The 113,601-nt window shown below is 72.2% G+C and carries 102 protein-coding genes and 1 pseudogene (2 of these 103 only partly in view); 56 read left to right on the top strand and 47 right to left on the bottom strand.

Annotated features, from left to right (window positions below; genetic code table 11):
* Positions 1–229, bottom strand: partial view of a TSUP family transporter gene (locus tag BJZ21_RS08580; RefSeq protein ID WP_179663350.1) — the 5' portion only. 497 nt of this gene lie to the left of the window's left edge; only the first 229 of its 726 coding nucleotides appear in the window; its start codon is at positions 227–229; the stop codon falls past the left edge of the window.
* Positions 230–333: 104 nt separating this feature from the next.
* Entirely contained in the window at positions 334–3,147 is a 2,814-nt protein-coding gene (locus tag BJZ21_RS08575) for an aconitate hydratase (protein ID WP_179663349.1), read from the bottom strand.
* Positions 3,148–3,468: 321 nt separating this feature from the next.
* On the opposite strand from BJZ21_RS08575, the gene BJZ21_RS08570 reads away from it, so the two are divergent.
* The 11 genes from BJZ21_RS08570 (at position 3,469) to BJZ21_RS08520 (ending at position 14,373) form a co-directional block, all read left to right on the top strand.
* Positions 3,469–4,917, top strand: coding sequence for an FAD-binding oxidoreductase (locus BJZ21_RS08570; RefSeq protein ID WP_179663348.1), 1,449 nt, complete (start codon positions 3,469–3,471; stop codon positions 4,915–4,917).
* 56 nt (positions 4,918–4,973) lie between these two features.
* Positions 4,974–5,762 (top strand): SDR family oxidoreductase, encoded by a 789-nt coding sequence (locus tag BJZ21_RS08565; RefSeq protein ID WP_179663347.1) that lies wholly within the window; start codon positions 4,974–4,976, stop codon positions 5,760–5,762.
* Positions 5,763–5,790: 28 nt separating this feature from the next.
* A complete protein-coding gene (locus BJZ21_RS21705) occupies positions 5,791–7,242 on the top strand; it encodes an FGGY-family carbohydrate kinase (RefSeq protein WP_179663346.1) in 1,452 nt (483 codons plus the stop codon).
* On the top strand, positions 7,235–8,545 hold the full coding sequence (locus tag BJZ21_RS08555; RefSeq protein WP_179663345.1) for an MFS transporter: 1,311 nt from the start codon (positions 7,235–7,237) through the stop codon (positions 8,543–8,545). Before BJZ21_RS21705 ends, BJZ21_RS08555 begins: the two co-directional genes overlap by 8 nt.
* A 79-nt stretch (positions 8,546–8,624) precedes the next feature.
* Positions 8,625–9,407, top strand: a complete 783-nt coding sequence (locus BJZ21_RS08550) for an IclR family transcriptional regulator domain-containing protein (protein ID WP_179663344.1) — start codon at positions 8,625–8,627, stop codon at positions 9,405–9,407.
* Between the two features lie 142 nt (positions 9,408–9,549).
* Positions 9,550–10,218, top strand: a complete 669-nt coding sequence (locus BJZ21_RS08545) for a response regulator (RefSeq protein ID WP_343052046.1) — start codon at positions 9,550–9,552, stop codon at positions 10,216–10,218.
* Positions 10,215–11,837 carry a sensor histidine kinase gene (locus tag BJZ21_RS08540; protein WP_179663342.1) on the top strand — a complete coding sequence of 541 codons (1,623 nt, stop codon included), beginning with the start codon at positions 10,215–10,217 and terminating at the stop codon, positions 11,835–11,837. Before BJZ21_RS08545 ends, BJZ21_RS08540 begins: the two co-directional genes overlap by 4 nt.
* A 142-nt stretch (positions 11,838–11,979) precedes the next feature.
* Positions 11,980–12,120: a hypothetical protein gene (locus tag BJZ21_RS08535; protein ID WP_179663341.1), complete on the top strand. Its 141-nt coding sequence runs from the start codon at positions 11,980–11,982 to the stop codon at positions 12,118–12,120.
* A gap of 14 nt (positions 12,121–12,134) precedes the next feature.
* Positions 12,135–12,659: a CcdC protein domain-containing protein gene (locus BJZ21_RS08530; RefSeq protein ID WP_179663340.1), complete on the top strand. Its 525-nt coding sequence runs from the start codon at positions 12,135–12,137 to the stop codon at positions 12,657–12,659.
* Positions 12,660–12,664: 5 nt separating this feature from the next.
* On the top strand, positions 12,665–13,864 hold the full coding sequence (locus tag BJZ21_RS08525; RefSeq protein WP_179663339.1) for a CPBP family glutamic-type intramembrane protease: 1,200 nt from the start codon (positions 12,665–12,667) through the stop codon (positions 13,862–13,864).
* Complete coding sequence (locus BJZ21_RS08520; protein ID WP_179663338.1) at positions 13,855–14,373, top strand: GNAT family N-acetyltransferase; 519 nt, start codon at positions 13,855–13,857, stop codon at positions 14,371–14,373. The genes BJZ21_RS08525 and BJZ21_RS08520 overlap by 10 nt, the downstream gene beginning before the upstream one ends.
* A gap of 17 nt (positions 14,374–14,390) precedes the next feature.
* On the opposite strand, the gene BJZ21_RS08515 is transcribed toward BJZ21_RS08520, so the two are convergent.
* The gene (locus BJZ21_RS08515; protein ID WP_179663337.1) at positions 14,391–15,587 is read right to left on the bottom strand and encodes a class I SAM-dependent RNA methyltransferase; all 1,197 of its coding nucleotides are present in this window, start codon (positions 15,585–15,587) and stop codon (positions 14,391–14,393) included.
* Positions 15,584–17,623 carry an APC family permease gene (locus BJZ21_RS08510; RefSeq protein ID WP_343052045.1) on the bottom strand — a complete coding sequence of 680 codons (2,040 nt, stop codon included), beginning with the start codon at positions 17,621–17,623 and terminating at the stop codon, positions 15,584–15,586. The genes BJZ21_RS08515 and BJZ21_RS08510 overlap by 4 nt, the downstream gene beginning before the upstream one ends.
* Before the next feature lie 94 nt (positions 17,624–17,717).
* Between BJZ21_RS08510 and BJZ21_RS08505 the strand changes: the two genes are divergently transcribed.
* Both BJZ21_RS08505 and BJZ21_RS08500 read left to right on the top strand, forming a co-directional pair.
* On the top strand, positions 17,718–18,380 hold the full coding sequence (locus BJZ21_RS08505; protein ID WP_179663335.1) for an NAD-binding protein: 663 nt from the start codon (positions 17,718–17,720) through the stop codon (positions 18,378–18,380).
* Between the two features lies 1 nt (position 18,381).
* Positions 18,382–19,053, top strand: a complete 672-nt coding sequence (locus tag BJZ21_RS08500) for a potassium channel family protein (protein ID WP_179663334.1) — start codon at positions 18,382–18,384, stop codon at positions 19,051–19,053.
* Positions 19,054–19,055: 2 nt separating this feature from the next.
* Here the strand turns inward: BJZ21_RS08500 and BJZ21_RS08495 are convergent, their stop codons facing one another.
* From BJZ21_RS08495 to dut, 4 genes are read right to left on the bottom strand one after another with little or no spacing between them, the layout of a single operon-like run.
* Positions 19,056–19,805 carry a DUF3159 domain-containing protein gene (locus tag BJZ21_RS08495; RefSeq protein WP_343052044.1) on the bottom strand — a complete coding sequence of 250 codons (750 nt, stop codon included), beginning with the start codon at positions 19,803–19,805 and terminating at the stop codon, positions 19,056–19,058.
* A complete protein-coding gene (locus BJZ21_RS08490; protein WP_179663333.1) occupies positions 19,802–20,164 on the bottom strand; it encodes an OB-fold nucleic acid binding domain-containing protein in 363 nt (120 codons plus the stop codon). Before BJZ21_RS08490 ends, BJZ21_RS08495 begins: the two co-directional genes overlap by 4 nt.
* 18 nt (positions 20,165–20,182) lie before the next feature.
* Positions 20,183–20,833 carry a DUF3710 domain-containing protein gene (locus BJZ21_RS08485; RefSeq protein ID WP_343052042.1) on the bottom strand — a complete coding sequence of 217 codons (651 nt, stop codon included), beginning with the start codon at positions 20,831–20,833 and terminating at the stop codon, positions 20,183–20,185.
* A 25-nt stretch (positions 20,834–20,858) separates the two neighbouring features.
* Positions 20,859–21,314, bottom strand: a complete 456-nt coding sequence (gene dut / locus BJZ21_RS08480; protein WP_218851818.1) for a dUTP diphosphatase — start codon at positions 21,312–21,314, stop codon at positions 20,859–20,861.
* A 113-nt stretch (positions 21,315–21,427) separates the two neighbouring features.
* On the opposite strand from dut, the gene BJZ21_RS08475 reads away from it, so the two are divergent.
* On the top strand, positions 21,428–21,883 hold the full coding sequence (locus BJZ21_RS08475) for a DUF3093 family protein (RefSeq protein ID WP_179663332.1): 456 nt from the start codon (positions 21,428–21,430) through the stop codon (positions 21,881–21,883).
* A gap of 9 nt (positions 21,884–21,892) precedes the next feature.
* Positions 21,893–22,180, top strand: coding sequence for a DUF4235 domain-containing protein (locus BJZ21_RS08470; protein WP_179663331.1), 288 nt, complete (start codon positions 21,893–21,895; stop codon positions 22,178–22,180).
* A 76-nt stretch (positions 22,181–22,256) separates the two neighbouring features.
* Here BJZ21_RS08470 and BJZ21_RS08465 read toward each other — a convergent pair whose 3' ends face one another.
* From BJZ21_RS08465 to BJZ21_RS08455, 3 genes are all read right to left on the bottom strand, one after another.
* Positions 22,257–22,547 carry a DUF4193 domain-containing protein gene (locus BJZ21_RS08465; protein WP_179663330.1) on the bottom strand — a complete coding sequence of 97 codons (291 nt, stop codon included), beginning with the start codon at positions 22,545–22,547 and terminating at the stop codon, positions 22,257–22,259.
* Between the two features lie 150 nt (positions 22,548–22,697).
* On the bottom strand, positions 22,698–23,531 hold the full coding sequence (locus tag BJZ21_RS08460; RefSeq protein ID WP_179663329.1) for an inositol monophosphatase family protein: 834 nt from the start codon (positions 23,529–23,531) through the stop codon (positions 22,698–22,700).
* A complete protein-coding gene (locus BJZ21_RS08455) occupies positions 23,528–24,679 on the bottom strand; it encodes a ferrochelatase (protein ID WP_179663328.1) in 1,152 nt (383 codons plus the stop codon). Before BJZ21_RS08455 ends, BJZ21_RS08460 begins: the two co-directional genes overlap by 4 nt.
* A gap of 68 nt (positions 24,680–24,747) precedes the next feature.
* Here BJZ21_RS08455 and BJZ21_RS08450 point away from each other — a divergent pair, with 68 nt between their 5' ends.
* Positions 24,748–25,932 carry an MFS transporter gene (locus BJZ21_RS08450; protein ID WP_179663327.1) on the top strand — a complete coding sequence of 395 codons (1,185 nt, stop codon included), beginning with the start codon at positions 24,748–24,750 and terminating at the stop codon, positions 25,930–25,932.
* A gap of 10 nt (positions 25,933–25,942) precedes the next feature.
* Complete coding sequence (locus BJZ21_RS08445) at positions 25,943–27,247, top strand: D-arabinono-1,4-lactone oxidase (RefSeq protein ID WP_343052041.1); 1,305 nt, start codon at positions 25,943–25,945, stop codon at positions 27,245–27,247.
* 10 nt (positions 27,248–27,257) lie between these two features.
* Here the strand turns inward: BJZ21_RS08445 and BJZ21_RS08440 are convergent, their stop codons facing one another.
* Positions 27,258–27,908, bottom strand: coding sequence for a TRIC cation channel family protein (locus BJZ21_RS08440; protein WP_179663326.1), 651 nt, complete (start codon positions 27,906–27,908; stop codon positions 27,258–27,260).
* Positions 27,909–28,043: 135 nt separating this feature from the next.
* Here BJZ21_RS08440 and sepH point away from each other — a divergent pair, with 135 nt between their 5' ends.
* Both sepH and BJZ21_RS08430 read left to right on the top strand, forming a co-directional pair.
* On the top strand, positions 28,044–29,057 hold the full coding sequence (gene sepH / locus BJZ21_RS08435; RefSeq protein ID WP_179663325.1) for a septation protein SepH: 1,014 nt from the start codon (positions 28,044–28,046) through the stop codon (positions 29,055–29,057).
* 66 nt (positions 29,058–29,123) lie between these two features.
* A complete protein-coding gene (locus BJZ21_RS08430) occupies positions 29,124–31,130 on the top strand; it encodes an SDR family oxidoreductase (RefSeq protein WP_179663324.1) in 2,007 nt (668 codons plus the stop codon).
* A gap of 15 nt (positions 31,131–31,145) precedes the next feature.
* Here BJZ21_RS08430 and BJZ21_RS08425 read toward each other — a convergent pair whose 3' ends face one another.
* On the bottom strand, positions 31,146–31,421 hold the full coding sequence (locus BJZ21_RS08425) for a hypothetical protein (RefSeq protein ID WP_179663323.1): 276 nt from the start codon (positions 31,419–31,421) through the stop codon (positions 31,146–31,148).
* 149 nt (positions 31,422–31,570) lie between these two features.
* Here BJZ21_RS08425 and BJZ21_RS08420 point away from each other — a divergent pair, with 149 nt between their 5' ends.
* Positions 31,571–32,944 carry an HNH endonuclease signature motif containing protein gene (locus BJZ21_RS08420; protein ID WP_179663322.1) on the top strand — a complete coding sequence of 458 codons (1,374 nt, stop codon included), beginning with the start codon at positions 31,571–31,573 and terminating at the stop codon, positions 32,942–32,944.
* 1 nt (position 32,945) lies between these two features.
* On the opposite strand, the gene BJZ21_RS08415 is transcribed toward BJZ21_RS08420, so the two are convergent.
* On the bottom strand, positions 32,946–33,785 hold the full coding sequence (locus BJZ21_RS08415) for a sulfurtransferase (RefSeq protein WP_218851392.1): 840 nt from the start codon (positions 33,783–33,785) through the stop codon (positions 32,946–32,948).
* Positions 33,786–33,829: 44 nt separating this feature from the next.
* Between BJZ21_RS08415 and BJZ21_RS08410 the strand changes: the two genes are divergently transcribed.
* Entirely contained in the window at positions 33,830–34,483 is a 654-nt protein-coding gene (locus BJZ21_RS08410) for a thymidine kinase (protein WP_179663320.1), read from the top strand.
* 35 nt (positions 34,484–34,518) lie between these two features.
* On the opposite strand, the gene BJZ21_RS08405 is transcribed toward BJZ21_RS08410, so the two are convergent.
* Complete coding sequence (locus tag BJZ21_RS08405) at positions 34,519–34,878, bottom strand: hypothetical protein (RefSeq protein WP_218851389.1); 360 nt, start codon at positions 34,876–34,878, stop codon at positions 34,519–34,521.
* Between the two features lie 258 nt (positions 34,879–35,136).
* Between BJZ21_RS08405 and BJZ21_RS08400 the strand changes: the two are divergent.
* A pseudogene (locus BJZ21_RS08400) lies at positions 35,137–35,739 on the top strand (transposase); the annotation flags it as partial.
* Between the two features lie 138 nt (positions 35,740–35,877).
* On the opposite strand, the gene BJZ21_RS08395 reads toward BJZ21_RS08400, so the two are convergent.
* From BJZ21_RS08395 to BJZ21_RS08380, 4 genes are all read right to left on the bottom strand, one after another.
* Positions 35,878–37,020, bottom strand: a complete 1,143-nt coding sequence (locus BJZ21_RS08395) for an alkaline phosphatase family protein (protein ID WP_179663318.1) — start codon at positions 37,018–37,020, stop codon at positions 35,878–35,880.
* A complete protein-coding gene (locus BJZ21_RS08390; RefSeq protein ID WP_179663317.1) occupies positions 37,017–37,607 on the bottom strand; it encodes a DUF5998 family protein in 591 nt (196 codons plus the stop codon). The genes BJZ21_RS08395 and BJZ21_RS08390 overlap by 4 nt, the downstream gene beginning before the upstream one ends.
* A 12-nt stretch (positions 37,608–37,619) precedes the next feature.
* Positions 37,620–38,957: an MFS transporter gene (locus BJZ21_RS08385; RefSeq protein ID WP_179663316.1), complete on the bottom strand. Its 1,338-nt coding sequence runs from the start codon at positions 38,955–38,957 to the stop codon at positions 37,620–37,622.
* Between the two features lie 61 nt (positions 38,958–39,018).
* Positions 39,019–41,733, bottom strand: coding sequence for a bifunctional acetate--CoA ligase family protein/GNAT family N-acetyltransferase (locus BJZ21_RS08380; RefSeq protein WP_343052037.1), 2,715 nt, complete (start codon positions 41,731–41,733; stop codon positions 39,019–39,021).
* Positions 41,734–41,809: 76 nt separating this feature from the next.
* On the opposite strand from BJZ21_RS08380, the gene BJZ21_RS08375 reads away from it, so the two are divergent.
* The 5 genes from BJZ21_RS08375 to BJZ21_RS20895 all read left to right on the top strand — a co-directional run bounded on the left by BJZ21_RS08375 (position 41,810) and on the right by BJZ21_RS20895 (position 48,217).
* A complete protein-coding gene (locus BJZ21_RS08375) occupies positions 41,810–44,287 on the top strand; it encodes a DNA gyrase/topoisomerase IV subunit A (RefSeq protein ID WP_179663314.1) in 2,478 nt (825 codons plus the stop codon).
* Between the two features lie 5 nt (positions 44,288–44,292).
* Positions 44,293–45,003, top strand: coding sequence for an LppX_LprAFG lipoprotein (locus BJZ21_RS08370; protein WP_179663313.1), 711 nt, complete (start codon positions 44,293–44,295; stop codon positions 45,001–45,003).
* Entirely contained in the window at positions 45,000–46,781 is a 1,782-nt protein-coding gene (locus BJZ21_RS08365; protein ID WP_179663312.1) for an MFS transporter, read from the top strand. Before BJZ21_RS08370 ends, BJZ21_RS08365 begins: the two co-directional genes overlap by 4 nt.
* Positions 46,782–46,801: 20 nt before the next feature.
* Entirely contained in the window at positions 46,802–47,296 is a 495-nt protein-coding gene (locus BJZ21_RS08360; protein ID WP_179663311.1) for a carbonic anhydrase, read from the top strand.
* Positions 47,297–47,392: 96 nt separating this feature from the next.
* A complete protein-coding gene (locus tag BJZ21_RS20895) occupies positions 47,393–48,217 on the top strand; it encodes a COG4705 family protein (protein ID WP_218851387.1) in 825 nt (274 codons plus the stop codon).
* Positions 48,218–48,248: 31 nt separating this feature from the next.
* On the opposite strand, the gene BJZ21_RS08350 is transcribed toward BJZ21_RS20895, so the two are convergent.
* Positions 48,249–48,596, bottom strand: a complete 348-nt coding sequence (locus BJZ21_RS08350; protein WP_179663310.1) for a hypothetical protein — start codon at positions 48,594–48,596, stop codon at positions 48,249–48,251.
* Between the two features lie 20 nt (positions 48,597–48,616).
* Positions 48,617–50,692: a DNA gyrase/topoisomerase IV subunit B gene (locus BJZ21_RS08345; protein WP_343052260.1), complete on the bottom strand. Its 2,076-nt coding sequence runs from the start codon at positions 50,690–50,692 to the stop codon at positions 48,617–48,619.
* 368 nt (positions 50,693–51,060) lie between these two features.
* On the opposite strand from BJZ21_RS08345, the gene BJZ21_RS08340 reads away from it, so the two are divergent.
* From BJZ21_RS08340 to BJZ21_RS08330, 3 genes are all read left to right on the top strand, one after another.
* On the top strand, positions 51,061–51,312 hold the full coding sequence (locus BJZ21_RS08340; protein ID WP_218851385.1) for a DUF7455 domain-containing protein: 252 nt from the start codon (positions 51,061–51,063) through the stop codon (positions 51,310–51,312).
* A 99-nt stretch (positions 51,313–51,411) separates the two neighbouring features.
* Positions 51,412–52,242: an EamA family transporter gene (locus BJZ21_RS08335; protein WP_179663308.1), complete on the top strand. Its 831-nt coding sequence runs from the start codon at positions 51,412–51,414 to the stop codon at positions 52,240–52,242.
* Between the two features lie 44 nt (positions 52,243–52,286).
* A complete protein-coding gene (locus tag BJZ21_RS08330; RefSeq protein ID WP_179663307.1) occupies positions 52,287–52,646 on the top strand; it encodes a LapA family protein in 360 nt (119 codons plus the stop codon).
* A 66-nt stretch (positions 52,647–52,712) separates the two neighbouring features.
* Here BJZ21_RS08330 and BJZ21_RS08325 read toward each other — a convergent pair whose 3' ends face one another.
* The 3 genes from BJZ21_RS08325 to BJZ21_RS08315 all read right to left on the bottom strand — a co-directional run bounded on the left by BJZ21_RS08325 (position 52,713) and on the right by BJZ21_RS08315 (position 55,310).
* On the bottom strand, positions 52,713–54,182 hold the full coding sequence (locus tag BJZ21_RS08325; RefSeq protein ID WP_179663306.1) for an RNA polymerase sigma factor: 1,470 nt from the start codon (positions 54,180–54,182) through the stop codon (positions 52,713–52,715).
* Positions 54,183–54,282: 100 nt separating this feature from the next.
* Positions 54,283–54,861, bottom strand: coding sequence for an HhH-GPD-type base excision DNA repair protein (locus BJZ21_RS08320; protein ID WP_179663305.1), 579 nt, complete (start codon positions 54,859–54,861; stop codon positions 54,283–54,285).
* A 44-nt stretch (positions 54,862–54,905) separates the two neighbouring features.
* Positions 54,906–55,310, bottom strand: a complete 405-nt coding sequence (locus BJZ21_RS08315; RefSeq protein ID WP_179663304.1) for a universal stress protein — start codon at positions 55,308–55,310, stop codon at positions 54,906–54,908.
* A gap of 153 nt (positions 55,311–55,463) precedes the next feature.
* Between BJZ21_RS08315 and BJZ21_RS08310 the strand changes: the two genes are divergently transcribed.
* Positions 55,464–55,889 (top strand): hypothetical protein, encoded by a 426-nt coding sequence (locus tag BJZ21_RS08310; protein WP_179663303.1) that lies wholly within the window; start codon positions 55,464–55,466, stop codon positions 55,887–55,889.
* A gap of 18 nt (positions 55,890–55,907) precedes the next feature.
* Here the strand turns inward: BJZ21_RS08310 and BJZ21_RS08305 are convergent, their stop codons facing one another.
* Genes BJZ21_RS08305 through BJZ21_RS08295 form a run of 3 tightly spaced genes read right to left on the bottom strand, consistent with a single transcriptional unit; the run spans position 55,908 to position 59,556 of the window.
* Positions 55,908–57,377 carry a glutamate-cysteine ligase family protein gene (locus BJZ21_RS08305; RefSeq protein WP_179663302.1) on the bottom strand — a complete coding sequence of 490 codons (1,470 nt, stop codon included), beginning with the start codon at positions 57,375–57,377 and terminating at the stop codon, positions 55,908–55,910.
* A gap of 10 nt (positions 57,378–57,387) precedes the next feature.
* On the bottom strand, positions 57,388–58,545 hold the full coding sequence (locus BJZ21_RS08300) for a carboxylate-amine ligase (RefSeq protein ID WP_179663301.1): 1,158 nt from the start codon (positions 58,543–58,545) through the stop codon (positions 57,388–57,390).
* 48 nt (positions 58,546–58,593) lie between these two features.
* Positions 58,594–59,556, bottom strand: a complete 963-nt coding sequence (locus BJZ21_RS08295) for a DUF4192 domain-containing protein (RefSeq protein ID WP_179663300.1) — start codon at positions 59,554–59,556, stop codon at positions 58,594–58,596.
* A 150-nt stretch (positions 59,557–59,706) separates the two neighbouring features.
* On the opposite strand from BJZ21_RS08295, the gene BJZ21_RS08290 reads away from it, so the two are divergent.
* From BJZ21_RS08290 to BJZ21_RS08280, 3 genes are all read left to right on the top strand, one after another.
* Entirely contained in the window at positions 59,707–61,038 is a 1,332-nt protein-coding gene (locus tag BJZ21_RS08290; RefSeq protein WP_179663299.1) for a DNA polymerase IV, read from the top strand.
* A gap of 45 nt (positions 61,039–61,083) precedes the next feature.
* Entirely contained in the window at positions 61,084–63,348 is a 2,265-nt protein-coding gene (locus tag BJZ21_RS08285; RefSeq protein ID WP_179663298.1) for a S9 family peptidase, read from the top strand.
* 184 nt (positions 63,349–63,532) lie between these two features.
* Entirely contained in the window at positions 63,533–64,501 is a 969-nt protein-coding gene (locus BJZ21_RS08280; protein ID WP_179663297.1) for a sigma-70 family RNA polymerase sigma factor, read from the top strand.
* 22 nt (positions 64,502–64,523) lie between these two features.
* Here BJZ21_RS08280 and coaE read toward each other — a convergent pair whose 3' ends face one another.
* On the bottom strand, positions 64,524–65,117 hold the full coding sequence (gene coaE, locus BJZ21_RS08275; protein ID WP_179663296.1) for a dephospho-CoA kinase: 594 nt from the start codon (positions 65,115–65,117) through the stop codon (positions 64,524–64,526).
* A 163-nt stretch (positions 65,118–65,280) separates the two neighbouring features.
* Between coaE and BJZ21_RS08270 the strand changes: the two genes are divergently transcribed.
* Entirely contained in the window at positions 65,281–68,412 is a 3,132-nt protein-coding gene (locus BJZ21_RS08270; protein ID WP_343052035.1) for a M36 family metallopeptidase, read from the top strand.
* A gap of 97 nt (positions 68,413–68,509) precedes the next feature.
* Positions 68,510–69,796: a class I adenylate-forming enzyme family protein gene (locus tag BJZ21_RS08265; protein WP_343052034.1), complete on the top strand. Its 1,287-nt coding sequence runs from the start codon at positions 68,510–68,512 to the stop codon at positions 69,794–69,796.
* Here BJZ21_RS08265 and BJZ21_RS08260 read toward each other — a convergent pair.
* Both BJZ21_RS08260 and BJZ21_RS08255 read right to left on the bottom strand, forming a co-directional pair.
* The gene (locus tag BJZ21_RS08260; protein WP_179663295.1) at positions 69,762–70,832 is read right to left on the bottom strand and encodes a GDSL-type esterase/lipase family protein; all 1,071 of its coding nucleotides are present in this window, start codon (positions 70,830–70,832) and stop codon (positions 69,762–69,764) included. The two genes, BJZ21_RS08265 and BJZ21_RS08260, sit on opposite strands and share 35 nt — an antisense overlap.
* Before the next feature lie 7 nt (positions 70,833–70,839).
* Positions 70,840–71,817: a GlxA family transcriptional regulator gene (locus BJZ21_RS08255; protein ID WP_343052033.1), complete on the bottom strand. Its 978-nt coding sequence runs from the start codon at positions 71,815–71,817 to the stop codon at positions 70,840–70,842.
* A 93-nt stretch (positions 71,818–71,910) separates the two neighbouring features.
* Here BJZ21_RS08255 and BJZ21_RS08250 point away from each other — a divergent pair, with 93 nt between their 5' ends.
* Positions 71,911–72,060 (top strand): hypothetical protein, encoded by a 150-nt coding sequence (locus BJZ21_RS08250; RefSeq protein ID WP_179663294.1) that lies wholly within the window; start codon positions 71,911–71,913, stop codon positions 72,058–72,060.
* Between the two features lie 111 nt (positions 72,061–72,171).
* Here BJZ21_RS08250 and rpsA read toward each other — a convergent pair whose 3' ends face one another.
* The gene (gene rpsA / locus BJZ21_RS08245; protein ID WP_179663293.1) at positions 72,172–73,653 is read right to left on the bottom strand and encodes a 30S ribosomal protein S1; all 1,482 of its coding nucleotides are present in this window, start codon (positions 73,651–73,653) and stop codon (positions 72,172–72,174) included.
* A 284-nt stretch (positions 73,654–73,937) separates the two neighbouring features.
* On the opposite strand from rpsA, the gene BJZ21_RS08240 reads away from it, so the two are divergent.
* From BJZ21_RS08240 to BJZ21_RS08225, 4 genes are all read left to right on the top strand, one after another.
* A complete protein-coding gene (locus BJZ21_RS08240; protein WP_179663292.1) occupies positions 73,938–75,032 on the top strand; it encodes an outer membrane protein assembly factor BamB family protein in 1,095 nt (364 codons plus the stop codon).
* A 9-nt stretch (positions 75,033–75,041) separates the two neighbouring features.
* Positions 75,042–75,323, top strand: coding sequence for an ATP-binding protein (locus BJZ21_RS08235; protein ID WP_218851382.1), 282 nt, complete (start codon positions 75,042–75,044; stop codon positions 75,321–75,323).
* A 116-nt stretch (positions 75,324–75,439) separates the two neighbouring features.
* Complete coding sequence (locus BJZ21_RS08230) at positions 75,440–76,792, top strand: HNH endonuclease (protein WP_179663291.1); 1,353 nt, start codon at positions 75,440–75,442, stop codon at positions 76,790–76,792.
* Between the two features lie 108 nt (positions 76,793–76,900).
* Positions 76,901–77,185 carry a DUF3303 domain-containing protein gene (locus tag BJZ21_RS08225; RefSeq protein ID WP_179663290.1) on the top strand — a complete coding sequence of 95 codons (285 nt, stop codon included), beginning with the start codon at positions 76,901–76,903 and terminating at the stop codon, positions 77,183–77,185.
* Here BJZ21_RS08225 and BJZ21_RS08220 read toward each other — a convergent pair.
* Positions 77,163–77,684, bottom strand: coding sequence for a VanZ family protein (locus BJZ21_RS08220; RefSeq protein WP_179663289.1), 522 nt, complete (start codon positions 77,682–77,684; stop codon positions 77,163–77,165). The two genes, BJZ21_RS08225 and BJZ21_RS08220, sit on opposite strands and share 23 nt — an antisense overlap.
* Entirely contained in the window at positions 77,677–78,585 is a 909-nt protein-coding gene (locus BJZ21_RS08215; RefSeq protein WP_179663288.1) for a phosphotransferase family protein, read from the bottom strand. The genes BJZ21_RS08220 and BJZ21_RS08215 overlap by 8 nt, the downstream gene beginning before the upstream one ends.
* 17 nt (positions 78,586–78,602) lie before the next feature.
* Here BJZ21_RS08215 and BJZ21_RS08210 point away from each other — a divergent pair, with 17 nt between their 5' ends.
* The gene (locus BJZ21_RS08210; protein WP_179663287.1) at positions 78,603–79,421 is read left to right on the top strand and encodes a methyltransferase domain-containing protein; all 819 of its coding nucleotides are present in this window, start codon (positions 78,603–78,605) and stop codon (positions 79,419–79,421) included.
* 79 nt (positions 79,422–79,500) lie between these two features.
* Entirely contained in the window at positions 79,501–80,685 is a 1,185-nt protein-coding gene (locus BJZ21_RS08205; protein WP_179663286.1) for a fatty acid desaturase, read from the top strand.
* A 57-nt stretch (positions 80,686–80,742) separates the two neighbouring features.
* Here the strand turns inward: BJZ21_RS08205 and BJZ21_RS08200 are convergent, their stop codons facing one another.
* Positions 80,743–82,404, bottom strand: coding sequence for a bifunctional 3'-5' exonuclease/DNA polymerase (locus tag BJZ21_RS08200; protein WP_179663285.1), 1,662 nt, complete (start codon positions 82,402–82,404; stop codon positions 80,743–80,745).
* A gap of 63 nt (positions 82,405–82,467) precedes the next feature.
* The gene (gene pgfA, locus BJZ21_RS08195; protein WP_179663284.1) at positions 82,468–83,418 is read right to left on the bottom strand and encodes a cell envelope lipid trafficking protein PgfA; all 951 of its coding nucleotides are present in this window, start codon (positions 83,416–83,418) and stop codon (positions 82,468–82,470) included.
* 132 nt (positions 83,419–83,550) lie between these two features.
* Between pgfA and BJZ21_RS08190 the strand changes: the two genes are divergently transcribed.
* The 3 genes from BJZ21_RS08190 to BJZ21_RS08180 are packed head-to-tail and all read left to right on the top strand — an operon-like array spanning position 83,551 to position 88,369.
* Positions 83,551–85,371 (top strand): hypothetical protein, encoded by a 1,821-nt coding sequence (locus BJZ21_RS08190; protein WP_179663283.1) that lies wholly within the window; start codon positions 83,551–83,553, stop codon positions 85,369–85,371.
* A complete protein-coding gene (locus BJZ21_RS21700) occupies positions 85,368–87,191 on the top strand; it encodes a hypothetical protein (protein WP_179663282.1) in 1,824 nt (607 codons plus the stop codon). The genes BJZ21_RS08190 and BJZ21_RS21700 overlap by 4 nt, the downstream gene beginning before the upstream one ends.
* Complete coding sequence (locus tag BJZ21_RS08180) at positions 87,188–88,369, top strand: acyltransferase family protein (RefSeq protein ID WP_179663281.1); 1,182 nt, start codon at positions 87,188–87,190, stop codon at positions 88,367–88,369. The genes BJZ21_RS21700 and BJZ21_RS08180 overlap by 4 nt, the downstream gene beginning before the upstream one ends.
* Here BJZ21_RS08180 and BJZ21_RS08175 read toward each other — a convergent pair.
* Both BJZ21_RS08175 and BJZ21_RS08170 read right to left on the bottom strand, forming a co-directional pair.
* On the bottom strand, positions 88,362–92,483 hold the full coding sequence (locus BJZ21_RS08175) for an alpha-(1->3)-arabinofuranosyltransferase domain-containing protein (RefSeq protein ID WP_179663280.1): 4,122 nt from the start codon (positions 92,481–92,483) through the stop codon (positions 88,362–88,364). The genes BJZ21_RS08180 and BJZ21_RS08175 overlap by 8 nt on opposite strands.
* Positions 92,480–93,232: a class I SAM-dependent methyltransferase gene (locus BJZ21_RS08170; RefSeq protein WP_179663279.1), complete on the bottom strand. Its 753-nt coding sequence runs from the start codon at positions 93,230–93,232 to the stop codon at positions 92,480–92,482. Before BJZ21_RS08170 ends, BJZ21_RS08175 begins: the two co-directional genes overlap by 4 nt.
* Positions 93,233–93,268: 36 nt before the next feature.
* Between BJZ21_RS08170 and BJZ21_RS08165 the strand changes: the two genes are divergently transcribed.
* Positions 93,269–94,432 (top strand): glycosyltransferase, encoded by a 1,164-nt coding sequence (locus BJZ21_RS08165; protein WP_179663278.1) that lies wholly within the window; start codon positions 93,269–93,271, stop codon positions 94,430–94,432.
* Positions 94,433–94,446: 14 nt separating this feature from the next.
* Here BJZ21_RS08165 and BJZ21_RS08160 read toward each other — a convergent pair whose 3' ends face one another.
* Genes BJZ21_RS08160 through BJZ21_RS08140 form a run of 5 tightly spaced genes read right to left on the bottom strand, consistent with a single transcriptional unit; the run spans position 94,447 to position 99,360 of the window.
* The gene (locus tag BJZ21_RS08160) at positions 94,447–94,602 is read right to left on the bottom strand and encodes a hypothetical protein (RefSeq protein WP_179663277.1); all 156 of its coding nucleotides are present in this window, start codon (positions 94,600–94,602) and stop codon (positions 94,447–94,449) included.
* Between the two features lie 29 nt (positions 94,603–94,631).
* A complete protein-coding gene (locus BJZ21_RS08155; RefSeq protein WP_179663276.1) occupies positions 94,632–96,347 on the bottom strand; it encodes an MmpA family trehalose lipid delivery protein in 1,716 nt (571 codons plus the stop codon).
* Positions 96,344–97,099, bottom strand: a complete 756-nt coding sequence (gene dprE2 / locus BJZ21_RS08150) for a decaprenylphospho-beta-D-erythro-pentofuranosid-2-ulose 2-reductase (protein WP_179663275.1) — start codon at positions 97,097–97,099, stop codon at positions 96,344–96,346. The genes BJZ21_RS08155 and dprE2 overlap by 4 nt, the downstream gene beginning before the upstream one ends.
* A 10-nt stretch (positions 97,100–97,109) precedes the next feature.
* Entirely contained in the window at positions 97,110–98,501 is a 1,392-nt protein-coding gene (dprE1, locus tag BJZ21_RS08145; RefSeq protein ID WP_246298472.1) for an FAD-binding oxidoreductase, read from the bottom strand.
* On the bottom strand, positions 98,494–99,360 hold the full coding sequence (locus BJZ21_RS08140; protein ID WP_343052032.1) for a decaprenyl-phosphate phosphoribosyltransferase: 867 nt from the start codon (positions 99,358–99,360) through the stop codon (positions 98,494–98,496). The genes dprE1 and BJZ21_RS08140 overlap by 8 nt, the downstream gene beginning before the upstream one ends.
* A 79-nt stretch (positions 99,361–99,439) precedes the next feature.
* Between BJZ21_RS08140 and BJZ21_RS08135 the strand changes: the two genes are divergently transcribed.
* The 6 genes from BJZ21_RS08135 to BJZ21_RS08110 all read left to right on the top strand — a co-directional run bounded on the left by BJZ21_RS08135 (position 99,440) and on the right by BJZ21_RS08110 (position 104,840).
* Entirely contained in the window at positions 99,440–100,675 is a 1,236-nt protein-coding gene (locus tag BJZ21_RS08135; protein ID WP_179661872.1) for an oligosaccharide flippase family protein, read from the top strand.
* A gap of 58 nt (positions 100,676–100,733) precedes the next feature.
* Positions 100,734–101,324: a carboxymuconolactone decarboxylase family protein gene (locus BJZ21_RS08130; protein WP_179663273.1), complete on the top strand. Its 591-nt coding sequence runs from the start codon at positions 100,734–100,736 to the stop codon at positions 101,322–101,324.
* A 135-nt stretch (positions 101,325–101,459) separates the two neighbouring features.
* Positions 101,460–102,845, top strand: coding sequence for an HNH endonuclease (locus tag BJZ21_RS08125; RefSeq protein ID WP_179663272.1), 1,386 nt, complete (start codon positions 101,460–101,462; stop codon positions 102,843–102,845).
* Positions 102,846–102,979: 134 nt separating this feature from the next.
* Positions 102,980–103,357 (top strand): hypothetical protein, encoded by a 378-nt coding sequence (locus BJZ21_RS08120; RefSeq protein WP_179663271.1) that lies wholly within the window; start codon positions 102,980–102,982, stop codon positions 103,355–103,357.
* An 80-nt stretch (positions 103,358–103,437) separates the two neighbouring features.
* Complete coding sequence (locus tag BJZ21_RS08115; protein ID WP_179663270.1) at positions 103,438–104,061, top strand: hypothetical protein; 624 nt, start codon at positions 103,438–103,440, stop codon at positions 104,059–104,061.
* 242 nt (positions 104,062–104,303) lie between these two features.
* On the top strand, positions 104,304–104,840 hold the full coding sequence (locus BJZ21_RS08110; protein ID WP_246298947.1) for a GNAT family N-acetyltransferase: 537 nt from the start codon (positions 104,304–104,306) through the stop codon (positions 104,838–104,840).
* A 229-nt stretch (positions 104,841–105,069) separates the two neighbouring features.
* Here the strand turns inward: BJZ21_RS08110 and BJZ21_RS08105 are convergent, their stop codons facing one another.
* From BJZ21_RS08105 to BJZ21_RS08095, 3 genes are all read right to left on the bottom strand, one after another.
* Entirely contained in the window at positions 105,070–105,345 is a 276-nt protein-coding gene (locus BJZ21_RS08105) for a hypothetical protein (RefSeq protein WP_179663268.1), read from the bottom strand.
* Positions 105,346–106,025: 680 nt separating this feature from the next.
* The gene (locus tag BJZ21_RS08100; protein WP_179663267.1) at positions 106,026–106,391 is read right to left on the bottom strand and encodes a hypothetical protein; all 366 of its coding nucleotides are present in this window, start codon (positions 106,389–106,391) and stop codon (positions 106,026–106,028) included.
* A gap of 570 nt (positions 106,392–106,961) precedes the next feature.
* Positions 106,962–108,482 (bottom strand): FAD-dependent oxidoreductase, encoded by a 1,521-nt coding sequence (locus tag BJZ21_RS08095; protein ID WP_179663266.1) that lies wholly within the window; start codon positions 108,480–108,482, stop codon positions 106,962–106,964.
* Between the two features lie 166 nt (positions 108,483–108,648).
* On the opposite strand from BJZ21_RS08095, the gene BJZ21_RS08090 reads away from it, so the two are divergent.
* A complete protein-coding gene (locus BJZ21_RS08090) occupies positions 108,649–109,131 on the top strand; it encodes a GrpB family protein (RefSeq protein WP_179663265.1) in 483 nt (160 codons plus the stop codon).
* A 51-nt stretch (positions 109,132–109,182) separates the two neighbouring features.
* On the opposite strand, the gene polA is transcribed toward BJZ21_RS08090, so the two are convergent.
* Positions 109,183–111,897, bottom strand: a complete 2,715-nt coding sequence (gene polA / locus BJZ21_RS08085; protein ID WP_343052030.1) for a DNA polymerase I — start codon at positions 111,895–111,897, stop codon at positions 109,183–109,185.
* A gap of 55 nt (positions 111,898–111,952) precedes the next feature.
* On the opposite strand from polA, the gene BJZ21_RS08080 reads away from it, so the two are divergent.
* Entirely contained in the window at positions 111,953–112,408 is a 456-nt protein-coding gene (locus tag BJZ21_RS08080; protein ID WP_179663264.1) for a hotdog fold thioesterase, read from the top strand.
* 3 nt (positions 112,409–112,411) lie between these two features.
* Here BJZ21_RS08080 and BJZ21_RS08075 read toward each other — a convergent pair whose 3' ends face one another.
* Positions 112,412–113,005, bottom strand: a complete 594-nt coding sequence (locus BJZ21_RS08075) for a GNAT family N-acetyltransferase (protein WP_218851380.1) — start codon at positions 113,003–113,005, stop codon at positions 112,412–112,414.
* Between the two features lie 124 nt (positions 113,006–113,129).
* On the opposite strand from BJZ21_RS08075, the gene BJZ21_RS08070 reads away from it, so the two are divergent.
* Positions 113,130–113,601, top strand: the 5' portion of a protein-coding gene (locus BJZ21_RS08070; protein WP_179663263.1) for a DUF554 family protein. 275 nt of this gene lie beyond the right edge of the window; 472 of the gene's 747 nt are visible here — the first part of the coding sequence; the start codon lies at positions 113,130–113,132; its stop codon lies beyond the right edge, outside the window.

Here is a 113,601-nt window from a genome sequence, read left to right as displayed (position 1 = left end):
CCCACGCGATCGCCCGCCAGTCGACGTGCCGCCGCTCCCCCAGCACCATCGACCCCGACATCACCAGCGCCAGCCACAACGGCAGCGCCGGCACCAGCCCGGGCTCGACCATCGCGATCACCGGGGCGGCCAGCAGCCCCACGCCCAGCCCGACCACCGACTGCACGAACGCGCCGACCAGCGTGACCGACCCGATCAGCGCCACCACGTCCCAGGGGACTCCGTCCACGCTCTTCTCCTCACCCAGGAACCACGACGTGACTGCAGTACGACGCCGGCCCGCCGCTCACGGGGAGCGGCGGGCCGGCGGTCAAGCTCAGCGGACCTCGAGGATCAGGCCCGGCGGAGGTTGCGCAGGACGTACTGCATGATGCCGCCGTTGCGGTAGTAGTTCGCCTCGCCGGGGGTGTCGATGCGGACCACCGCGTCGAACTCGGTGGCCTCCCCGTCCTTGGTCGCGGTGACCTTCACGGTGCGCGGCGTACGCCCCTCGTTGAGCTCGGTGACCCCGGTGATCGAGAACTCCTCCTCACCGGTGAGGCCCAGCGACTCGGCGGTCTCGCCCTCGGGGAACTGCAGCGGCAGCACGCCCATGCCGATCAGGTTCGAGCGGTGGATCCGCTCGTAGGACTCGGCGATGACGGCCTGGACGCCCAGCAGCGCGGTGCCCTTGGCGGCCCAGTCGCGCGAGGAGCCGGAGCCGTACTCCTTGCCGGCGAGGACGACCAGCGGGATGCCGGCGGCCAGGTAGTTCTCCGAGGCCTCGAACACGCTCGTCACCTCGCCGCCCGCGGTGAAGTCGCGGGTGACGCCGCCCTCGGTGCCCGGCGCGATCTGGTTGCGCAGGCGGATGTTCGCGAACGTGCCGCGGATCATCACCTCGTGGTTGCCGCGCCGCGAGCCGTAGGAGTTGAAGTCCCGCTGCTGGACGCCGTGCTCGGCGAGGTACCTGCCCGCGGGCGAGTCCTTCTTGATCGCACCGGCCGGGCTGATGTGGTCGGTGGTCACCGAGTCGCCCAGCTTGAGCAGCACCCGGGCGCCGTCGATGTCGGCGACCGGCTCCGGCTCGTCGGGCATGCCGTCGAAGTACGGAGGCTTGCGGACGTAGGTCGACTCGGGGTCCCACTCGAAGGTCTTGCCCTCCGGGGTGGGCAGCGAGCGCCACTGCTCGTCACCGGCGAAGACGTCGGCGTAGTCCGTGCTGAACATCTCCGAGGTGATCGCCCCGGCGATGACCTCCTCGACCTCCGACGGGGAGGGCCAGATGTCCTTCATGAAGACGTCGTTGCCGTCCTGGTCCTGGCCCAGCGGGTCGTTGAACAGGTCGACGTCCATCGAGCCGGCCAGCGCGTAGGCGACGACCAGCGGCGGGGACGCGAGGTAGTTCATCTTCACGTCGGGGTTGATCCGGCCCTCGAAGTTGCGGTTGCCGGACAGCACCGAGACGACCGCGAGGTCGTTGTCGTTGACGGCCTGGCTGACCTCGGGGATGAGCGGGCCGGAGTTGCCGATGCAGGTGGTGCAGCCGTAGCCGACCAGGTTGAAGCCGAGCTTGTCGAGGTACGGCGTGAGCCCGGCGCGCTCGTAGTAGTCCGAGACGACCTTCGAGCCGGGCGCCAGCGTGGTCTTGACCCACGGCTTGCGCTGCAGGCCCTTCTCCACGGCCTTCTTGGCCAGCAGGGCCGCGCCGATCATCACCGACGGGTTCGAGGTGTTGGTGCACGAGGTGATCGCCGCGATCGCCACGGCGCCGTGGTCCAGCTCGAACTTGGTGCCGTCGGCGAGCTCCACCAGCGCGGGGTTGCTCGGCCGGCCGCCGTCGGCCGGGGCCGAGGAGTGGTAGTCCTTCGGCGGGGCGGAGCCGTTGCCCTGGTGGGACGGGGCGTCGGAGGCCGGGAAGGTCTCGGCGACGGTCTCGTCGTACCCCTTCTCCTCGCCCGCCTCGTCGACGTAGTCGGTCAGCGCGCCGCGGAAGGCGTTCTTGGCGTCGGAGAGCGAGACCCGGTCCTGGGGGCGCTTCGGGCCGGCCAGCGACGGGACGACCGTGGCCAGGTCGAGCTCGAGCCGCTCGGAGAAGCGGGGCTCGGCGTCGGGGTCGTGCCAGAGCCCCTGCTCCTTGGCGTAGGCCTCCACGAGCTTGAGCTGCTCCTCGGAGCGGCCGGTGAGCTTGAGGTACTTCAGGGTCTCCTCGTCGATCGGGAAGACCGCGATCGTGGAGCCGAACTCCGGGCTCATGTTGCCGATGGTGGCGCGGTTGGCCAGCGGCAGCACGGAGACGCCGGGGCCGTAGAACTCCACGAACTTGCCCACGACGCCGTGCTTGCGCAGCATCTCGGTGATCGTGAGGACCAGGTCGGTCGCGGTGGCGCCCTCGGGCAGGTCGCCGCTGAGCTTGAAGCCGACCACCCGCGGGATCAGCATCGACACCGGCTGCCCGAGCATCGCGGCCTCGGCCTCGATGCCGCCGACGCCCCAGCCGACCACGCCGATGCCGTTGACCATCGTGGTGTGGGAGTCGGTGCCGACGCAGGTGTCGGGGTAGGCGACACCGTCGCGGACCATGACCGTGCGGGCCAGGTGCTCGATGTTGACCTGGTGCACGATGCCGGTGCCGGGCGGGACGACCTTGAAGTCGTCGAAGGCGCCCTGGCCCCAGCGCAGGAACTGGTAGCGCTCGCGGTTGCGCTCGTACTCGATCTCGACGTTGCGCTCGAAGGCCTCCGGGGTGCCGAAGACGTCGGCGATCACCGAGTGGTCGATGACCAGCTCGGCCGGCGCGAGCGGGTTGATCTTCGTGGGGTCCCCGCCGAGCTCGGCCATCGCCTCGCGCATGGTGGCGAGGTCGACGACGCAGGGGACGCCGGTGAAGTCCTGCATGATCACGCGGGCGGGCGTGAACTGGATCTCCTTGTCGGGGTCGGCGTTCTCGTCCCAACCCGCCAGCGCCCGGACGTCGTCGGCGGTGATGTCGGCACCGTCCTCGGTGCGCAGCAGGTTCTCAAGGAGGACCTTCAGCGAAAAAGGCAGCGACTTGACCGCGTCGTCAGGCAGGCCCTCGCCGCTGACGGCGTCGAGCCTGAAGATCTCGTAGGACTTGCCGTCCACGTCCAGGGTGCCCTTGGCACCGAAGCTGTCCCGACTGGCCATCAGTCATCTCCTCGTTGAGTGCTCGTCGTGGGTCGGACCCATCTTGCCGTCGGCGCGCGGACCCGGGAACCACGGGTCCGGTGCCCGCCACCGTCGACCGATATGTCTTGATGTCAAGATACACGAGAACGAGGAATTGTCATCCCGGGGTCCGCGGACGGGGTGTACGAGCGAATTCGTGACACAGGTTGTCAATGATCTTGACCCCCCAGTGCGCCGATCCCGAGGATCCATGCGAGCCGCGTGCCCAGCTGGAGCACCCCGGTCATCGACCGGCCCCGCGGTCCCACCGTCCGCCATTGCATCGGAGAAGCAGAAGAAATGTCGCACCTCACTCGCGAAGAGATCGTCGACGCCTACGTGGCGATGCTGGGTCAGGAGCAGGTACTCACCGACGAGCAGACCCTCAAGGACAACAGCACCGACCGTTACTACAAGGTGGAGACCATCTTCGGCATCTACTCGATGCCGCTCCCCGCGGCGGTGCTGAAGCCGCGCTCCGCCGAGGAGGTCGCCCAGGTCCTGCGCTTCGCCAGCGAGCACACCCTCAACGTGGTGCCGAGGACGGGAGGCTCCGCCACCGAGGGTGGCTTGGAGACCGTGGTCGAGAACTCGGTCGTGCTCGACGGGTCGGCCATGAACAAGGTTCTCAGCATCGACACGGTCGACATGCTCGTCACCGCCCAGTGCGGGGTGGTCCTCGGCGAGCTCGAGGACCAGCTCCGAGCCATGGGGTACACGACCGGGCACTCGCCGCAGTCCAAGCCGCTCGCGCAGATGGGTGGTCTCGTCGCCACCCGCTCGATCGGCCAGTTCTCCACGCTCTACGGCGGCATCGAGGACATGCTGGTGGGCGTCGAGACCGTGTTCCCCAACGGCGAGATCTGCCGCATCAAGAGCGTGCCGCGCCGGGCGGCGGGACCGGACATCCGTCACCTGGTGCTCGGCAACGAGGGCGCCCTCAACTTCATCACGGAGGTCAGCCTCAAGATCTTCCCCTACTACCCCGACAACAACCTCTTCTACGGCTACCTCGTGGACGACATGAAGACCGGTCTGGAGATCCTGCGGGAGGTCGTGACCCAGGGCTACCGGCCCTCGGTGGCGCGGCTCTACGACCGGGAGGACGGGCTGTACCACTTCAGCGACTTCTCCGAGGGTCGCTGCGTCCTCATCTTCATGGCAGAGGGCCCGAAGGGCATCGCCCAGGCGACGGGCGCGGCCATCGAGGAGATCGTCGCCGGGGTCGAGTCGGCCGACCGGGTCGACAGTGCGCTCATCGAGGACTGGTTCAACAACCTCAACTGGGACGTCTCGAAGATCGCGGAGGAGCGCGAGGAGATCCGCGAGACCCTGGTCAACGGGTTCACGACCGAGGTCTCGGGCAACTGGAGCGTCATCCACGACATCTACGAGAGCGCCCTGACGCGCATCCGTGCGGAGATCCCGGCGGAGTTCTCCCTGCTGGGCGGCCACTCGAGCCACAGCTACCTCAACGGCACGAACATGTACTTCGTCTACTACTACAAGGTCGACGTGGACCCCACCGAGGAGCGCACGCGCTACCACGACCCCATCCAGAACATCATCGTCGAGGAGACGCTGCGTCACGGCGGGTCGATGTGCCACCACCACGGGGTCGGCAAGCACCGCACCCACTTCCTCGCGGAGGAGTACGGCTCGTCGCTCTACATGCTCGAAACGCTGAAGAGCGCCTTCGACCCGGCGGGGATCATGAACCGGGGCACGATCTTCCCGTTGGAGAGCTGACTCGCACCGCACCGCACCGCGACGAGACCCTCACGACATCCGATCGGAAGACACGCATGACCACGAGCGACATCTCAGACTTCACTCTCGAGTTCTTCTCACTGAAGGGCAAGAACGCCATCGTGACCGGTGGCAACAGCGGCCTGGGGCAGGCGTTCTCCCTGGCCCTCGCGACGGCCGGCGCCAACGTCCTGGCCGCGAGCATCGTCCCCGACGACGGGACCACGGGCGGCCTGGTCCAGGCGGCCGGTGCCCGCTACTCCTTCCTGGACTGCGACATCACGGTGGCGGGCAACCCGAAGAAGGTGGTCGACGCGTGCGTCGAGGAGTTCGGCTCGGTCGACATCCTCGTCAACTGCGCCGGTCGGGGGATCAACGAGCCCGACGTGTTGAAGTACGGGCGCGAGCACTGGGATCCGATGGTGGCGCTCAACCTCACGGCCGCGTTCGAGATGGCGCACGAGTGTGCCAAGCACATGGTCCCCCAGGGCAGCGGCAAGGTCATCAACATCTGCTCGGTGTTCGCCTTCCTGGGTGGCCAGTGGTCTCCCGCCTACGCGGCCACGAAGCACGGCCTCGCCGGCTTCACCAAGGCCTACTGCGACGAGCTCGCCCAGTTCGGGGTGCAGGTCAACGCGATCGCACCGGGCTACTTCGCCACCGCCCTGACCGCCGACACACAGGCGGACCCCCTGGCGAACCAGCGCGTCCTCGACCACATCCCGGCCAACCGGTGGGGGCAGACCCAGGACCTCATGGGCGCCACCGTCTTCCTCGCGAGCAGGGCCTCCGACTACGTCAACGGCCACGTGCTGAGCGTCGACGGCGGGTACCTCGTCAGATGAGCGACGCAACAGTGCGGAGGGACCGGCGGTGACCAGGTTCATCATCGGCATCGACGGCGGCACCCAGAGCTCGAAGGTCGCGGTGTTCGACACCCACGGGCGCATCGTGTGCGAGGCGAGTCAGCCGCTGCGCCCGCTCAGCATGCCCGAGCCCGGGGTCGTCGAGCATCCCGACGACGACCTCTACGACTCCGTGGTCGCCGCCGCGTCGCAGGCGATGGCCGCGTTCCCCGGGGACCCGGCCGACATCGTCGGAGTCGGCCTGTGCTCGATCCGGTGCTGTCGCGCGCTGGTGCGCGACGACCTGACCTTGGCCGCTCCGGTGCAGAGCTGGATGGACGAGCGACTGTCCCGGCCCTACGAGCACGTCGACGACGACGTCGCCCACGTCACGACCGCGTCCGGCTACCTCATGGGGCGGCTGACCGGACAGCGCGTGGACACGGCCGCGAACTACATCGGCCCGTGGCCGATGGACGTCCGCACCTGGGAGTGGTTCACCGACCAGGAGGTCTTCGACTCCTTCAACGTACCCCGCGAGATGCTCTACCGCCTGCAGCTGCCCGGCGACATCGGAGGAGCGCTCACCGAGGAGTTCGCGGCCGCCACCGGCATCCCGCCGGGGATCCCGGTGGTGCACACCGCCAACGACAAGGCGGCCGACGCCCTCGGATCCGGGCTGCGCGACGAGCGGACCGGGCTCGTCTCGCTCGGGACCTACATCGCCGGCATGATCCAGGGACACGAGTTCGTGGCCGAGCCGGCGTCGTACTTCACGAACTTCGGCTCGGAGCCGGACACCTACGTCTACGAGAGTGCTGGCATCCGTCGCGGCATGTGGACGGTGTCCTGGCTCAGGGACCTGCTGGGCGCGGAGGTCGCGCCCGGTGACGACTCGGACGACGCCAGCAGCGAGGACCGGCTAAACGAGGCCGCCGCCCGGATCCCCGCCGGCAGCGACGGCCTGCTGTGCCTGCTCGACTGGCTGGCACCGCCGACGATGCCGTACCGCAAGGGCGTCTTCATCGGGCTGGACGAGAGGCATGGGTACGGCCACCTGTACCGAGCGATCCTCGAGGGCATCGCCTTCACCATGCACCGCAACATGATGGCCCTGCAGGACGAGCGGCAGGTCACCCTGGACACCCTCGTGGTCTCCGGCGGCGGTTCGTACAGCGACGTGTGCATGCAGATCTTCGCGGACGTCTTCGGACTCACCACCGTGCGCAACGAGGTCCGCGACTCCGCGGGGCTGGGTGCGGCCATCTGCGTCGCGGTGGCCTGCGGGATCTATCCGGACTTCGACACCGCGAGCCGGGAGATGGTCCACGCCCAGGACCTCTTCTCCCCACACCCCGCGCATCGCGACCTGTACACGCAGCTGAGCGCCATCCACGGCGACATCTCATCGCACATCGATCCCATCTTGATGCGAGTACATCAGGCTCTGGCAGAGAATCAAGGAGTCACCCATGGCTGAGGCCGAACTGACCCGGTGGAAGAGGATCGCGCAGCTGGTCCTCCTGATCCTCGCGGCCGGATCCATCTATCCGCTGGTCTACCTGCGACAGAACTTCGAGTCCACCATCCTCACGCTGTTCGACCTGTCCCAGGCGGAGCTGGCCGGGCTCTACTCGATGCTCGGCATCGTGTTCGTCGTCGGCTACATCCCCAGCGGTTGGCTCGCCGACCGGGTGCCGGTCAAGTGGCTCATCGTCGGGTCGCTGCTTCTCACCGCGGCGGCCGGACTGTTCTATGTGCAGATCCCCGACAAGTCGTATCTCCTCTACATCTTCCTGATCTGGGGATTCGCGACCGTCTTCACCTTCTGGAGCGCGATCCTCAAGACGGTCAGCCTGCTGGCGGAGAGGGACGAGGGGGGCAGGTTCTACGGCGCCCTGGACGGAGGCCGTGGACTCGTCGAGGCCATCCTCGCCACCATCGCCGTCGGCCTCTTCGCCCACTTCTCCGGTGGGGCCGGAGCCAGCCTCGCCGAGACCAAGGCGGGCTTCCAGGCGGTGGTGTACATGTACATCATCACGATCGTGATCGTCGCCGTGCTGCTGTCCTTCCTGCTGTCCGGGAAGGTCGAGAAGCAGGCCGTGGAGGCCGACGAGGTCGAGGTCGAGTCGACCGTCGCCGCCGTGCGTCGCATCGTCAAGATCCCCGAGGTCTGGCTGATGATCGTCGTCCTGATGTGCGGCTACGTGCTCTTCTGGGGTCACTACTACTTCTCCGGCTACCTCAGCGTCAACCACGGCGTCTCGGCGGTCAACGCCGGCATCGTGACGGTCGCGGTGCTGTGGATGCGCCCGATCGGTGGCCTGGGCGGCGGCTTCCTGGCCGACCGGTTCGGCAAGTCCCGCGTGCTCTCCATCGCCATGGCGATCACTGCGGCGGTGCTGGTCCTGCTGAGCGTGCTCCCGACGGGCCCGGCGACCATGTGGCTCGTCTACGCGACCATCGTGTTCGCCGGTCTCGTCATGTACGTCATCCGGGGCGTCTACTGGTCCCTGCTCGAGGACTGCCGGGTTCCGGTGGCGGCGACCGGGATCGCGATCGGCGTCATCTCGTTCTTCGGCTACCTGCCCGACATCTTCCTGCCCAAGATCAGCGAGTTCATCTACAACCACTTCGGCGATGACGTCGCCGCCGCGAACAACGTCTTCTTCGTGGTCGTGGCCGGTTTCGGGCTGGTGGGAGCCGCGACCGCGGCCTACTTCGCCGCACGCATGTCTCGCCGGCACCAGTCGGAGCAGCCGGAAGTCGCGGTCCTGGTGTGACTAAGGGGGACGTCCGGGGCAGTGACACAGGTTGTCAACCGCATTGACCCTCGGGCGTGAACCGGAGGACCATGAGCGGGTGGTCGACGACGAGCATGTCCCCGGGGCGCTGCGCCACAGCTTCGCTGTCCTGGACGCCGTGGGACAAGGTGGCCCCGCCGGACTCGACGTACCCGAGATCAGCGCCCGGTCCGGGTGCCACCCCCGGACGGTCTACCGACACCTGGCCTCCCTGCGCGCGCTCGGCATGATCGATGCGTCGCCCACCGACTCGCGATACCGGCTCGGGCCGGGTATCGCTGCCCTGGCCCTCCAGGCCTCGGACCAGGCGAACTTCCTCCGCAAGGCCCGGCAGTTCGCGCAGGAGACCGGTGAGGAGACGGGCCTTCCCGTCCACGTGACGGTCTTCGACCACGGAACGGCCGTCACGGTGGCGTCGGCCGACTCCGGGCTGAGGAACTCGGGCGAGATGGCGCCGATCGTCCTCGGCTCCCGCAGGCCTGCTCACGCCAGCGCGAGCGGCAAGGTGCTCCTGGCCCACAGCCCGTCCGCCTTCCGGGCCTACACCACCCGCGTGGTCGAGAGCTTCACCGAGAACACGATCACCGCGGTGAAGGCCCTCGAGGACGAGTGCGCCGCGGTGCGCGAGCTCGGGTGGGCCATCGACAACCAAGAGTTCATCCCAGGCGTCACCTGCCTCGCGGTCGCCGTCTGGGGCGCCAACCAGCGCGTCGTCGGGACGCTGTCGGTCTCCACGTCGCTGATGGAGTCCGCCCACCTGCGGCGAGACGAGCTTCTCGACCTCCTGCGCCCGGCCGCGGCCGCGTTCAGCGCGTCCATCGGGGGCAAGGTCCCGGCCTGACGCCAAGCGCGAGACCGCCCCGAGTGAGCCATGAGGCGGGTCGGCCCCGCCGCAGGTCCGGCCCGATTCCGGGAATTCTTGCGCGCCCGAGGAGCGGGCTAGGAGGATGAGCCAGCACACCGCGAGCCGGGGGGGGCTGAGAGTGGACGAGATCCGAGTGTTCCTGGTCGATGATCACCGCGTGGTGCGGACCGGGCTTGCCGCCTACCTGGGAAGCGAGGCCGGCATGCGCGTCGTCGGCCAGGCCTCGGACGGCCGGGCAGCCCTGGACGAGGTCGCCGTCCTGGACCGTGCCGGCGAGTTGCCCGACGTCATCTTGATGGATCTGAAGATGCCGCGGATGGACGGGATCGCGACCACTGCCGAAGTGAAGAGGCGGTGGCCGGAGACCGAGGTGGTCGCGGTGACGAGCTTCGTCGAGGAGGAGCAGATCCGCGCTGCCCTGGAGGCCGGCGCGGCGGGCTACCTGCTCAAGGATGCCGATGCCCCTGACGTGGCCGCGGCGATCCGGGCCGCGATCGCTGGCGAGGTGCACCTCGACCCGGCCGCGGCGCGCGCGCTGACCGCGTCGCTGCGTGCCCCCAAGCAGGACCAGGCACCGCTGACTCCACGCGAACGCGAGGTCATCGCGGCGATCGCCTCCGGGGCGACGAACCGCCAGATCGCCCGAGACCTGGGCGTCAGCGAGCGTACGGCGCGCACACACGTGTCCAACATCCTCGCCAAGCTCGGCCTGGCCAGCCGCACCCAGGCCGCGATGTGGGCGGTCCGCGAGGGACTCGTCGACGAGACCGAGCGACCGGCGCGATGAGCTCTGACCCCGCCCGCGACTTCCTGCGGAGCACCTCGATGCCGACCCAGCCGCTCATCGACGAAGTGGCGCCGAGCAGCTCGCCACTCGACACCCAGCTCCTCGAGCTCTTCTTCGACCGGGTGCCCATGGGCGTCGCCGTCTTCGACACCGACATGCGCCTCCAGCGCTGCAACAAGACCTGGACGGCGTTCTACGAGCACTACCTGGGCGTTCCGGCGGAGTACACCGCCCCCGGCCGCCACTTGAACGACCTGATCCCCGGCAACGAGGAGGCGGTCCAGCTGCTGGTCGACACCGCCCTCGCCGGCAGGGTGATCCGTCAAGCCGCCCACCGGATCGCGATCCCCGGCACCGAGACGTACTGGGACGTGGTCTTCGCGCCGCTGTTCGGTGACGGCCGGGTCGTCGGGGTCGTCGACATCGTCACCGACGCCACCGACCGGGTGCTGTCGTTCCAGCGCCTCGAGGCGCGGATCGCGACCTTCTCCCAGGTCGCCGCCGGGATGAGCGTCGACCAACCGCTGTCCACCACGCTCTCGCAGGTCGTCGACGCCGTGCACAGCACCAGCGAGGCTGTCGCGTGCAGCATCGTGTGCTGGGAGGAGGACTGGAGCCGTCCGGCCACCGCCTACGCCGACGACGTGCTCGGAGCCGGGTTCGCCGAGGCGCTCGAAGAGGTGTGGCGCATCCGCGGGATGCGCCCGGTCGACCTCGCGGAGTACGACGGCGCCGTGGTCCGCGGCTTCCGCGACGCCGCACTGGCCGACCCGTCGCTCGCACCGGTGCACCCGTTCCTTGTCGAGGACGCGCCGTGGAAGGACATGGCATGGTTCCCGCTCGTGGCCTCTGGGGTCGTGGTCGGCGAGGTCTCGGTCTACCTCGCGGACGGCCAGGACCTCGACGACGACGACCGCGGGTACCTGTCTGCTCTCGCCGACCAGGCGGCTGTGGCCGTCCGCAACAGCACGCTCTACCGCGCCGCCGAGCAGACGGCCGCGCTCGAGGAGCGGCACCGGCTCGCCCGTGAGCTGCACGATTCGGTGAGCCAGGCTCTGTTCTCGATGACCCTGCACGCCCGCACCGCCCAGCGACACCTGGAGACGGCCGGCCTGGCTGCCGACCATCCCGTCGCCGTCGAGATCGAGCAGCTGCACGGGCTCACCCAGACCGCGCTGGCCGAGATGCGCGCGCTGATCTTCGAGCTCCGGCCGGGCGCGCTCGAAGCAGAGGGCCTCGTCGCTGCGCTCACCAAGCAGGCCGCCGCGGTGGCCGCCCGCGAGCAGCTCGTCGTCGAGGTGCATGGTCCGGACGGCTACATCCGGCTCGATCCGATGGTCGAGGAGCACCTGTACCGCATCGCTCTGGAGGCGGTGCACAACACCGTCAAGCACGCAGGTGCCGAACGCGTCGAGGTACATCTCGAGCAACGCGACACCGGACTCGAGCTCCGGGTCAGCGACGACGGCGCCGGGTTCGATCCCCGGCTGGACCGGCCCGGTCACCTCGGCCTACGGACCATGCGCGAGCGCGCCGACGCCATCGGCGCCGCCTTCGCCATCGACTCGGCCCCCGGGCGCGGCAGCACGGTCACCGTCCTGGCTCCGCTTCCACGCTGACCGGCCTACGTCATTGCGCCGAGGCCGCACCCGGCCACAACGCCGAGGCCGGACCGGCCACTCGCCCGACGCGACCGACCCCTCGCTGACGCGACGCTTCCTGATGTACCGAACGGTGCACCAGGAGCCGAAGGAAGTCGCCATGCACAACCTCAACCTGCTCATCGCCCACGCCGAGGTCACGCGTCGGGTCAACGATGCCGAGCAGCGACGCCGCGCCCGCTCCTGCCGCACCAGGCGTCCGTTCGCCGCCGTCCTCCCCCGCCGTTCCGTCCAGCTCTGAAAGGGACGACCCCCATGTCCACCGCCCAATGGATCCTCAACCTGGCCCTCCTCGGCTGGGTGCTCACCCGCAACCTCGGGACCCGTCGCGTCACCCGTGCCACGTTCCTCGTCCCGCTCGCAGTCGTGGCCACCGCCGGCGCCTGGTTCCTCCGGGACCTGCCGACGGCCGGCCACGACGTTCACCTCGAGCTGGTCGGCGTCGCGGCCGGCCTGGTGCTCGGCACGCTGGCCGCCTCGCTGACCCGGATGCACCGGCGCCACGGCCACCTCGTGATCCGCGCCGGCACAGCGTTCGCTGCCGTCTGGATCGCCACCATCGGCGGCCGCATGCTGTTCGCCCAGTGGGCCACGCACTCCGGCGCACGCACGATCGGCGAGTTCTCGATGCGCCACCAGATCACCGGCGCTGACGCGTGGACCGCCGCATTCGTCCTGATGGCGCTGACCATGGTGGCCGTCCGGCTCGTCGTGACCGGTGTCCAGGTCTCGGCGCACCGGTCCCCGTCCGCCGCGCTGGCCGAGGCAGGTGCAGCGTGACGTCTTTGGACACCCCCACCCGCCCGATCAGGGTCGCCGTCGTCGCCGCCGACGAACGGGTGCGGACGAGCCTGCGGCACCTGCTGACCTCCGGTGGCGGCACCGTGGTGGTGGAGTCGTATGCCGCAGGCCCGCGCCCGGCGACCACCTCCTCTGTGGTCGGCACGGACGCCGACGTGGTCGTCCTGGACCTCGACCCGGCCACCCCCGGGAACCACCTCGAGCAGCTCCGCGGGCTGCCCTCCGATCTCCGGACCGTCGTGATCGGCAACGACCGGCGCACCGCCGACGTCGCGCGGGCCGCCGGTGCGTCGTACCTCGACAAGGCCGACGTCGCCGACCAGTTGTGCGATGCGGTCCTGGTCGCCGCCGACCGGGGCGCCATCCGTACGACGGGCCGCCACGACCACGCCGGCACGGGCGCCATCGTCCTGGTGACCCTGGCGTTGTTCGCCGGACCGTGGGCCTGGTGGTTCAGCCGGATCGCCCAGGACCACGGCGTGATCGGTTGGCACCTCCCCCAGGGCCTCGCGCTCTGGACCATGCCGCCCCTGCTCGTGGCCGCCCTCGCCGTCACCGGGGGACGTCGTGCCGTCACCGACCTGGGTCGCAGGATCACTCGCGTCCGGGTCCCGGGCTGGACATGGGCAGCGGCACTGGCGACACCCGTGCTCGTGGCCGCGCTCGCCGCCGCCGTGACGATGGCCTTGGGGCACGACGTCCCGGTCGGCGAGGTCATGGGCCGGCCTGGCGCGCTGATCTACCTCGCCTACGGCACCGGACTGTTCCTGCTCACCGAGGAGGCCGGCTGGCGCGGAGCCCTGCTACCGCGGCTGCAGCACCGGATGCAGCCCTGGCAAGCTGCTCTGGTCCTCGGCGTGATCTGGACCGGGTGGCACCTGCCGTTGCTGGCCACCCCCGACGCCGGCGATCAAGGGCTGCCCGTGGCGCCGTTCCTGCTCCTGGTGGTCGCCACCAGCGTGCTGATCTCCGGTCTGGTCAACGCCGCAGGCGGGAGCGTCGTCGTCGCCGCTCTGTTCCACGCCTCCTTCGACGCCAGCTACTCCTACCTCGGTGTGGTCGGGTCCGAGCACACCATGATCTGGGCCGCCGCAGCTACCACCGCCCTGGCCGCGATCGTGCTTGTGGTTCGTACACGTGGACGTCTCCTCCTCGCCTCTCCCACGGTGTGCAGATGCGGTTGACGACCGAACGCCTCGAGCTTGAGCCCATCACCGCGGACTGCGTGGACGACATCGTCTCCGTGGTGCGCAGCAACCCGGCGTTCCTGATGCTGCACCACGGTTCAGGTGAGCGGGCCCAGCTCCTCGACCGTGAAGTGCTGAAGCGCGACATCGCCAGCGCCGACGCGGACCCGGACCTCATACCCCTCGTGGTGCGCCTGCGCGAGACCCGTGAGCTGGTGGGCTGGGCGGAACTGCTGGTCGACCATCCTCGAGACCGCGTCCCCTGGGTCGGGCTGCTGGAACTGCACGCCGACCAGCACGGGCGCGGCTTGGGGCGCGAGGCGGCGCAGGCGTTCCTGGACTGGGCCCGACACTCCGGCGCCACCGCACTCCGGCTCGGGGTCGACGACGGCAACCACTCGGCCATGGTCTTCTGGACCGACCTCGGCTTCGTACCTGTGGACCGACGCACACGGGCAGCCCCGTCCGGCCCGCTAGGTGTCACCGTCCTCGAGCACGCGCTCTGAGCAAGCCTCGGGTTCCTTCAGCGCAAATCGCTCCGTCGCAGGTCGGGGCCGGTCTTCTCCAGCAGCGCGACGCACTCGACGTGGTGCGTCATCGGGAACAGGTCGAAGGCGCGCAGCGTCCGCAGCACGTAGCCCTGCTCGGCGAAGTAGGCCACGTCCCGGGCCAGCGCCGCCGGGTCGCAGGCGACGTACGCCACCGCCCGCGGGGCCCGCGCGGCGATCTGCTCGACCACCGGGCGCCGGGCGCCCTCCCGCGGCGGGTCGAGGACGACCAGGTCGACGGGCTCGTCGTACGACGAGGCGAGGACCCGGTCCACGCTGCCGGTCTCGACGCCGGCCCACGGCAGGTCGCCCAGGTTGGCGCGGGCGTGGTCGGCCGCAGCCGGGTCGCCCTCGACGGCGAGGACCCGACCGGTCTCCCCGACCGCCTCGGCGAGGAACCGCGCGAACAGCCCCACGCCGGCGTACAGGTCCATCACCCGCTCCCCCGGCCGCGGCCGGAGCGCCGACAGCACGGCCTCGACCAGCACCCGCGGCGCGCCGGGGTGCACCTGCCAGAACCCGTCGCCCGCGACGGCGAACTCGCGGTCGAGCACGGTCTCGTGCAGGGTCCCCGGTGCCGGCTCGCGGGCGTCGGGCCGCGCGATCAGGCAGTCCTCGACCGGGATGACGGCGCGGGACCGGTGGGCGCGCATGCCCCGCCCGCCGTCGGGCAGGTCGACATACTGCACCCGGGTCCGCCAGCGCAGCCCGTGGTCGTCCCCGGGGACCGCCTCCACCTCGACCGGCACGTCGAGGTGGGCCAGCCGGGAGAGCTGCTCGCGCACGACCGCGGCCTTGAGGTCGCGCTGGCGGGTCAGGGCCACGTGCTGGAAGTCGCAGCCGCCGCAGCGGCCGGGCCCGGCGTACGGGCACGGGGGCTCGACCCGGTCCGGCGAGGCCTCGAGGACCTGCACGGCGTCGCCGCGCCAGAACCGGTCGCCGTCGGTGCCCTCGGTGATCTCGAGGACCACCCGCTCCCCCGGGATCGTGTGCCGCACGAAGACCACCCGGGTGCCGTCCGGGTCGCCCTCGGGGTCGGGCACGACGCGGGCGACGCAGTGGCCGCCGTGGGCGACCGGGCCCACCACCGTCTCGAACCGCTGGCCGACCCGGGAGGCGCCGCGGGCGGCGCGCTGCCGGGGCCGGCGGGGGCGGCCCGCCGGGCCGGTCACCGCGGGCCCCGGCCGCGTCGGTCGGTGACCTGGCCGCGACGCAGGTCGCCGGCGCGCACGCGCCGGCGCGAGCGCTCGGCCCGCTCGCGGGCGATCTGCGAGGAGCGCAGCTGGTAGGGCACCGAGGTGACCATGACCCCGGGCGCGAACAGCAGCCGGCCCTTGAGCCGCAGCGCGGTCTGGTTGTGCAGCAGCTGCTCCCACCACCGGCCCACGACGTACTCGGGGATGTAGACCGCGACCACGCCGCGCGGGTTGGCCTTCTTGATCTCCATCGCGTAGTCGACGATCGGCTTGACCAGCTCTCGGTAGGGCGAGTGGAGCACCTTCAGCGGCACGCCCAGGTTGCGCTCGTCCCACTCCTCCAGCAGCCGGTTGGTGGCCTCGGGGTCGGTCGAGACGTAGACGCCCTCGAGCGCGTTCGGCCGGGTGGCCTTCGCGAAGGCCAGCGCGCGCAGGGTGGGCTTGTGCAGCTTGCTGACCAGGACGATGGCGTGCACCCGGGTGGGCATCACCTTGTCCTCCTCGTCGGCCGCCAGCTCCTCGTTGACGTTGTCGTAGTGGCGCCGGATGCCCTTCATGATCATGAAGAACACGACCATCGCCAGGATCGTGATCCACGCGCCGGCCAGGAACTTGGTGATCAGCACGATCACCAGCACGACCGCGGTGAAGGTCAGGCCCACCGCGTTGATCGTGCGCGAGCGGTGCATGTGGCGGCGCCGGGCGGGGTCGGACTGGGTCTTCAGCTCCCGGGTCCAGTGCCGGATCATGCCGAGCTGGCTGAGGTTGAACGAGACGAAGACGCCCACGATGTAGAGCTGGATCAGCCGGGTCGTCTCGGCGTTGAACACCTGGATCAGGATGATCGCCATCACGGCGAGGAACACGATGCCGTTGCTGTAGGCGAGCCGGTCGCCGCGGGAGCCGAGGGCCCGCGGCGCGTAGCCGTCCTTGGCGAGGATCGAGCCCAGCACCGGGAAGCCGTTGAAGGCGGTGTTGGCGGCCAGCACCAAGATGATGCCGGTCACGGTGATCACCGCGTAGAAGGCGGGCGAGAAGTCGATGAACACCGCGCGGGCGATCTGCGCGATCACCGGGTTCTGGTCGAAGCCCGCGGGCACCGGGTGGCCGTTGATCGAGAGCCGGTCCAGCTGGGCGGGGTCGACGTACCTCAGCCCCATCTCCTTGGCCAGCGTGATGACGCTGAGCATCATCGTGATCGCGATCATGCCGAGGAACAGCAGGGTGGTGGCGGCGTTGCGGCTCTTGGGCTTGCGGAAGGCCGGCACCCCGTTCGAGATCGCCTCGACGCCGGTCAGCGCGGCACAGCCGGAGGAGAAGGCCCGCGCCAGCAGGAACATCAGCGCGAGCGTGGTCATCGAGCTGCCGTGCCCGGGCGCCGGTGTGATGTGGAGGTTCGCGCTCTCCACCTTCGGCAGCGTGCCCACGACGAGCTCGATGATCCCCCAGGCGCACATCCCGAGGATCGCGACCATGAACGCGTACGTCGGGATCGCGAAGAACGTGCCCGACTCGCGGATGCCGCGCAGGTTGATCGCCATCAGCACCACGACGAAGACGGTCGCCACCATCGCCTCGTGCCCCACCAGCACCGGGACCGCGCCCGCGGCGTACTGAGCACCTGACGAGATCGACACCGCCACGGTCAGCACGTAGTCGACCAGCAGCGCGCTCGCCACGGTCACCCCGGCGTTCGCCCCGAGGTTCACGGTGGCGACCTCGTAGTCACCCCCACCGCTGGGGTAGGCGTGCACCGTCTGCCGGTAGGACGCCACCACCGCCGCCATCACCAGGGCGACGGCGATGCCGATCTTCCACGACCAGACGTACGCCGAGGCGCCGGCCAGCGACAGCATGATGAAGACCTCGTCGGGGGCGTAGGCCACCGAGGAGAGCGCATCGCTGGCGAACACGGGAAGCGCGATGCGCTTGGGAAGCAGCGTCTCCCCGAGCTGGGAGCTGCGCAGCTTGCGCCCCAGCAGGATCCGCTTGGAAACGTCGCCGACACCCACGACGGGCAAGGCTAGACCAACTGGCCGCCGGAACCGGCGTCGCGGGCGCGGCGCCACCCACCGCGCCCCCGTGGTGACGTGTAGCGTCTGCCCCGTGCACGTCGTGATCATGGGTTGCGGGCGGGTCGGCTCGACGCTGGCCCGCAGTCTCGAGGACCGCAACCACACCGTCTCCGTCATCGACAGCGAGCCCGACGCGTTCCGGCGCCTGGGCCCGGGCTTCAACGGGGACAAGGTGACCGGCTACGGCTTCGACCAGGAGGTCCTGGAGAAGGCCGGCATCCGGCGGGCCGACGCGTTCGCCGCGGTCTCCAGCGGCGACAACTCCAACATCATCGCGGCCCGGGTGGCCCGGGAGACCTTCGGGATCCAGCAGGTCGTCGCCCGGATCTACGACCCCGGGCGCGCCGAGGTCTACCAGCGGCTCGGCATCACCACCGTCGCCACGGTGAAGTGGACCGCCGACCAGGTGCTGCGCCGGCTGCTGCCGGCCGGGGCCGAGCCGGACTTCCGCGACCCGTCGGGGACGATCCGGGTCGACCAGATCCCGATCCCCGAGGTGTGGGTGGGCGAGCGCACCATCCACTTCCAGGAGCAGTCGAGGTGCCGGATCGCCTGGATCGACCGGCTCGGCGAGGGCATGCTGCCCACCCGCGAGTCCGTCATCCAGGAGGGCGACCTGCTCCACGTGGTGATGCGCGAGGAGAACGCCGCGCACGCCTACTCCGTCATCAGCGCCGGCCCCGAGGAGCACTGAGATGCGCGTTGCCATCGCCGGAGCCGGCGCCGTGGGCCGCTCGATCGCGCGCGAGCTGATCCAGAACGGCCACGAGGTCCTGCTCATCGACAAGAACCCGGCCTCGATCAAGCCCGAGCGGGTCCCCGACGCCGAGTGGCTGCTGGCCGACTCCTGCGAGATGTCCTCGCTGGAGGAGGCGCGGCTGGATCGCTGCGACGTCGTGATCGCCGCGACCGGCGACGACAAGGTCAACCTGGTGACCTCGCTGCTCTCGAAGACCGAGTTCGGCGTCCCCCGGACCGTCGCCCGGGTCAACCACCCCAACAACGAGTGGCTCTTCACCGAGGCGTGGGGCGTCGACGTGAACGTGTCGACCCCGCGGATCATGTCGGCGCTGGTCGAGGAGGCCGTCACGGTCGGCGACCTGGTGCGGCTGTTCACGTTCCGCCAGGGCAACGCAAACCTCGTCGAGATGACGCTGCCCGCGGACTCGCCGTACGTCGGGCAGCCGATGGGGCTGATCCCGTTCCCGGAGAACTGTGCGCTGGTGACGATCCTGCGCGACGGCCAGGTCTACGTGCCCGACAAGGAGCAGCCGGTGGAGTCCGGCGACGAGCTGTTGTTCGTGGTGCCCTCAAACGTCGAGGACAAGCTCGAGCAGCTGCTCGCCCCGTCCAGCCACGGCGGCTGAGGTCAGGCGGTGACCGGGGTCCGGTTCCGCGAGAGCAGCCAGACCATGGCGCCGAGGGCCACCAGCTGCAGCGGCCAGCCCATGACGATCTTCAGCACGCCGAGGACGGCCACCGCCGCGGACGGGTCGATCGTCCCGGAGTGACCGCCGAGCCACACCGGCGCCTGCACCAGGACGCGCACCAGGCACGGCAGCACCAGCAACCAGGTCAGCCGGGTGCACAGCCGCACCACCTGGGGGTCGCGGTGCCAGGCCGTGGGGTCGCCGGTGACGCTGCCCACCATGAAGCCCACCAGCGGCCAGCGCACCACGCAGGTCAGCGCGAGCACCAGCGTGTAGCCGGCGTTGTAGAGGATTCCGGGCAGGAAGTACGCCAGCGCCTGGTCGTTGGCGTCGCCGCCGTTGCGAGCCGCCATCGAGACGAACAGCCAGCCGATGCCGATGCCGACCAGCGCGTTGACGACGAACTGCACGGTCGAGCGCTGCGCCAGCCGCAGGCCCAGCGCCACCAGGGCGGCGGCGACGCTGAGGACGAGCGCGAGCCGCAGCTCCCGGGTCACCAGGTAGGTCAGGGTGAACAGCAGCGTGGGCACGGCCGCCTCGACCATCCCCCGCCGGCCGCCCAGCGCCTTGGACAGCTGGGAGCGGACGACCGCCTCGACGGTGTCGACCGAGGGGTCGTGCCGGTGTTCGGGCTCGTGTTGGGGCTGGTGTTCGGGCTGGTGCTGGGGCTCGGTCATCGGCGTGCTCACGGGATCAGCTCGTAGCGGGGGTTGTACATGATGCGCTGCCCGTCGTGCTGGCCGATGCGACCCTGCACCTCCATCGACCGGCCGGGCGCGACCCCGGCGATCCGCCGGCGCCCCAGCCACACGATGGTGATCGTGCCGGAACCGTCGAACAGGTCCGCCTCCAGCGCCGGGACGCCCCCGCGCGGCCGCAGGGTGACCGTCCGCAGGGTGCCCCGCAGGCGCACGCGGTCCCGGTCGGGCGCGTCGGCGATGCGCTGCACGCCGGTGTGGGCGTAGGTGCGGCGCAGGTCGCGGGCGTGCTGGTCCTCGGTGCTGGCCCACTTGCTGATGGTGCGGCGCAAGCGGCTCTTCTCGGGCATGGGTCGAGCCTACGCGGCTCAGGCGGTCGGCGGGTCGACGCGGCGGGCGTCGGGCGGCAGCACGACCGGCAGGGGGTCGCCGACGGGCATGGCGCCGTCGCCCCGGCGTACGACGATCTTGAGGATCGACTCCTCCCAGGCCTGGGCGCCGTCGGCCTCCAGGGCCGGGCGACCCAGCAGCGTGCAGCGCAGCATCCAGCGCGGGCCGTTGATGCCGATGATGCGGGAGGGCTGGGTGGCGGAGCTGCCGTCCTCCATCTGCACCGGCAGCTGGCACACCAGCTCGGTGCCGAAGCGCCCCTCCCGCTCGCTCGCGGTGCCGCCGCGCTGGGCCATCTCGGCCGCGATCTGGGGGCGCACGGTGCTCCAGAGGTCCCCGTGGCGCGGAGCGGCGAACGCCCGCACCTCGACGGCGCCGTCCGGCCCGGCGAGCATCACCGCCTGGACCTCGCCGGTCGACTCGTCGACCTGCAGGCGCAGCTCGCGCGCGGCCTCCGGCTCGATCAGCAGCGAGCCGAGGTCGAGCCGCTCGACGTCGTCGTCGTGGGCGAGCTCCTCGACGTCCGCGGGCCGGGCCTGCCCGGGTCCCTGGTCGTCGGCCACCACGTCCTCCAGCGCCCCCTCGAACTCGTCGGCGCCGGGCTCGGTGGACTTGCGACGGAACTTCACGAACTCTCCTCGGTTGCCGGGACGGTCACGAGCGACCGAAGCCTCCGGTAGAACCGTAACCCCCGACACCCCGCGCCGAGCCAGGGAGTTCCCCGACCTCGACGAAGCGGGCCCGCTCGACGCGCTGCACCACGAGCTGGGCGATCCGGTCGCCGCGCCTCAGCTCGACGGCGGCCACGGGGTCGTGGTTGATCAGCATCACCTTGACCTCGCCCCGGTAGCCCGCGTCGACGGTCCCCGGCGTGTTCACGATGGACAGCCCGTGCCGGGCCGCCAGCCCCGAGCGAGGGTGCACGAGGGCGACGTAGCCGGCCGGCAGCGCGATCGCCACCCCGGTCGGCACCAGGGCCCGCTCCCCCGGCGCCAGCGTCACGTCGACGGTGGTGAGCAGGTCGGCGCCGGCGTCGCCCGGGTGGGCGTAGGACGGCAGCGGCAGGTCCGGGTCGAGGCGGACCACCTGCACGGGCAGCTCCCCGGGCAGCTCCCCGGGCAGCTCCACGGGCGGGTCCACGGGCGGCTGGGGCGACAGGTCGGGGCTCACGGCCGGCGACCCTATCGCCTCGGGCGCGGGTCGAGCGTGACAGTGTTCTCCCCGTGGAGTACGAGGAGCGGCTGGGCGTGCCGCTGCGGTGGTGGGTGCAGGGCACGATGCTGGTCGCCACTTTCTGGCTGGCCATGGTCGTGGCGCTGCCCGGCGCCCTCGCCTGGGCCTTCACCGGTCTCGGGCTGGCGCTGATGGCGTTCGGCTTCCTGTCCTACGGCTCGGCCCGGGTCCGCGTCTCCGACGGCGTCTTCCGTGCCGGCCACGCCCGCATCGAGGCCGCCCACCTCGGCCCGGCCACCGCGCTGGACCCCGAGGAGACCCGTCGGTTGGCCGGCCGGGAGGCCGACGCCCGCGCCTACCTGCTGCTGCGGCCCTACCTCAAGCGCGCGGTCCGCGTCACCGTCGCCGACCCGCGCGACCCCACGCCGTACTGGCTGGTCTCGACCCGGCACCCCGAGGAGCTCGTCGCGGCACTGGCAGGGATGAGCCACCGCCGGGCTGGGTAAGGTCTGGCCATGGCATCTGGATCAAAGGTCTGGAGCGTCTTCTCGCTCGGCGCCGCCCTCGGGGCAGCGGCCGTCACCCGGAAGGCCCTCGAGAAGTCCTGGCAGGTCGCGACCGGCAAGAAGCCGCCGGAGAACCCGGCCGACCCCGACGTGGAGGTCTGGGAGGCGGCGATGTGGGCGGCCGTGACCGGCGCGTTCGTGGCGCTGGCCCGGATGGCGGCCCAGCGACGCGCGGCCCACTACTACGCACGCTCCACCGGTCACCTGCCGGCGGAGCTGCAGAAGGACGGCCAGTAGCGCCGAGTCGGCGCTCGTTGACACGCAGAAGGGCCGCAACCCGTGGGTTGCGGCCCTTCTTGCGCCTTGGCTGCGCTCAGGCGCAGTCGCGGCAGATCATCTTCTTCGTGTCCGCGAGCTGCGAGCGGTGGTGCACGAGGAAGCAGCTCATGCAGGTGAACTCGTCCTCCTGCTTGGGCTTCACCTCGACCGCGAGCTCCTCGTGCGACAGGTCAGCACCCGGCAGCTCGAACGATTCCGCGGCCTCGGCCTCGTCCTCGTCGACCTTGCCGGAGTTCTTGTCATGACGCCGAGCCTTGAGCTCCTCGATGCTCTCCTCGGACTGATCTTCCTCGTTCTTGCGCGGTGCGTCGTAGTCGGTCGCCATGCGTCACTCCACTCCCCGGTCCGGCCACCCCACGCAGCCGGCCCCACATTTGTCATCTACCCCGTCGTCGGCGCCAGATTGTGCACCATCTCCCTGAGGATCTGCACACCCGTCCCACGACGTGTCGCCTGAACAGCGGGTGGCGGGCGGCTATTCCCCCGAAATCGGGGACTCCGGAGCCAGGAACCCGGCCTGCCGGACCGCCTCGCGGAACTCCGCGAACCCGTGTGACGGGGCACACACCAACAGGTCCCGTCCACCGGCCCCCACGGTCAGCTCGGTCACGGCCCCCGCCGCCCGGGCGACCAGTCCTCCGGCGGCGTGGTCCCAGAGGTTGACGCCCTCCTCGACATAGGCGTCGAGCAGGCCCTCGCCGACGTGGCACAGGTCCAGCGCGCACGAGCCCAGGCGCCGGATGTCGCGCACCCGGGGCAGCAGCTCGACCATCGCCCGGGCCTGGATCCCGCGGAGGGTCGCGTCGTAGTTGAAGCCCGTGGCCACCAGCCGCTGGGACAGCGGCGCCGGCGCGCGGACCCCGATCGGCTCGCCGTCGCGGGTCGCGACCGCGCCGTCCCCGGTGAGGTGCGCGGCGTACTCGGTGCCGGTCGCGGCGTTGATCACCACCCCGGCGACCACCTCGCCGTGCACCTCGGCGGCCACGGACACGGCGTACTGCGGGAGGCCGTAGAGGAAGTTGACGGTGCCGTCGATCGGGTCGACCACCCACCGCACGCCGGACGTGCCGCCGGACTCGGCCTCCTCCTCCCCCAGGAAGGCGTCCTCGGGGCGACGCTCGCGCAGCATCCGCCGGATCAGCGCCTCGCACGCCCGGTCGGCCTCGGTGACGACGTCGACCTCGCTGGACTTGGTCGCGGCGACGCTGACTCCCTGCGCGGCCCGCCCGCGCACCAGCGTGGCACCGGCCCGGGCGACCTCCAGCGCGAGCGCGGCGAGCTCCTGGGTGGGTACGACGGGGGCCGTCACGAGCCGGAGCCGCACAGGGCGGGCCGGTCGCCGCGCGGGTTGGGGCAGCAGCCCACCGGGCAGCGGTCCCACAGCGCGTCCATGCTGCCCACCGCGGCCCGGCGGCGCTCCTCACCGCGCTCGACGGCGGCCCGCTCGAGCAGCAGGTCGCGCACCGCGGCCACGAACCTCGGGTCGACGCCGGCGGTCGCCGCCCGCCGGGCCGGCAGGCCGATCTCCTCGGCCGTGGCCATCGCCTCGGTGTCGAGGTCGTAGATGACCTCCATGTGGTCGGAGACGAACCCGACGGGCACCATCACCACGCCCGGCACGCCCGAGTCCCGCAGCGCCCGCAGGTGGTCGTTGACGTCCGGCTCCAGCCACGGCACGTGCGGGGCACCCGAGCGCGAGCAGAACACCACCTCGTGGGGGTGTCGACGGCCGGTCTCCTCGCGCACCCGGTCGACCACCTCCTGGGCGACGCTGCGGTGCTGGGCGAGGTAGGCGCCGCCGTCCGGGCCGCTGGTGTCGTTCATGGCCGTCGGGATCGAGTGAGTGACGAACGCCAGGTGGGCGCCCTCGCGGGCCACGTCGGGCAGCTCCGCGAGCGCGGCCAGCGTGGCGTCGACGACCGCCTCCACGAAGCCCGGGTGGTTGAAGTAGTGGCGCAGCTTGTCCAGCCGGGGCGCCTCCGGGACCTCCGCGACCGCGTCGGCGAGGTTCTCGCGGTACTGCCGGCACGAGGAGTACGACGAGTAGGCGCTGGTCATGAAACAGGCCGCCCGGGAGATGCCGTCGGCCGCCATCCGGCGCAGCGTGTCCGCCAGGTAGGGGTCCCAGTTCCGGTTGCCCCAGTAGACGGGCAGGTCGATCCCGGCGCCCTTCAGGTCCTCGCGCAGCGCGGCCAGGAACTCCCGGTTCTGGTCGTTGATCGGGCTTCGGCCCCCGAAGAGGTAGTAGTGCTGGCCGACCTCCTCGAGCCGCTCGCGCGGGATGCCGCGGCCCCGGGTGACGTTCTCCAGGAACGGCACCACGTCGTCGGGCTTCTCGGGGCCGCCGAAGGAGACGAGCAGGAGCGCGTCGTACGGACCGGTGTCGGGGCTGCTGGTCACGGTGGGCTGCTCATCGGGCTGGGGGTGGGGCTGGGGTTGGGACTGGCTCGCCGGCATGCGCCCATCGTAGGGAGCCGCGCGAACCCGTTCGTCGGGTCGGCCCCGCTGGCCCTACGCTCACCGCGATGCTGACCTCCTACAGCCGGGTGCTCTCCCGCCCGGGCACGCTGCGCTTCAGCGCCACCGGACTGGTGGCGCGGCTGCCGATCTCGATGGTCGGCCTGGGCATCGTGCTGCTGGTCTCGGCCAGGACCGGCTCGTACGCCGTGGCCGGGGCGGTCTCGGCGGCGTACATGGTCCTCAACGCGGGGCTGGCCATCGTGCAGGGCCGGCTGCTCGACACGCTCGGACAGGCGCGCGTGCTCGCGGTCGCCGCCGCGGTCTTCGGGCTGTCCCTGGCGCTGCTGGTGTGGACGCTGGTGGCGGGCTGGCCGATCCTCGCGACCTACGTGTGCGCCGGGCTGGCCGGCGGCACCCTGCCGCAGATCGGCTCCGCGGTCCGGGCCCGGTGGTCGCACGTGCTCGACGACACGCGCGACGTGCAGACCGCGTTCGCGATCGAGGCGGTCGTCGACGAGGCGGTCTTCATGCTGGGCCCGGTGGTGGTGACCGTGCTGGCGGCCGCGATCGACCCGGTGGCCGGGCTGGCGGTCGCGGTGCTGGCCTGCGTGGGCGGGACACTCGCGCTCTGCGCCCAGCGCGGCACCGAGCCGCCCGCGCGGGGACCGCGCCGGTCCACCGGCCCCCGGGTCCGGATGCCGTGGGCGACCGTGGCGCCCCTGGCCGTCGTCTCGGCCGCACTAGGGACGCTCTTCGGTGCCGCCGAGGTGACCACGGTCGCGTTCGCGAGCGAGCGGGGCGCCCCCGGGTGGGCGGGCGTGCTGCTGGCGCTGTGGGCGCTGGGGAGCCTGCTGGCCGGGCTGCTGACCGGTGCGATCACCTGGCGGCGCGGCGCCGACCTGCGGGTGCGCTGGGGCGCGTTCGCGATGTTCTGCGCGATGGTCCCCCTGCACTTCGTGGGGTCGGTGCCGGTCATGGGCATGGTGCTGCTGCTCGACGGCTTCGCGATCGCCCCGACCCTGATCGCCACGATGTCGCTGATCGAGGCGGCCGTCCCCGCGGGCCGCCTCAACGAGGGCATGGCGATCGTCCAGACCGGGCTGGTCGCGGGCGTGGCGCCCGGGGCGGCGCTCGCCGGGGTGGTGGTCGACGCGCACGGCGCGTCCGCGGCGTACCTCGTCTCCGCCGGCGCCGGCCTGCTCGCCGCACTGGCCGCGCAGGCGCTCCCGCGGGCCGGATCCAGCGCCTAGGCTCCTGCTCGTGGAGCGCTGGCGGAACTGGTCGGGCCTGGAGACGGCGGCGCCGACGCGGGTCGCGGAGCCGACCGGCACCGACGACGTCGTCGCCGCGGTCGAGCAGGCCCGGGAGGCGCGCAGCACCGTGAAGATGGTCGGGACCGGCCACAGCTTCACCGCGATCGCCGCCCCCGAGGGCACGATGCTGCGTCCGGCCGGGCTGACCGGGATCACCGCGGTCGACCGGGACGCGATGACCGTGACCGCGCTCGCCGGGACCCCGCTGAAGGTCCTGAACGCCGAGCTCGAGCGACTCGGCCTGAGCCTGCACAACATGGGTGACATCGCCGAGCAGACGCTGGCCGGCGCGATCTCGACCGGCACCCACGGCACGGGCGGGGTCGCGGCGAGCCTGTCCGCGCAGGTGTGCGGGCTGGAGCTGGTCACCGGCACCGGCGAGGTGCTGCGCGCGGACGCCGAGGAGAACGCCGACGTCCTGGCCATCGCCCGCCTCGGACTCGGGGCGCTGGGGATCGTGACCAGCGTCACGTTCCGGGTGGAGCCGCTGTTCCTGCTGGAGGCGACCGAGCAGCCGATGTCCTGGGACGAGGCGTTGGGCTCCTTCGACGAGATGGTGGCCGGGAGCCACCACGTCGACCTGTACTGGTTCCCCCACACCGAGCGCCTGCTCACCAAGCGCAACGTGCGGCTGGCGGCGGAGCTCGACGAGGCCGAGCCGCTCCCCCGCTGGCGCGCCTGGCTGGACGACGACCTCCTCGCGAACAGGCTCTTCGGCGTCCTGACCGCCGCCGCCAACCACGCGCCGGCGGTCATCCCGGCGATGAACCAGCTCTCCGCCCGCGCGCTGTCCGCACGCAGCTACAGCGACGTCGCCCACCGGGTGTTCACCGCGCGGCGCGACGTGGTCTTCCGGGAGATGGAGTACGCCGTGCCGCGGGAGGCCGGCCTGACCGCGCTGCGCGAGGCGCGCCGGGCGATCGAGGGCTCGGACTGGCGGATCAGCTTCCCGGTCGAGATCCGGGTCGCGCCGGCCGACGACGTACCGCTGTCGACCGCCGCCGGGCGCGACTCGTGCTACCTGGCCTTCCACACCCACCGCGACGCCGACCACACCGCCTACTTCGCGGGCATCGAGTCGATCATGCGCGCGCACGACGGCCGCCCCCACTGGGGCAAGGTGCACACCCGGACCGCGGCGGACCTCGCCCCGGCCTATCCCCGCTTCGGCGACTTCCTGGCGATGCGCGACCGGCTGGACCCCGACCGGCTGTTCACCAACGCCCACCTGCGGCGGGTCCTGGGCGACTAGACCGGCCGGCTCAGACGCTGGCGGGCCCCCGGGGCAGCGGGGCCTGCCAGTTCCGCCACATCGCGACCAGCCGCCACACGGTGCACAGGCCGCCGCCGGCGAGCGCCACCAGCACCGTCGGCAGGTCGGTCCCCTCCCGGAGCACCACGACCACCGCCGCGCCGGCCAGGGCCGGGATCGCGTAGAGCTCGCCGCGGAACACCGACGGCGTGCGGGAGGCCAGCAGGTCGCGCACCATGCCGCCCCCGATGCCGGTGACCATGCCCATCAGCGCGGCGGGCAGCGGGTGCAGCCCGTAGTCGAGCGCCTTCAGCGCGCCGGTCACGCAGAAGAGCCCGAGCCCGAAGGCGTCGAAGAGGTTCACGGTGCGTTCCCGCCGGCCCACCGACGGGTGGAACCAGAAGGTCACCAGGCCGGCGACCACCGGGATCAGCAGGTAGCGCCAGTCCTGCAGCGCCGCCGGCGGGGTCGCCGAGATCAGCACGTCGCGCAGGAAGCCGCCACCGAGGCCCGTCGTACCGGCCAGGACCAGGACGCCGAAGACGTCGAGCTCCTTGCGCACCCCCACGAGCGCGCCGGAGATGGCGAACACGAAGATCCCGGCGAGGTCGAGGACCACGAGCGTGGTGGAGGGCTCGGTCACCGGGAGCGTCGGGGCCACGCGTGGAGGGTACCGGCGAGGACCGCGGGGAGAGGCACCGCGGGGCGCGCCGACTCGGTCACGCGTACGGCGCGCCGGCTGACGTAACCTTGCCCCACCGGACGACCACGCCGACCCGCAGGAGCACACCCACCCATGGCGCACCTCACGCTCACCGGAGTGAGCGACGACGGGCGGCGCCTCCTGCTGGTCGACGACGCGGGCGAGGAGTTCACCCTCGACGTCGGCGCCCGCCTCCGGGCCGCCCTGCGCGGCGACACCGCACGCCTCGGCCAGTTGGAGACCCCCATGGACAGCGCCCTCCGTCCCCGCGACATCCAGGCCCGGATCCGGTCCGGCGAGACCCCCGAGGCGGTCGCCCAGGCCGCGCAGACGACCGTCGACAAGATCATGGCGTTCGCGGCGCCGGTGCTCGCCGAGCGCCAGCACGTCGCCGACCGGGCCCAGCGCTCCTCGGTGCGCCGCCGCTCGGGGGCGGACCAGTCGACGGGAGCCCGCACCCTCGGCGACGCGGTGGCCGCGCACCTGCGCTCGGTCAACGTCGACCCCACGGTGGTCGTCTGGGACGCCTGGCGCCGCGAGGACGGCCGGTGGTGCCTGACCGGTGAGTTCGGCACGACCAGCCGCAGCGGCCACGGTCGGTTCACGTTCGACCTGCTCGGCAACTACGTCCTCGCCGACAACGACGACGCCCGCTGGCTGCTCGGCGAGGTCGTCGAGACGCCGCAGCCCGAGGCGCGCAACGACCTGGAGCAGGCCCGGCAGCGCCGGCTCTCCGCGGTCCGGCCCGGCGATGCCGAGGAGCTGCCGCTGGGGGTCGTGCCCGGCGAGACCCTGGGGGACGACGCGATCGAGCTGGTCACCGGGGAGCAGCCGGTGGAGGCGTTCCTGACCGAGCAGGCCCCGCCGCCCGAGGAGCGGGAGCTGCGCGAGCAGGCCGCCGACGCCGTGGCGCTCGACGAGCCGCTCGACCAAGCGGCCGAGGAGCCGGCCGCCGAGGCGGCAGCAGAGCCCGAGGCGGAGGCGGCGGCCGGGCCCGAGCCGGCGGCCGAGGAGCCGCCGTCCCGCCGGCCGGTGCGCAAGAGCCGCGGCCGCGCGTCGGTGCCCAGCTGGGACGAGATCATGTTCGGCGGCGGCAAGTCCGACTGACGGCGACGGCGACCGTCACCCCTTCGCCCCTGCCCAACCCGGCTACCACTGGGTAGTGTCCCGGCCATGTCGTACTTCGTCACGGGCGCCACCGGCTTCATCGGCCGACACCTGGTCCAGGAGCTGGTGGACCACCGCGAGGGCGAGATCTTCGTGCTCGTCCGGCAGGGGTCGCTGGCCCGGCTCGAGACACTCGTCCGGCGCTGGGGCTCCGACCGGGTCGTCCCCGTGGTGGGCGACCTCTCCGAGCCCGGCCTGGGCGTGGACGAGGCCTGGGTCGACGACCACCGCGACCGGATCGACCACTTCTTCCACCTCGCGGCGATCTACGACATGACCGCCGACGACGCGACCAACGAGACGATGAACGTCGGCGGCACCCGCAACGCCCTCGAGCTCGCCGAGGCGTTGCAGGTCGGGTGCTTCCACCAGGTCTCGTCGGTGGCCGGGGCGGGCGACTACCGCGGTCGCTTCGACGAGACGATGTTCGACGAGGGGCAGTCACTGCCCTCGCCGTACCACCGCACGAAGTTCGAGTCCGAGCGGATCGTGCGCACCGACGCGACGGTGCCGTGGCGGGTCTACCGTCCGGCCATCGTGGTCGGGGACTCCCAGACCGGCGCGATGGACAAGATCGACGGCCCCTACTACTTCTTCCCGCTGATCAGGCTGATGCGGGACCACCTGCCCGCCTGGCTGCCGCTGGTCGGCGTCGACCTGGGCGACACCAACGTGGTGCCGGTCGACTACGTGGCGGCCGCGATGGACCACCTCGCGCACCTGCCCGGGCACGACGGCGAGGCGTTCCACCTGGTGAACCCCGAGCCGCAGCCGGTCGTCGACACCGTCAACGCCCTGTGCGCGGCCGCGGGGGCTCCGCAGTTCGCGACCCCGATCGACCGGCGGCTGACCCGGTCGGGCGCCCTCGGGCTGCTCCCCCGGGCGCTGCGGCCGCTGTCGGTGCTCAACGAGGTGATCCGGTCGGCGCCGGCCCAGCTCGTACTGGACCAGACGATCGGCCGGCTCGGGATCCCGGCGGAGGTGCTGGCGCACAGCTCGTTCAACGCGGTGTTCGACTCCCGCCGTACGGAGAAGGCGCTCGCGGGGTCCGGCATCGGCGTTCCCGACCTGGAGTCCTACGCCCGCTCGCTGTGGACCTACTGGGAGGAGAACCTCGACACCTCCACCGGCCGCGACCCGCGCAACCGCGAGGCGCTGACCGGCAAGTACGTCGTGATCACCGGCGCCTCCTCGGGCATCGGCCACGTGACCGCGCTCAAGGTCGCGCAGGCGGGCGGCATCCCGGTGCTGGTCGCCCGCGGCAAGGAGAAGCTCGAGGACACCCGGGCGGCCATCGAGCTGCGCGGCGGCACCGCCCACGTCCACCCCTGCGACCTCTCCGACATGGAGGCGATCGACCGGCTGTGCGAGGCGCTGGTGGCCGAGCTGCCGTCGATCGACTTCGTCGTCAACAACGCCGGACGCTCGATCCGGCGGTCGCTGCGGCTCTCCCAGGACCGGTTCCACGACTTCGAGCGGACCATGCAGCTGAACTACTTCGGCGCGATCCGGCTGGTGATGGGGCTGATCCCGAAGATGCAGGAGCAGCAGCGGGGGCACGTCGTGAACGTCTCCTCGATCGGGGTGCAGACCAACCCGCCGCGGTTCTCGGCGTACGTCGCCTCCAAGGCGGCGCTCGACTCCTGGTCGAACGTCGTGGCCTCCGAGCTGGTCGGCGACGGCATCACGTTCACCGGCATCCACATGCCGCTGGTGCGGACACCGATGATCGCGCCGACCCGGATCTACGACAAGTTCCCCACGATCTCCCCCGCCCAGGCCGCCGACCTGGTGGTCAAGGCGATGGTGGAGCGGCCGCACGAGATCAACACGATGCTCGGCAACGCCGGCGCCGTCGCCCACACGGTGGCCCCCAAGCTGTCGTTCCGGGTGCTCAACATGGCCTACCACGTCTTCCCCGACTCGGCCGCGGCCAAGGGCGAGGCCGCCGGCGGCACCCGCGAGTCCGAGCAGATCATGCTGGCCAGGATCTTCAAGGGCATCCATTGGTGAGGTGAGCTCGCCGGCTCACGGGATGCGCCGCCGACGCACGAGGTTGCGGACCACCCGCGCCCCCGCCACGGCCAGGATGACGACGCTGGCGAGCAGGGCGACCGGTCCCCCGAGGAACACCACGACGTAAGTGGCATCCGCATGGCCGGTCCGGTCCGTGATCGTGGCGGCGAGCCACCAGGTCAGCCAGACTGCCGCGATGGCAACCAGCCCGACAAGCCCCGACCGCCAGGCAGGCCGGGCACTGCCCACGCCGCCGTCAGGGCCGGCAGCCCCTCCACGTCCGGTCACACCACGCATTGTGCTTCCTCCCCGCCGCTCGCGAGGCACCATGCGCCCATGAGCGCCGACCGAAACTTTCTTCGGTTGGTGTCTCAGTTGCTGAGATATCCCCAAGCCAGCACGGCCGGACTGTCGGTGCCCCCTGCTGGACTGGAGCCATGTTGATCACCGACCCGCGGGGCGAACCCGTCGAGCTCGACGAGCTCGACGGCGACGCGTCCCTCTCGGTGTTGGCCGACCTGAAGATCCAGGGCCGGGCCGTCGATCGCGAGAAGCTGCGGGTCGTGCACCACTGGTGCGTGCTGCACCCGGCCACCCGGGAGTCCGGCGTCGCCACGTTCGACCCCTCGCACCTGCCCGGCGTCCTGTACGCCCAGGAGTCGCTCGGCGGCGAGGGGTGCCCGCCGGTGGCCGCGTTCACGCCCGAGCCCCTGGCGACGACCCTCGGCGTCTCCCAGCACACCATCCGTCAGCTGCTGGCCGACACCCTCGACCTGCACCACCGGCTGCCCCGCTGCTGGAAGCGGGTGGAGGCCCTCGAGGTCGACGTGTGGAAGGCCCGCCGGGTCGCCCAGCTCACCCACCCGCTGTCCCAGGCCGCCGCCGCGCAGGTCGACGCCGCCCTCGCGCCCGTCCTGCACTCGTGCAGCGTCGCGGCGATCGAGCGGGCCGTCGCCGCCGCGGTCGCCGCCCACCACCCCGAGCTGGTCGCCGAACGGGAAAAGAAGGGCAAGGACGCCTGGGACGTCACCCTGGCCCACGACACCGCCTCGGAGTTCGCCGACACCTCCTACCTCGACGTCACCGGCGACACCCTGGACCTCAGCGCGTTCTACGACCGGATCGGCCAGATCGCGGCCGATCTCGCCGACGCCGGCGACGAGGACCCGCTCGGCGCCCGCAAGGCCAAGGCCCTGGGCGTGCTGGCCCGCCAGGGCATCGACGGCGCGGAGGCCGACCTCCTCAGCCTGATCGGCACCGGTGACAGGCAGCCCGCCGCACGACCGGCGCGAACCCGCAAGCCGAAGACCCACCTCTACCTCCACCTGTCCCTTCTCGAGCTGCTCGGCCTCGGGGCCGACGACGACCTCGTCTGCGGCGAGGCCGAGAAGCTCGGCCCGGTGCTCCTGGAGGTCATCCGGGACTGGGTCGGCCACTCGGACTCCACGATCACCCCGGTCCTGGACCTCGACCGCTCCTGGTCCGTGGACGGCCACGACGTCCCCGCCACCATGCGCGAGCAGGTGATCCTCCGCGACCGGCACTGCGTCTTCCCGTACTGCCACACCGATGCCCGGTCCTGCGACCTCGACCACATCGGCCCCTACGTGCCGCTCGACGAGGGCGGCGCGCCCGGGCAGACGAACCCGGAGAACCTCGCCCCGTTGTGCAGGCGGCACCACCGCTGCAAGACCAGCGGGAGATGGCGATACCGACGCAGGCCGGACGACGGCTCCTACGAGTGGAGCGGCTCCTACGGCCGCAGCTACCTGGTCACCCCGTTCGGCACCCTGGATCTCCACACCAACTGAGTCACCGCTCGACCTGCCTCGCCGGATCGGTGATCCAGCCACTCCAGCTGCCGGGGTACAGCGCCGCCCGGATCCCGGCCACCTCCATCGCGATGATGTCGTGGACGGCGGTCACGCCGGAGCCACAGTACGCCGCGACCTCGCCGCGCGCTCCCGCCTCCGGGGTGGCGCCGACCTCGGCGTAGAGCGCGCGCAGCTCCTCGGCCGAGCGGAACCGGCCGTCGTCCCCCAGGTTGCGGGCGGTCGGCACGTTGACCGCGCCCGGGATGTGGCCGGCGACCGGGTCGAGCGGCTCGGTCTCGCCGCGGTAGCGCTCCGGGGCCCGGGCGTCGACGAGGACGCGCACGCCGGGCACCGCGTCCGCCTCGACCACCGGCAGGTGGCCCGGCGAGGCGACGAAGTCCCCGTGGGCGGCCGGCCCCGGCTCCCCGGTCTCGACCTCTCCCCCGGCTCGCTTCCAGGCCTCCCAACCACCGTCGAGGACGCGGACGTCCGGGTGGCCGTGGTGGCGCAGCAGCCACCAGGCCCGCCCCGCCGCGAGCCCGGACCAGTCGTCGTACACGACAACCGGCCGGGCGCCGGAGACGCCGGCCCGGCGCATCGCGGCCTCGAACACGCCGGCGTGCGGCAGCGGGTGCCGACCACCGTCGCCGGGCGGGGCCGCGAGGTCGGTGTCGAGGTCGACGTACGCCGCGCCCGGCACGTGCCCGGCGGCGTACTCCCCCGGCCCGGCGGGGCCGCCCAGGCGGTAGCGGACGTCGAGGACGGTGGGCCTCGGGACGTCCGGCTCCCCACGCAGTGCGGAGAGCAGCTCGTCGGCGGAGATCAGCGGACCGGTCATGGCGGCCATCCTGCAGCACGGGCCCTGTGAAAGGATCGTGACCCGTGGCTGAACTGCACTTCTTCACCGGAACCATGGACTCCGGCAAGAGCACCCTCGCGCTCCAGACGAACCACAACCACGCGGCGCGGGGACGGGTCGGCCGGATCTTCACCACCCGCGACCGGGCGGGTGAGGCGATGCTCTCCAGCCGCCTCGGGCTGACCCACGAGGCGATCGAGGTCGACGACACCTTCGACTTCTGGACCTACGTGGTGCGGACCCTGACCCAGGGCGGCCGGATCGACTACCTGATCTGCGACGAGGCGCAGTTCTACACCAGCGACCAGATCGACCAGCTGGCCAAGGTCGTCGACGAGCTGCAGATCGACGTCTTCGCGTTCGGCATCCTCACCGACTTCCGGACCGCGCTCTTCCCGGGCAGCGCCCGGCTGGTGGAGCTGGCCGACCGGATGAACGTCCTCCAGGTGGAGGCGTTGTGCTGGTGCGGCAAGCGCGCCACCCACAACGCCCGCACCGAGAACGGCGTGATGGTCGTCGAGGGCGACGTGATCGTCGTGGGTGACGTCGAGAACCCCGACGAGACCCCCGCCGAGGTCGCCTACGAGGTGCTCTGCCGCCAGCACCACCGGCGCCGGCTGACCGCCGCCCGGGCCAAGGCGGTCAGCCTCGCCCCGGAGCCGCTGCCCTTCGGGTAACCGGGACGCCGTCGAGGACGTCGGGGACGTCGGGACTAGGTGCACCGCCTCGCGGCCAAGGTCCACCATCCGTGCCCCGCCATCAACTGGTGGACCTCGACCTGAGCGACCAGGTCACCGTCGTCGTAGGCGTAGAAGGTCACCTGTCTCGTGGCCTTGCTGAGATCTGTCGGCTTTGAGACGACCTCAGCGCCGTCAGGCAGGTAGTCAGCCGCAGCGGCAGTGGGCGTGTCCTTTCCCATGGCTTCACGCATCGGGTCGAGATTCGTGTCGACGGTGGCGCAGTCGAACTCCGTGGGCCGGTCTTTCGCGTTCGACGATTCCTGTGTCCCCCCGCATCCTGACGAGCCGACGAGCACCAACACCGCACACGCCCCAAGAGAAATCTCCCTCACCAACGAGTTCAGCGACTTCCGTCTAGGAGTCGTAATAATTGAGACCAAGAATGTCACCCTTCCCGAGGGTCCTGTCGCGGGTCACACAATAGTCAGCACCACCCGCCATGGTCAGATACTCGTGAGCCACAGAATCCACATCAAGCAAGCCGAACGCATGTCCAGCCTCATGCGTGACAAGATCCTGAACGTCTACCTGTTGGGTGCACCCATTGGCAGCATTGACCCAGTACCAGGACTTCGACAAACGAATATCCGGATGCGTGGAAGGCCATCAAGTACCCCAATGCGGTCTACGACGAGGACGAGCAACGCTGGGTCAGCGATGCCCAGGTCGCCGAGGTGCCGTTCGTCGCGTTCACCAGCCGCCGCAAGGCCGAACACGTGCCCTGTCGGCTGGTCGTTCGACGCGTGAAGCGCCTCCAGCCGCTCGCATCCGACGGCAGCACACAGGGCGAGTTGTTCGCGACCTACCGCCACCACGCCTTCATCACCAACAGCACACTGCCCGTGGTGGAAGCCGACCAACGCCACCGCGACCACGCCCTGGTCGAGCAGGTCATCGCCGAGCTCAAGGACGGCCCGCTGGCGCACCTGCCATCAGGGAAGTACGCGGCCAACGCAGCCTGGGTCGCCTGCGCCGTGATCGCGTTCAACATCGCCCGCGCCACCGCCGTCGCCGCGTCGATGCGCACCGCCCGCTGGGCCACCCTGCGGACCCGGATCATCAACGTTCCCGCCCGAATCGCGGCCACCGGCCGACGGCTCGTCCTGCACCTGCCCACCCACTGGCCATGGGCGACGGACTGGAAATCGTTGTGGTCGACCGCAACCGGACCACCGGCCGCCGCCACGACCTGACCACCCAGCCGACGACGGCGCAACCGAGGACCGAAGTGGAAGAGCCGGCGCAAACCGGCAGGTCAGCCACGCCAACGGCCCGGCGCCCACGACGACCCCTGAAATTACCGCCCAAGAATCACGGCGGTGGATCCGGGCTCAGCTCACGACCAGCGGAATGAGCATCTCCTCGGGCGTCAGCGACCCGTGCAGCCCGACCAGCGTGGCCTCGTAGGGGAAGTCGGAGGTCGACAGGATCGCGGTGTCGCCGCGGGCGGCCACCACCACGTCGCCGAGGCGGGGACGTACGGCGGGCTCCACGGTCCCGAACCAGCCGCGGGCCACCGCGACGTCGCGGGTCATCACCTCGGCGCGGTCGCCGAGCACCTCGGTCCAGGTGGCGACCACGTCGTCGACCGCACTCCGGTGGCAGTAGAGGTGGCGGAACCGCGCCTCGCCGCCGAACAGCGCGACCCCGTCCCGCAGCTCGAGCAGCTCGTCGACGTCGACCCGGCTCTCCGGCGCGGAGTCGACCATCCCGTGGTCGGCCACCACGAGCAGCCGGGTCGCCGAGGGCAGCGCGTCGCGCAGCTGCTCGGCCTCGGAGTCGATCATCGACAGCTGCTGCAGCCACTGGCTCGAGGCCACGCCGTAGCGGTGCCCGGTCCAGTCGAGGTCGCCGTCGTAGAGGTAGGTCAGCGAGGGGCTCTCGCCGGCGGCGCCGACGGCCGCGGCGATCCGCTCCCCGACCTTGTCGGCGCCGACGTAGTCGGCCCCGCGGTGCGCCGCGACGGTCAGCCCGGAGCCGACGAACTCGCGCTTGTTGACCACGGTGACCGCGGCGCCGCGCTCCCGCAGCCGCGCGAAGGCGGTCGGGTGCGGCTGCCACTCCAGCGGGTCGACGTCCTTGTCCCACAGCAGCGCGTTCAGGAGCCGGTCGGTGCCCGGCACCCGCGAGGTGAAGCCGACCAGGCCGTGCGCGCCCGGGGTGAGGCCGGTGCCGAGCGAGGTCAGGCTGGTGGCGGTCGTGGACGGCACGCCCGCGGTCGCCGGCGACTGTTCGGCCAGCAGCGAGGAGAGGTAGGGCGCGGCGTGGGCGTAGCGCTCCAGCAGCCGCGCGCCCATGCCGTCGACGAGGAACACGACGTACGCCGCGGCCTCGGGCAGCACCAGCCGCGAGGGGGCGTCCTGGTCGCGCAGCGGGCGGCCCAGCGCCACCGCCACGGCCGGGACCACGTCCCCCAGGGACCGCTCGTGGTAGGCCGGCTCGACGAACCCGGCCCCCGCGGCCGCGAGCGTCACGCCGTGTGCGTCCGCGCCGAGAGCGACTCGGCGAAGGACAGCAGCCCGGTGACCGCGTCGCCGCCGTCGGCGGCCGACGAGACCCGCAGGGAGAAGTCGTCGGAGGCCAGCACCCCGGTGTAGCCGTGGTCGGCGTCGCACTCCGGGTCGCTGCAGCCGGCGGGCTCGAGGTCCAGCCGGCTCACCCCGCCCCACCCGATCGTCAGCACGGCCTCGGCCGGCTGGCTCGGGCCCGAGGTGGGGTTCGCGATCATCCGCGTCACCACCACCGACTTGACCGCCGAGAGGCTCACGGCCTCCGTGGAGGTGGAGGTGTAGGGCTCGGGCAGCAGGTCGTCACCGGTGTGCTCGTCGGTGTGGGCCAGCACCAGCCGGGTCGGGGTCAGCACGATCACGCTCAGGTGCCGGCGGACCTCGTCACGCTCGAAGGTCGGCTCGTGGTGCACGAAGAACGACACCACCTGCTCCCCCGCGACCGCCGAGTCGACACCGTCGGCGACGACCTCGGGGTAGTAGCCGGTCCGCTCGATCGCGTGCCGGAGCTCGAGCGTGCGGTCCCGGTCCTCCGTGGTCCTGCTGGTGCGCATGCCTGCAGTCTGTCACGCAACCTCGACGGGGACCGGCACGGACTGCGGCACGCCGTCCTGGGCCAGGCTCAGGTGTCGCCGGAGGTCGACGAAGAGCACCGCCGCCAGCGCGGTCCCGCCCACGACCAGGGCGGCCCACAGGTGGGGCAGGCCGTGGCCGATCAGCAGGCCCGCCGAGGCCGGTCCGACGATCGACCCGACGGTCCAAGTCATGCCCTGCAGCGCGTTGTACCGGCCCCGCATGTCCTCGCGGGCCAGGTCGTTGACGATGGCCGGGGCGAGCGGCGCCCACAGCGTCTCGCCCGCACCGAAGAGCCCGAGCCCGATGATGATCGCGGCCACCGCGGCCCAGCCGTCCACGGCGTCGGAGGCGGCGATGACCAGCCAGGAGACCGACCAGGTGCCCGCACAGACGGCCAGCATCAGGCTGCGCCGGCGGCCCCGGATCATCCGCAGCGTGACCAGCTGCCCGGCGACGATCGCCGCCGTGTTGGCGCCGTACGCCCAGCCGAGCGCGTGGGCCGGGATGCCGGCCACCGAGACGGCGTACGCCGCGAGCCCCGCCTCCATCTGGGAGTAGCCGAAGGTGATCGCCAGGATCGAGATCGCCACGACGCGCAGCAGGGTCCGGTCGCGCAGCACCACCGCCCACGAGGGCTGCTCCTCCTCGACGGCCTCGCCGCCCTCGCCGCCCTCGCCGCCCTCGCCGCCCACGGCGCTCGCGGGCGCGTCGAGCGAGGGCGCGAGCCCGGTGCCGCGCGGCATCGTGACCAGCACGAGGATGTAGGCGAGGTAGGTCAGGCCGTCGATGACGTAGAGCCGCTGGAACGACGCGACCGAGGACATGTCGACGATCGTGGCGCTGATCAGCCCGCCGATGCCGAGGCCGGCGTTGAGCAGCATGAAGTTCAGGCCGTAGACCTTCTCCCGCCCCTCGGCCGGCACCAGCCGGGTGAGCATCGCGGTCGCCGCGGGCCACAGGCCGACGGTGCCCACGACGATCAGCGAGCCGACGACGAACGCGCCGGCGACGTTCTCCACGAGCCCGATCGAGGTTGTGCACGCCGCCTCGACCACCAGGCCGGTGATCATCACCGGGCGCGGACCGAACCGGTCGATCAGCGAGCCGCCGACCGGGCTCAGCACGAAGCCGAGCAGCCCCATCCACCCGAACATCAGGCCGACCGTCGCGGTCGAGATGCCGCGCACCTCGGCGAGGTAGACGTAGAGGAACGGCATGGTCAGGCCGCTGCCCAGGGCCGAGAACGCGAACCCCAGGAACAGGCGGTGCACCCGCGGATCCAGGTCGCGCAGGCGCAGCTTGCCGGGGGCGGGCGGGGCGTCGGTCACGAGGCCCGATTCTCGGTGCTCGTGGGGCCCGTGTGCCAATCGTTATCGGGGCCTCGCCGGCTCAGCCGGGGATGGTGTCCCCGGGGTGCGCCGGCATCCGGCGCACGAACCAGTCCGAGCGCTGGTCGGAGACCGGGTCGACCCGCGCGGCCGCGGTGAGCACGGTGGCGCCCTCGGCGCCGGCCAGCACCAGGGACAGCTCCAGGGAGCTGACCTGGGGCAGGTCGTTCTGCAGCTGGGCGACCCGGCGGATCAGCCGCTCGACCTCGGCGACGTCGACCACCTCGCTGCCGCGGTAGCCGAACAGCATCGGCGAGGCCTTGATCTCGCGGACCATCGCGGCGGCGTCCCGCTCCCCCAGCGGCGGGATCCGGTAGGCCTTGTCGGCCAGCAGCTCGCTCAGCGGCCCGGAGATGCCGAAGGAGACCACCGGGCCGAACAGGGGGTCCTCGATGCTGCGGATCGCGACCGGGACCCCGGGCGTGGAGTTCTTCTGCACCACGAAGCCGGCCCGGTCCGGGTCGGCGATCCTCGCGGTGAGGGACTCCCAGGCGTCCTTCATCTCCTCGACGGTGTCGATGTGCCGCCAGACGTGGGCCTGGTCGGGGCGCTCGCGCAGGTGCTCGGCGGTGGCCTTCAGCACCACGTCCCACCCGAGGTCGCTCCCGGCCCGCACCGCCTCCTCGACGTCGGACACCGGCCGGGTCGGCCACAGCTCCACGCCGTACGCCGCGAGCAGCGCGGTCAGGTCCTCGTGGTCCAGCCGGGTGCCCTCGGGGTGACGGCGCAGCAGCTGGTCGACGACCCGCTTCGCGGCCCGGACGTCGACCTCGTCGGGCCCGACCGGCGGGCCGTCGGGGGTGCGCAGCCACACGGCGTACTCCACGACCCGGGCCAGCGCGCGCACCGCGGCCTCGACGGCGGGGTACGACGGCACCGAGCCGCGACCGGCCGTGGAGCCGGCCAGGTCGGGCACCCGCAGCAGCTCCGGGACGCCCTCGGCGCCGAGGAAGGAGGAGACCAGCGGCTTGTCGGACTGCTCGCCCACGGCGGCGAGGACGTTGGCGACGTCCTCGCCGGAGACGTTGAGGGGCGGGATGTAGACCGCGACCACCGAGTCGATCTCCGGGTCGTCGATCGCGTCGTCGAGGGCGTCCTCGAAGTCCTCGGCGGTCGCGTCCGCGCCCAGGGCGACCGACTTGTTGACGACCAGTCCCACCGCGGCGGCGGCGTCGGCGGCCAGCAGCCCGAGCGCGTCGGAGTTGCCGACGACGGCCACCCGGCGTCCGCGCGGCAGCGGCTGGTGGGCCAGCAGCTGGGCGACGTCGAACATCTCCTCCAGCGTGTCCACCTGGATCACGCCCGCCTGGCGGAACATCGCGTCGACGGCCTGCGGCGGCGCGGCGATCTTGCGCACGGCGTGGCCCATGGGCACGCCCTGGGTGGTGCGCCCGGAGCGGACCGCGACGATCGGCTTGCGCAGCGAGACCCGGCGGGCGATCCGCGAGAACTTGCGCGGATTGCCGATCGACTCGAGGTAGAGCAGCACGACCTCGGTGGAGTCGTCCTCCTCCCAGTACTGCAGCAGGTCGTTGCCGGAGACGTCGGCACGGTTGCCGGCGCTGACGAACGTCGAGAGCCCCAGCCCGCGGTTGTTGACCTTCTCCAGGATCGCCGAGCCCAGCGCTCCGGACTGGCAGAAGAAGCCCGCCCGGCCGCGCGGCGGCATCACGCCCGACAGCGAGGCGTTGAGCGAGACCCCCGGGTCGGTGTTGATGATGCCCAGGCAGTTGGGGCCGATCAGCCGCAGGCCGTAGGAGCGGGAGAGCCCGACCAGCCGGCGCTGGCGCTGCCGGCCCTCCTCGCCGGTCTCGGCGAAGCCGGAGGAGATCACGATCAGCCCGTGCACGCCCTTGGCGGCGCAGTCGAGGACCACGTCCTGGACCGCGTCGGCGGGCACCGCGACCACGGCCACGTCGACGTCGTCGGGGATGTCGCCCACGGTCGGGTACGCCGGGAGCCCGGCGACGGCGCGGGAGTTCGGGTTCACCACGTAGACCCGGCCGGTGTAGTCGCCGAGGACCAGGTTGCGCACCAGCGCCTGGCCGACCGTCTCCTGCCGGCGGCTGGCACCGATCACGGCCACCGAGCGGGGGTTGAAGAACTTCTCGATCGAGGCCGACTCGGCGCGGTGCTCCCGGCCGGCCATCAGCCCGATCGCGGTCTCGGTCGGTTCGATCGGGAACTCCAGCGCCAGCACGCCGTCCTCGTACTCGCTGGCGACCCGGTAGCCGGCGTCGCGGAAGGTCTGGATCATCCGGCTGTTGTCGGGCAGCACCTCGGCGACGAACCGCTCGATGCCCCGCTCGCGGCCGGCCTGGGCGAGGTGCTCGAGCAGGATCTGCGCGAGGCCGCGACCCTGGTGCCGGTCCTCGACGAGGAAGGCCACCTCGGCCTCGCCCCGCTTGATGACGTCGTAGCGCCCCACCGCGATCATCTGCCCCGACAGGAGCACGACGAACGCCACCCGCTCCATGTGGTCCACCCGGGTGAAGCGGGCGACGTCGCGGTCGGACAGGCGGGGCATCGGGGAGAAGAAGCGGTAGTACTTCGACTGGTCCGAGACCCGGTCGTAGAACTCCACGAGGAGGTCGGCGTCCGCCGGCTCGATCGGGCGGATGTGCGCCGTCCGGCCGTCGCGCAGCAGCACGTCGGACTCCCAGTGGCGAGGCGCCGCGGGGGCCGGGTCCGTGGTCGAGGGCTCGGTGCCGGTCACGAGGCGCAATCTACTCGTGCCTCCCTCCGGCGTGCCCCTCAGGCGATCCGTCGGTGCCACCGGGGAGAATGCCCCCATGGCACGGCCCACCAAGCAGGAGCTCCCCGACGACTTCGAGGAGCACATCCTCGACACCGACATCAAGCAGGAGATGGAGTCGTCGTTCCTGGAGTACGCCTACTCCGTCATCTACTCCCGGGCGCTCCCCGACGCGCGCGACGGCCTCAAGCCGGTGCAGCGCCGGATCCTCTACACGATGAACGACATGCGGCTGCTGCCCGACCGCGGCCACGTGAAGAGCGCCCGCGTCGTCGGTGAGGTGATGGGTCGGCTGCACCCCCACGGCGACAGCGCGATCTACGACGCGATGGTGCGGATGGCCCAGCCCTGGTCGATGCGGCTGCCGTTCATCGACGGCCACGGCAACTTCGGCTCGCCGGACGACTCCCCCGCCGCGATGCGCTACACCGAGGCCCGGATGGCGCCCGCGGCCGTCGCGATGACCGCCTCCATCGACGAGGACACCGTCGACTTCCGGCCCAACTACGACAGCCGGGAGTTCGAGCCCTCGGTGCTGCCGGCCGCGATCCCCAACCTGGTCGTCAACGGCACCACCGGCATCGCGGTCGGCATGGCCACCAACATGGCGCCGCACAACCTCGTCGAGGTCGTCCAGGCGCTGCGCCACCTGATCAACCACCCGAACACCGACGTGGACGGGCTGATGCGGTTCATCCCGGGCCCGGACCTGCCGACGGGCGGCAAGATCGTCGGCCTCGAGGGGATCCGCGACGCCTACGAGACCGGGCGCGGCACCTTCCGGATGCGCGCGACCGCGCGGGTGGAGTCGGTCACGCCGCGCCGCAAGGGCATCGTCGTGACCCAGCTGCCGTACGGCGTGGGCACCGAGAAGGTCATCGAGCGGATCAAGACCCTGGTCCAGGGCAAGAAGCTCCAGGGCATCTCCGACATCAAGGACCTCACCGACCGCGAGAAGGGGCTGCGCCTGGTCATCGAGGTCAAGAACGGCTTCCACCCCGAGGCCCTGCTGGAGCAGCTGTACAAGCTGACGCCGATGGAGGACACCTTCGGCATCAACAACGTGGCGCTGGTCGACGGCCAGCCCCGCACGCTCGGCCTGCGAGAGCTGCTCCGGGTCTTCCTCGACCACCGGTTCGAGGTCGTACGGCGCCGCTCGCAGTTCCGGCGCAACAAGAAGGCCGAGCGGCTGCACCTCGTGGACGGCCTGCTGATCGCGCTGCTCGACATCGACGAGGTCATCCAGGTCATCCGGACCAGTGACGACGCCGCCGCGGCCCGCGAGCGGCTGATCTCGGTCTTCGACCTCTCCCAGGCCCAGGCCGACTACATCCTCGAGATGCAGCTGCGCCGGCTGACCCGCTTCAGCCGGATCGAGCTGGAGAAGGAGCAGGAGACGCTGCGCCGCGAGATCGAGGAGCTCGACGCGATCCTGAACGACGAGAAGCTGCGCTGGAAGGTCGTCTCCGAGGAGCTCGCGGAGGTCGCCAAGACCTACGGCACGCCCCGGCGCACCGTCCTGCTGGAGTCGGCCGGCACCGCGGTGACCGCCGCGAGCGTGCCGCTGGAGGTCGCCGACGACCCGTGCTTCGCGTTCCTCTCCTCCACCGGGCTGTTGGCGCGCTCCACCACCGACGGGGCGATCGGCTCCGGCGGCGACCGCGCCAACCACGACGTGGTGGTCTCGGCGGTGCGCACGACCGTCCGGGGCGAGGTCGGCGTGGTGACCTCGCGTGGACGGCTGGTCAAGCTCAGCGTGCTGGACCTGCCGGCGATCCCCGCCTCGGCGAACGACCCGAACCTGCAGGGCGGCGTACCGCTCAGCGAGGTGGTCCAGCTGGAGGCGGGCGAGCGGGTCCTCGCCCTGTCCGCGCTGCCCACCGAGGGGCCGGGCCTGGCGCTCGGCACCCGCCAGGGAGTGGTGAAGCGGGTCAACCCCGAGGTGCTCGCCCGCGAGGAGTGGGAGGTGGTCTCGCTCAAGGACGGCGACGAGGTGGTCGGCGCGGTCGAGCTGGTCACCGGCGAGGAGACGCTCTGCTTCATCACCTCCGACGCGCAGCTCCTGCACTTCGGGGCGGACGCGGTCCGTCCCCAGGGCCGCTCCGGCGGCGGCATCGCGGGCGTCCGGGTCACCGCCGGCGAGCGCGTGGTCTGGTTCGGCGTGGTCGACCCCGCGGCCCCGGACGGGTCGGTCGTGGTGACCGCCTCCGGCTCCTCGACCGCGCTGCCCGGCACCGAGCCGGGCTCGGTCAAGGTCACGCCCTTCGCCGAGTACCCGGCCAAGGGCCGCGCCACCGGCGGGGTGCGCTGCCACCGGTTCCTCAAGGGGGAGGACGCGCTGGTCTTCGCCTGGGCCGGCACCGCCCCCGCCCGGGCGTCCGCGACCAGCGGCGCCCCCGTCGAGCTTCCACCCGCCACCGGCCGACGGGACGGCTCCGGCGTCCCCGTGGCCCAGCCGATCGCCGCCTGCGCGGGTCCCGTGTCCTTGCGCGTGGACGGGCCCGTGGCAGGGTGAGGACCATGCCGCTGCAGCGACCGACCGCCGCGCTCGCCGCCCTGCTGGGCGGGCTCGTCCTGACCGGGACGCTCGCCGCCTGCGACAGCGCCTCCTCCTCGAGGTCGGAGGCGTCGCCCACCCAGGTCCTGGCGACGGCGAAGAAGACCCTCGACCGCACCAGCGGCGTCGACCTCACCCTCGCCACCGACGACCTGCCCTCCGGGGTCACGGGCGTCCAGCACGCCGAGGGCGTCGCCACCCACGCTCCGGCGTTCGACGGCAAGATCACCGTGGTGCTGGGCGGCCAGTCGGTCGCGGTGCCCGTGGTGTCCGTGGGCGGCAAGGTCTACGTCCAGCTCCCGTTCACCTCAGGCTGGCAGGACATCGACCCCGGCTCGTACGGCGCGCCCGACCCGGCCCAGCTGCTCAGCCCCGACCAGGGGGTCTCCTCGCTGCTCACCGCCACCACGGGCGTGCGGAAGGGCGACAGCGTGCGCGGCGGCACCGACAACAAGGAGGTGCTGACCACCTACTCCGGCCACGTCTCCGGCGCCGAGGTGAAGCACGTCCTGCCCGGGGCGTCCGGCGACTTCGACGCGACGTACACGCTCACCGGCGACGACCAGCTGCGCCAGGCGGAGCTCACCGGGGTGTTCTACCCGCACTCGGACCCGATGACCTACACCCTGACCTTCGAGGACTACGGCACGGACAAGGACATCACCGCCCCGTGACCACCCGGTCGACCGGCCGTCCGCACCTGCTGCTCGCGCTCGCGGCCGTCGCGGTCGCCTTCGCGGCGGCCGACACCTACGTCGTCGTGCTGGCGCTGCCGGACATGATGAACGGGGTCGGCATCGGGATCGACCAGCTGCAGCGGGCCGCCCCCATCGTGTCCGGGTTCCTGCTGGGCTACGTCGCGATGCTGCCGCTCATCGGCCGGATCGCCGACCTGCACGGGCGGATCCCGGTCCTGGTGTCCTGCCTGGTGCTGTTCGCGGCCGGCTCGCTGCTGACCACCGTCGCCTACGACCTGCCGACCCTGGTCGGGGGCCGGTTCCTCCAGGGCGTCGGCGGGGGCGGCCTGGTGCCGGCGACGCTGGCGCTGGTCGCGGACCTCTACCCCGTCCAGCGCCGCGGCGTCCCGCTCGGCGTGGTGTCGGCCGTCCAGGAGCTGGGCAGCGTGCTGGGCCCGCTGTTCGGTGCGCTCGTGCTCGCCGTCGCCGACTGGCGCGCGATCTTCCTGGTCAACCTGGCCGTCGGCCTGGTGCTCGCCGCCGCGATCCGCCTCCCCGTGCTCACCGGGCGGGAGGCGCCCGCCCGGGCGTCGACGCCCGGCCGTCCGGACCTCCTCGGCGCCCTGCTGCTCGCGGTCACGCTGCTGGTGGGCGCGGTGGTGTTCGTGCGACCCACCCAGCTGCTCCAGGACCTCACCTGGGGCCGGCTGTTCATCCCGTTCCTGCCCGATTCCTGGGGCGGTGGCGGCCGCTGGCTCACGCCGATCGGGTCGGTCGCGATCGTGGCGGGGGCGCTGCTGGTGGTCCGCTGCCTGACCGCGGCCCGCCCGCTGCTGGACCTGCGGGGCTGGTGGCGCACGGTGCGGGAGGCCGACCTCGTGGGCGCCGCCCTGCTCGCGCTCGCGCTCGCGGGGGTGATCCTGGCGTTCGCCACGGCGGACCCGAAGGTGCAGGTGTTCTCCGCGCAGGGCGGCTGGTACCTCCTCGGCTCGGCCGTCGCCGCGGTCGCGTTCGTGGTGCACCTGCGTCAGTCCCCGGCTCCCCTGGTGCCGGCCGGCGCGCTCCGGCGTATCCCCGCCTGGGGCTCCCTCGCGGTGAGCTTCTTCGTGGGCGCCGCGCTGATCGCGGCCCTGATCGACATCCCGATCTTCGCCCGCACCACGGTGTACGGCGACTCCCAGCTGATGGCCGCCCTGGTGCTGGTGAGGTTCCTGGTCGCGCTGCCGGTCGGGGCCGTGCTCGGCGGCTACCTCACCCGCACGCTGCCCGCGGGCGTCGTCACCGCGGGCGGCATGCTGCTCGCGGCGGTCGGCTTCCTGCTCATGAGCCGGTGGGGGCTGACCAGCCTCCACCACGGCACCGCGAACGCCCCGCTGCTGCTCGGGGGCCTCGGCTTCGGGCTGGCCCTGGCCCCGGTGAACGCGGCGGTGCTGGCCGCCACCGACGACCGCGACCACGGTCTGGCCAGCGCGCTCGTCGTCGTCGCCCGGATGGTCGGCATGCTGGTCGGCATCTCGGCCCTCACCACGATCGGGCTGCGGCGCTACTACGCCGAGCAGGCCGACCTGCCCACTGTTCGGGCGGTCTGCGGCGGCGGCAGCCGCTGCGCGGAGTTCACCCGGCTGCTCAAGGTCGCGGGCACCGCCCAGGAGCACACGGTCTTCGCCGGCGCCGCGGTCTGCGCGCTGGTCGCGGGTGGGCTGGCGCTCGTGCTGTTCCGCGGCGCGGGCACCCGGGCGATCGATGCGGGTGAGATGCTGCGGGCCGCCGGCTGAGGGTCCGCTAACCTACCGGCGTGGCTGACTTCGACGACCTCCTCACTGCCAATCGCGAGTTCGCTGCCGACTTCTCCCTCGGCGGCTTCGACGGCATCGCCCACGCGGGCATCGCCATCGTGACCTGCATGGACTCCCGGATCGACCCGTTGCGCGTCGTGGGCCTGCGCGCCGGCGACGCGAAGATCTTCCGCAACCCCGGCGGGCGCGTCACCGACGCGGCCCTGGAGGCGCTGGTGCTGGGGGTGCACCTGCTCAACGTGTCGCGGATCCTCGTGGTCCCGCACACGCGCTGCGCGATGACGTCCAGCTCCGAGGAGGAGCTGCACCAGCGGGTCGGCGAGTCCGCCGGCCAGGACGTGTCCTGGCAGCGCTTCCACGTGGTCGCGGACCAGGTCGCGGCCCTCGGCGACGACGTCCACCGGGTCCGCAGCCACCCGCTGATCCCGGACACGGTGCAGGTGGGCGGCTTCGTGTACGACGTCGACACCGGGCTGCTCGACCAGAAGTTCTGACCGCGGCGGCGCCGCCGCCCGTGGGTGGCACACCTCACGGCGTGCGCGACCGCGCTGTCAGGTTTCCGGCAGGACTTCGTGTCTAGCGTTCCTCTGGTGACCTCCTCACCCACCACCAGCACCAGCAGCCTGCGCGCGACCCCCCAGCCCTCCGGCCGCCGCGAGCCCCTGGCCGCCAAGGTCCCCGAGATCACCGCCCTGTTCTGGGTGATCAAGGTCCTGACCACCGGCATGGGCGAGGCCGCCTCGGACGGGCTCGGCGAGGCGAGTCTCGTGCTCGGCGGGCTGGTCGGCGTCGGCGGCTTCGTCCTCGCGCTGTGGCTCCAGCTGCGCAGCGACCGCTACCACGCCCCGACGTACTGGTTCTGCGTCTCGATGGTGGCGGTGTTCGGCACCATGGTCGCCGACGTCCTGCACGTCGCGACCGGCCTGTCCTACTACGTCACCTCCGCCTTCTACGCCTTGCTCGTGGCCGGGCTGTTCGCCTGGTGGCGGCGCGCGGAGGGCACGCTGTCGATCCATCACATCGACACCCGCCGGCGCGAGCGCTTCTACTGGGCGACCGTGCTGGCCACGTTCGCGCTCGGCACGGCCGTCGGTGACCTGACCGGTCTGACGATGCACCTCGGCTTCCTGGCCGCGGGGCTGCTCTTCCTCGCCGCCATCCTGGTGCCGCTGGCCGCCTGGCGGCTCGGCGTCAACGGCACCCTGTGCTTCTGGGCGGCCTACGTGCTGACCCGCCCCCTCGGCGCGTCGTTCGCCGACTGGATCGGCAAGGAGCACGAGATCGGCGGCGGGCTGGGCTTCGGCGACCTGAACCTCACCGGCCTGCTGGTCCTGGCGATCGCGTTGCTGGTGACCTGGGCCCACCGGTCGGGCCACGACGTCCAGCGCCCCATCCCGGTCGACGCCGAGGCCTGACCCGCCGCCGGGCGGCGTGCCTCGCGGCGCCTCAGTGGTCGGTGTCGTGCCGCTCCACCCGCTGCTGGGCCTGCTGCTGGGCCTGTTGCTGGGCTCGCAGCGTCTCCCTGGCCCGGCGCCGCTCGTCCTCCTCCGCGGCCAGCCGAGCGGCCTCCGCCTCCCGCCCGCGACGACGGATCGTCTGCTGGCCGTGGTGGAGCAGCGCGAGCCCGTCGCCGACCAGCACCAGGCCGAGGACGCCCAGCACCAGGGTCGCGTCCATGTGGGTGCGGACGCCGCCCACCACGTCACCGGTGACATACGCGAGCCACGCGCCGGCCAGCACGGCGACCCCCGACAGCCCCAGCGCCCACCCGGCAGGCTCGAAGTGGTCCTCCATCGTCTCCCCCGTTCCCGTGCTCAGGCGTCCAGCGCCTCGACGTCGACCTCGTAGGCACCCTGGACGATGAACTCCTTGCGCGGAGCGACCTCGGAGCCCATCAGCAGCTCGAAGACGCCGGCCGCCGCGTCGGCGTCGTCGACGGTGATCCGTCGCAACGTCCGGCGCCGCGGGTCCATCGTGGTCTCGGCCAGCTGGTCGGCATCCATCTCGCCGAGGCCCTTGTAGCGCTGCACCGGGTCCTTCCAGCGGATGTTCCTCTTCTTCAGCTCCGCCAGCTTCCGCTGCAGCTCCGCATCGGAGTAGGTGTAGAGGTACTTCTCCATCCCCTTCCTGGGGTTGGAGATCTCGATGCGGTGCAGCGGCGGGACGGCCGAGTAGACGCGTCCGGCCTTGATCAGGTCGGGCATGTACTTGAAGAAGAGCGTCGCCAGCAGCGTGCGGATGTGGGCGCCGTCGGAGTCGGCGTCGGCCATGAAGATGATCCGGCCGTAGCGGCGGGCCTCCAGCTCGAAGGTCCGTCCCGAGCCGGCGCCGACGACCTGGATGATCGAGGCGCACTCGGCGTTCTTCAGCATGTCGCCGACCGAGGCCTTCTGGACGTTGAGGATCTTGCCGCGGATCGGCAGCAGCGCCTGGAACTCCGAGTTGCGGGCGAGCTTGGCGGTGCCGAGCGCGGAGTCGCCCTCGACGATGAACAGCTCGGTCTTCTCGTTGTCGCCCGAGCGGCAGTCGGCCAGCTTGGAGGGCAGCGTGGAGGACTCCAGTGCGTTCTTGCGGCGCTGGGTCTCCTTGTGCTGGCGGGCCGCGAGGCGCGTCCTGGCGGCGCCGGCGACCTTCTCCATCACCAGCTTGGCCTGGGCCTTCTCGTGGCGCTTGGAGGAGGTCAGGAACGTCTTCAGCTCCGCCGAGACCACCTTGCGCACCACGCTGCGCGCGGCCGGCGTGCCCAGGATCTCCTTGGTCTGGCCCTCGAACTGCGGCTCGGCCAACCGCACGGTGACGACGGCGGTGAGCCCCTCCAGCACGTCGTCCTTGACCACGTCGGCGTCGTTGACCTTCAGCGCCTTGGTGGCGCGCATCGCCTCGTTGAAGGTCTTGGTGAGCGCCTGCTCGAAGCCGGCCACGTGGGTGCCGCCCTTCGGGGTGGCGATCACGTTGACGAACGAGCGCAGCTCGGTGTCGTAGCCGGTGCCCCACCGCACCGCCACGTCCACGACCAGCTCCCGCTCGACCTCCTGCGGGGTCATGTGCCCCTGCTCGTCGAGCAGCGGCACCGTCTCGGTGAACGTGTCGGTGCCCTGCAGCCGCAGCACGTCGGTGACCGGCTCGTCGGAGGCGAGGAAGTCGGCGAACTCGGTGATGCCGCCGTCGTGGCGGAACTTCTCCTCCACCGGGCCCTCGCCGTCGGAACCGGCGCCGCGCAGGTCGCGGATGACCAGCTCGAGGCCGGGGACGATGAACGACGTCTGCCGCGCCCGACCGAGCAGGCCCTCGAGCTCGAAGACCGCGTCCTTGGTGAAGATCTGGCGGTCCGGCCAGAAGCGGATCCGGGTGCCGGAGCGTCCCTTGCCGACCCGGCCGCCCTTCCGGGTCAGTCCCGACCTCGCCTCGAAGCCGGCGGTCGGCCCGTCGCCGTCGAACACGCCCGGGACGCCGCGGCGGAACGAGAGGCCCTGGGCCGACGGGGAACGGTCCACGTCGATGTCCATCCGCGCCGACAGCGCGTTGACCACCGACAGGCCGACGCCGTGCAGGCCCCCGGTGGCGTTGTAGGAGCCGCCGCCGAACTTGCCGCCCGCGTGCAGCTTGGTGGCCACCACCTCGACGCCGGGCAGCCCCGTCTTGGGCTCCTTGTCGGTCGGGATGCCGCGGCCGTCGTCGTGCACCTCGACCGAGCCGTCCCCGTGCAGGGTGACCTCGACCCGGTGTGCATGGCCCGCGAGCGCCTCGTCCACACCGTTGTCGATGATCTCCCACAGGCAGTGCATCAGGCCCCGGGTGTCGGTGGAGCCGATGTACATGCCCGGACGCTTCCGGACCGCCTCCAGCCCCTCCAGGACGAGGAGGTGCGCGGCGTTGTAGGTGTTGTCGATCGTCGGCTCCCAGCGTGCGAAATCCGTCTCGGATCCCCAACGGACCCGGTGCTCGTGCACCGCTGAATCTACCTGCGACACGCCGGGCGCCGCCGGAGGCTCGCCTTCCCGGCGGCGGGGGCGGGCAGGTCTACCGTGAGCGCACGTCACGATGCGGACACGATCGGGCCCCGGCTCGGATATCCGCTGCGGGACCGGCCACGCACGGGCCACACTTCAACAGGGCTAGAAGACTCTCCCCCCATATGGGTGATCCGAGGTGTGGGACCCCGGAGGGAGGGGAAGTAACTCCATGATGGGATATGCGTGTCGGGTGCCACGTGGCGCCGGGAATCTTTGGTCCCCGTCGCTACGTTGAGGAAGACACGATGAACAGAAATGAGGCCGATGTGACCACTGCAGTTGCCCCAACCGCCGCGCTGACCGCTGCGGACCGCTGCGACCGTTGCGGAGCCCAGGCCTACCTTCGTGTGGAGCTCCAGGCCGGCGGTGAACTCCTCTTCTGCGCGCACCACGCGCGGGAGCACGGTGACAAGCTGCGAGAGATCGCGGCCAACGTCCACGACGAGACGCACAGGCTCGCACCCACCCCTGCCTCGGTGCCCGACGACGAGCACTGAGCCCGACCCAGACCACCCCACGGCCCCGGACATCGTCCGGGGCCGTCGGCATTTCCGGCGGTTCCCGGCCGCCCGCGTCGGTGTGCGAGGGTGTGCCGCGTGAGCATCCTGCTGTCGCTGCTCTCGGCGATGTCCTACGGCCTGTCGGACTTCGTGGGCGGCGTCACCGCCAAGCGGACCAGCCCCTGGTCGGTGGCGTTCGTCGCCGCCCTCGGTGGGGCGGTCCTGGTGGCCTGCCTGGCCCTGGTCGTGGGCGGCTCCCCCGGCCCCGCCGACTACGCCTGGGGCGCGGTCGCAGGCCTCGGCAACGGGTTCGGTACGGCGTTCCTCTACCGAGGCCTGTCCTCGGGCCGGATGGGGGTCGTGGCGCCGGTGTCGGGGGTCGGCGCGGCGACGCTGCCGGTCGTGGTGGGCGTGCTCACCGGCGAACGGCCGGGCGCGCTGGTGTGGCTGGGCGTGCTCGCCGCGCTGCCGGGCATCTGGCTGGTCGCCCGGGAACCGGCCACCGGACCGGCCCCGGTGGGGTCCGGGGTCACCGACGGCGTGCTGGCCGGCCTCGGCTTCGGCTCGCTGTTCGCCGCGCTCGCCCAGGTCCCCGAGGAGGCCGGCTTCCTGCCGCTGGCGCTGAACCAGCTGGTGGCCGCCCTCACGATCGCCGTGGTGGCGGCCCTGCTCGGTGCCACCTGGGTCCCCCGCGACCGTCTCGCCCTCGGCGGACTGGTCAGCGGGTTGCTCGGCGCCGTCGCGACCGCGTCGTTCCTGGTCGCGACGCACGGTGGCTACCTCACCGTGACCGCGGTGATCGCCTCGCTCTACCCCGCGTTCACCGTGCTGCTGGCGGCCTCGGTGCTGCGTGAGCACGTGCACCGGGCGCAGGCGCTCGGCCTCGGGCTCTGTGTCGTCGCGGTCTCGCTCGTCGCGACCGGCTGAGCCGCCGCGAGCTCGGGCTTTCCCGGCTCGGGTAGACATGAGGCATGAGCGAGAACCCGACACCGCCGTCCCACGAGCCCGCCGGTCCCTCGGCTGACGCCGCCCGCGGCCCGGAGGCCCCGGCCACCCCTGCCGCCCCGGGGAAGGACCCGCTGCGCGGGTCGCGCACCAGCGGGTTCTGGGCCGCTGTGATCGGGCTCGGACTGGTGCTGATCCTGCTGGTGATCTTCATCGCGCAGAACACCCAGGACGTCAGCGTGTCGTTCCTGGCGTGGTCCGGCACCGCTCCGCTCGCGGTCAGCCTGCTCATCGCCACGATCGCCGGGCTCTTCCTCGCCGGCGTCGCGGGCTCGCTCCGGATCCTCCAGCTGCGGCGCCGGGTGCGGCGCGAGAAGCGTCGCTGACGCCGAACGCCGACGGCCCGCCGCGATGAACGTGTCGCGGCGGGCCGTCGGGGCGTGTCGGTGTCGTCAGTCCAGGTAGTCGCGCAGCACCTGCGACCGCGAGGGGTGGCGAAGCTTCGACATGGTCTTGGACTCGATCTGGCGGATCCGCTCGCGCGTCACGCCGTAGACCTTGCCGATCTCGTCGAGGGTCTTCGGCTGACCGTCGGTCAGGCCGAAGCGCATGCTCACCACGCCGGCCTCGCGCTCGGAGAGCGTGTCCAGCACGGCGTGCAGCTGCTCCTGCAGCAGCGTGAACGAGACCGCGTCCGCCGGGACGATCGCCTCGGAGTCCTCGATCAGGTCGCCGAACTCGGAGTCGCCGTCCTCGCCGAGAGGTGTGTGCAGCGAGATCGGCTCGCGGCCGTACTTCTGGACCTCGATGACCTTCTCGGGGGTCATGTCGAGCTCCTTGGCGAGCTCCTCCGGAGTGGGCTCGCGACCGAGGTCCTGCAGCATCTGCCGCTGGACCCGAGCAAGCTTGTTGATGACCTCGACCATGTGCACCGGGATGCGGATGGTGCGCGCCTGGTCGGCCATGGCCCGGGTGATGGCCTGCCGGATCCACCAGGTCGCGTAGGTCGAGAACTTGTAGCCCTTGGTGTAGTCGAACTTCTCGACCGCACGGATCAGGCCCAGGTTGCCCTCCTGGATCAGGTCCAGGAACAGCATGCCGCGGCCGGTGTAGCGCTTGGCCAGCGACACGACCAGACGCAGGTTCGCCTCCAGCAGGTGGTTCTTGGCGCGGCGGCCGTCCTCGGCGATCCACTCGAGCTCCTCGCGGAGCTTCTCGGAGACCTTGCCGCCCTTGGCGAGCTTCTCCTCCGAGAACAGGCCGGCCTCGATCCGCTTGGCGAGCTCGACCTCCATCTCGGCGTTCAGCAGCGGCACCTTGCCGATCTGCTTGAGGTAGTCCTTGACCGGGTCGGCGGTCGCACCCGCGACCATGACCTGCTGCTCGGGCTCGTCGGTGTCGTCGGCGGCGGAGACCACGAAGCTGGCGGACTTCTCGTCCTGCTCGATCGTCGGGTCGGCCGCGACGTCCTTCTCGAACTGCTCGTCGGGCACGTCCGGCAGCACCTTCTTGCCGTCCGGGCCGATCACCGGGGCCGCGCCCTCGGCGGGCACCTCGACCTCGACCTCGACCTCGGCGGGCTCCGCAGCGGCCGCGGCCGCCTTCTTCGCCGCGGCCGACGTGGCCGGCTTGCGGGCCGGCGCCTTCTTGGCCGCCTTGGCGGTGGTGGTCTTGCGCGTGGACGTCGCTGCGACGGCCCGCGAGCTGGTCGCGGTCACGTGCACGGAGATGCCGAGCGCGCTGAGATGGGCCAGCAACGCCTTGAGGTGGCGTGGCTCGACGGCCGCGTCCTCACTGGCCTGGCGCACCTCCTCTGGGGTCAGGCTGCCCGTGGGCGTGCCCTTCTCGACCAGGGCCGCGACGGCAGGGTGCGACAGCACCTCGGCAGGGAGCAACTTGCGTGCGTTCGAGGACACGAACACCTCTCGTAACTGGCAGTTCAGGACCACGTGGGCGCGGCGAGGCCCGGAGTCGTCAAGGCCGCGGGTTCATTCTGCCACGTGGTGGGTGAGGATCGGTCATTCACCCGGACATGGACGGCGTGACCTTGGCCGCCGCCTTCTTCTGCTTCTTGAACTCACGCACCTTCTGCAGGGAGTCGGCGTCGACGACGTCGGCCACCGAGCGATACCCCTCCAGCGCGTAGTCGCCGGCCACCGTCTCCCAGCCCTCGGGGCGCACGCCGAGCTGCTTGGCGAGCAGCGCCACGAAGATCTGCGCCTTCTGCCGGCCGAAGCCCGGCAGCTCCTGGACCCGGGCGAAGAGCTCCTGGCCCGTCGCCGGCTCCGTCCACAGCCGGGTGACGTCGCCGGCGTACCTGGAGTCGACCAGCGCGGCCAGCTCCTGCAGCCGGGAGGCCATCGACCCCGGGAAGCGGTGGATCGCCGGGGGCTGGCTGCACAGCTGCTTGAACGCCTCCGGATCGGCGGCGGCGATCGCCGCGGGCTCCAGGGTGTCGAAGCGGCTCAGCACCTTCCAGCCGCCCCGGAAGGCGTGCTCCATGCCGTACTGCTGGTCGAGCATCATCCCGACGACGACGGCGAACGGGTAGCGGTCGAGGACGTCGTCGGCTTCCGGCAACCCGGTCATCTGGAACGACATGGGGCCATCCTCCCCCACCGGGCCAATACCGGCCCCGGCGGGACTCAGGCGCCGGCCTTGACCGCCAGGACCGGGCAGTGGGCGTCCAGCAGGATCCGCTGGGCGTTGCTGCCCAGGATGAGCTTGCCCACCGGGGAGCGGCGGCGCAGCCCGATCACGATCAGCTCCGCGGAGCTGGCCTCGGCGATGCTGATCAGGTCCTCGGCCGGCTCGAAGCCACGCACCAGCTGACGGACGTCGTAGGTCACGCCGGCCTCGTCGAGCCTGGCGCGGACGGCGGCCATGTCCGACTCGGCCCGCCGGGCCGCCTCGCCGTCGAACTCCTGGCCACCGCGGTGCGAGTTGACCACCACGAGGTCGGTGCCCCGCAGCTTCGCCTCGTCGATCGCCCGGTCCAGGGCGGCCTCGCCCTCCGGCTTCGGCACGTAGCCCACCACGACGGTCCCCATCGGCCCTCCTCGTCTCGACTCCCGGCCGCGCTCGCGACCCGCCGGTCAACCTACCGGCTGCCGGCCACCGGCGGCAGCCTGTGGAGGGCTGCGCGCACCGGAGGTCGCGACCGGGCAGGGTGGGCCGCGAGGGGGCCGGACGAGGGGGATCGCGTGGAGGGCATCACCGAGCCGGTCGACCGGGCGCTGCAGCGCGTCCTGCGCCGGGCGGTGCTCGACCTGGCCGGGGAGGCCCGGCGCCGCCCGCCCGTCCGGGTCAACGTGGGCGACCCCACGGGGTCGCGAGCGTCCTTCGTCGAGGAGCCCGGCCTCGACCATGCGCTGCGGGCGGACGTGCTCGCCGCCCTGGTGGCGCGCACCCGCGGCGCCACCCGGGTGCCGTTGGTGTGGCTGACCCGGTCGGGCGAGGCGGTGCTGCAGGACGCCGACGCGGCGTGGCTGGCCGCGGCCCGCTCGGCGTACGCCGAGGCGGGTCTGCCCCTCACGCTGGTCGTGGTCACCCGGCAGGGCTGGTGGGACCCGCGCAGCGGCACCGCCCGCGCCTGGCTCCGGCCGCGGGACCGCTCGCGTCACCGGTGAGGCGAGGGTCGGCGGCGCTCACTCGTCCCAGGCGTGGACGGGCTCGTTGCTGTGCATCCGCTCCCGGTAGTCCAGCAGCGTCGCGCGCAGCGCGTCGAAGCGCTCCATGTCCGCGCGCCGGGCCATCCGGCGCACGAACCACTCGGCGCCGTTGGTCCCGGTCAGGCAGCGCTGCTCGATGATGCCCAGCAGCCGGTCGCTCTCCTCCGCGGAGACGCCCCAGTCGTCCAGGCCCTCCTTCGCCAGCGGCAGCAGGCGTCGCAGCACCAGCTCGGTGGCGCGCACCTGACCGACGCCCGGCCAGTAGACCTGCGCCTCGATGCCCTCGCGCGCGGCCACGTGGAGGTTCTCCTCCGCGGCGCTGAAGGACATCTGCGACCACAGCGGCCGCGGGCTCTCGGCGAGCCGGCGCACCAGGCCGAAGTAGAAGGCCGCGTTGGCCATCGTGTCCGCGACCGTCGGCCCGGAGGCGAGCAGCCGGTTCTCCACGCGCAGGTGGGGCAGGTCGTCGACCACGTCGTAGACCGGGCGGTTCCAGCGGTAGACGGTGCCGTTGTGCAGGCGCAGCTCGGCGAGCTGCGGGGTGCCGCCGGACTCGAGCACCTCGAGCGGGTCCTCCTCCTCCAGCACCGGGAGCAGGGCGGGGAAGTACCGGACGTTCTCCTCGAACAGGTCGAAGACCGAGGTGATCCAGCGCTCGCCGAACCACACCCGCGGCCGCACCCCCTGCGCCTTCAGCTCCTCGCTGCGGGTGTCGGTGGCCTGCTCGAACAGCGGGATCCGGGTCTCCCGCCACAGCTGCCGGCCCAGGAGGTACGGCGAGTTCGCGGCCAGCGCCAGCTGCACCGCCGCGATCGCCTGCGAGGCGTTCCAGTACGCCGCGAACTGGTCGGGCGAGGTCTGCACGTGGAACTGCGTGCTGGTGCAGGCCGCCTCGGGCACGATGGAGTCCGCGGTGGTCCGCAGCCGTTCCTCGTCGCCCGCGATGCTCAGCGTGATGTCCTCGCCGCGGGCGTCGAGGATCTGCTCGCTGAGCAACCGGTAGCGGGGGTTCCGGCTGAGGCTGGCCACGCTCATGTGGCCCTCGGCCAGCGTCGGCAGGATGCCGATCATCACCAGGTGGGCGCCGACCTGGGAGCTCTTCTCCTCGGCGTGGTTGAGGCTGCTGCGCAGCCGCTCCTCGAAGGCCGTGAGGCCGCCCTCGCGCAGCTTCGCGGGCGGCACGTTGATCTCGAGGTTGAACTGGCCGAGCTCGGTGACGAAGTCCGGGTCGGCGATCGCCTCGAGGGCCTCGTCGTTCTTCAGGGCCGGGTCGCCGAGCTCGTCGACGAGGTTGAGCTCGACCTCGAGCCCGGTCATCGGGTCGTCGGTGTCGAAGCGGGACTCGCGCAGCATCCGGGCGAACACGTCCAGGCAGCGGCGTACCTTCTCCCGGTGCTGGGTGCGGTCGCTCCGGGAGAACTCCTGCTGCTCCACGTCTTCGCCCATGAGCGGAAATCTAGGGGGTCCCGCCTGAGGAAGGGGAGTACGACGTGTCGGCTCCCCGCCAGACCGCCTCGCTGCGCGCGACGAGGTCGGCGACCACCCCGGTCAGGGCCCCCGTGCGTTCGTACGCCGCGCGCTGCCGGGCCGCTCCCCCGCAGGCCAGCACCCGGGTGACGCCCTCCGCCACGCGGGCGTCGTCCCCGGCCTCGACGAGCTCGGTCGCCACCTCGGAGACCAGCGCCTCCAGGGCCTCGCGCGCCGGCACCAGCCGGCGGCAGCCCGGGTGCACCAGGGTGTCGGTGAGGCCGACCCGCGAGGCGCGCCAGTGCGCGGCGCGCAGCGTCTCGGTCCGCCAGGTCGGGGCCTCGGCGCCCGCCCGCCAGTCCCGGGCGGCGTGCTCGACCAGGCCGCGGACCAGGGCCGCGAGGAACACCGCATCGGCGGGATCGGTGCAGGTGTCGAAGATCCGCACCTCCACCGTCGGCTGGTGGGCCGAGAGCCGGGCGTCGAAGTAGAGCATCCCCACGTCCCTGGCCGCGCCGGAGGCCATCAGCTCGCGGGCCAGCTCCTGGTAGGCCGCCAGCGACCCGAACGCCGCGGTCGGTCCCGCGGTCGGCCAGCGCGACCACAGCTGGGAGCGCCACGAGGCATAGCCGGTGTCGCGGCCCTCGAAGTACGGCGAGTTCGCACTCACCGCCCGCAGCACGGGCAGCCAGGGGCCGATGCGGTCGATCACGCCGACCCCCTCGGCGCCACCGGTGACCGCGACGTGCACGTGCATCCCGCAGGTGCCGGCCCGTCGGGTGATCTCGGCGTAGCGCACCATCATGTCCTGGTAGCGCTCGTCGGGAGTCAGCAGCGGCTCGTCGGGCAGCGGCACGGTGGCCACCGCGGCCGCGGCGAGACCGACCGCGCGCGCCGCCCTGCCCGCGACCGCGCGCGCGGCACGCAGCTGCCGCTCCAGCGAAGCGAGGTCGGTGACGGGGTCGGTCCGGGTCTCCAGCTGGTGCTGGAAGAGCTCCTTGTCCAGCCCGTGGCTGGCCCGGACGGGCCGCACGCCGTACTGCTGATGGTGGGCGGCGAGGACCTCGGCCGAGCGCGGGCTGGCCCGTCCCGTGAGGGGGTCGACGAGCAGCAGCTCCTCCTCGACCCCGACCGTCCGCACACCCATGCCGCATCGTAGGTCGGCGGGGCCGGGTCGCGACTCCCCCGCTGTGACCTATCCGGCCGGCTGGGCCCGCATCCGCTCCCACTCCGACGGCGGCACGGCCTCCGCCAGCAGCTCCCCGAGCAGGCACGCCGTCGGGTGCTCGGGCTCCACCGCGCGGCAGAGGTCGACCGCGCACCAGGCCAGGGCGCCGTGGCCGGCGATCCAGGCGGCGAGGCCCAGCAGCACGGCGGGGGCGGCCAGCAGCCGGTCGGGGCTGCGCCGGACCAGGTCGGTCCACAGGGCCACGTGGCCCGGCGCGTTGCCGCGGTCCATCAGGAACAGAGTGGCATCGCGGACCGCCACCTCACGCACGGCGCCCAGGAGCCGGGCGGCCTCGGCATCGTCGGGCACGGTCCCGTCCCGGACGTGGCCCGCGACGACCTCCGCGACCCAAGCCGCGGCGGCCGCCGGCTCGCCCGGCTCGCCCCGGCTGAGCGCAGCCACCAGCGCCGCCACCCGGGCCGGATCGCGGTCCAGGGAGCCGGCCAGGGCCGCACGGCTGGCGTGGGTCACCACGCCCTCCAGCACCGCCTGCGCGGTGAACCGGTGCGAGGACAGGTCGTAGGGCGTCCCGGTCCACGGGACGGCCGCCCGGCCGGGCACCCACGGGTAGCAGCGTCGCCCGTCGGCGCGCAGCGCCTGGACGACGTCGATCTCGCGCTCCTCGAACGCCGCCACGAGGGCTCGCCCGGCCTCGGCGGCCTCGCGGTGCTCCGCGGCGAAGGCCAGCAGCACCACCTGCCGCACCGCGTGCCGCACCGCCGGCTCGAGCAGCGCCTCCACCGCCGCCCTGATCGCGGCGGGCCGGTCGGCCGGTGGCAGGTCCAGGCGCGCGTGGAAGGCCTCGGCACCACCGAAGGTGAGCAGCACGACGGAGTCCTCAGGCACGAAGCCGAGCACCACCGGCACCATCGCCACGAGGTCCTCGGGGGTGCGGGCGACCAGCCGGGTCGCCGGAGTGGGAGTGGTCATGGCGGCACGGTGCCCCGGTCGGGGTCCCGCCGCGGGGGTGCCGGCGGCCGGCTGTGCAGAACCGTACGGGAGGCCCGGCTGTGGACGGTTCGTGGGCCGTCGGCGCCCCGGGGTACCTTGCGGCCATGCCGCGGGACGAGGAGCGCTGACGTGCGCGCCCACGCCTCGGTCCTGCACCTGGACCTGGACGCCTTCTTCGCCGCGGTCGAGCAGCGCGACAAGCCCTCGCTGCGCGGCAAGCCGGTGGTCGTCGGCGGGGTCGGCGGCCGCGGGGTGGTCGCGACCGCGTCCTACGAGGCGCGCCGCTTCGGCGTCCGCTCGGCCATGTCGACGCGCGAGGCCCGGTCCCGCTGCCCGCACGCGGCCTTCCTGTCCGGCCGGTTCCACGCCTACCGGGAGTCCAGCCGGCTGGTGATGGGCGTGCTGCGCTCGGTCTCCCCGCTCGTCGAGCCGCTCTCGCTCGACGAGGCGTTCGTCGACCTCGAGCACGCCGGCCTGCCCGACCTCGAGGTCCCGACCGTGACCGGCTTCGCCGAGCAGCTGCGCGCACGGGTCGCCGAGGCCACCGGCGGGCTGACCGCCTCGGTCGGGGTCGGCACGTCGAAGTTCATCGCGAAGGTCGCCAGCGACCTCGACAAGCCCGACGGCCTCGTGGTCGTGCCCCCGGGCACCGAGGTCGAGCTGCTGCGGCCCCGGCACGTCTCGGTGATCCCCGGGGTGGGACCGGCGACGGCGGAACGGCTGCGCCGTACCGGCATCCACACGGTGGCCGACCTGGAGTCGGTGAGCCTGGAGGAGCTGGTGCGGCTGCTCGGTCGCGCCCACGGCACCGGGCTGTTCGCGCTCGCCCGGGCCGAGGACGACCGGCCGGTGGTGCCCGAGCGGGAGGCCAAGTCGGTCAGCGTCGAGGGCACCCACGACACCGACCTCACCGACCGCCGGTTGATGGAGGCGCTGCTGACCCGCCAGGCCGGCGAGGTCGCAGCACGGCTGCGCAAGCACGGCCTGTCGGGCCGGACGGTGACGATCAAGGTGCGGCTGCACGACTTCACCACGCTCAGCCGCTCCACCACCCTGGCCTCGCCCACCGACCGGACCACCACGATCGCCCGGCTCGCCCGCGGGCTGCTCACCGACCTCGACACCTCCGGGGGCGTCCGCCTGCTCGGCGTGGGTGTCTCCGGGCTGGCGGACTGGATCCAGGACGACCTGTTCAGCGAGCTCGCCGAGGAGGAGGACGAGGAGGAGACCCCCGTCGAGGTCGAGGTGACGACGGGCCGCCGGCGACCGACCTGGGCCCCCGGCATGGACGTCGAGCACGCCGACCTCGGCCGCGGCTGGGTCTGGGGCTCCGGCCGGGGTGTGGTGACGGTCCGCTTCGAGACCGCCGACTCCCCCGCCGGTCCGGTGCGGTCGTTCGCCGAGGGCGACCCGGCCCTCAGCGCCTGGGTTCCCGCGGAGGCCGGGGAGGACCCGGCGTGACGCCGAGTCCGGGGCCGGCCGGGTCCGCCCGATAGGTTCGGGCGCATGGAGTCCTCCGACGTCTCGTCCGCCACCAGCCCGCCGAGCACCCCACCGGGCACCCCACCGGGCACCCCGCCGGTGAGCCCGCCGGTGGTCGAGCGCCGCCCGGTGACCACGGAGGTGCACGGGAAGGCCCGGGTGGACGACTACGAGTGGCTTCGGGACAAGGACGACCCCGCGGTCGCGGCCTACCTGGAGGCGGAGAACGCGTGGACGCAGGCCCGGACCGCGCACCTCGCCGGCCTGCGGCACACGATCTTCGAGGAGATCAGGGCGCGCACCCAGGAGACCGACCTCTCGGTGCCCACCCGGATCCGGGGGCACTGGTACTACTCGCGCTCCTTCGAGGGCCGTGAGTACGGCGCCACCTGCCGCGTACCCGTCCGGGGCGCGGACGACTGGAGCCCGCCGGCCCCGGCCGAGGACTGCGCGGCCGACCAGCCGGCGCTGCCCGGCGAGCAGCTGCTGCTCGACCTCAACGAGCTCGCCGAGGGGCACGACTTCTTCTCCCTCGGCGGCTCCTCGGTGAGCCCCGACGAGCAGCTGCTGGCCTACTCCACCGACGTCACCGGCGACGAGCGCTACACCGTGCGGGTCAAGGACCTGCGCACCGGCCGGCTGCTGGACGACGAGATCACCGGGGTGATCGGCGGTGCCACCTGGAACCGAGAGGGCACCGACCTCTACTACACCACCGTCGACGAGGCCTGGCGCGCGGACAAGATCTGGCGGCACCGGCTCGGCACCGCCCAGAGCGAGGACGAGCTGGTCCACCACGAGACCGACGGCCGGTTCTGGGTCGGCGTGGGGCGCACCCGCACCGAGCGGTTCCTGGTCATCGCGGCCGGCTCGAAGACCACCAGCGAGTACCGCTACCTCGACGCCGACGACCCGGACGCGGGCTGGCGGGTGTTCGCCGAGCGGCGCGAGGGGCTGGAGTACAACCTCGAGCACGCGGTCGTCGGCGGCCAGGACCTGTTCCTGGTGCTGCACAACGCCACCGGCCCCGACTTCGAGATCGCGACCGCACCGGTGGCCCCGACCCCGGCCGAGCAGTGGCGGCCGCTCATCCCGCACGACCCCGCCGTACGCCTGGAGGACGTCGACGCGTTCGCGGGCCACCTGGTCGTGCACCAGCGCAGCGACGGGCTCACCCAGCTGCGCATTCTCGAGCTCGGCGACGCGCCCGAGCGGCTGGTCGCCGACGACTACCTGGTGCACTTCGACCAGGAGGTCTACACGGTCGGGTCCGCGGGCAACCCCAGCTTCGAGCAGCCGACGGTCCGGCTGGGCTACACCACGATGGCGATCCCCTCCTCGCTCTACGACTACGACGTGCGCAGCAGGGAGCTCACCCTGCTCAAGCGCACGCCCGTGCTCGGCGGCTACGACCCCGCCGACTACGAGGAGCACCGGCTCTGGGCGAGGGCCGAGGACGGCGAGCGGGTCCCGATCTCGATCGTCGCGCGGCGTGGCGCTCGGGAGGACGACGGCGGCGGCACCCGGCCGATCCCGGTGCTGCTCTACGGCTACGGCGCCTACGAGATGTCGATGGACCCCTACTTCTCCAAGCCCCGGCTCTCGCTGCTCGACCGCGGGGCCGGCTTCGCGATCGCGCACGTGCGGGGCGGCGGCGAGATGGGCCGCCGCTGGTACGACGACGGCAAGCTGTCCCGCAAGCAGAACACGTTCTCCGACTTCATCGCCTGCGCCCGCCACCTCGTCGAGACCGGCTGGGCCGAGCCGCACACCCTGGTCGCCGAGGGCGCCTCGGCCGGCGGGCTGCTGATGGGCGCGGTCGCCAACCAGGCGCCGGAGCTGTTCGGCGGGATCGTGGCCGGCGTGCCGTTCGTCGACGCGCTGACCACGATGCTCGACGCCGGCCTCCCGCTCACCGTCACCGAGTACGACGAGTGGGGCAACCCCGAGGACGACCCCGAGGTCTTCGACCAGATGGCGTCGTACGCGCCCTACGACAACGTCGCGGCGCTGGACTACCCACCGATCCTCGCCGAGACCTCGCTCAACGACACCCGGGTGCTCTACGTCGAGCCGGCCAAGTGGATCGCGCGGCTGCGGGCCACGGCCGTGGGCCGGCGGGACTTCTGCCTGCGCACCGAGATGGCCGCCGGGCACGGCGGCGTCTCCGGACGCTACAAGTCCTGGCACGACCGGGCGTTCACGCTGGCCTGGATCCTCGACCGGATGGGGCTCGCGGACGCCCCGGTGGCGCCGCTGGACCAGACCGTCACGGGGACGCCGGGCTGAGAACTGGCTGAGAGTTTCACGCGGACGCAACTCCAACCCATCCCCAACCGTAGTTGGTTACGAAGAGTTCATAGGACCGGCGGGATAGTCCGGGGAATCTCCGGGTACGTCGGGACGTTGGACAGGACGTGTGGCCCAGCGGCGACCAGCAGGTGGCCGGGCCCGTGAGCAGAGGAGGGCGTCCATGGCGACCAGCACCGCAACGGTCGGTACCCGGGTCGGATCGCGAGAGATCGAGGGTCGGGACAGCGTCGGGCTGTACCTCGACGAGATCGCCCGCAACCCCCTCCTCGACGCCGCCGCCGAGGTAGAGCTTTCCAAGACGATCGAGGCCGGCCTGATGGCCGAGCACCTCCTGGCCACCGGCCGGGTCGGCCGCCGCAAGGGCGGCGCCCCCATGTCGGCCACCCGCGAGGAGCTCGAGTGGCTGGCCGAGGAGGGCCGCCAGGCCGTCGACACGTTCATCACCGCGAACCTGCGGCTGGTGGTCTCGATCGCCCGCAAGTACGGCCGGGCCCAGATGCCGATGCTGGACCTGATCCAGGAGGGCAACACCGGCCTGATCCGCGCGGTCGAGAAGTTCGACTACACCAAGGGCTACAAGTTCTCCACCTACGCCACCTGGTGGGTGCGCCAGGCCATCACCCGGGGCATCGCCCAGCAGGCGCGGGTCGTGCGACTGCCCGTGCACGTGGTCGAGGAGCTGAACCAGGTGGGCGGCGCCCGCCGTACCCTCGAGCGCCAGCTGGGCCGCGACCCGGAGCCGCAGGAGATCGCCACCGAGCTCGGGATGGACGTCGACCGGGTCCTGGACCTGATGGCCTGGGGCCGCGAGCACGTCAGCCTCGACTCCCCCGTGGACGAGGACGGCGACACCTCGCTGGGTGACCTGATGGCCCAGGAGACCTCGCCGAGCCCGGACCTCACGGTGCTCGACGTCGAGTCCCGCGAGCGGCTGAACCGCCTGGTCGGCCAGCTCGACGACCGGGCCGCCGACATCATCCGGTCCCGCTACGGACTGGTCGACGGCCGCCAGCACAAGCTCGCCGACATCGGCGCCAAGCACGGCATCTCCGCCGAGCGGGTGCGCCAGCTCGAGCGGGAGGCGCTGCAGAAGCTGCGCCGCCTCGGCGACCCCGACCTGGCTGCCTGAGCGCCGCCCCACCGTCGCCGGGCTAGCCCGCCCGTCCGACCAGCTCCTCGAGGACCTCCGTCACCCTCCGGCGGAGGTCTTCGAGCGTCCCGGTGTTCTCGATGACGTACGTCGCGACCGCGCGCCGCTGCTCGGGGGTCGCCTGGGCGGCCATCCGGGCCAGGGCGTCCTGCTCGCTCATGCCGCGCAGCGCGGTCATCCGCTCGACCTGGACCGCGGCCGGCACGTCCACGACGATGACGGCGTCGAAGCGATCCGCCTGCCCGGTCTCGGTGAGCAGCGGGATGTCGTGGACGACCACCGCGTCCGCCCCCGCTGCCGCCTCCAGCTCCGCCCCCCGGGCCCGCACCCGCGGGTGGATGATGCCCTCCAGCACGGCCCGCTTCGCCGGGTCGGCGAAGACGAGGCGGCCCATCGCCGGTCGGTCCAGCTGACCGTCCCGGGTCAGCACGCCCGGGCCGAACGCCTCGACCACCTCCCGCAGCCCGGCGGTGCCGGGGGCCACCACCTCCCGGGCCAGCTGGTCGGCGTCGACGACCACCGCCCCCAGCTCCGCGAGGATCGCCGAGACCGTGCTCTTGCCCGAGGCGACACCGCCGGTGAGTCCCACACGCATGGCCACATGCTCCCATTCACCCGAAGGAAGGTATTCACAACTGGAGCACAGGAAACACTGGCTATCACGAGCCCCAGTGCTTAGGGTGCAACGGCCGGACCGCACGTGATCCACGTCATAGGCCGGCGCTCTCACTCCTTCACCATCCAAGAAGGGCTCAACAGTGTTGTCAGGAAACAGGAAATGGCTGTCCGCCGCCGCGGTCGGCAGCACGGCGGTCACCGTCGCGATGCTCGGGATGCCGAGCACCGCCGCCGTGGGTCACCGTCACGGACCGTCGCTGTCGGCCTCCTCGCCGGCCCGCGGCAACGAGGGGCACGCCCGCAGCCCCGAGGACTTCGACCACCGCGACCTGAGCGGCCCCGCGCTGGTCAAGGCCCAGCGCGCCGTGGCCCGCCAGCAGAGCGCCTCGGCCGAGAAGTACCTCGCCGGCCTCGGCCCGGAGGCGATCGTCGACATCGACCCGCTCACCGGCACCCCCCGCCAGCTGGGTCGCCTCGACGGCTACCTGTCCGGGCCCCACCACGGTTCTGCGCGGGCCGCCGCGCTCGACTTCGTCCGGTCCCACCTCGACGTGCTCGGCCTGACCGCCGACGACCTCTCGACGCTGGTCTTCCGCAAGGACTACGTCGACTCCCTGGGGATCCACCACCTGTCCTGGGCGCAGCACGTGGGCGGCACGCCCGTCTTCGGCAACGGCCTGCGGGTCAACGTCACCCGCGACGGCCGGGTGCTCTCGGTCCTGGGCTCCCCCGTCTCCGGGCTCGCCGCGATGGCACGGCAGGCCCCGTCGGCGCACCTCGACGCCGCGCAGGCACGCTCGAAGGCCGCCCGCAACGTCCACGGCTCGGTCCAGGGCCACGACGTGGCCTCGGCCCGGCGTGGCGCCGGCGCCGGCACGCACTGGGCGAACCACGACTACGCCGAGCGGGTGTGGTTCCTGTCCGCCGACGGCCTGCGGCCCGGCTGGTCGACCTACGTGCAGACCGGCGACGACGCGGCGTACCAGCACGTGATCGACGCCGCCACCGGCAAGGCGCTCTACCGGCACTCGACGGTGGACAACGCGAGCGGCGACGCCTACGTCTACGACTACTACCCGGGCGCACCGGCCGGCCCGAAGGCGCATGGCCACGGACACGGCCACCGGACCCACCCCGGCCAGGCCAAGGTGGTGAACTTCTTCAAGGAGGGCTGGCTCGCCCACGGCAGCAAGACCCTCGACGGCCGCAACGTCATCACCTGGGCCGACGTCAACGACGACGACTCGGTGAACCCCGGTGAGCAGACCGCGGTCCCGGGCGACAAGCAGGGCGCCACCGGCCGGCTGAAGACCTTCACCGACACCCAGAAGGACGCCTACCCGCCCGACGGCACGTACGGCGGCAGCCCCTACAGCGACTACGACTTCTCGAAGTTCTGCACCGCCCACTACGTGTGCACGTGGGACGCCGAGAAGGCCTCGTCGTGGAAGAAGAACCTGGCGGCGAACGAGAACAACGCCTTCTACCTGGCCAACACCTACCACGACTACTTGCAGCAGGACCCCGCGATCGGCTTCACCCCGCAGGCGGGCAACTTCACGAGCGCCGGCGGTGACCCGGTGCTGCAGCAGGTGCTCGACGGCTCGGACGTCGACAACGGCATGCCCGACTCCGGCCACATCGACAACGCGAACATGAACACCCCGCCCGACGGCACCCCGCCGACCATGCAGATGTACCTGTGGCACCAGCCGGGCTACCCGAACGACTACGACCCGTTCATGCCCACCAGTGGGGCCTTCGACGCCTCGGTGCTGCTGCACGAGTACACCCACGGCCTGTCCAACCGGCTGGTCGTGGACGCCGACGGCAACTCCACGCTGAACAGCCTCCAGGCCGGGTCGATGGGCGAGGCGTGGTCGGACTACTACGCGATGGACTACCTGGTCACCCACCACTTCGAGCGGGACACCAGCGCCGACGGCCAGGTCTTCGAGGGCAAGTACCTCATGGGCGGCCAGAAGGACACGACCGGCAAGCTGGTGCCGTTCCGGTCGATGGCGCTCGACTGCCCGGTGGACTCGGAGAGTGAGGCCTGCTTCGACACCTACAACCCGGGCGCCGACATCCAGGGCGGCTACACCTACGGCGACCTGGTCGCCATCGGCGGGTCCGCCGAGGTGCACAGCTCCGGCGAGGTCTGGGCGCAGACCCTGTGGGACATCCGCAAGGCGTTCGGCCACCACGTGGCCGACACCCTGATCACCCGGGCCATGTCGCTCGCGGCGAACGACCCGTCGATGCTCGACATGCGCAACGCGATCCTGCAGGCCGACCTGGCCGGCTACGACGGCAGCCACTCCGCGCAGCTCTGGCAGATCTTCGCCGAGCGGGGCATGGGCTACTTCGCCGCGTCGATCGACAGCGCGGACACCGACGTGGCCGAGGACTTCAACACGCCGCCGAGCCCGAAGACCCACAACGAGGACCAGTTCATCCAGGGCACCGTCACCGACTCGGTGACCGGTGACCCGGTGGCCGGCGCGACCGTCCTGGTCGCGGGCTTCGGTGACCAGTACACCGCGGTGACCAAGGCCGACGGCAGCTACACGATCGGCTTCCCGTACGGCATGTACCCGGGCACCTACCCCAAGGTCGTGGCCCGGGGCGTCGGCTACCTGACGGAGTCCCAGTCGGTCACGGTGCCCACCGGTGACCACGCCACTGCCGACTTCGTGGTCCAGCGGGACTGGGCCGAGAACAGCGGTGGCGCCGAGGTCACCGACTTCAACGGTCCCGACTACTCCGCCTACGGCTGTGGCCCGGAGGGTGCGATCGACGGCAGCCTCGGGACCGGCTGGGGCAGCACCGCCGGCGACGACGAGGGAGACCCGACGGGCACCTTCGTCCCGAAGCACGTGACGGTGAAGCTGCCGCAGGCGGTCGACGTGACCAGCTTCGGTGTCGACCCGGAGGCGACGTGCGGTGACTCGGGCAGCTCCTCGACCGGCGACTACACCATCGAGGTCTCCCAGGACGGCACGGCGTGGACCAAGGTGGCCGACGGCCACTTCGGCATCGCCGACCGCGGCCACCTCAACGAGGTCACGCCGACCGGCGCGGCCGTCGCGGTCCGCTTCGTCCGGTTCACCATCCAGGGTGACCAGGTCGAGGACGCCGCGCGTGCCAACGGCGACACCACCGGCACGTTCGAGAGCATCTGCGGTGACCCGTCGACGTCGGGTGGCTACACCGGCTGCCAGTTCGCGGACCTCACCGAGCTGACGGTGTTCGGCTCGGCGACCCCGTGACCTGCGGGACGCTCCTCGCTTGACCAGCACCACCAGGACGGGTCGGCCCTACGGGGTCGGCCCGTCCTGGCCGTTCCCGGCCAGTAGGGTCGGGCCCGTGGACCACGTCGAGCTTCGCGAGGGATCGCGGGTCGCCCTGCTGGTGCCGGGTTCGGTCGAGTACGTCGACCTGGTGATGTCGCTGCTGGCGGCCGGGATGTTCCCGATCCCGCTGGACCCACGGCTCACGGCGTACGAACGTGACCGGATCCTCGCCGGGTTGTCGCCCGACCTGGTCGTCGACACCCCCGAGCTGCTGGCCTCGATGGTGCGGCACACGCCCGCGCAGCACCGGCGGGGCGTCCCCCGGGGGCGTCCGATGCACGTCACCAGCGGCACGACCGGGACGCCGAAGGGGGTCTACAGCGGGCTGCTCACCGAGCAGCAGGCCGCGGCCCTGGTGGCCGAGGAGCGCGACCTGTGGGGGTTCACCGCCACCGACGTCAACCTGGTGCTGAGCCCGCTCCACCACTCGGCGCCACTGCGCTTCGCGATGGGCACGATCCTGGCCGGCGGACGCATCGTCGTGCCGGGCCCCTTCGACCCCGCCGCTGTCACCGCCGCCATCGAACGGGAGCGGCCCACGACGATGTTCTGCGTGCCCGCCCACCTGCAGCGGCTCTTCGCGCACTGGGACGAGGTGGGCGTCCCCGACCTGTCCTGCTTCCGGCTGGTGGCGCACGCCGGCGCACCCTGCCCGCCGCCGCTCAAGCATCGGCTGATCGCGTCGTTCCCGCCCGGGTCGACCTGGGAGTTCTACGGCTCGACCGAGGGCCAGTTCACCGCCTGCCGCAGCGAGGAGTGGCAGGAGCGTCCGGGGACCGTCGGGCGGGCGCGCCCCGGCCGGACGCTCTCCCTGGACGACGACGGCACGATCTGGTGCACGGTGCCCGAGCACGCGCGGTTCTCGTACTTCGGCGACCCGGAGAAGACAGCCGCGGCCTGGCGAACCACCGACGACGGACGGCGGGCCTTCACCGTCGGGGACCTCGGGCGGATCGACGAGGCCGGCTACCTCCACCTCGACGGCCGGCGCGAGGACCTGATCATCAGCGGCGGCGTGAACGTGTACCCCCTGGAGGTGGAGAACGCGCTGCGCGAGCTCGACGGCGTGGTCGACGTGGCGGTCTTCGCGCGCCCGGACGAGGAGTGGGGCCAGCGGGTGTGCGCGGCCGTCGTCGGCCCGGTGGCCGAGGCGTCCCTCGTGGCGCACGCTCGGGAGCGGCTCTCCCCACCGAAGCGGCCCAAGACCTGGCTGGTCGTCGACGAGCTCCCCCGCACCTCGACGGGGAAGGTGCGCCGACAGCAGCTCAGCCGGCTGTCGGGGGAGCCCCCTCAGGCGTAGTTGGCGGTCCCGGGGTGGCGATCGTGACGTTCGAGAAGACGTCCTCGGCGACCGCCGAGCCCTTGGTCGCCTGCACCCGGAACTCGTAGCCGTGCCCGTCGACCAGCCCGCCGGCCGAGAACGTCGTCCCGGAGACCTCCTGCGGCAGCCGGACCCAGTCCTGGCCGATCGTGGTGTCGCGCAGCCAGACGAAGACGGCCGTGGCGCCCGGCGGCGGCACCCAGGACAGGTCCACGGCGCCCTCCGCGGGTCGCGCGCGGAGCACGGCCGGGAGCCGGGGACCGTTGGGCACCGGCGGCAGCGGCTCCGGGTACGGCGTGCCGAGGCCCAGCCCGGCCAGGGCGTCGGCCACCCCGGCCGCGATCTTGAGCTCGCCGGTCGCCGTCGGGTGCGCCGCGTCGTAGGTGTCGGTGCCCTGCACGAACGGCTCGACGGGGCGGGCGAGCACGACCCGGGCGATCGAGGTGTCCAGCCGGGCCGCGAGGCGGGCCAGGCCCGCGTCGTACTGCGGGACGCCGGCCAGCCACCGCTGGGGCAGCGAGGTCAGCACCACGTCGATGTAGGGATCCACGGCCCGCGCGTCGGCCACGAACCGACGCGCCGCCGCCAGCACCTGCGCCGGCTGCTCGTGGGCCCAGACGAGGTCGTTGACGCCCAGCGCCTCCACCACGACGTCGGGGTGGTAGTCGCGGACCAGCGTGGCCACCGGCGGCTGCTCGTCCGAGAACGCCATGCCCCAGCGCGCCGCGTGGTCCTGGTCGAAGGCCGGGTCGGCGTAGGCGTGCGACCCGAGCTCACCCGTCGCGTTGTCCAGCAGGTCGTCGCGCGGACCCACGAAGTCCACCTTCAGCCCGTCCGCGCGCAGGTGGGTCCAGAGCCGGTAGCGCCAGGTGTAGTCCCCCACGGAGCCCTGGGTCACCGAGTCGCCCACGAGGGCGACCCGGGTGGGGCCGCCCCGGTCGGACGACGGGCTGCAGGCGACCACGGACGCGACCAGCAGCGCGACGATGACGAGCAACAGCCGGTGGGCGGGCATGGGCGGCTCAGGCGGTGCGGACGGACCCCGCCCCGGCGAACGCGCGCCGGTACTGCTGGGGGCTGACGCCGCGGGTCCGGCCGAAGTGGTGGCGCAGCGTGGCGGCGTTGCCGAAGCCGACCTCGTCGGCGATCCAGTCGATCGAGTGGTCGGTGCGCTCGAGCAGCTCCTCGGCGGCCTGCACGCGCTGGCGGGTGACCCAGGCGTGCGGCGTCGACCCGGTCTCGGCCCGGAAGCGCCGGGCGAAGGTGCGCGGCGACATGTGGCAGCGGCGGGCGAGCGCCTCCACGCCGAGATCGTCGGCGAGGTGCTCCACGATCCAGGTCAGCAGCGGCCCGAGGGTCTCGGCCTCGCAGTCCGGCACCGCGCGGGCGATGAACTGGGCCTGGCCGCCGTCCCGGTGCGGCGGCACCACCATCCGACGGGCGGTCGCGGCCGCGAGCCGGGCGCCGAACTGCTGTCGCATCAGGTGCAGCGCGGCGTCGAGCCCGGCGGCCGAGCCGGCGCCGGTCACGATCGTGCCGTCCTGGACGTAGAGCACGTCCGGGTCGACGTGGGCCCGGGGGAACCGCTGCGCGAGCGCCTCGACGTGGCGCCAGTGGGTGGTGCACCGGCGCCCGTCCAGCAGCCCCGCCTCCCCCAGCACGAACGCGGCGGTGCAGTGCGCGAAGACCAGGGCGCCGCGGGCGTGAGCAGCGGCGACGAGCTCCGCCACCTCGGGTGAGGGGTCGAGGTGGTCGCGCTTCGGGGAGACGCAGACCAGGTCGGCGTCGGCGACCGCGTCGAGGCCGTGCTCGACGTGCAGGTCGAAGCCGGAGGGGCCCCGGACCCGTCCCGGACGCGGAGTCGCGACGACGAAGTCGAAGACCGGGTTGTCGTCCTCGGGATGGTGGGGCTCGGCCCACACCTCGCACATCGACCCGAGCCCGAACGGCTCGACCCCGTCCTGGACGACGACCGCGACCCGCTTCATCGGAGACTGCACCCCGTCATGCTGCCCGATCGCTGGCAGGAAATCAACGACACCTGACATTCCTGCCACTCGTGGCCGGATGTCCATGGTCACAGAATTGCTGCCATGACCTACCTGTTGATCCTGGCGGCGATCGCCGTCCTGCTCAGCGCGGAGACCGTCCGGCTGGCCCTCCGCGACGGGCGCGGGCCGAGCCGGCCCCCGCGCTCCCACCTCGACGACCCGAGGTTCCGCTCCCCCGCGCTGCCGCACTGACCGCGCACCTCCGTCCCGACCCCCGACGTACGACGAGGGCCCGGCCACCTTCCGGTGGCCGGGCCCTCGTGCGTGTCGCGGTGTCCTTGTCGGCCCGCTAGGACCGACGGATCAGTTGCCGCCGCCGGTCAGCTTCTCGCGAAGCGCCTGCAGCGCCTCGTCCGAGGCGAGCGAGCCGCCGCCCTCGGTGCTGGCGGTGGCGGTCTCGTCGCCGCCGCTGGAGTACGACGTGGCCTCGCCGGCCTCGACCTCGGCCTTGGCGGCCTCGGCCTGCTGCTTGACGTGGGCCTCCCAGCGGGCGTGCGCCTTGGCGTACTGCTCCTCCCAGACCGCGCGCTGCTCGTCGAAGCCCTCGAGCCACTCGCCGGTCTCGGAGTCGAAGCCCTCCGGGTAGACGTAGTTGCCCTGCTCGTCGTAGGTCGCCGTCATGCCGTAGAGCGTGGGGTCGAAGTCCTCGACGTCGGTGGCCGCGGCGGTGTCGTTGGCCTGCTTGAGCGACAGCGAGATCCGGCGACGCTCGAGGTCGATGTCGATGATCTTGACCATGACGTCGTCGTTGACCTGGACGACCTGCTCGGGGATCTCGACGTGGCGCTCGGCGAGCTCGGAGATGTGCACCAGGCCCTCGATGCCCTCCTCGACGCGGACGAACGAACCGAACGGCACCAGCTTGGTGACCTTGCCCGGGACGATCTGGCCGATCTGGTGGGTCCGGGCGAAGTGCTGCCACGGGTCCTCCTGCGTCGCCTTCAGCGACAGGGAGACACGCTCGCGGTCCATGTCCACGTCGAGCACCTCGACGGTGACCTCGTCACCGACGGCGACGACCTCGGACGGGTGGTCGATGTGCTTCCACGACAGCTCGGAGACGTGCACCAGGCCGTCGACGCCGCCGAGGTCCACGAACGCACCGAAGTTGACGATCGAGGAGACGACGCCCTTGCGGATCTGGCCCTTCTGGAGCTGGGTCAGGAAGCCGTGGCGAACCTCGGACTGGGTCTGCTCGAGCCACGCACGACGCGACAGCACCACGTTGTTGCGGTTCTTGTCGAGTTCGATGATCTTGGCCTCGAGCGTCTGGCCCACGTAGGGCTGCAGGTCGCGGACGCGACGCATCTCGACCAGCGACGCGGGCAGGAAGCCGCGCAGGCCGATGTCGAGGATCAGACCACCCTTGACGACCTCGATGACGGTGCCCTCGACGACGCCGTCCTCCTCCTTGACCTGCTCGATCGTGCCCCAGGCGCGCTCGTACTGGGCGCGCTTCTTGGACAGGATCAGCCGACCCTCCTTGTCCTCCTTCTGGAGGACCAGGGCCTCGACCTTGTCGCCGACCTCGACGACCTCGTTGGGGTCGACGTCGTGCTTGATCGACAGCTCGCGCGAGGGAATGACGCCCTCGGTCTTGTAGCCGATGTCGAGCAGGACCTCGTCCCGGTCGACCTTGACGATGGTGCCATCCACGATGTCACCGTCGTTGAAGTACTTGATGGTCGCGTCGATCGCGGCGAGGAAGTCCTCTTCCGAACCGATGTCGTTGACGGCCACCTGGGGGGCGTCGTAGTCAGGAAGAGTGGAGACAGTACTCGTCATAAGGAGGATTGGGCCTTCGTGTCGGATAGGAGTCGTACGGGCACGCCGGAGGTCGGGTTTCACTACCGATGGATCCTCCCGCGCGGGGCGCGGGGCTGATAGCGAGCCAAGTCCACTCCGTCCGGGACGTAGGCAGACTTCAGGCGCAGCGTCCAGCCTACGCCGCGGCGCCGCAGGACGTCCAACCGGGAGGGAGGCGCTTCTGGCCCTCCCACGGCACCGGGAACCCACGGAACCGCTCGGTGGCCCGCGCCGTCCAACCGGGCATGTCCAGGGTATCTGCCGTGCTCGCCGTCGGGGCGCTGTTCACGGGGTTGGTCGCGGCGTGCGCGGGCTGCTCGGGCACGGAGAGCGCGCCCCCCGAGTGCCACCCGGGCAGGTCGACGCTCTCGAGCCTCGACGCCGGCACCGGCCAGGTCGCCTGGCGGGCGTCGCTGTCGCAGACGAGTGAGCTGCCGCCACAGGTCGAGGACGGGGTCGTCGTCATCTCCGCCCCCTGCGGCGCGGCCGTGCTGGACCTGGCCGACGGCAAGGTCCGGTACGACGCCGCGACGACCGGCGAGCTCGTCGGCGTGGACGATGACGTGCTGTTCACCGTGGTCCGGCCCACGGGAGACCCCGCGACGGTCGTCGGCACGGACCTGCGCACGGGGCGGCCGGTGAGCGGCCTCTCCTCCAACCTCCCGTTCTGGGACGCGGTGGTCGCGGACGGCACGCTGGTCACGCTCTTCGGCGACGAGCTCCGCGGCGACGGGGGCGGCGAGGGCGGGACGGCGTGGCAGCTTCAGGTCCCCGCCTATCGCCAGCCCCGACTCGTGCTCGGCGGCCACCTGGTGCTGGTCGTCGCCGCGGACGGCTCGACCTTCGCGGTCGACCCGGCCGACGGCGCCTTGCGGTGGCGCACCGTCCCGCCGGTGGCGGCCACGTCGTACGGCATGCGGGTCACCGGCGACGGGGCCACCGTGCTCACGGCTGCCACCACCGGTGACGAGCGGCAGAGATCCTTCGTCTACGCCACCGACGCTTGGACGGGCCGGCTCGCGTGGACCCGGTCAGCGCTAGGGGTGCTCGGCGTGGACCGGCACCTCACCGTGCTGCGCACCGCACCGGGCATCGTCGCTGTCGATACGACCACCGGCGACCTGCGCTGGCGCCGTCCGGCCCCCGGCCTGGACGCCGACGCCGTGCTCGCGCCGGCGGCCCGCGGCGCAGGGGTCCTGGTGGCGCTGTCCCCCGAGGGCGTCACCGCCGTCGATGCGCGCACCGGCACCGTGCGCTGGAGATTGGGCGTCGAGCGGGTCCACCAGGAGCTCGCCCTGGCTCCTGACGGACGGCTGCTGCTCCTGGACTCCGACGTCGTCCCCCATCTCGGCGCGTAGGGTCCCTCCGTGAGTCGCGTGATCTTCATGTGCGGCCCCTCGGGGTCGGGGAAGTCGACCTACGCTCGGCGGCTGGAGCGCGACGACTACCGCCGGCTCCTCGAGCCGACCGGCGTCGTGCCCGAGACGATCTACCTGGCGACCGATCGCGAAACGGTCCTGGACCGCATGCGGACCAGGCGTGGCCACCACTGCGACGACTACGTGCTCCCCGATGACGTGGTCGGGGAGTACTTCGACCACTTCGAACCCCCGACGCCTCGCGAGGGCCCGCTCACGATCATTCGATAGCCGGACGGCCAGGCGCCCCGGCGGGCGGAGATTCTTTACTTTCGATTTCGGTGGTCCTGTGCAACAAGTGCGGTTCTGGGCGCCGGGGTGTCGGTGCCGGGTGCTTGCATGGATTCATGTTGATCACCGACCCGGCCGGCGAACCCGTGGAGCTCGACGAGCTCGACGGTGACGCCACCCTGTCGGTGCTCACGAGCCTGAAGGTCCAGGCGCGGGCGGTCGAGCGGGACAAGCTGCGAGTGGTGGCGCACTGGTGTGTGCTGCACCCCGCCACCGCCGAGGACGGGGTCGCGACCTGGGATCCCTCCGGGCTGCCGGGGGTGCTGGGCCAGGAGGAGTCCCTGGGTGGCGAGGGCTGTCCGCCGGTCGCGGCGTTCACCCCCGAACCCCTGGCCGCCACCTTGGGGATCTCCAAGCACGCGGTGCGCCAGCTGATCGCCGACGCCCTCGACCTGGGCCACCGACTGCCCCGCTGCCGACGGCGGGTCGAGGCGCTGGAGGTGGAGGCGTTCAAGGCCCGCCGGGTCGCCCAGCTGACCCACCCACTGTCACAGGCCGCCGCCGCCCAGGTCGACGCCGCCCTGGCCCCGGTGCTGCACTCATGCTCGTTCGCGGCGATCGAGCGTGCCGTCGCGGCCGCGATCGCCGCGCACCATCCCGAGCTGGTCGCCGAGCGGGAGAAGAAGGGCAAGGACGCCTGGGACGTCACCCTGCACCACCCCGGACCGGCCGACTTCGCGGGCACGTCCTGGCTCGAGGCGACCGGGGACACCTTGGACCTGACCGCGTTCTACGACCGGGTCGGCCAGATCGCCGCCGACCTCGCCGACGCCGGCGACACCGACCCCCTCGGCGCCCGGAAGGCCAAAGCCCTCGGGGTGCTGGCCCGCCAAGGCCTCAACGACGACCAGCCCGATCAGGCCCCACCGACCCGGCCGAAGCCGCCGCGCTCGCGCAAGCCCAAGACCCACCTGTTCTTGCACTTCTCCCTGACCGAGCTGCTCGGCCTCGGCGTCGACGACACCCTGGTGTGCGGCCAGGTCGAGAGACTCGGCCCCGCCCTGGAAGAGGCCATCGCGTCCTGGGTGCGCACCTCACAAGCCACCATCACCCCGGTCTTGGACCTCAACCGGTGCTGGGCCGTGGACGGCCACGACATCCCGGCTGCGATGCGCGAGCAGGTCGTCCAACGCGACAAGCACTGCGTGCACCCCTACTGCGCCACCGACGCCCGGGCCTGCGACCTCGACCACATCACCCCCTACCTCCCCCTCGACGAAGGCGGACCACCCGGCCAGACCAACCCCGACAACCTCGCCCCCCTCTGCCGAAGACACCACCGCGCCAAGACCAGCGGCCGATGGCGCTACCGACGCGACCCCACCACCGGCAACTACCACTGGACCGGCCCCCACCACCGCCACTACCTCACCACCCCACTGGGCACCCTCGAGCACCAGCCGAACTGACGCGCGCCCGGTGGTCGCCCGCGCGGTGACCTTGGCCCCTGCCCACCGGCGCCTCGGCCTTCCTAGCGTGGTGAGGACCGCACCGACCGGCATCGAGGGGTGAGCATCATGCAGCGCCTATACCTCACGTCGTACCGCTTCCGTGGCGACCTGGACGACGACGACCTGCAGGACCTGACGAAGAAGTTCGCGGAGGTGGGCCAGTCTCCAGACGTGATGGCGCACTACGTCACGCTCGACGGCCGCGGCGGTTTTCTGGTGCAGAGCGCCGAGGGCGACCCGGAAGAGGGTTACCGGACCACGCTGCAGTACGGCCCGTGGATCGAGTTCGAGAGCACGCCGGTCACCACCATCGAGGAGGCGTTCCCGGTCATCCAGAGCGTCTACGGCTGACGCCGCGACCTCGCACCAGCGCCAGCGCCACCAGCCCGGCGAGTGCTCCCCCGGCGACGTTCCGGACGACATCGGAGGTCTGGCAGATGCCCATGCCGGTCATGCTCTGCACCACCTCGACCGTGGCGCTGAGCAGCACCGCGGCCCCGAGCACCGGCAGGTAGCGCCGCAGCGCGAGAACGCCGAAGAAGCAGGCGGGCGCGAAGAGCAGCAGGTTCAGCCGGGCCTCCGCCGATCCCGTCCCGAGACCCGGCTGGACCAGGCAGTGCACCTGCCAGCTCCAGGAGGAGTGCGAGTCGTACCTGCCCAGTGTCGTCGCGACGACGAGCGCGGTGCCCAGCGCGGAGAGGACCGCCGCCGCGGTCCGCCCGCGCGACCACGACGCGCGCCGGGCGAGGAGGACGGCGATCGGCACCAACACGGCCGCAGCCACCAGGAGCGTCACCAGCGTCTCCGGGCGCGACAGCACGATGTCGGCGATCATCCGTGCCCTACGCACGGGGCGCCGCCTGCGGGTCGCGCGTGCGCGCGATCTCTCGCAGCAGCCGGTCGGCCGCCTCGGCGACCGGGTTCTCCGAACGGCGGCGGGCGAGGTCGAGCAGCGCCCACAGGTCGGCGGCGCGGGCCAGGGCCAGCGCCTCCGCGGGCGTGCCGCCGCGGCGGGCGACGTACGCCTCGAGCACGGCCGTGGTGAAGGCCGGATCCCGCTCGAAGCGCAGCAGGTTGCCCAGGTCGGTGTAGGGGTGCCCGGCGTGGGCGTACTCCCAGTCGACGAGCGCGGCGACCGCGAGGGTGCCGCGGTCGATCAGCAGGTTCTTGGGGTTGAGGTCCCCGTGCACCAGGCACCGGCGGCCCACCGTGTCGAGCAGGGCCTGGGCGTCGAGGACGACCTCGCGCAGCCCGCCCAGCTCCCCGGGTCGCCACCAGCCCAGCGCGGGCTCGACGAGCGAGACGAACGCCGGCAGGCCGTCCAGGGGAGGCGCTCCCTCCGCGGAGAAGCTGCCGATGCGCAGCTCGCCGTCGACGAACGGGCCGGCCTTCAGCATCGGCATCCCCGCGAGGTCGGCCAGCAGGTCACCCAGGTGCGCACCGAGCCTCGTCCGCCCGGCGTCGTCGAGGTCCGCCACCAGCTCGTCACCCCGCACGCCGTCGACCCAGCCGGTCACCAGCAGCGCCGGCAGGTCGGCGGCGGGGTCGGCCCGGCGCACCTCCAGCACCTCCGGGACCGGGACAAGTCCCCGGACCAGCCGGTGCAGCGCGGCGTCCACCTCGTGCGCGGCCGCGCCCCGGTGCCCGGTGCGGGCATAGATGCGCACCACGCTGCGCTCCCCCGCCGCCGTGGCGACGAACGTCTCGCCGGACCAGCCACCTGCCAGCGGTTCCAGGGAGGTGAGGTCCATGCCAGTACCCTGCCACCGTGGACGCCGATCAGCCGCAGCCGCCGGTCCGTGTCGAACGTCGGCCGGTCGACGAGGCCGAGTCCCGCCGGGCCAACGGCCCGGACTGGGACCGCTACGCGGACGAGTACCAGGCCACGCACGGGGAGTTCCTCGGGGACGTGGGCTTCGTCTGGGGCCCGGAGGGGCTCACCGAGGCGGAGGCACGGGTGTTGGGCCCGGTGGCCGACCGCGACGTGCTCGAGGTCGGCTCGGGCGCCGGCCAGTGCTCCCGGTGGGTGCGCGCCCAGGGCGGACGCGCGATCGGGCTCGACCTCTCCTTCCGCCAGCTCCAGCACTCCCGCCGCATCGACCTCGGCAGCGGTGTGGGCGTGCCGTCGGTGCTCGGCACCGCCACCCACCTGCCGTTCGCCGACGCCAGCTTCGACGTGGTGTTCTCCTCGTTCGGGGCCCTGCAGTTCGTCAGCGACATCGACCTCGCGGTCGGCGAGGCGGCCCGGGTCCTGCGCCCGGGCGGCCGGTTCGCCTTCTCCATCACCCACCCGACGCGGTGGATGTTCCCCGACGACCCGGGCGAGGAGGGCCTGGTCGCCAGCCAGTCCTACTGGGACCGCACCCCCTACGTCGAGGTCGACGACGAGACCGGCCGGGTGTCCTACGTCGAGCACCACCGCACCCTCGGCGACTGGGTGGCGCTGCTCGCCGACGCCGGCTTCGCGCTCATGAGGCTGGTGGAGCCGGAGTGGCCCGAGGGTCACGAGCGCGTGTGGGGCGGCTGGTCCGGCACCCGCGGCCGGTTCACGCCGGGCACCGCGATCTTCGCGGCCGACCTGCGTTGACGACGCTCCACCTGCCTTCGGGGACGACCGCGCAGCCCTCGATGTGCGTGGGCGGTCCCGGTGGGGGTACGAACTACACGTGACCGCAGTGGAGAGAAAACCCATCAGCCCCATCGCCCACTTGTCGGCCGAGGACGTCGAGCAGCTGCGCACCGAGCTGGACAGGATCAGGCAGGACGTCATCGACGACCGGGGGGCTGACGACGCGCGCTACATCCGACGCGTCATCGGTGCGCAGCGCACGCTGGAGCTGGGCAGCCGGGTGGTCCTGCTGTTCTCCCGCCACCGGCCGGCGTGGCTCCTGGGGACCGTCGGGCTGGCGCTGGCCAAGGTCCTCGACAACATGGAGATCGGCCACAACGTCCTGCACGGCCAGTGGGACTGGATGCGCGATCCGAAGATCCACTCCACGACCTGGGAGTGGGACCATGCCACGCCCGCCTCCGAGTGGAAGCGTGCGCACAACCAGATGCACCACCGCTACACCAACATCCTCGGCAAGGACAACGACCTCGGGTACGGCATCATCCGGGTCGACGAGGACCAGCCCTGGGAGCGCCGTCATCTGGCCCAGCCGCTGTGGAACCTCATCAACGCCTGCATCTTCGAGTACGGCATCGCGATGTACGACCTCGACCTCGGGGAGACGCTGCGGCAGGGCCACGGGCTCACCCCCGGGCTCCGAGGCCGCCTGGGCAAGACGCTGCGCAAGGTGCGCCGACAGGTGCTGAAGGACTACGTGGTCCACCCCGCGCTGTCGGGGCCGGCGTTCCGCTCCACGCTGACCGCCAACCTCACCGCGAACCTGATCCGGAACCTGTGGAGCCACTCGGTGATCATGTGCGGCCACTTCCCCGAAGGGGTCGAGACCTTCGAGCAGGAGGCGCTCGACCCCGAGGAGACCCGCGGCCAGTGGTACCTGCGCCAGATGCTGGGCTCGGCCAACATCTCGGGACCCCCGCTGATCCACCTGCTCAGCGGCAACCTCTCCCACCAGATCGAGCACCACCTGTTCCCGGACCTGCCGTCCAACAGGTACCAGCAGATCGCCCCGCGGGTGCGCGAGCTCTTCGACCGCTTCGGGCTGCGCTACCACACCGCCCCGCTGCCGCAGCAGGTCGCGAGCGCCTGGCACAAGGTGCTGCGACTCTCCCTGCCCAACGACTGGCTGGCCCGGACCACGTGGAGCAGCACCCCCAGCCGGGTGATCGAGATGCTGCGTGCTCCCGCGAGCCAGCCGCACCCGGCGGCCGGCGCCGCCTGACCCTGACCCCCTGGCTCTGACCAAGCCCGTTCCCCGACGCCGGCGCTGCTGCTCGGCTCAGGACCCTTCCGCTGCGCCCGGCTTGCCGGCGTCGGCGTAGGACCGGACGATCGAGGTCGTGAGCGGGAAGTCGACGGCGAGCTCGCGGAACATCAGGCTCCCGGCCGTGGCCGCGGCTCCGGCCGCCTGCTCGACGACCGCGTCGGCGAGCGCGGCCGGGGTGTGCACGACGACCTCGTCGTGAAGGAAGAGGACCAGGTGCGCACGGGACTCGAGCGGGCCGGTCCCGCCCAGCCGCCAGAGCCGGTTGCGCAGGTCCGCGATCCAGCACAGCGCCCACTCGGCGCCGGTGCCCTGGACGACGAAGTTGCGGGTGAACCGGCCGTACGCACGTCGGTAGCGGGCTCGGCTGTCCGGGTCGGCGGGCGCGTCGCCGGGGTCGTGGTCCCAGGCCTCGCCCAGTCCCTCGAGCAGGCTCGGCGACCCCCGCCCCAGCAGCGTGCGCACCACCTCGCCCCGCTCACCGGCGCGGGCCGCCTGCTCGACCAGGCCGAACGCGTCGGGGTAGCGCCGGGTGAGCTCCGCGACCATGCGGCCGCTCTCCCCGCTGGTGGCGCCGTACATCGCGCCGAGCAGGCCCAGCTTGGCGTTCTTGCGGGTCGCCACCGCGCCGTCGTCGACCATCCCCTGGTAGAGGTCGGCCCCCCGCGCCGAGCGAGCCAGCGCGCGGTCGCGACTCATGCCGGCCAGCACGCGCGGCTCGAGCTGGGCGACGTCGGCGACCACGAACGCCCAGCCGTCGTCCGCCACCGCCGCGGGCCGGATCTGGGCCGGGATCGACAGCGCCCCGCCGCCGTTCGACGCCCACCGTCCCGTCGCCGAGCCCGCCGGCTGGTACGACGGCCGGAACCGGCCTCCACTCACCCACTGGTCGAGCCACGCCCAGCCGTTGGTCTGGAACAGGTGCGCGAGCTGCTTGTACTGCAGCAGCGGGGCGATGCCCGGGTGCTCGAGCGCGCGCAGCGATGACGCGCGCGTGTCGGCGACCTTCAGCCCGGCGCGGCCCAGCGCGCTCAGCAGCTCGGGCCGCGAGTCGGGGTTGAGGTCCGGCGCCTCGAACGCCTCCCGGACCTCGGCGGCCAACGCTTCCAGCCCCTGCGGTCGGGCGCCGCGTGGCGGCCGCGGGCCGAGCACCTGCGCCAACAACCGTTCGTGGACGTCGACGCGCCACGGCACGCCCGCGTGCGTCATCTCGGCGGCGGCGAGCGCACCCGCCGACTCCGCCGCGAGCAGCAGCCCGAGGCGTGCCGGCTCCCGCGACGCCGCCACGGTGGCCAGCTGCCGGGCATCCTCGAGGTCGGCGCGCAGCCGCTCGGCCGCCTCGTCGACCGCGAACAGGCCGGTCTCGAACGCGACGGCCGGCCGCAGCCGGTCCCAGTGCTCGGACTCCGGACCGACCAGCAGTCGCGCGTCCGCGGCGGGCGCCCGCCGGAGCAGCTGGCGACCGAGCCGCAGGTCGTGGCACCGCCCGACCCGCACTCCGGCGGCCAGCAGCGGGGGGTACCACCGCGCGGTGTCGTCCCACACCCAGCGGGGAGCCTCCTCCTCGCGGGCGGCGACGAACCCCGGCAGGTCGGCCATCGGCTGCTCGAGCTCGCCCCCGCCCTCGACGACGAGCACCCCGTCGCCCGGCAGTCGCGAGAGCGAGATCCGGGTCACCAGGACACTCTGGCACCCGGGACCGACACACCTACCCCAGCGTGCCCCTCATCGAGGGGGAGCTCACACACCCACGGGCGTCTCGGTCCGCTCCGGTTCCGGCGCCGCCGGCTGGTCGCCGCGGCGGCGGAGGAAGAGCAGCGCCAGGCCGATCAGGAGCACCGGGATGCCCACCGCATAGCCGACCAGCGGCACGGTGTCGAGCACCATCGTGATCTGGCTCCACTTGGATCGGGCCTCGTCGACCTTGGCCTGCTGCTCGGCGCTGGTGAACTCGGCCTTCAGGTCGAGGATCTTGGTGCCGTCGGTGAGGTATCGCTGCTGGCTCTCGGCCTGGTCGACGATGCTGCCGGTGTGCGGGTCGACGTACACGTCCCGGACGTCGTCGTAGGTGCCCTTGACCGGCTTGGAGTCGGGGGTGCCGGCGATCACGTCGACCTTCGCGTTCTTGGTCACGGCCCGGTAGACGTAGGTCTGGAGCCCCTTCACCTCGGCCGTGCGCTGGTAGACCGCGTCCACCGGCGCCTGGAGGACGTTGTCCCAGTAGGGGTAGGTCTGCTTCTGGGCGTCGAACGGGAACTTGTTGACCAGCCCGGTGTGCGGCACGAAGTTCTTCGGCAGGTACTGCGGGTCGTTGATCGACATCGCGGTGTGCCGGTCGGTCGCGAACGTGTCGATGGTGACGTCGATCAGGTTCGGGTCCTTGTCGCTCGGACAGACCTGCTTCTGGCCGTTGTCGATGACCACGCAGGTCGTCCGCACGAAGACCGCGACCGAGCCGTCGGATCGGTTGCTGTCGTTCTGGTTGATGTCGAGGACGTAGATCGGGTAGCTCTCGAGCTTGCCGGTCTTGGGGTTCAGCTTGTCCGCGGAACCCCCGAGGTGCGTCGTGCTGTTGACGTCGATCGGCGTCCGCTTGACGTTGTCGGGTGCCCAGGTCTGGGCGACCACGGCGGCGACGATCAGGAAGGCGCCCAGCGCCACCAGCACCGCACCCAACCACCTGCGCTTCACGATTCCCCTCCCCAGGAGTGCCCCCCGTGGGGCCGCGAGTTACCGAACCGTAGCATCGGGACACCGGCCCTCGTGGGCTTCATCGCGAGGTTCGCCAAGATGGGGTGCGTCTCCTGTGAGATAGTCCCGCCCGTGTTCGCCCGACTACGACGGTACGCCGGGGCGTTGCTCGGGCACAGGGCGATCGTGCTGGTCGGCCTGGCCCTCGTGGCGGCCCAGCTCGGCTACCGCGCCTGGGCGCTGTCGGGGTCCTGGTTCTACTTCGACGACCTGGCCTTCATGTCGCGGGCGATGAACCTCCCGTTCGGCTGGCACTACCTCTTCGAGTCCTACGGCGGGCACCTGATGCCGGCCGGCTTCGCCGCCACCTGGCTGCTGACGAAGTGGGCGGTCTACGACTGGACGCCGTGGTGGGTCGTGCTGCTGGCCCTCCAGGGGCTGGCGGGGGTGGGCATGCTGCGGCTGCTGCTCTCGTGCTTCGGCCGCCGGCCGTTCGTGCTGGTGCTGCTGACCGGCTACCTGGCCTATGTCTTCACGCTGCCCGCCGGCCTGTGGTGGGCCGCCGGGATCAACCAGCTGCCGCTGCAGGTCGCCCTGGTCTTCGGCCTGCACGCCCACCTCGCCTACCTGCGCACCGCCCGGATCCGCCACCTGGTCGCGACCCTGGCCTGGACCACCGCGGGCCTGCTGTTCTACGAGAAGACCCTGCTGCTCTTCGGCGTCTACGCGATCCTCGCGCTGGGCTGGTTCTGCACCGGCAACACCCCCGAGCGACTCCGGGGCCTCTGGTCGGGCTATCGCGCCGGGATCGTCGCGCACTCGGTCCTCGCGGCCGGCTACCTGGCCGCGTACGTCGCGTGGGGCCTGGACTTCTCCCCCAGCAACAGCGGCGGCCAGTCGTGGACCCCGATCGTCTGGAACCTGGTGGCGGTCGCCTGCCTGCCGGCGGTGGTCGGCGGCCCGCTGACCTGGGAACCGCTGACCGTGGGCTCGATCGCCGACCCCTCCCAGCTCGTCCAGCTCGCCTCGTGGCTGCTGGTGGGCGGGGTGGCGTGGTACGGCCAGCGCACGCGCACCCTGAGCGCCCGCGCCTGGTGGCTGCTGGCGTTCACGCTGTTCGCCAACGTCGCGCTGCTCGCCTCGGCGCGCGCCAACATCGTCGGCCCGGACATCGCCCGCGAGTACCGCTACCAGACCGAGTCCGGCGCCCTGTTCGTGCTCTGCCTCGGCCTGGCGTTCCTGCCGCTGCGGGGAGCGGTGGAGGTCAACGAGCTGCGCCCGGACGTGCCGCGCAGCTACGAACGTCGCAGCCTGGTGGCGCTGGCCACGCTCGCGGTGACGACGGTCGCGATGGTCTCGAGCACGCGGTACGTCGACCTGTGGCAGCAGCGCAACCCGACCCGGGCCTACATCGACGAGGTGCGGCACAGCCTGGCCACCGCCCCGGACCCTCCCGTGCCGCTGGTCGACACCGGCGTCCCGACCAGCCTGCTGTGGGCCTTCCGCTACCCCGAGAACGCCTACAGCCACCTCTTCCGCCCCTGGGCGTCCGAGACCCGCTACCCCCGGCAGTCGATCGACCGGCTCTACATGTTCGACGACCAGGGCCGGCTGGCGCCGGTGGTCATCCCCCCGACCCGGCGGATGGTGCCCGCCGCCGGCTGCGGCTACCCGCTGACCGGCGCGCGCACCCGGATCCCCCTCGACGGCCCGGTGATCGGGGGCGGCTGGTGGATCCAGATGGGGTACGCGAGCCCGCGGCCGGTTTCCCTTCGCGTCACCGCGGGTGACGATGTGCATGACCTCGACCTTCCGAAGGGACTGCACAACGTGTTCGTGCAGGCGTCCGGCCAGTTCCAGGCGGTGACGGTGAGCGGGTACCCGCGGCGCAACGACCTCTGCGTCGTGGACGTGACGCTCGGCATCCCCGTCCCGGGGGTGACCGCGCCGTGACCGGCCTCCACGAGCGCACCGCCGCACGGCTGGTGCGCCACGACCGCGTCGTGCAGGCCGCGCTGGCGATGGTGGCGGCCCAGCTGCTCTTCCGCGCCTGGGCGACCTACGGCGCGTGGTTCTTCGGCGACGACTTCGCCTTCATCTCCCGGATGAACAACCTCGGCCTGGCCCCGGGGGTCGCCGCCCGGCCCTACGCCGGCCACGTCATGCCCGCCGGCATGTACCTGACCTGGCTGACCGACCTCGTCGCCCCGTTCGACTTCCGGGTGCCGGCCACCGTGCTGCTCGCCATGCAGGCCCTCGCCGACGCCGGGCTCCTGGTGCTCCTCCTGCGCCTGTTCGGTGCCCGGCGCGGGATCCTGCCGCCGCTGGCGCTCTACCTGTTCTGCGCGATCTCCATGCCGATCGCGATCTGGTGGGCCGCGGGTGTCAACCAGCTGCCGATGCAGGTGGTCTGGTTCTGGGCCCTCGCCTGCCACGTGTCCTACCTGCGGCGCGGCCGGGTCCGGCACGCCGTCCACGCCTGTCTCTGGCTGCTCGCCGGCCTCGCGTTCTACGAGAAGACGTTGCTGGTGGTGGGGGGACTCGCCCTGTTCTCGCTCTGCTACTTCGCCCGCGGCTCCCTGCCCGCGCGGGTCCGGTGGCTGTGGCAGCGCTACCGGGCCGGCATCGTGCTCTACGCCGTGATCTCGTGCGGCTACCTCGCCGGCTACGTCGTCGTCGGGCTGAACTTCAGCCCCGCCCGGGCCAACAACGACGCCCTCCCCCAGGTGGTCTCGAACATGGTCGTCCACGCGTGGGCCGCCGCCATGGCCGGCGGTCCGCTGCACTGGCAGTACTTCCAGCAGGGGGCCGTGCCGCAGCCCAACATTCTCGTGGCCCTGGCCGGGGTGGCGCTGGTGGTGCTGGTCGCCCGCGAGATCCGGCGCTGCCGGACCCGCAGCCTGCGCGCCTGGCTGCTGCCCGGGTTCTTCCTCGGCTCCAGCATCCTGCTCGTCACCGCGGGCCGCGTCTCGTTCGTCGGCGCCCAGATCAGCCTCGACTACCGCTACCAGGGCGAGCTCGCGGCGGTGACGGCCGTGGCCCTGGGATGTGCGGTGCTGCCGATCCGGGGGGCCGTCGAGTGCGCCGAGCCGAGGGCGGCTAGCGAGCTGCTCGACCACCCCTCCCGCGTCGCGGCGCTCGTCTCGGTCGTCTCGGTCCTGGCCACGGTCTCCTCCGCCCAGTACGCCGTGCACTGGCAGGACGCCAACATCGCCCGGCCCTACTTCTCCCACCTGCTGGGCGACCTCGAGCAGGCTCCGGCGCCGGTCCCGCTCATCGACGATGCGGTGCCCGACACGATCATGTGGCCGATCGGCTACCCGCTGAACCTGCAGAGCTACCTGCTGCGCGACTTCCGCGACCGCACCGACTTCACCGAGATCGCGACCGACCGCCTGTCGATGGTCGACGGCCACGGCCACGTCGAGCCCGCGGTGGTGCCCGTGGCCCGGCGCGCGCCGACGGGCCCGCACGGCTCCTGCGGCTACCGCATCCGGGCCTCGGGCCGGACGATCCCGTTGAACGGTCCGGTCGCCTACGGCGGCTGGTGGGTCCGGATCGGCTACCTCGCCAGCGCGGCCAGCCCGGTGCGGGTCGTGGCCGGGGACGCGGCGTACACGACCACCGTCCAGCCCGGCGTGCACGCGCTCTACCTGCGCGGCGGCATCCAGTTCGACCAGGTGCGGATCTCGGGCCTGGGAGAGAATGTGACCGTGTGCACCAACGACGTGACGGTGGGCCGGCCGGTGCCCCGGACGGAGTTCCACCCGTGAGCTTCTCCGACCGCAGCTTCCCCACGCTCAACGCCGTCCGTGCCATCGGTGCGTTGATGGTCGTGCTCACCCACGCCGCCTTCAACACCGGCCAGATCAACCACGGCTGGACCGGCGCCGCGCTGGCCCGCCTGGACTTCGGCGTCACGCTGTTCTTCGTGCTGTCGGGCTTCCTGCTGAGCCGCCCGTACTTCCTCACCCGGGCCCTGGGCCGGCCGTGGCCCTCGACCCGGCACTTCTTGTGGAAGCGGGCGCTGCGCATCCTGCCGCTCTACTGGGCGGTCGTGGTGCTGTCGCTGTGGCTGGACCCGGTGAACGACGACGCCGACTGGCGCGACTGGCTCACCCACCTCACGCTCACCCAGCTCTACCGGCACGACCTGCTCGCCAGCTCGCTGACCCAGATGTGGAGCCTGTGCACGGAGGTGGCGTTCTACCTGCTGCTCCCCCTCGTCTGCCTGCTCCTGGTCCGCGGCGGACGGAGGGCGGACGGGCTGCACCTGCCGAGCGTCTACCGGCGGGCCGGAGTGCTGGCCCTGCTCGGGCTCGTCTGGCAGGTCCTGGCCGCGCAGGTCCCGGGCCACGAGGGGCACTACGCCCAATGGCTGCCGGGCTATCTGCCCTGGTTCCTGGTCGGCGTCTGCTTCGCGGCGCTGTCCGCGAGCCTGGCCGTCGACCCCCGCCCGCACCCCGTCGAGCGGCTCGGCCACGACCTGGTCGGCTGCTGGGTGCTCGCCGCCGCGGTCTTCGCCATCGCCTGGTCGCCGGTCGCCGGCCCCCGCACGCTGCTCACCCCCGGCGGCTGGGAGGCGGGCTCGAAGCTGGTGCTCTACACGATCGCGGGCGCGTTCTTCCTGCTGCCGCTGGTCTTCGGCCCGGAGCGGGACGGCTGGGCCCGCACCCGGCTGAGCGGACCGGTGCCGGTCTGGCTCGGCGACATCTCGTACGGCGTGTTCGCGCTGCACATGTTCTTCCTCAACCTGGTCTTCCGGGTCCTCGACCTCCAGGTCTTCACCGGGCACTTCGTCGCGGTGGTGCTCGGCACCCTGCTGCTCACGCTGCCGGTGGCCACCGCGTCGTTCTACCTCTTCGAACGCCGGATCCTGCGGGCCAAGGACATCGCACCCTTCGCCCGGCTGGACTCCGGCGCCCGACCGGTCCGCGCGACGGTCAGGTAGACGGGCCCGTCCGGGCCGTCGTGCCGCGCCCGCCGGGCCCCGTGCGGCGCAACGCGGCCAGCGCCCCGACCGCGCAGCAGACGGCGGCCAGGCTCCACGCCTGGCTCCAGGTGACCGCCCACGACCGCTGCGTGAGCACCGACCAGGACAGCGCGAGGCTGCCGGTCAGCATGAGCAGGCCGGCCAGCAGCGACCAGCCCGCGAACCGCGGGACCAGCAGCCCGACCGCGAGCGCGGCCAGCATCCCGCCGAGGCCCCACCAGCCGCCCAGCAGCCCACCCGCCGTCACCGCGATCAGCGCGTCGAGCACCCCGGGACGGCCGGACCCGAGGGGTGCCGGGTGCCGCGTCCCCGCCGCGCGCCTCGCCCGCAGGGTCGCGGCGAGGAGCCCGAGCACCAGCAGCCCCACCAGCGCGGCCCCGAGGCCGAGCAGCACCGAGAACGTCGGGGCCGGGGCGAACCGCAGGGTCACGGTGCCGGCCGGGCCGGCCGGGAGCCGCCAGCCCTGCCGCCAGCCGTCGACCCGGGCCACCGCGAGGTCGCGGCCCTGCCAGGTCGCGGTCCAGCCGGGGTTGACGTTCTGCGGCAGGCTCAGCACCGTCGCCTGCGAGCGCGTGGGCACCCGCACCGACGTGGGGTCGCCACGACCGTCGCGGGCGACCGGGACCGCGCGCGTGAGGGGTGCCGGCGCGGCGCGGGTGCTGCTGAGCAGCAGCGTGTCGACGCGGAACAGCCCGTTGGGGGCGGCCAGGACGTCGGTGGTGCCCGCGGCGAGCTGCACGTCGTCGCGGCCGCACACCGAGAACGGCACGCTGGCCCCGCGGACCAACTGCTTGGTGCTGGCGCGCAACCGGGTCCGCACGATGGTGTCGCCCACGCGGACGACCGGGCCGGAGCCGCAGCCGAAGTCGCGCGGCACCCCGGCGTCCGGCGCGAGCGAGCGCCGGTTCACGCGCAGGCCGGTGACGCCGGGCGGCACGTCGGTGAACCGCTGGCCGGTGGTCGCGAACGCCTTCTGGCTGTCGACCACCCGCACCCGCAGCACCCGGGCCCGCCAGCCGGGCAGCCGGGCGCGGCTGTCCCCGCCGAGCCGCACGACGCGCTCGTGGCCGGCCGCCCGCACCCACAGCCGGGTCGGCCGCTCGGCCGGTGCCGCCCGGTTCACCCGGGCGGCGATCCAGTGCAGGGTGCGCGGCCGCGCGAACCGCACGGTCAGCGTCTGTCGCGGTCCCCGGAGCAGCCAGGTCGTGTGGTGGTCGCCGTCCACCGCGGCCAGCGGCCCCTCCGCGACGTCCCCGACCCGCCCGGGGGCGGTGGCCGTGACCCCCGAGGCGAGCAGGCCCCGACCATGGCTGGTGCGCCGCAACGACACGGTCCCGCTCAGCCGGTAGTCGCCGGGGTAGACGGTGCTGAACCGGCGGGCCAGGGTGTCGCCGTCCTCGCCGGGCGCGATCAGCGCGTCCTCACAGGGCAGCGCGTGGCCGCTCAGCACGCAGGCGGCGCGGTCGGGGTCGCGCTGCAGCGAGATCGCGTCCACCGGGAACCGGTCGTCGGGCGGCGGCAGCTGCAGGTAGCGCTGGGCGGCGAGCGCGGGCGTGACACCGACCTCCGCGATCCCGAACGAACCGGGGAGGCGCAGGTCGCGGCCCGCCGCGGTGACGCGCAGGAACGTCGCCCCGGCGAAGCCCACGTCGTAGGTCCGGGCCCGGCCGGGCGCCGGCGCCGGCACCACCTCGGTCCCCTGGTCCGAGCGCAGCGCCAAGCGGGGCACGGCGACGGAGTCAGGCGTGAGCCGGACCGTCACCTTCTCCAGGTACTCCAGCCGGGCCAGGTCCGTCTGCCACCACTGGCCGGTCGGGTCGACCTGGCGGGCCGAGCGCCAGCCCGTCGCCGGGTCGCCGTCCAGGGCGGCCCCGGGGTGCGAGCCGATCCGCAGCGGCGGCAGCGCGTCGGCGTACGCCTCGGAGCTGCTGGCGCTCACGCCGGCCACCGCACCCGTCCACAGCTCGGTGGTCTGCCAGCGCTCGGGGTGCTCCAGGAAGCGGTGGGTGTGCTCGGGACCGCCCAGCCGGTAGGGCGCGCCTGCGGGCATCGTCGCGGACACGTTCCAGCGGACCGCCGCGAAGTTGGTCTCCCGGCGCCGCAGCCCGTCGGTGAGCACCTGGCCCGCCTCCCCGCCGGCGGCCGCCGAGGCGTCCTCGGGGAGCAGGTGGGCCGCGGGACCGCCCACTCCCGGGCGCAGCCCGGCGCCGGGGCCGCCCACGACGACCTCCGGGTCGGCGGTCAGCCGGGCCCCGGCCGGCGCGCTCACGTCGTACACGTCGACCGAGCCGGTGCGCGTGGCCAGGCCGTTCCCGGCGACCACCCGGGTGGTGCCGTCGGGCCCGTAGGACACCGGCCGTGACCCCACCCGCGGGCCGAAGGACCGGGCCAGCGTGAGCCCCGGCGAGTGGGTGAGCACGCTCTTGACGTACGCCGGGTCCGGTGCGCCGGTCTGGAACCGGTCGAGGTCGTTGCGGACCACCAGCCGGCTCACGCCGCTCGCGGCGAGGTAGGGGGCCAGCGTGCTGCTCGGGTGCCCGGACTCCAGCACCCGGGTGACCGCGTCGAGGAACACCACGTTGCCGGGCGGGGCCAGCGGGATCACGTTGCGGACCGCCCAGGGGCTGGTGGCCAGCCCCTGCAGGACGTCGTCGTGCACGTTGCCCCAGTCGTAGACGCCGAACGCCGCGGCCGGCACCTCCAGGGAGACCGTGCCGTCCTGGTCCTGCCGGGCCAGGTAGTCCGCCGCGGCGGTCCAGTAGCCCGGCACCGCCTCGACGCCGGCGCGCGGCGCGATCTCGTCCTGCACCCACGGCAGGGCGAGCGCGACCAGCGCGAGCGCGGTGGCGACCTGGACCAGCCGCAGCGCCGTCCGCGACCCGGCTCCCCGGAGCAGCGCCGGGATCGCCCGCAGCGCGTGGGCGAGCCCCAGCACCAGCGGCAGCCGGAGCACGACGTCGAACTTGTGCAGGTTGCGGAACGGTGCGAGCGCACCGTCGAGCAGGTCGGTGCGGTCCGCGGCCCACCACCCGGCGAGGTCGCCGGAGTAGCCGAAGCCGACCAGCGCGACGCCCGTGACCAGTCCCAGCACCAGGAACCGCTGGTGCGGGTTGTCGCGCAGCAGCATGCCGACCAGCCCGAGCGCCACGAGCCCCGCGGCGTCGAGCACCAGGAACGGGGTCGTGACCAGGTGCTGGCCGGCCGGGTAGTCGATGCCGGCGAAGTAGGCGACCCAGTCCGAGGTGCCCACGAGCGTGCGGGCCAGGCCGGTCGGCACCGTGGTGATGGTGGCGTTCTCGATGTAGTCCAGGAACGGCGGGCTGTAGCGGCCCAGGACGAGCAGCGGCCCGACCCACCAGAAGGTCGCGAGCCCCGTGAACAGCGTCCACCAGCCCAGCAGCGGCCACTTCCGCGGCCCTGCGGACCGGGTGAGGATCCACAGCACGCCGAGCGGCAGCACGGCCGCGACCGCGACCGCGTTGACGCCGCCGCAGGTCGCCACCACCAGGGCGCTGAGCGCCGCGCCGCGGCGCACCGAGCCCCGCTCGCTGGCGGTGATCAGCGGCAGCAGCACCCACGGCGCCAACGCCATCGGCCAGACCTCGACCGAGACCCCGCCCAGCAGCGTGGTGATCCGCGGGCTCAGGACGAACGCGAACCCCGCCACCACCTGGGTGACCGGGGACCCCAGCCGGAGCCGCTGCGCGAGGCGGACCACCCCGAAGAACGCCAGGCAGAGCAGCAGGCTCCACCACAGCCGCTGGACCACCCACTCGGGCAGGTGCAGGAGGTGCCCGAGCCAGAAGAACGGTCCCATCGGCCAGGCGTAGCCGTAGGCCTGGTTCTGCAGCTGTCCGAACGCCGCCACCGGGTCCCACAGGTGCAGGCCCGCCGACAGGAACTTCCCGGGCGCGGTCAGCAGGTCGAACTTGGTGTCGGCCACCATCCGGCCCGCGGACTGGGCGAAGCACAGCGCGGTGATGAGCGCGGCGTAGCCGCACATCCGCAGTCGCGACGTGGCCCGCCCCCCGGCCGGCAGGCCGGGCGACGAACGGTCCCCCGAGCCGCTCACTTCCTGCGCACCACGATCACGAGGTTCCAGGTCAGCAGCTCGCGCAGCACCGGCACGCGGACCAGCCACCGGGCCCACCGCGGGTGGTAGCGGGGCAGCACGTCGACGACCTCGCCGGCGTGCTGGCGCCGGGCCCAGGCCAGACCGTCCCGGACGGTCACGGCGAACAGCGACTCGCCGTACCGGTTCTTGGGCTCGTGGCCGTGCCGGGCCAGGTAGCGCCGCCGGGCGCGGCGGCCACCGAGGTAGTGCCAGGGGGCGGTCTCGTGCCCGCCCCACGGCCCGAACCACACCGTGTAGGAGATGAAGGCCAGACCGCCGGGGCGGGTGACTCGCAGCATCTCGTCGGCCATCCGCCACGGCTCGCGCACGTGCTCGAGGACGTTGGAGGAGTAGCACAGGTCGACCGCCCCGTCGGCGAACGGCAGGTTCATCCCGTCGCCGACCACCGTGCCCGTGGCGATCGCGCCGGTGCCGGCCAGCTCACCGACGTCGGCGTCCAGCGCCCAGTACGTCGCGCCCGCGGCCTCGAAGGCGTCCCGGAAGTAGCCGGGGCCGCCGCCGACGTCGAGCACGGTGCACCCGGCCAGGTCGAGGTAGGAGGACAGCTGCCCCACCGAGTCCGCCGCGAGCGCGGTGTAGAACCGCTCGGGGTCGGGCTGCTCGTAGCGGAACTCCCCGAGGAGCCGGACCGAGCGGCGCAGGCTCGCGGCCCAGGCCCCCCGGGAGCCAGTGGACCCGTGCTGCATGGGCGAGACCCTATCCGAGCGAGGTAGCCTCCCCCGGTGCCGACGACCGATGCGCGCGTCCTGGCCGGCCGCCACGTGGTGTTCCTGAGCTGGCGCGACCAGGGCAACCCCGAGGGCGGCGGCGCCGAGCGCTACCTGGAGAAGATGGCCGCCGGGCTGGTCGCCCGCGGCTGCCGGGTCACGATCTTCAGCGCGGCGTACGCCGGCGCCGCGCCCACCGAGGTGATCGCCGGCGTCCGCTACGTGCGCCGCGGCTCCAAGCTGTCGGTCTACCTGCAGGGCCTCCGGCTGCTGGCGACGGGCCGGCTCGGGCACGTCGACGTGGTGGTCGACGTGCAGAACGGGATGCCGTTCCTGTCGCGGCTGGTCACCCGGCGGCCGGTCATCGTGCTGGTCCACCACGTCCACCGCGAGCAGTGGCCGGTCGTCTACCCGGGCCTGACCGGCCGGGTCGGCTGGTGGATCGAGCGCCGGCTCGCGCCGTACCTCTACCGCCGCTGCCAGTACGTCGTGGTGTCGCGGGCGACCCGCGACGAGCTGCGGGAGCTGGGCGTGCGCGGCCCGCGGGTCGCGGTCGTCCACAACGGCACCGACCCGGTCGTCGCGACCGGGGCCCGCGAGTCCGCGCACCCCACGGTCTGCGTGGTCGGGCGGCTGGTGCCGCACAAGCAGGTCGAGCACGCCGTCGACGCGGTCCTGGCCCTGCGCGAGCAGCTGCCCGACCTGCGGCTGCGCATCGTCGGCAGCGGCTGGTGGGAGGCCGAGCTGCGGCGCTTCGTGCAGGAGCGGGGCGCGGGTGACGCCGTCGTCTTCGAGGGGCATGTGTCCGAGGTCCGCAAGCAGGAGGTCTACGAGGAGTCGTGGGTGATGGCGCTGCCCTCGGTGAAGGAGGGCTGGGGCCTGGTCGTGGGCGAGGCCGCCGCGCACGGCACCCCCACGGTGGCCTACTCCGGGGCCGGTGGGACCCGCGAGTCGATCCGGCACGGGATCTCCGGCCTGCTGGTCGAGACCCCCGAGGAGCTGACCGCCGCGCTGGGCCGGGTGCTGCACGACCTCGAGCTGCGCCGCGCCCTCGCCGAGGGCGCGCGGGTGCACAGCGTGCGGTTCAGCTGGGGGCACGCCCAGTCGGCGTTCGCGCACGTGGTGGCCTCCGCACTGCGCGGCGAGCTGGTCGACAGCCAGGACGCAGTCGAGGAGTAGCGGGAGGCTGCGGCCTACGGGGCCGTCCCGTAGTCGATGACCGGCTGACTGACGTTGGCCGGCGACTGGCCGGGCCCGTCGGTCTGCGACTCGATCACGCCGATCAGGGTCACGCCCGCAAGGGTGCCGCCGACGACGATGCCGGCCGCACTCAACACGACTGGGTGCACGATGAATCCCCCTCTCCCGGACGGGAAAACTACCACCCGGTAGGCCCAGAATCCGCCCTTTTGCGGCGCTTTCGCCAAAGCACGGGAACAATCGCGACCAAGGGCCCGGCCAGGTAGGCCGTCCAGCCCCCCGCGACCATCGCCACGCGGCCCAGGGAGCTCGTGCGCTCCTGCACCGGCGCGTCGACGCGGGTGACGGTCAGGGCGGGCCCCCGGTGCACGACCGTCCCCGCCACCGGCGCGTCGTAGCGGCTCGAGGCGGGCACCCCGTGCTCCTGCACCACCAGCCCGACCCCGAGCGACCCGAGCCGCTGCGCCCGCTGGGCCGGGTCGTCGGCCTGCAGCGCCGCAAGCACCTGCGGCACCCGCGGGTCCTCCCCCGCCAGCACCTGGCGGGAGACACCGAGCTCGTCGCTGGCCAGATAGTCGCGGGTCAGGTAGCGGCCGACCGGGTCCAGCACCTTGCGGTCGTGGTTCCACGACGGCGCGCGGTAGCTGGTGAACGGCAGCAGCAGCACGTCGCCCGGCGCCGGGCTGGCCGCGACGGCCGCCCGGGCGGCGGCGTAGTCGGCCGGGTAGGACACCGGCTGCAGCCGTCCGGCGAGCCCCCAGGCGGCGTCGGGCAGCAGCGCCAGCGGCAGCAGCGCCCCGGCGAGGGCGACCAGGACGCGGGCGTCGGCGTCGCGCACCCGGACGGCGAGCCGGTCGAGGGCGGCCGCGACCAGGGCGGCCAGGAGCGGGCCGCACAGCGCCAACCACCGGCCGCCGTCGCGCAGCAGCCCGCCCCCGGGCACGTGGGCGGCCAGCCGGCCGGTGGCACCGGGCAGCGCCCAGGTGCCGGCCGCGAGCAGGAAGCCGACCGCCCACAGCCCGACCAGCGCCCCGGTCGTGCGATCGCCCAGGCGGCGGCGCAGCGGGCGGAGTCCGTACGCCGCGGCGCCGACGAGCGCGACCGTGCCCAGCCCGGTCAGCAGCAGGCTGTGCCGCGAGCCCGGGACCACCTCGGAGTTCCAGACACCGCCCAGGGTCAGCGCAGCGAGCGGACCCGGCAGCGAGCCCTCGCGGCCGAGCCGGAACACCGACCCCGCGGTGGTCGACGTGGCCGTCGTGACGTGCAGCAGGCCGGCCACCAGCCACGGCGCGTTCGCCGCCAGGCAGGCTGCGACGAGCAGCAGGTTGCGCCGTCGCCGCCCACGCCCGAGGCCGGGGACCAGCAGGGCCAGCGCCGAGGCCAGCCCCGCGCCGGCGCTCAGCGAGCCCAGGGGCAGCAGCAGCCAGGGCAGCACCCCGACCCGCTCGCCGCGCCGGTAGCGGGCGCCCTCGAGGACCAGCCACGGCAGCACGGCGTACCCCAGCAGCACGGTCCAGTGCCCCAGGCCCAGCCGCTCGGCGACGAACGGGTTCCACACGTAGACGCTGACCGCGGCGAGGCCCCCGACCGGCGTGCCTCCGGCCAGCCGCAGCGCGCCGAACCCCGCGAGCAGCAGCGCCCCGAGCAGCACGACCTTCTGCAGCAGCATGCCCGGCACCAGCTCGTCGAGCACCGCGACGACCGCGTCCGAGGGCACCGCGCGCGGGAGCGCGGTGCCCAGGCCGAGGAAGTCCGGGCGCATCGCCAGGTCGGGGACCCAGACCATGTCGTAGCTCAGGACGTAGCCGGCCCCCAGCGCCGGGCCGAGCAGCAGCAGCGGCAGCAGCACCGCCCAGGCCCGGGGCAGCAGCCGGAGGACCGGGCCGGTGCTCACAACGGCAGCCGGCGGAACAACGGTCGCGGCACGTGTCGCAGCCCGGACATCACCCCGCGCAACGGCGCCGGCACCCAGATCAGCTCGTCGCGGCGGGCGACGCCGCGCACCACCGCGTCGGCGACCTGCTCGGCGGTCACCGACAACGGGGCGGGGCTGCGGCCGGCGGTCATCCGGGTGCGCACGAATCCCGGGCGGACGACCAGCACGCCCGCGCCGGAGCCGCGCAGCGCCTCGCCCAGGCCGAGGTAGAAGCCGTCCATCCCGGCCTTGGTCGAGCCGTAGACGAAGTTGGAGCGCCGGACCCGTTCGCCCGCCACCGAGGAGAGCGCCACGATCATGCCGTGCCCCTGCCGCCGCATGACGTCGGCGAGGCAGACGCCGACGCTGACCGCGCCGGTGTAGTTGACCCGGGCCAGCCGGGTGGCGGCGGCGTGGTCCTGCCAGGCCTGCTCCTCGTCGCCGAGCACGCCGAAGGCCACGATCGCCACGTCGATGTCGTGCTCGCGAGACACCGCGTCGATCAGCGCGGGGTGCTCCTCGGTGCGCTCGGCGTCGAAGTCGACCACCTCCACCTCCAGCCCGAGCGACTCCACGTGCGCGGCGGCGGCGTCGCGGCGCGGGCCGGGCCGGGCTGCGAGCACCACGAGCGGGCGGCAGGTGCGGGCCCACGCGGCGACGACCGCCTGCGCGATCTCGCTGGTGCCGCCGAGCAGCAGCACGGTCTGGGGCCGGCCGAGCGCGTTGATCATCGTGTCTGCCTCACAGGCCCAGTCGCCGGGCCAGGTCGGAGCGGAAGACGCCGGTCGGGTCGACGCGTCGTCGTACGGACCGGAAGTCCGCCAGCCGCGGGTACATCTGGGGTAGCCGGGCGGGGTCGAGCCGGGCGTCCTTGGCGAGGTAGACCCGGCCGCCGACCGCGGCGACGAGCCGGTCGAGCTCGTCGAGCAGCGGGGCCAGGCCGGCCCGGGCCGGCAGGTCGAGGGCCAGGGTCCAGCCGGGCATCGGGAACGACAGCGGCGCCTCGTCGCCCGGGCCGAACCGCTTGAGCACCGACAGGAACGAGGCGTGCCCCTGGCGCGCGACCCGGTCGACGACCAGCGCCACGGTGTCCGCGGCCCGGTCGGGCACGACGCACTGGTACTGCACGAAGCCGCGCGGCCCGTAGAGGCGGTTCCAGTCCGCCACCCCGTCGAGGGGATGGAAGAACGCCGCGAGCGGCTGCAGCTCGCCGGTGCGGTGCCGCGGTGCCCGCCGGAACCACGCCTCGTTGAAGCCGCGGACGGTCAGCGGCCGCACCAGCCCGCCGGGCACCCCGGGCGGCACCCGGAGGCGCGCGCCGCCGGGGGCGACGAGGGGTCGCGCGGCGGCGGAGGTGTCGAGCTCGTCGCGCCGCGCGTGCTCTCCGCGGGTGAGCACCGAGCGGCCGAGGCTGCGGCCACGCGCCAGGGTGTCGATCCAGGCGACGGAGTAGGTCACGTCCCGGTCCCCGGTGCGCATCTCCTCCATCACCGAATCGAGGTCGGGATGCCGGGTCGTGGTCACCGTCATCCACGAGCTCTCGACCGGGATCGTGCGGAGCACCGCCGAGGTGATCACGCCGGTGAGACCCATCCCGCCGACGGTCGCCCAGAACAGCTCGGGGTCGCGGTCCGGTCCGACCTCGTGGACGCTGCCGTCGGCGAGGACCAGCTCCAGCGAGACCACGTGCCGCCCGAAGCTGCCGGCCACGTGGTGGCTCTTGCCGTGCACGTCGCAGGCGACGCAACCGCCGACGGTGACGTAGCGGGTGCCCGGCGTGACGGGGACGAACCGGCCGCGCGGCAGCAGCTCGGCCATCAGGTCGTGCAGGCTGGTGCCCGCCGAGACCCGCACGGTGCCGGGTCGCCCGTCCGGCTCGTGCTCGATCCGGGTGGGCAGCGGGAGGAGCACCTCCCCTCCGGCGTTCTGCGCGGGGTCGCCGTACGACCGGCCGAGCCCGCGGGCGACCAGGCCGCGCGGGCCGGCCCGGCGTACGAGCTCGGCGACCTCGGCGGCGCCGTCCGCCACGCGACGGGTCGTCGCCACCGTGGGCGCGGTGCGCCCCCAGCCGGCCAGCATCCGGCCCCCCCCCGCGAGCTGTCCCGACCCCTTGCCGGGCGACTGCTCAGACATCGGCGACCCCCAGCGTCAGCAGCACCAGCCACACCAGGCCGACCGCCTGCAACAGCCGGTCGCCCCAGACGATGTCCTCCGGCTCGGCCGCCTCACCGGCGTCGATGTCCACGGCGTAGCGCAGCACGCCCACCACGAACGGCACGATCGACAACGCGTGCCAGGGCACGGTCGAGCGGCCGGCGCTGTCGAACGCCCACAGGCAGTACGCCGTGATCGTCGCGGTGGCGGCGATGCTCCACACGAATCGAAGGTACGTGTCGGTGTAGCGCACCAGCGAACGCCGGGTACCGGCCTCGCTCCCCAGCGTGTGCAGCTCGGAGTAGCGCTTGCCCGCGACGATGAACAACGACCCGAACCCGGCGACCAGCAGGAACCAGTCGGAGATCGGCAGCCCGGCGGCCAGGCCACCGGCGACCGCACGCATGAGGAAGCCGCTGGTGACCACGGCGAGGTCGAGCACCGGCTCGTGCTTGAGCCGCCAGGAGTAGAGCAGCGAGGCCGCGAGGTAGGCGGCCAGGAGCGTGCCCAGCTCCCACCCGTTCGCGAAGCCGACCAGCAGCGCGCCCGCGGCGAGGACGACCGCGACGGCGAGCGCGATCGGCACCGCGAGGTGGCCCGCGGCGATCGGGCGGAGTCGCTTGCGCGGGTGCAGCCGGTCGGCCTCGATGTCGAGGCAGTCGTTGAAGAGGTAGACCGCCGAGGACAGCAGGCAGAACGAGACGAACGCGACGACGGTCGCGCCGAGCACGCCCGGCTCGGCGATCTGGCCGGCCGCGAGCGGCGCGGCGACCACCAGGAGGTTCTTGGTCCACTGCTTCGGTCGCATGGACCGCAGCACGGCACCGGGAAGACCCACGGCGGGAGTGTATGAGAACCACGCGCCCCGCGCGGGCGTTGCGTGGCTTGCGCCGAGCTGCCCGTTACGCTCCCTCCCCGTGACGTCGAGACCGGGCCGGGTGGCCTCGTTGCTGGGCGGCGGCGGGTCGATCGCCGTCGCCATGGGCGTCATGAACGTCGCGACCTACGGCTTCACCATGATCGCGGCGAGGCTGCTGGGCCCCCGCGACTACGGCGCCTTCGCCGGTCTGATGGCCACGCTGCTGGTCGTCACGGTGATCCAGCTGGGCCTGCAGGCGACCGCGGCGCGACGGATCTCGGCGGACCCAGACCACGTCGGCCAGATCGAGCACACCATCCTCGGCGTCACCTACCGGGCGGCGCTGGCGCTGTTCGTGCTGCTGCTGGTCCTCACTCCGGTCATCGACGCGCTGCTGCGCCTGGACAGCATGCCGACCGCGGCGCTGGTGGCGGTGATCTCGGTGCCGCTCACGGTCATGGGCGGCCAGGCCGGCATCCTGCAGGGGGAACGGCGCTGGTGGCAGCTGTCGGTGCTCTACGTGCTCTCCGGCGTCCCGCGGCTGATCATCGGCACGGCGCTGATCTGGTGGCGACCCAGCGAGTCCGCCGCGCTGGTCGGCATCGCGCTCGGCGCGGTCACCCCGGTGATCGCCGGCTGGTGGTTCCTGCGACGTGAACGCGCGCCCGGTTCGGTGAGCGAGCGGCACGGCTTCCGCTCCGTGATGCTCGAGACCTTCCACAACAGCCAGGCGCTGCTGGCGTTCTTCGCGCTCTCCAACGCCGACGTGATCGTGGCCCGCAACGTGCTGCCCGAGCACGAGGCGGGCCTCTACGCCGGCGGGATCATCCTCACCAAGGCGGTGCTGTTCCTGCCGCAGTTCGTCGTCGTCGTGGCGTTCCCCTCGATGTCCACGATCGCCGAGCAGCGGCGGGCGCTGACCCTGAGCCTGTCCCTGGTCACCGGCATCGGGCTCGTGGTCACTCTCGGCGCCGCGGTGCTCCCCCGGCTGGCGCTGGTCTTCGTGGGCGGCCGGCAGTACGCCGACATCACCGACGACCTCGCCGGATTCGCGGTGCTGGGCACCGTGCTCGCCGCCCTCCAGCTGCTCGTCTACTCGGTGCTCGCCCGGCAGGCGCACCGTTCGGTGCTGCTGGTGTGGGCGGCCCTCGTCGTCCTGGTGGTGGTCGGCTCGCTGTCCACCACGTTCGGACAGCTGCTGCTGGCCGTCGTCCTCGTCGACGCGGCCCTCTTCGCCGCCCTGCTGGCGCTCGGACTGCGCCGGGCCCGGCCCGCGGAGCCGGCGGCCGCCTGAGGCCGACCGGCGGCCCGAAGGCCTCGCGCACCGGGACTCTCGGCGAGACCATGGAGGCATGTTCATCGACACCGTGCCCGAGGAACGCGCCGCGGACCGCCTCGCGGCGTACTACCAGCAGCAGCGGAGCGTCTGGGGGTTCCTGCCGAACTACGCGGCGGCGTTCTCGACGCGCCCGGACGTCGCGGAGGCCTGGAACCTCCTGAGCGCCACCGTGCGCGACGGGATGGACCGGCGCCGCTTCGAGATCGCCACGATCGCCGCGGCCCGAGCGCTGCGGTCGACGTACTGCACCGCCGCGCACTCGATGTTCCTGCGGGACGTGTGCGGCGACGAGCCCACGATGGTCGTCCTCGCGGAGGATCCCGACGGCGCCGGCCTGGAGGAGCAGGACCGCGCGGTCTACCGCTTCGCGGCGCAGGTGGCCGGTGACGCCGCCTCGATCGGCCAGGACGACGTCGACGAACTCCGCGCCGTAGGGCTCACGGACGCCGAGATCGCCGACGTGGTCTTCGCGGTCGCCGCTCGGTGCTTCTTCACCAGGGTGCTGGACGGGCTCGGGGCGCAGCTGGACGTCCAGACGGCCCGGACCTTCCCACCGGACGTCCTCGCCGCCCTGGTCGTGGGTCGGCCGGTCGCCCAGGACTGAAGCGGTGCGGCCGGCGTGACGCTGCTCCAGGCGCCCCGGCGGGCCGGAGATTCTTTACTTTCGATTTTGCTGGTCCTGTGCAACAAGGGCGGTTCTGGGCCCCGGAGTGTCGGTGCCGGGTGCTTGCATGGATGCATGTTGATCACCGACCCGGCCGGCGAACCCGTGGAGCTCGACGAGCTCGACGGCGACGCCACGCTGTCGGTGTTGACGAGCCTGAAGGTGCAGGCGCGGGCGGTCGAGCGGGACAAGCTGCGGGTCGTGGCGCACTGGTGCGTGTTGCACCCCGCCACCGCCGAGGACGGCGTCGCCACCTTCGACCCCTCCGGCCTGCCCGGCGTGCTGGGCCAGGAGGAGTCCCTGGGTGGCGAGGGCTGCCCGCCGGTCGCGGCGTTCACCCCCGAGCCCCTGGCCGCCACCTTGGGGATCTCCAAGCACGCGGTGCGCCAGCTGATCGCCGACGCCCTGGACCTGGGCCACCGGCTGCCCCGCTGCCGGCGGCGGGTCGAGGCGCTGGAGGTGGAGGCGTTCAAGGCCCGCCGGGTCGCCCAGCTGACCCACCCGCTGTCGCAGGCGGCGGCCGCGCAGGTCGACGCGGCCCTGGCCCCGGTGTTGCACTCGTGCTCGTTCGCGGCGATCGAGCGTGCCGTGGCGGCCGCGATCGCCGCGCATCATCCCGAGCTGGTCGCCGAGCGGGAGAAGAAGGGCAAGGACGCCTGGGACGTCACCCTTCACCACCCCGGCCCCACCGACTTTGCGGGCACGTCCTGGCTCGAGGCGACCGGGGACACCTTGGACCTGACCGCGTTCTATGACCGGGTCGGCCAGATCGCCGCCGACCTCGCCGACGCCGGGGACACCGACCCCCTCGGCGCCCGGAAGGCCAAAGCACTCGGGGTGCTGGCCCGCCAGGGCCTCGACGCCGCGGAGGCCGACCTGGCCACCCTGGTCGGGGCCAGCCAGCCGGATCAGGCTCCACCGGCCCGGCCGACGCCGTCGCGCTCACGCAAGCCGAAGACCCACCTCTTCATGCACTTCACGCTGCTCGAGGCACTCGGCCTCGCGGTCGATGACGAACTGGTGTGCGGCCAGGTCGAGAGACTCGGCCCGGTGCTGGAGGAGGCCATCGCGTCCTGGGTGCGCACCTCACACGCCACCATCACCCCGGTGTTGGACCTCAACCGGTGCTGGGCCGTGGACGGCCACGACGTCCCCGCCGCGATGCGTGAACAGGTCGTCCAACGCGACAAGCACTGCGTGCACCCCTACTGCGCCACCGACGCCCGGGCCTGCGACCTGGACCACATCACCCCCTACCGCCCGATGGACGAAGGCGGGCCACCGGGCCAGACCAACCCCGACAACCTCGCGCCCCTCTGCCGAAGACACCACCGCGCCAAAACCTCAGGCCGATGGCGCTACCAACGCGACCCCACCACCGGCAACTACCACTGGACCGGCCCCCACCACCGCCACTACCTCACCACCCCCCTCGGCACCCTCGAGCACCAGCCGAACTGACGCGCCCTAGGTCTTACTGGGTGTGTCCCATTTCGCCGGAGCCTCGGCGCGACCGTTTACCGGATCAGCCGACGGTCGGGCGTTCAGGTCACGACACGTGCGAGTGGTCGCCTTGATGAGAAGTGGGATGCCTAGTGCCCGCCTTACCCTTCCGACTGGCGAACGGGACCGGACGGTTGCTGCTCGGTTTGCTCGGCCTGGTGGTCGCCGTGGCAGTCGTTGCCAGTGTCATTCGCGTACAGCAAGTCCACGACTACGGCTGGGAATGGACGTTGTTCCCTTCGGCTGCCCGGCCCAAGATCCACTTCGAGGGCCGCGACTACGACCGCGGCGGCGAGCAGTCCGGAGTGGTTCCGCGTGGCTACGTGCTCGAGGGAGAAACCTTCGGCGAGGGAGAGATCTACAAGTCCGGGCTTGACAGAGGCACGAGCACAGTCATCTACGTCAAGGACGGGCGGCATGTGTATGCGTACGGATTGATGGGTGCCCCTAGAGCGAGCGTCCGGATCTAGCCGCGATCCGCGCGGTCATGCCGATGAGCGGTCGTGCAAATCGCCTATGCGACCGACACCGGCGTGGAATCATCACGTTCATGGCGCGCCTTCTCGGACTCGTCCCCCTCCTTCTCGCTACGGTCTTCGCGTCACCAGCCGTCGCCGACGTGTCCGCGCAAGATCAGGCCGCCACGGACTTCGCTTTCATGAATGTCCACGACCGCAAACACGACGTCTACCTGGGCGCGTACTCCGAGGGCACCGAACTCACGAAGGTCGAGAAGTCGCTACTCCGGGGTGCGGAACTACTCTCCTACGATCTGACCATCGACCGCGACGCGCAGATCCCGCACCTCCGGATCACGCTGAAGGTTGCCAACGTGACGACGAGGACCAGGAGCCTCCACCAGCGCTACGGTCTCGACTTCGGCGAAACGGGCGGCCTGAACGTGGAGGTCTCGCGCACGATCTCGCAGGTCCACGTATTCAAGGCCGAAGAGCTGGGCGACACATGCCACCGCGCGGCCGTGCGAGTGCGACCCAAGGCCAACATCCTCGCGATACGAGTGCCCCTGAGCTGCTTGGGTCGTACCAACATCAGTGCTGCGACGATCATGCCGGACACCGAGTTCGTCGTACTGCGCGACAAGCAGGCCATCGGCTTCTCGGTCGACCAGGGCCGCACAACGCGGGAACTTCCTCTGACTCCAGCCACATCCTGATCCAACGGTCTGTGGTCGCGCGGATCTCCCGGCGAGCCGCAGTCCAGATGAGAGCCACACCCAGAAACCGGATGGGCAGCCGCGATTGAGAGCGTCCCGCCGGACACCTGGACCGAAGTCTGGCCAGACACCGATCCTGCGGGAAGTCTCCTAGTAGCCGCGATCCGCGCGGATCTGCCGATGTGCGGGCGTTCGGCGTAGGCCACCTTTCGCCGCTCGCTTCTATGCTTCGCGACGTGGTGATGGTCGATGGCGTGCCGAGGTACGAGGTCCGCTTGGCGCGAGCGGGGGAGGAAGATGCGATCTGCGACGTCTGCCGCGAGGGCTTCACGGTGTCGTCCAATGGTCTGCTCCCGACAGCCGCCGTCGAGCGGCGGGCTCAGCAGTACTACAACCCAACGCGGGTGCGCCACGAGATCGCCACGGCCGGTGCCGACCTCGGCTGGCAGGGGTACGTTGTGGCCGTCTCAGAAGCGGGTGGCGTCCTGGGCGCTGCTGGTGGTGGGATCACTGACCACACAGTCGGCAACGTCTACGTGCTCTACCTCAACGTGGCTCTTCGTGGCCGCGGCATCGGCACTGCACTACTCGACTTCGTCACCCAGCAGCAGAGATCCGAGGGCGCGACCGAACAGTGGGTGTCGGTGACGGAAGGCAACGATCTCGGCATCCCCTTCTACCTCGCTCGCGGCTTCGTTGTCCGCGACCGAGTCCCGTTCGACGTGGCCGATGACGGAACCGTAGGAGCGCATTCGCTGCGGATGAGCCGCCCAATCTAGGTCAGCAAACGTCCGGATCTGCCGCGATCCGCGCGGACTGCCGATGTGCGTGCCATGCCGGCGAGGACCATGCTTCACATCCCGGCTGTGTCGACGCACGTGGGCGCCGGTGGGTACTCCGGACCGGGGCGCCCGAGGGGCCGGTACAGCGAGCACCCCGAGGACGGGACCACTCAGTGGCAACGTGGCACGGGGCTGATCCGGCCAGTCGGGCCTCGGGGGTCCAGGGTTAGGTCACGGGCCAGGCGTCGTAGGTAACTTCAGACGACTCACCGAAGTGTCTCGTCAAGGCGGCAAAGATGCGCTCGCCTTCCTCAGCGTAGTTCTGGCGAATCGCCTCCTCGCTCCAGCCTTTCTCGGCGTCGAAGGATGTCAAGAAGACGCTGTTCCAGCGTTCGATCCTGGAACGGAGTGTTGCGTCGTCGACCGAAGAGGACGGCATCTCCTCGAAGTCGATCCACACAGGGAAGTCGCAGCAGTACTCCGCCATCAGTTTCACGCGCATGGCCCTGTTGTACCCCGCTGAAGCACTGTCGTCCTCTACGTCCGCGGCTACACAGCCGGCCCTGAGCCATGCGTTTCGCGGTCAGCAGGCGATCCTGCGCGTCGGGTCATGCCGCGAGTCGCGACTCCGCTCATGGCGATGAGCGCGCACCCGCAGTCACATGCAGATGTACTTGGCCTTCGGTGCGGGTCTGAAGACCAGCACCTCGGGGATGGCATCGCTCACGAACACGGCTCGGTTCTCCGATGGTCGGGTGAGCGTGCCACGGATAAGCCCAGGCCACCCGTGAGGCGCATTGCCATTCCCGTCATCGCGAAGCCTGGTGCGCCAGGTCTCGCCGTCGATTCTGGCGAACTCGACCCCGCAGTGTGAGTACACCGCGAATGCAGCTCGACTGCCCACAGGCATGGAATCCCGTGCAGACGCCTGGACATGGGATGGCTCCGACTCGGACGCGGAGCAGCCCGCCAAGAGCAGCGCAAGGCCAAGGGTGAACAAGGCGACTCGCGGGCGCATGGACATGAACAGTAGACGCGTTTCAGGCTGAACTGGCTCCAACCGCAACATCCGCTCACGCCGCAGATAGCGCGGAGCGGACGACAGCCGTCGCCGATATTAACCCCGGGCGATGGCGGACCCCAGCTGGTGGGTTCCGTTGTGTGGCCCTGTGTACAGCTGCGCTACTTCCGGCGGGTTCTGAAGCGCGGGAGCTCAGCGGACTTGGCGAGGTGGGCCAAGGCTGGGGGGACGATCAGCGCGCCGGACTCACTGATGACGCAGGTGTCGTCGTGAACGTCGACGAGGCGCGTCCGTCCGAAGGAGATGGAAATCTTGTTCGCGCGGTCGATGTGCTCGCGCACCGTCCGGCGTGGCTGGGACTGTTCCAGCTCCTCGCTGAAGGTCGTGGCGAGGTGTTCGTGACTGAAGGACTCCTCAGGCCGGTCGGCCAGCCATCCGAGGATGTGCTGGCCGACCGGCTCCAAGCATTCGAGGACGAAGGTTGCGTCTTGGATGTCCTCAGGGTCCAGCGACCACGGTTGGGTCATCGCAACCTCTCATCAGGACGGGGCGAGTCCTCGTGCGCACGTAGCGCTGTCCGAGCCCAGCAACGACTCGTTGGAGTCACGGTAGACCTTCACGACCAGACACTCGTCGAACTTCCCGGGCCGCATGATCCGACACGCGTAGTGCCGCAGATGGCGTGCGCTGCAGCCATCCGGACATGCCGCGCTGAGGTGCGAACCCGGGGGCCTCATGCGACCGCGGGAGGGTGGAGCCAGCCGGACGCTGAACAGGTGGTGTTCTCGTACGCGGTCGCCCAACTCGTGGTGGGCGACAAGACCGCCGTCGTCGCAGCGTTGCTGCTGGATTACCTAGAGAAGGCGCTGCCCAAGCACGGCCTCCCCCTCGAAGGGGTTCTGACCGACAACGGCCCTGCATGCCTGGGTCGTCGACTACAACAACGACCGCCCGAACGACGGTGGCAACATGGGCGGCCGGACCCCGCTGCAGGTCGAGAAGGAACTCAAACGCCGAATCCGGCAGACTGCCGCCTGACCGACCGGGCGAGCAGCCAGAGACGTCGACCCGTCACCCCGACCCGCGCTTCGGAAGCCCTAGATCGACGGGACGCCGAACCACGTGGTCAGCGCTTCCCGTAGTGCCGGCAACGCGGTCTCGCCGGGCGCGTCGACCGCGGCCGCCCACGCGATGCGGCCGTCCGGCCGGATCAGGAGTGCGTCGCCGGGCCGCTCGTCGATCGACGCGCTGACCACGTCCACGCGGTCACCCCACTGACGGGCAAGCTCGCGCAGGTCCGCACGGTCAGCGAGGTCGAGGAGCACCGGGCGGCCCTCGCGCAGCAACCCGGCGAACCTGGGGTCCTGGTGGGCGACGTGCAGGGCTCGGTCGGTCGCGAAGGTGCCGACGAGTGGGTGCGCCTCCGACATCGGCGACCCCACGTCGGTGCCGGCCATCAGCGCACCGAGGCGGCGCAACGGCTGCTCGTCGGCGGTCAGCTCGAGGAAGAGTGCCCGCAGGGCGTCGCCGCCAGGGCCGTGCCCACGGCGCAGCGCGACCTGAGCACGCGTATGCAGCAGAGTGCGCTCGGCGGCGGCGCGGCGTTCCTCGGAGTACGTGTCGAGCAGCCCGGGCGGCGCCCAGCCGTGGACGCTGCCGGCGAGCTTCCACGCGAGGTTGGCGGCGTCGAGCATGCCGGCGTTGACCGCGACTCCGCCCGCCGGGAACAGGTGCGCCGCATCGCCGGCCAGGAGGACGCGGCCGAGGCGGTAGGTGTCGGCCTGCTTCGCCGAGTAGCCGAACCGCGTCATCCGGAGGGGGTCTCCCAGCGGCAGCTCGATGCCGAGCACCCGGCTCACACTCGCACTCAGCTCCGGGACACTCATGGGCACGTCGTCGTCGTACTCGGTCGCCTCCACCTCGGCGGTGTAGACGCTCATGGTGCCGCCGAGGCCCGAGCACGCGAACACGCCACGTTCGGTCGCGGTGTAGCCGAACGGGATCCTGCCGACTCCGGGGACGTCCAGACCGCCGTCCTCGAGCACCGTCACCGAGTCCGGCACGGTGACCGAGGCCAGCCGCTCGATCTCAGGGAAGGAGGTGCCCGGGAACGGGATCCCGGCCAGCTCGCGGACCCGGCTGCGGCCACCGTCGCAGCCGACCAGGAACCGCGCGGGCACCGCGTACGGCCCGTCCGGACCACGCACCTCGGCGGTCACCGCGTCCTGGTCCTGGTGCAGACCGGCCAGCGCGTGGCCACGGCGTACGTCGGCACCACGCTCGATCGCACGCTCGGCGAGGACAGCTTCGAGCCGTGGTTGCGGGAGCGGCATCGCGCGCATCGGAACATCCGCGAGCCGGGTGAAGTCCAGATGCACGCCACCGAACGGGAACCGCGGAGCCGGCTCGGGGCCGGTGCTCGCCTCACGGAACCGGTCCAGCTCGCCCTTGTAGTGCAGCAGCTGCAGGATCTGTCCCGCGAGACCGCCCGCCTTCGCCGTCTCGGACGGCTCCGGCCGTCGCTCCAGCAGCAGCGTTCGCATCCCCGCCTGAGCGAGCTCACCGGCCAGCATGAGACCGGTCGGCCCGGCGCCCACGACGACGACGTCGGTGTCCATCAAGTGCCACTCCCTCGTACTTCCCCTACTGGATCTGAGGTCGGCCGCCGATTGTCCGGGAGGACGGGGGTCTTGCCGCAAGCCCCCTCCTGCCGTATACGTTTGAAGTGGAGGACCCCGTCACTGCCATTGCTGCCTGGCCCGCGGCTGGAATTGAGGCCGGCTCGTGACCCTGCTGCGGCAGCTGCTCCCGAGCGCAACCGCCGTGGACCACATCGGCTCCACATCGATCCCAGGCATGCCGGCGAAGGACTGCATCGATGCCATGGTGCAGGTTGCGTCGGTCGAGCACGTCGACTGCGGCGCGCTCCTCGAGGCCGGCTTCCGTGAGCGACCCGAGGAGTGGAACCGCAGGGAGGCGCTCGGCCCGGCCACTCACCCGAAACGCGTCTTCGCGCCACCGCCCGGAGGGCGGTCGGTCAACATCCACATCCGGGAGGTCGGATCGCCGACAGCCCGCTACGCGCTGCTCTTCCGGGACTTCCTGCGCGCGGACGCCAGCAGCCGCGTCACCTGGGGCCGGTTCAAGGTGCGCCTGGCGGAGACCGCGACGGACATCTACTCCTACGGACAGATCAAGTCCACTGCCCAGCCGCTCCTGATGGCACTCGCTGAGACATGGGCGCAGGAGACCTCGTGGTCTGCCTGACGCGGACACGTGACGCCCGTGACGGTGCCGCACCGCGCCTAGTCATCACACCTAGTGGGCGGCCTCGTGCCAGCTGCGGCCGGTGCCGACCGAGACGTCCAGCGGCACGGCCAGGTCGGCGGCGCCGCCCATCTGCTCACGCACCAGCACCTCGAGCGCCTCCCGCTCCCCCGGCGCCACCTCGAACACGAGCTCGTCGTGCACCTGCAGCAGCATCCGCGACCGCAGCCCGCTGCGCCGGATCGCGCCGTCGACGTGGAGCATGGCGACCTTGATCAGGTCGGCGGCCGACCCCTGGATCGGGGCGTTGAGGGCCATCCGCTCGGCCATCTCGCGCCGCTGCCGGTTGTCGCTGGTCAGGTCGGGCAGGTAGCGGCGACGTCCCCACATGGTCTCGGTGAACCCCGACCGGCGAGCCTCGTCGACCACCCCGGCGAGGTAGTCGCGCACCCCGCCGAAGGTGAGGAAGTACTCCTCCATCAGCTCGCGCGCCTCGCCGGGCTCGATGCGCAGCTGCTGGGCCAGGCCGAACGCCGAGAGTCCGTAGGCCAGCCCGTAGTTCATCGCCTTGATCTTCGCGCGCATCTCGACGTTCACGTCCGCGGCCGGCACGTCGAAGACCCGGGCGGCGGTGATCGAGTGGAAGTCCTGGCCGGAGCGGAACGCCTCGATCAGCAGCGCGTCCTCCGAGAGGTGCGCCATGATCCGCATCTCGATCTGGCTGTAGTCGGCGGTCATCAGCGACTCGAACCCGGCACCGACCACGAAGCCCTCCCGGATCCGGCGGCCCTCCTCGGTGCGGATCGGGATGTTCTGCAGGTTCGGGTCGGTGCTCGAGAGCCGGCCGGTGGCGGCGATGAGCTGGTTGAAGGTCGTGTGGATCCGGCCGTCGGAGGCGACGGTCTTGAGGAGCCCCTCGATGGTCTGCCGCAGCCGGGACACGTCGCGGTGGCGCAGCAGGTGCAGCAGGAACGGGTGCTCGGTCTTGACGTAGAGCTGCTGCAGCGCGTCGGCGTCGGTGGTCCAGCCGGTCTTGGTGCGCTTGGTCTTCGGCATGTCGAGCTCGTCGAACAGCACCACCTGCAGCTGCTTGGGCGAGCCGAGGTTGATCTCCTTGCCGATCACCGCGAACGCGTCGTCGGCGGCCCGCTTCACCTCACCGGCGAAGTGGCTCTCCAGGGCCTCGAGGTGGTCGGTGTCGACCGCGATGCCGGTGCGCTCCATCTGGGCGAGCAGGTGGACCAGCGGCAGCTCGATGTCAGCGAGCAGCCGGGCCCCGCCGTGCTCCTCGATCGCGGCGTCGAGGGCCTCGGCGAGGTCGAGCACGGCCCGGGCGTGCAGCATCGCGACGTCGCTCGCGCCGCCGTCGCTGCCCTCGAGGGTGTCGAAGCTGAGCTGCCCCTGCGCGCCCGGGTCCTCCTGACGGAGCTCGCGCTTGAGGTAGCGCAGGGTCAGGTCGGCCAGGTCGTAGGAGCGCTGGTCCGGGCGCACGAGGTAGGCCGCGAGGGCGGTGTCGCTCACCAGCCCGTCGAGCGGCCAGCCGCGGGCCGACAGGGCGAGCATCGGCCCCTTGGCGTCGTGCAGGACCTTGGCCACGCCCGCGTCGGCGAACCAGGCCGCGAGCGCGCCGTCGTCCTCGGGGCTCACCTCGGCGGCGTCGAACCACGCGGCGGTGCCGTCCTGCGCGGCCAGCGCGACCGACCAGACCTCGCCGGTGCCGGCCCGCCAGCTGCCCTGCACGGCCACGCCGGTCCGACGGCCCTCGGTGCGGGCGTGGGTGCCGAGCCAGGCGGCGACCTCCCCCGGGGCCAGCCGCTGCCCCGCCATCTCGAAGCCCGAGTCGTCGATCTCCTCCTCCGAGCTGAGCGTCTCGAACAGCCGGTCGCGCAGCACCCGGAACTCCAGGCTGTCGAAGAGCGTGTGCACCTCCTGCCGGTCCCACGGACGCATCGCGAGCTCGGCAGGCCGCAGCTCGAGGGCGAGGTCACGCACCAGCGCGTTGAGTCGCCGGTTGCGGATCACCTCGCCCAGGTGGGCACGCAGGTTCTCGCCGGCCTTGCCCTTGATCTCGTCGGCGCGGGTGATGACGTTGTCGAGCCCGTCGTACTGCGTGAGCCACTTCGCCGCCGTCTTCGGGCCGACCCCGGGCACGCCCGGCAGGTTGTCGGAGTCCTCCCCGACGAGCGCGGCGAGCTCGGGGTAGCGGTGCGGCGGTACGCCGTACTTCGCCTCGACCGCCTCGGGCGTCATCCGCGCGAGATCCGAGACGCCCTTCATCGGGTAGAGCACCGTGGACCGGTCGGTGACCAACTGCAGGCTGTCGCGGTCACCGGTCAGGATCAGCACGTCGAGGTCGTCGGCCAGCGCCTCGGTGACCAGCGTGGCGATGATGTCGTCGGCCTCGTAGCCCTCCTTCTTCAGGTAGGGCACCCGCAGGGCGTCGAGCACCTCCTCGATCAGCGGCAGTTGGCTCTTGAACTCGTCGGGCGCCTTGTTGCGCTTGGCCTTGTAGTCCGGGTACTCCTCGAGGCGGAAGCCCTGCCGGGAGACGTCGAACGCGACCGCGACGTGGGTCGGGCGCTCGTCGCGCAGCACGTTGATCAGCATCGAGGTGAAGCCGTAGACGGCGTTGGTGTGCTGGCCCGTGGTGGTGGAGAAGTTCTCCACCGGCAGCGCGAAGAACGCGCGGTACGCCAACGAGTGGCCGTCCAGCAGGAGCAGGCGCGGGCGGTCGTGGTCGGCGGGGGTGGTGTCGAGCTCAGGCACGCGGCGACTCTATCCGGCGGCGCGGACGCCGCGGTGGTCGGCAACAATGGCCGCCATGACCGACCAGACCCCCCTGACTCCCCCGGCTCCGATCGACGTGGACAGCTTCATCGCCGCCATGCCCGAGGGCATGGGCAAGCTGAACGAACGGATGGGCATCGAGATCCAGGAGATGTCCGCGGAGCGGGTCGTGGGGACGATGCCGGTGGAGGGCAACACCCAGCCCTACGGGCTGCTGCACGGGGGCGCGTCCGTGGTGCTCGCCGAGACCCTGGGCTCGGTCGGCTCGGGTGTGCACGCGCACCCCGACAAGTTCTCCGTCGGCGTCGACATCAACGCCACCCACCACCGCTCGGCCACCTCCGGGACGGTGACCGGCGTGGCCACGGCGGTGCACCTGGGGCGGAGCAGCGCCACCTACGAGGTGGTCATCTCCGACGAGCAGGGCCGGCGGGTCTGCACCTCCCGGATCACCTGCGCGCTGGTCCCGCGGGAGAAGTTCACCCGCTGAGCCTCAGTGGCTGCCCACCGACGGTGGGGTCTGGCTACGCCGCAGCGAGCGGCGCGCGGCGAGCACCTGGGTGAGCTGGCGCCCGGAGCGGTTGCCGGGGCGCTGACCCGCGGGCCGCTGGGCGGTGAGCCGGCCCCGTACGGCGGGGGTGGCGGCGACCCTCAGGACCGCCTGGGGGCCCAGCGAGAGGCGGGCCATGAACCGGTTGGCGTCGCGGGACCCGGCGGCCGCGCCGGTGGCCACGTGGCCGATCCCACGCTCCTCGGCGTACGAGACGGCCGCGTCGATGAGCGCGGTGCCCACGCCGTGCCGGCGGAACCGCGGGAAGACGTGCGGGGAGACCGCGAAGACGATCGGCTCCAGGTTGATCGGCGTCATGGTCGCGACGTGGAGGTGTACGGCGCCGGCGATCTCGCCGTCGTACTCCGCCACGACCAGGCGCTGCCCGTCGGTGGTGGCGGCGCGCTCGATGACCGTCACCAGGTCGGCGATCCGCTCGACCTGGTCGGTGCGACGCAGCACCTCGGCCCACAGCTCCGCCAGGGTGGGCGCGTCGGCAGGCGTCGCGCAGCGCAGCGACACCAGAGATCGGGCCATCTCGTCAGCCTTTCCGACCACCAGCGGCCGCGCATCCTGATCCCCCGAGACGCGGCTCCAGGGGTCGAGACTACGCTCAGGGCCCTTGTCCTGTCAGAGGGTGTCCCCAAGGAGAGCGAAAGCGGTGATCCCCGGAACCGGCACGGCGGTCAATGTGGCGGCGGTGCTGCTCGGCGCGACCGTGGGAGTCCTCCTCGGCAACCGGCTGCCGGTGCGCACCCGCGACGTCGTCACCGACGGCCTCGGACTGGTCACGCTGCTGATCGCCGGCATCTCCGCGATGGCGGTGCTCGACGACGCCCTCGCCCGCGAGGTCGGCTCCAGCGCCCCCATGCTGATCGTCCTCGGCTCGCTGCTGCTGGGCGGCATCCTCGGCTCGACCCTGCGCCTCGAGCAGCGGGTGGAGTCCTTCGGCGGCCGGCTGCAGCGGCGCCTCGCCGGGGACACGGGGTCGGTCGAGCGCCACCGCTTCATCGAGGGCTTCGTCGGCTCCTCGCTGCTGTTCTGCACCGGCCCCCTGACGATCCTCGGCTCCCTCAACGACGGGCTGGGCAACGGCGCCGACCAGCTCTACCTGAAGTCCGTCCTCGACGGCT

It is taken from the genome of Nocardioides panaciterrulae (assembly GCF_013409645.1).
Taxonomy (GTDB): domain Bacteria; phylum Actinomycetota; class Actinomycetes; order Propionibacteriales; family Nocardioidaceae; genus Nocardioides; species Nocardioides panaciterrulae.
This window is presented reverse-complemented; position numbering and strand designations above follow the sequence as displayed.

What these genes read in the sequence shown, in the direction of transcription:
- BJZ21_RS08455 (WP_179663328.1), bottom strand. Translation starts at nt 24,679, where the DNA reads ATGCCGGCGAGCCAGTCCCAACCCCAGCCCCACCCCCAGCCCGATGAG.
- sepH (WP_179663325.1), top strand. Translation starts at nt 28,044, where the DNA reads ATGGCGCACCTCACGCTCACCGGAGTGAGCGACGACGGGCGGCGCCTC.
- coaE (WP_179663296.1), bottom strand. Translation starts at nt 65,117, where the DNA reads ATGCGTGTGGGACTCACCGGCGGTGTCGCCTCGGGCAAGAGCACGGTC.
- BJZ21_RS08305 (WP_179663302.1), bottom strand. Translation starts at nt 57,377, where the DNA reads ATGGGCGAAGACGTGGAGCAGCAGGAGTTCTCCCGGAGCGACCGCACC.
- BJZ21_RS08465 (WP_179663330.1), bottom strand. Translation starts at nt 22,547, where the DNA reads ATGGCGACCGACTACGACGCACCGCGCAAGAACGAGGAAGATCAGTCC.
- BJZ21_RS08540 (WP_179663342.1), top strand. Translation starts at nt 10,215, where the DNA reads ATGAGCTCTGACCCCGCCCGCGACTTCCTGCGGAGCACCTCGATGCCG.
- BJZ21_RS08215 (WP_179663288.1), bottom strand. Translation starts at nt 78,585, where the DNA reads ATGGACCTCACCTCCCTGGAACCGCTGGCAGGTGGCTGGTCCGGCGAG.
- BJZ21_RS08295 (WP_179663300.1), bottom strand. Translation starts at nt 59,556, where the DNA reads ATGACCACTCCCACTCCGGCGACCCGGCTGGTCGCCCGCACCCCCGAG.
- dprE2 (WP_179663275.1), bottom strand. Translation starts at nt 97,099, where the DNA reads ATGATCAACGCGCTCGGCCGGCCCCAGACCGTGCTGCTGCTCGGCGGC.
- BJZ21_RS08565 (WP_179663347.1), top strand. Translation starts at nt 4,974, where the DNA reads ATGACCACGAGCGACATCTCAGACTTCACTCTCGAGTTCTTCTCACTG.
- BJZ21_RS08080 (WP_179663264.1), top strand. Translation starts at nt 111,953, where the DNA reads ATGACCGACCAGACCCCCCTGACTCCCCCGGCTCCGATCGACGTGGAC.
- BJZ21_RS08370 (WP_179663313.1), top strand. Translation starts at nt 44,293, where the DNA reads ATGCCGCTGCAGCGACCGACCGCCGCGCTCGCCGCCCTGCTGGGCGGG.
- rpsA (WP_179663293.1), bottom strand. Translation starts at nt 73,653, where the DNA reads ATGACGAGTACTGTCTCCACTCTTCCTGACTACGACGCCCCCCAGGTG.
- BJZ21_RS08225 (WP_179663290.1), top strand. Translation starts at nt 76,901, where the DNA reads ATGCAGCGCCTATACCTCACGTCGTACCGCTTCCGTGGCGACCTGGAC.
- BJZ21_RS08350 (WP_179663310.1), bottom strand. Translation starts at nt 48,596, where the DNA reads ATGGAGGACCACTTCGAGCCTGCCGGGTGGGCGCTGGGGCTGTCGGGG.
- BJZ21_RS08490 (WP_179663333.1), bottom strand. Translation starts at nt 20,164, where the DNA reads ATGCCCGAGAAGAGCCGCTTGCGCCGCACCATCAGCAAGTGGGCCAGC.
- BJZ21_RS08415 (WP_218851392.1), bottom strand. Translation starts at nt 33,785, where the DNA reads ATGACCGGTCCGCTGATCTCCGCCGACGAGCTGCTCTCCGCACTGCGT.
- BJZ21_RS08420 (WP_179663322.1), top strand. Translation starts at nt 31,571, where the DNA reads ATGTTGATCACCGACCCGCGGGGCGAACCCGTCGAGCTCGACGAGCTC.
- BJZ21_RS08390 (WP_179663317.1), bottom strand. Translation starts at nt 37,607, where the DNA reads ATGCGCACCAGCAGGACCACGGAGGACCGGGACCGCACGCTCGAGCTC.
- BJZ21_RS08260 (WP_179663295.1), bottom strand. Translation starts at nt 70,832, where the DNA reads ATGCCCGCCCACCGGCTGTTGCTCGTCATCGTCGCGCTGCTGGTCGCG.
- BJZ21_RS08450 (WP_179663327.1), top strand. Translation starts at nt 24,748, where the DNA reads ATGCTGACCTCCTACAGCCGGGTGCTCTCCCGCCCGGGCACGCTGCGC.
- BJZ21_RS08105 (WP_179663268.1), bottom strand. Translation starts at nt 105,345, where the DNA reads ATGCGCGTGAAACTGATGGCGGAGTACTGCTGCGACTTCCCTGTGTGG.
- BJZ21_RS08575 (WP_179663349.1), bottom strand. Translation starts at nt 3,147, where the DNA reads ATGGCCAGTCGGGACAGCTTCGGTGCCAAGGGCACCCTGGACGTGGAC.
- BJZ21_RS08170 (WP_179663279.1), bottom strand. Translation starts at nt 93,232, where the DNA reads ATGCAGCACGGGTCCACTGGCTCCCGGGGGGCCTGGGCCGCGAGCCTG.
- BJZ21_RS08375 (WP_179663314.1), top strand. Translation starts at nt 41,810, where the DNA reads ATGGCACGGCCCACCAAGCAGGAGCTCCCCGACGACTTCGAGGAGCAC.
- BJZ21_RS08555 (WP_179663345.1), top strand. Translation starts at nt 7,235, where the DNA reads ATGGCTGAGGCCGAACTGACCCGGTGGAAGAGGATCGCGCAGCTGGTC.
- BJZ21_RS08110 (WP_246298947.1), top strand. Translation starts at nt 104,304, where the DNA reads ATGGTCGATGGCGTGCCGAGGTACGAGGTCCGCTTGGCGCGAGCGGGG.
- BJZ21_RS08100 (WP_179663267.1), bottom strand. Translation starts at nt 106,391, where the DNA reads ATGACCCAACCGTGGTCGCTGGACCCTGAGGACATCCAAGACGCAACC.
- BJZ21_RS08570 (WP_179663348.1), top strand. Translation starts at nt 3,469, where the DNA reads ATGTCGCACCTCACTCGCGAAGAGATCGTCGACGCCTACGTGGCGATG.
- BJZ21_RS08530 (WP_179663340.1), top strand. Translation starts at nt 12,135, where the DNA reads ATGTCCACCGCCCAATGGATCCTCAACCTGGCCCTCCTCGGCTGGGTG.
- BJZ21_RS08315 (WP_179663304.1), bottom strand. Translation starts at nt 55,310, where the DNA reads ATGGGGACCGTCGTGGTGGGCTACGTGCCGAAGCCGGAGGGCGAGGCC.
- BJZ21_RS08075 (WP_218851380.1), bottom strand. Translation starts at nt 113,005, where the DNA reads ATGGCCCGATCTCTGGTGTCGCTGCGCTGCGCGACGCCTGCCGACGCG.
- BJZ21_RS08095 (WP_179663266.1), bottom strand. Translation starts at nt 108,482, where the DNA reads ATGGACACCGACGTCGTCGTCGTGGGCGCCGGGCCGACCGGTCTCATG.
- BJZ21_RS08130 (WP_179663273.1), top strand. Translation starts at nt 100,734, where the DNA reads ATGTTCATCGACACCGTGCCCGAGGAACGCGCCGCGGACCGCCTCGCG.
- BJZ21_RS08330 (WP_179663307.1), top strand. Translation starts at nt 52,287, where the DNA reads ATGAGCGAGAACCCGACACCGCCGTCCCACGAGCCCGCCGGTCCCTCG.
- BJZ21_RS08250 (WP_179663294.1), top strand. Translation starts at nt 71,911, where the DNA reads ATGACCTACCTGTTGATCCTGGCGGCGATCGCCGTCCTGCTCAGCGCG.
- BJZ21_RS08340 (WP_218851385.1), top strand. Translation starts at nt 51,061, where the DNA reads ATGAACAGAAATGAGGCCGATGTGACCACTGCAGTTGCCCCAACCGCC.
- BJZ21_RS08430 (WP_179663324.1), top strand. Translation starts at nt 29,124, where the DNA reads ATGTCGTACTTCGTCACGGGCGCCACCGGCTTCATCGGCCGACACCTG.
- BJZ21_RS08300 (WP_179663301.1), bottom strand. Translation starts at nt 58,545, where the DNA reads ATGGGTGTGCGGACGGTCGGGGTCGAGGAGGAGCTGCTGCTCGTCGAC.
- BJZ21_RS08285 (WP_179663298.1), top strand. Translation starts at nt 61,084, where the DNA reads ATGGAGTCCTCCGACGTCTCGTCCGCCACCAGCCCGCCGAGCACCCCA.
- BJZ21_RS08535 (WP_179663341.1), top strand. Translation starts at nt 11,980, where the DNA reads ATGCACAACCTCAACCTGCTCATCGCCCACGCCGAGGTCACGCGTCGG.
- BJZ21_RS08125 (WP_179663272.1), top strand. Translation starts at nt 101,460, where the DNA reads ATGTTGATCACCGACCCGGCCGGCGAACCCGTGGAGCTCGACGAGCTC.
- BJZ21_RS08230 (WP_179663291.1), top strand. Translation starts at nt 75,440, where the DNA reads ATGTTGATCACCGACCCGGCCGGCGAACCCGTGGAGCTCGACGAGCTC.
- BJZ21_RS08520 (WP_179663338.1), top strand. Translation starts at nt 13,855, where the DNA reads ATGCGGTTGACGACCGAACGCCTCGAGCTTGAGCCCATCACCGCGGAC.
- dprE1 (WP_246298472.1), bottom strand. Translation starts at nt 98,501, where the DNA reads ATGTCTGAGCAGTCGCCCGGCAAGGGGTCGGGACAGCTCGCGGGGGGG.
- BJZ21_RS08115 (WP_179663270.1), top strand. Translation starts at nt 103,438, where the DNA reads ATGGCGCGCCTTCTCGGACTCGTCCCCCTCCTTCTCGCTACGGTCTTC.
- BJZ21_RS08500 (WP_179663334.1), top strand. Translation starts at nt 18,382, where the DNA reads ATGCGCGTTGCCATCGCCGGAGCCGGCGCCGTGGGCCGCTCGATCGCG.
- BJZ21_RS08280 (WP_179663297.1), top strand. Translation starts at nt 63,533, where the DNA reads ATGGCGACCAGCACCGCAACGGTCGGTACCCGGGTCGGATCGCGAGAG.
- BJZ21_RS08470 (WP_179663331.1), top strand. Translation starts at nt 21,893, where the DNA reads ATGGCATCTGGATCAAAGGTCTGGAGCGTCTTCTCGCTCGGCGCCGCC.
- BJZ21_RS08320 (WP_179663305.1), bottom strand. Translation starts at nt 54,861, where the DNA reads ATGTCGTTCCAGATGACCGGGTTGCCGGAAGCCGACGACGTCCTCGAC.